General features: G+C 37.1%; 106 protein-coding genes, 6 tRNA genes, 2 rRNA genes, 1 riboswitch and 1 other annotated feature (1 of these 116 cut by a window edge). Of the genes, 87 read left to right on the top strand and 27 right to left on the bottom strand.

Features of this window, described 5'->3' with window-relative positions:
* From BLR36_RS11110 to BLR36_RS10960, 31 genes are all read left to right on the top strand, one after another.
* Positions 1 to 145: ribosomal RNA gene (locus BLR36_RS11110) — 23S ribosomal RNA — on the top strand; the annotation flags it as partial.
* A gap of 184 nt (positions 146 to 329) precedes the next feature.
* Positions 330 to 445 (top strand): 5S ribosomal RNA (rrf, locus tag BLR36_RS11105).
* A gap of 475 nt (positions 446 to 920) precedes the next feature.
* Positions 921 to 995: transfer RNA gene (locus BLR36_RS11100), tRNA-Asn, on the top strand.
* Positions 996 to 1,008: 13 nt separating this feature from the next.
* A tRNA-Thr gene (locus BLR36_RS11095) sits at positions 1,009 to 1,081 on the top strand.
* A 158-nt stretch (positions 1,082 to 1,239) separates the two neighbouring features.
* A tRNA-Val gene (locus BLR36_RS11090) sits at positions 1,240 to 1,315 on the top strand.
* A gap of 20 nt (positions 1,316 to 1,335) precedes the next feature.
* Positions 1,336 to 1,419 (top strand) — tRNA-Tyr (locus BLR36_RS11085).
* Positions 1,420 to 1,425: 6 nt separating this feature from the next.
* Positions 1,426 to 1,500, top strand: a tRNA-Gln gene (locus BLR36_RS11080).
* 26 nt (positions 1,501 to 1,526) lie between these two features.
* Positions 1,527 to 1,599 (top strand) — tRNA-Ala (locus BLR36_RS11075).
* A gap of 108 nt (positions 1,600 to 1,707) precedes the next feature.
* Positions 1,708 to 2,298, top strand: a complete 591-nt coding sequence (locus BLR36_RS11070) for a GNAT family N-acetyltransferase (RefSeq protein WP_254771378.1) — start codon at positions 1,708 to 1,710, stop codon at positions 2,296 to 2,298.
* A 70-nt stretch (positions 2,299 to 2,368) separates the two neighbouring features.
* A complete protein-coding gene (gene rocF / locus BLR36_RS11065) occupies positions 2,369 to 3,268 on the top strand; it encodes an arginase (RefSeq protein ID WP_093061801.1) in 900 nt (299 codons plus the stop codon).
* 180 nt (positions 3,269 to 3,448) lie between these two features.
* Entirely contained in the window at positions 3,449 to 4,021 is a 573-nt protein-coding gene (sigW, locus tag BLR36_RS11060) for an RNA polymerase sigma factor SigW (protein ID WP_093061800.1), read from the top strand.
* A 17-nt stretch (positions 4,022 to 4,038) separates the two neighbouring features.
* Positions 4,039 to 4,668 carry a zf-HC2 domain-containing protein gene (locus tag BLR36_RS11055; RefSeq protein WP_093061799.1) on the top strand — a complete coding sequence of 210 codons (630 nt, stop codon included), beginning with the start codon at positions 4,039 to 4,041 and terminating at the stop codon, positions 4,666 to 4,668.
* Between the two features lie 296 nt (positions 4,669 to 4,964).
* Entirely contained in the window at positions 4,965 to 5,798 is an 834-nt protein-coding gene (gene cdaA, locus BLR36_RS11050; RefSeq protein WP_093061798.1) for a diadenylate cyclase CdaA, read from the top strand.
* The gene (locus BLR36_RS11045; protein WP_093061797.1) at positions 5,791 to 7,062 is read left to right on the top strand and encodes a CdaR family protein; all 1,272 of its coding nucleotides are present in this window, start codon (positions 5,791 to 5,793) and stop codon (positions 7,060 to 7,062) included. The genes cdaA and BLR36_RS11045 overlap by 8 nt, the downstream gene beginning before the upstream one ends.
* 35 nt (positions 7,063 to 7,097) lie before the next feature.
* Positions 7,098 to 8,450, top strand: coding sequence for a phosphoglucosamine mutase (gene glmM / locus BLR36_RS11040; RefSeq protein ID WP_093061796.1), 1,353 nt, complete (start codon positions 7,098 to 7,100; stop codon positions 8,448 to 8,450).
* 137 nt (positions 8,451 to 8,587) lie between these two features.
* Positions 8,588 to 9,109, top strand: coding sequence for a GNAT family N-acetyltransferase (locus tag BLR36_RS11035; protein WP_093061795.1), 522 nt, complete (start codon positions 8,588 to 8,590; stop codon positions 9,107 to 9,109).
* Positions 9,110 to 9,267: 158 nt separating this feature from the next.
* A complete protein-coding gene (locus BLR36_RS11030) occupies positions 9,268 to 9,780 on the top strand; it encodes a type 1 glutamine amidotransferase domain-containing protein (protein WP_093061794.1) in 513 nt (170 codons plus the stop codon).
* Positions 9,781 to 9,930: 150 nt separating this feature from the next.
* Positions 9,931 to 11,535 carry a gamma-glutamyltransferase family protein gene (locus BLR36_RS11025; protein WP_093061793.1) on the top strand — a complete coding sequence of 535 codons (1,605 nt, stop codon included), beginning with the start codon at positions 9,931 to 9,933 and terminating at the stop codon, positions 11,533 to 11,535.
* Between the two features lie 416 nt (positions 11,536 to 11,951).
* Positions 11,952 to 13,754, top strand: a complete 1,803-nt coding sequence (glmS, locus tag BLR36_RS11020; RefSeq protein ID WP_093061792.1) for a glutamine--fructose-6-phosphate transaminase (isomerizing) — start codon at positions 11,952 to 11,954, stop codon at positions 13,752 to 13,754.
* 327 nt (positions 13,755 to 14,081) lie between these two features.
* Positions 14,082 to 14,615 carry a hypothetical protein gene (locus tag BLR36_RS11015; protein ID WP_175454046.1) on the top strand — a complete coding sequence of 178 codons (534 nt, stop codon included), beginning with the start codon at positions 14,082 to 14,084 and terminating at the stop codon, positions 14,613 to 14,615.
* Positions 14,616 to 15,043: 428 nt separating this feature from the next.
* The gene (locus BLR36_RS11010) at positions 15,044 to 15,703 is read left to right on the top strand and encodes a hypothetical protein (RefSeq protein ID WP_093061790.1); all 660 of its coding nucleotides are present in this window, start codon (positions 15,044 to 15,046) and stop codon (positions 15,701 to 15,703) included.
* A gap of 345 nt (positions 15,704 to 16,048) precedes the next feature.
* Positions 16,049 to 16,528 (top strand): hypothetical protein, encoded by a 480-nt coding sequence (locus BLR36_RS11005; RefSeq protein WP_093061789.1) that lies wholly within the window; start codon positions 16,049 to 16,051, stop codon positions 16,526 to 16,528.
* Between the two features lie 279 nt (positions 16,529 to 16,807).
* Positions 16,808 to 17,611: a TnsA endonuclease N-terminal domain-containing protein gene (locus BLR36_RS11000; RefSeq protein WP_093061788.1), complete on the top strand. Its 804-nt coding sequence runs from the start codon at positions 16,808 to 16,810 to the stop codon at positions 17,609 to 17,611.
* Positions 17,612 to 17,626: 15 nt separating this feature from the next.
* Positions 17,627 to 19,801: a Mu transposase C-terminal domain-containing protein gene (locus tag BLR36_RS10995; protein WP_093061787.1), complete on the top strand. Its 2,175-nt coding sequence runs from the start codon at positions 17,627 to 17,629 to the stop codon at positions 19,799 to 19,801.
* Positions 19,782 to 21,494, top strand: a complete 1,713-nt coding sequence (locus BLR36_RS10990) for an ATP-binding protein (RefSeq protein ID WP_093061786.1) — start codon at positions 19,782 to 19,784, stop codon at positions 21,492 to 21,494. The genes BLR36_RS10995 and BLR36_RS10990 overlap by 20 nt, the downstream gene beginning before the upstream one ends.
* Positions 21,457 to 23,346 (top strand): TnsD family Tn7-like transposition protein, encoded by a 1,890-nt coding sequence (locus tag BLR36_RS10985; protein ID WP_175454045.1) that lies wholly within the window; start codon positions 21,457 to 21,459, stop codon positions 23,344 to 23,346. The genes BLR36_RS10990 and BLR36_RS10985 overlap by 38 nt, the downstream gene beginning before the upstream one ends.
* Before the next feature lie 185 nt (positions 23,347 to 23,531).
* Positions 23,532 to 24,674: a nucleotidyltransferase domain-containing protein gene (locus tag BLR36_RS10980; RefSeq protein WP_093061784.1), complete on the top strand. Its 1,143-nt coding sequence runs from the start codon at positions 23,532 to 23,534 to the stop codon at positions 24,672 to 24,674.
* Positions 24,649 to 25,095 (top strand): type II CBASS E2 protein, encoded by a 447-nt coding sequence (locus tag BLR36_RS10975; RefSeq protein WP_093061783.1) that lies wholly within the window; start codon positions 24,649 to 24,651, stop codon positions 25,093 to 25,095. The genes BLR36_RS10980 and BLR36_RS10975 overlap by 26 nt, the downstream gene beginning before the upstream one ends.
* Before the next feature lie 20 nt (positions 25,096 to 25,115).
* The gene (locus BLR36_RS10970) at positions 25,116 to 26,264 is read left to right on the top strand and encodes an SAVED domain-containing protein (RefSeq protein WP_093061782.1); all 1,149 of its coding nucleotides are present in this window, start codon (positions 25,116 to 25,118) and stop codon (positions 26,262 to 26,264) included.
* A gap of 111 nt (positions 26,265 to 26,375) precedes the next feature.
* Positions 26,376 to 27,209, top strand: a complete 834-nt coding sequence (locus BLR36_RS10965) for an NYN domain-containing protein (RefSeq protein WP_175454044.1) — start codon at positions 26,376 to 26,378, stop codon at positions 27,207 to 27,209.
* A 992-nt stretch (positions 27,210 to 28,201) separates the two neighbouring features.
* Positions 28,202 to 28,582: a DUF3888 domain-containing protein gene (locus tag BLR36_RS10960; protein WP_093061780.1), complete on the top strand. Its 381-nt coding sequence runs from the start codon at positions 28,202 to 28,204 to the stop codon at positions 28,580 to 28,582.
* A 106-nt stretch (positions 28,583 to 28,688) separates the two neighbouring features.
* On the opposite strand, the gene BLR36_RS10955 is transcribed toward BLR36_RS10960, so the two are convergent.
* On the bottom strand, positions 28,689 to 29,108 hold the full coding sequence (locus BLR36_RS10955; protein ID WP_093061779.1) for a DUF3888 domain-containing protein: 420 nt from the start codon (positions 29,106 to 29,108) through the stop codon (positions 28,689 to 28,691).
* A 199-nt stretch (positions 29,109 to 29,307) separates the two neighbouring features.
* On the opposite strand from BLR36_RS10955, the gene BLR36_RS10950 reads away from it, so the two are divergent.
* From BLR36_RS10950 to BLR36_RS10940, 3 genes are all read left to right on the top strand, one after another.
* Positions 29,308 to 29,760, top strand: a complete 453-nt coding sequence (locus BLR36_RS10950; RefSeq protein WP_093061778.1) for a hypothetical protein — start codon at positions 29,308 to 29,310, stop codon at positions 29,758 to 29,760.
* Between the two features lie 148 nt (positions 29,761 to 29,908).
* Positions 29,909 to 30,334: a hypothetical protein gene (locus tag BLR36_RS10945; RefSeq protein ID WP_254771385.1), complete on the top strand. Its 426-nt coding sequence runs from the start codon at positions 29,909 to 29,911 to the stop codon at positions 30,332 to 30,334.
* 423 nt (positions 30,335 to 30,757) lie between these two features.
* Entirely contained in the window at positions 30,758 to 32,212 is a 1,455-nt protein-coding gene (locus BLR36_RS10940) for a WD40/YVTN/BNR-like repeat-containing protein (RefSeq protein WP_139185090.1), read from the top strand.
* Between the two features lie 76 nt (positions 32,213 to 32,288).
* Here BLR36_RS10940 and BLR36_RS10935 read toward each other — a convergent pair whose 3' ends face one another.
* Positions 32,289 to 33,047, bottom strand: a complete 759-nt coding sequence (locus tag BLR36_RS10935; protein ID WP_093061776.1) for a hypothetical protein — start codon at positions 33,045 to 33,047, stop codon at positions 32,289 to 32,291.
* A gap of 1,154 nt (positions 33,048 to 34,201) precedes the next feature.
* On the opposite strand from BLR36_RS10935, the gene BLR36_RS10930 reads away from it, so the two are divergent.
* The 5 genes from BLR36_RS10930 (at position 34,202) to BLR36_RS10910 (ending at position 41,708) form a co-directional block, all read left to right on the top strand.
* Positions 34,202 to 36,703 carry a beta-glucosidase gene (locus BLR36_RS10930; protein WP_093061775.1) on the top strand — a complete coding sequence of 834 codons (2,502 nt, stop codon included), beginning with the start codon at positions 34,202 to 34,204 and terminating at the stop codon, positions 36,701 to 36,703.
* 172 nt (positions 36,704 to 36,875) lie between these two features.
* Entirely contained in the window at positions 36,876 to 38,402 is a 1,527-nt protein-coding gene (locus BLR36_RS10925) for a right-handed parallel beta-helix repeat-containing protein (RefSeq protein WP_254771384.1), read from the top strand.
* Between the two features lie 456 nt (positions 38,403 to 38,858).
* Positions 38,859 to 39,116, top strand: a complete 258-nt coding sequence (locus tag BLR36_RS10920) for a hypothetical protein (RefSeq protein WP_093061773.1) — start codon at positions 38,859 to 38,861, stop codon at positions 39,114 to 39,116.
* Positions 39,117 to 39,189: 73 nt separating this feature from the next.
* Positions 39,190 to 39,960: a gluconate 2-dehydrogenase subunit 3 family protein gene (locus BLR36_RS10915; RefSeq protein WP_093061772.1), complete on the top strand. Its 771-nt coding sequence runs from the start codon at positions 39,190 to 39,192 to the stop codon at positions 39,958 to 39,960.
* Between the two features lie 23 nt (positions 39,961 to 39,983).
* Positions 39,984 to 41,708 (top strand): GMC family oxidoreductase, encoded by a 1,725-nt coding sequence (locus tag BLR36_RS10910; protein ID WP_093061771.1) that lies wholly within the window; start codon positions 39,984 to 39,986, stop codon positions 41,706 to 41,708.
* Positions 41,709 to 41,881: 173 nt separating this feature from the next.
* On the opposite strand, the gene BLR36_RS10905 is transcribed toward BLR36_RS10910, so the two are convergent.
* Positions 41,882 to 42,520: a GntR family transcriptional regulator gene (locus BLR36_RS10905; RefSeq protein WP_093061770.1), complete on the bottom strand. Its 639-nt coding sequence runs from the start codon at positions 42,518 to 42,520 to the stop codon at positions 41,882 to 41,884.
* Positions 42,521 to 42,696: 176 nt separating this feature from the next.
* On the opposite strand from BLR36_RS10905, the gene BLR36_RS10900 reads away from it, so the two are divergent.
* The 4 genes from BLR36_RS10900 to BLR36_RS10885 all read left to right on the top strand — a co-directional run bounded on the left by BLR36_RS10900 (position 42,697) and on the right by BLR36_RS10885 (position 46,087).
* Positions 42,697 to 43,041, top strand: a complete 345-nt coding sequence (locus BLR36_RS10900) for an ArsR/SmtB family transcription factor (RefSeq protein ID WP_093061769.1) — start codon at positions 42,697 to 42,699, stop codon at positions 43,039 to 43,041.
* Positions 43,041 to 44,351 carry an arsenic transporter gene (locus BLR36_RS10895; protein ID WP_175454043.1) on the top strand — a complete coding sequence of 437 codons (1,311 nt, stop codon included), beginning with the start codon at positions 43,041 to 43,043 and terminating at the stop codon, positions 44,349 to 44,351. Before BLR36_RS10900 ends, BLR36_RS10895 begins: the two co-directional genes overlap by 1 nt.
* Before the next feature lie 19 nt (positions 44,352 to 44,370).
* The gene (gene arsC / locus BLR36_RS10890; protein ID WP_093061767.1) at positions 44,371 to 44,790 is read left to right on the top strand and encodes an arsenate reductase (thioredoxin); all 420 of its coding nucleotides are present in this window, start codon (positions 44,371 to 44,373) and stop codon (positions 44,788 to 44,790) included.
* A gap of 580 nt (positions 44,791 to 45,370) precedes the next feature.
* Positions 45,371 to 46,087, top strand: coding sequence for a ZIP family metal transporter (locus tag BLR36_RS10885; RefSeq protein ID WP_093061766.1), 717 nt, complete (start codon positions 45,371 to 45,373; stop codon positions 46,085 to 46,087).
* Between the two features lie 51 nt (positions 46,088 to 46,138).
* Here BLR36_RS10885 and BLR36_RS10880 read toward each other — a convergent pair whose 3' ends face one another.
* Both BLR36_RS10880 and BLR36_RS10875 read right to left on the bottom strand, forming a co-directional pair.
* A complete protein-coding gene (locus tag BLR36_RS10880) occupies positions 46,139 to 46,453 on the bottom strand; it encodes an ArsR/SmtB family transcription factor (RefSeq protein WP_093061765.1) in 315 nt (104 codons plus the stop codon).
* A 21-nt stretch (positions 46,454 to 46,474) separates the two neighbouring features.
* Positions 46,475 to 47,422 (bottom strand): cation diffusion facilitator family transporter, encoded by a 948-nt coding sequence (locus tag BLR36_RS10875; RefSeq protein ID WP_093061764.1) that lies wholly within the window; start codon positions 47,420 to 47,422, stop codon positions 46,475 to 46,477.
* A 212-nt stretch (positions 47,423 to 47,634) separates the two neighbouring features.
* Between BLR36_RS10875 and BLR36_RS10870 the strand changes: the two genes are divergently transcribed.
* The 4 genes from BLR36_RS10870 (at position 47,635) to BLR36_RS10855 (ending at position 51,260) form a co-directional block, all read left to right on the top strand.
* Positions 47,635 to 47,949 carry a metal-sensing transcriptional repressor gene (locus BLR36_RS10870; RefSeq protein WP_093061821.1) on the top strand — a complete coding sequence of 105 codons (315 nt, stop codon included), beginning with the start codon at positions 47,635 to 47,637 and terminating at the stop codon, positions 47,947 to 47,949.
* Between the two features lie 13 nt (positions 47,950 to 47,962).
* Entirely contained in the window at positions 47,963 to 48,172 is a 210-nt protein-coding gene (gene copZ / locus BLR36_RS10865) for a copper chaperone CopZ (protein ID WP_093061763.1), read from the top strand.
* 84 nt (positions 48,173 to 48,256) lie between these two features.
* Complete coding sequence (locus BLR36_RS10860; protein ID WP_093061762.1) at positions 48,257 to 50,683, top strand: heavy metal translocating P-type ATPase; 2,427 nt, start codon at positions 48,257 to 48,259, stop codon at positions 50,681 to 50,683.
* Between the two features lie 31 nt (positions 50,684 to 50,714).
* Positions 50,715 to 51,260 carry a YdhK family protein gene (locus tag BLR36_RS10855; protein ID WP_371326717.1) on the top strand — a complete coding sequence of 182 codons (546 nt, stop codon included), beginning with the start codon at positions 50,715 to 50,717 and terminating at the stop codon, positions 51,258 to 51,260.
* A gap of 162 nt (positions 51,261 to 51,422) precedes the next feature.
* Here the strand turns inward: BLR36_RS10855 and BLR36_RS10850 are convergent, their stop codons facing one another.
* From BLR36_RS10850 to BLR36_RS10840, 3 genes are all read right to left on the bottom strand, one after another.
* Complete coding sequence (locus BLR36_RS10850; RefSeq protein WP_093061760.1) at positions 51,423 to 52,775, bottom strand: sodium-dependent transporter; 1,353 nt, start codon at positions 52,773 to 52,775, stop codon at positions 51,423 to 51,425.
* 74 nt (positions 52,776 to 52,849) lie between these two features.
* Positions 52,850 to 53,075, bottom strand: a binding site (T-box leader).
* A gap of 89 nt (positions 53,076 to 53,164) precedes the next feature.
* Entirely contained in the window at positions 53,165 to 53,680 is a 516-nt protein-coding gene (locus BLR36_RS10845) for a methylated-DNA--[protein]-cysteine S-methyltransferase (RefSeq protein WP_093061759.1), read from the bottom strand.
* Complete coding sequence (locus BLR36_RS10840) at positions 53,667 to 54,257, bottom strand: bifunctional transcriptional activator/DNA repair enzyme AdaA (protein ID WP_093061758.1); 591 nt, start codon at positions 54,255 to 54,257, stop codon at positions 53,667 to 53,669. Before BLR36_RS10840 ends, BLR36_RS10845 begins: the two co-directional genes overlap by 14 nt.
* A gap of 176 nt (positions 54,258 to 54,433) precedes the next feature.
* On the opposite strand from BLR36_RS10840, the gene BLR36_RS10835 reads away from it, so the two are divergent.
* Complete coding sequence (locus tag BLR36_RS10835) at positions 54,434 to 55,042, top strand: LysE/ArgO family amino acid transporter (RefSeq protein ID WP_093061757.1); 609 nt, start codon at positions 54,434 to 54,436, stop codon at positions 55,040 to 55,042.
* A 513-nt stretch (positions 55,043 to 55,555) separates the two neighbouring features.
* The gene (locus BLR36_RS10830) at positions 55,556 to 56,884 is read left to right on the top strand and encodes a TrkH family potassium uptake protein (RefSeq protein ID WP_093061756.1); all 1,329 of its coding nucleotides are present in this window, start codon (positions 55,556 to 55,558) and stop codon (positions 56,882 to 56,884) included.
* Positions 56,885 to 56,968: 84 nt separating this feature from the next.
* Here BLR36_RS10830 and BLR36_RS10825 read toward each other — a convergent pair whose 3' ends face one another.
* On the bottom strand, positions 56,969 to 58,153 hold the full coding sequence (locus BLR36_RS10825) for an MFS transporter (protein WP_093061755.1): 1,185 nt from the start codon (positions 58,151 to 58,153) through the stop codon (positions 56,969 to 56,971).
* A 130-nt stretch (positions 58,154 to 58,283) separates the two neighbouring features.
* On the opposite strand from BLR36_RS10825, the gene BLR36_RS10820 reads away from it, so the two are divergent.
* A complete protein-coding gene (locus tag BLR36_RS10820) occupies positions 58,284 to 58,739 on the top strand; it encodes a GNAT family N-acetyltransferase (RefSeq protein ID WP_093061754.1) in 456 nt (151 codons plus the stop codon).
* A 255-nt stretch (positions 58,740 to 58,994) separates the two neighbouring features.
* Positions 58,995 to 59,438 (top strand): GNAT family N-acetyltransferase, encoded by a 444-nt coding sequence (locus BLR36_RS10810; protein ID WP_093061752.1) that lies wholly within the window; start codon positions 58,995 to 58,997, stop codon positions 59,436 to 59,438.
* 177 nt (positions 59,439 to 59,615) lie between these two features.
* Here the strand turns inward: BLR36_RS10810 and BLR36_RS10805 are convergent, their stop codons facing one another.
* Positions 59,616 to 59,963 (bottom strand): winged helix-turn-helix transcriptional regulator, encoded by a 348-nt coding sequence (locus tag BLR36_RS10805; protein ID WP_093061751.1) that lies wholly within the window; start codon positions 59,961 to 59,963, stop codon positions 59,616 to 59,618.
* Positions 59,964 to 60,107: 144 nt separating this feature from the next.
* On the opposite strand from BLR36_RS10805, the gene BLR36_RS10800 reads away from it, so the two are divergent.
* Positions 60,108 to 61,163: an LLM class flavin-dependent oxidoreductase gene (locus BLR36_RS10800; protein WP_093061750.1), complete on the top strand. Its 1,056-nt coding sequence runs from the start codon at positions 60,108 to 60,110 to the stop codon at positions 61,161 to 61,163.
* A gap of 178 nt (positions 61,164 to 61,341) precedes the next feature.
* On the opposite strand, the gene yeiL is transcribed toward BLR36_RS10800, so the two are convergent.
* The gene (gene yeiL / locus BLR36_RS10795) at positions 61,342 to 62,007 is read right to left on the bottom strand and encodes a transcriptional regulator YeiL (protein ID WP_093061749.1); all 666 of its coding nucleotides are present in this window, start codon (positions 62,005 to 62,007) and stop codon (positions 61,342 to 61,344) included.
* Positions 62,008 to 62,106: 99 nt separating this feature from the next.
* Here yeiL and BLR36_RS10790 point away from each other — a divergent pair, with 99 nt between their 5' ends.
* From BLR36_RS10790 to BLR36_RS10780, 3 genes are all read left to right on the top strand, one after another.
* Positions 62,107 to 63,258: an MFS transporter gene (locus BLR36_RS10790; protein WP_093061820.1), complete on the top strand. Its 1,152-nt coding sequence runs from the start codon at positions 62,107 to 62,109 to the stop codon at positions 63,256 to 63,258.
* 121 nt (positions 63,259 to 63,379) lie between these two features.
* A complete protein-coding gene (locus BLR36_RS10785) occupies positions 63,380 to 64,012 on the top strand; it encodes an FMN-dependent NADH-azoreductase (protein ID WP_093061748.1) in 633 nt (210 codons plus the stop codon).
* A 151-nt stretch (positions 64,013 to 64,163) separates the two neighbouring features.
* The gene (locus BLR36_RS10780) at positions 64,164 to 65,771 is read left to right on the top strand and encodes a thiamine pyrophosphate-binding protein (protein WP_093061747.1); all 1,608 of its coding nucleotides are present in this window, start codon (positions 64,164 to 64,166) and stop codon (positions 65,769 to 65,771) included.
* Between the two features lie 52 nt (positions 65,772 to 65,823).
* On the opposite strand, the gene BLR36_RS18830 is transcribed toward BLR36_RS10780, so the two are convergent.
* The gene (locus BLR36_RS18830; protein ID WP_175454042.1) at positions 65,824 to 65,973 is read right to left on the bottom strand and encodes a hypothetical protein; all 150 of its coding nucleotides are present in this window, start codon (positions 65,971 to 65,973) and stop codon (positions 65,824 to 65,826) included.
* A gap of 140 nt (positions 65,974 to 66,113) precedes the next feature.
* Here BLR36_RS18830 and BLR36_RS10775 point away from each other — a divergent pair, with 140 nt between their 5' ends.
* Together BLR36_RS10775 and BLR36_RS10770 are read left to right on the top strand one after the other, a co-directional pair.
* Positions 66,114 to 66,455, top strand: a complete 342-nt coding sequence (locus tag BLR36_RS10775; RefSeq protein ID WP_139185088.1) for a zinc ribbon domain-containing protein YjdM — start codon at positions 66,114 to 66,116, stop codon at positions 66,453 to 66,455.
* A gap of 49 nt (positions 66,456 to 66,504) precedes the next feature.
* Positions 66,505 to 67,395, top strand: a complete 891-nt coding sequence (locus BLR36_RS10770) for a DMT family transporter (protein WP_093061745.1) — start codon at positions 66,505 to 66,507, stop codon at positions 67,393 to 67,395.
* A gap of 57 nt (positions 67,396 to 67,452) precedes the next feature.
* Here the strand turns inward: BLR36_RS10770 and BLR36_RS10765 are convergent, their stop codons facing one another.
* A complete protein-coding gene (locus BLR36_RS10765; protein WP_254771377.1) occupies positions 67,453 to 68,229 on the bottom strand; it encodes an ABC transporter substrate-binding protein in 777 nt (258 codons plus the stop codon).
* A complete protein-coding gene (locus BLR36_RS10760) occupies positions 68,207 to 68,788 on the bottom strand; it encodes a GNAT family N-acetyltransferase (protein WP_093061744.1) in 582 nt (193 codons plus the stop codon). Before BLR36_RS10760 ends, BLR36_RS10765 begins: the two co-directional genes overlap by 23 nt.
* 216 nt (positions 68,789 to 69,004) lie before the next feature.
* On the opposite strand from BLR36_RS10760, the gene BLR36_RS10755 reads away from it, so the two are divergent.
* A complete protein-coding gene (locus BLR36_RS10755) occupies positions 69,005 to 69,553 on the top strand; it encodes a histidine phosphatase family protein (RefSeq protein WP_093061743.1) in 549 nt (182 codons plus the stop codon).
* A 49-nt stretch (positions 69,554 to 69,602) separates the two neighbouring features.
* On the opposite strand, the gene BLR36_RS10750 is transcribed toward BLR36_RS10755, so the two are convergent.
* Positions 69,603 to 69,890 carry a YiaA/YiaB family inner membrane protein gene (locus BLR36_RS10750; RefSeq protein WP_093061742.1) on the bottom strand — a complete coding sequence of 96 codons (288 nt, stop codon included), beginning with the start codon at positions 69,888 to 69,890 and terminating at the stop codon, positions 69,603 to 69,605.
* Positions 69,891 to 70,088: 198 nt separating this feature from the next.
* On the opposite strand from BLR36_RS10750, the gene BLR36_RS10745 reads away from it, so the two are divergent.
* The 14 genes from BLR36_RS10745 to BLR36_RS10680 all read left to right on the top strand — a co-directional run bounded on the left by BLR36_RS10745 (position 70,089) and on the right by BLR36_RS10680 (position 81,157).
* Positions 70,089 to 70,370: a hypothetical protein gene (locus tag BLR36_RS10745; RefSeq protein WP_139185087.1), complete on the top strand. Its 282-nt coding sequence runs from the start codon at positions 70,089 to 70,091 to the stop codon at positions 70,368 to 70,370.
* Positions 70,357 to 70,869: a GNAT family N-acetyltransferase gene (locus BLR36_RS10740; protein WP_093061740.1), complete on the top strand. Its 513-nt coding sequence runs from the start codon at positions 70,357 to 70,359 to the stop codon at positions 70,867 to 70,869. Before BLR36_RS10745 ends, BLR36_RS10740 begins: the two co-directional genes overlap by 14 nt.
* Before the next feature lie 52 nt (positions 70,870 to 70,921).
* Positions 70,922 to 71,479 (top strand): isochorismatase family protein, encoded by a 558-nt coding sequence (locus BLR36_RS10735; RefSeq protein WP_093061739.1) that lies wholly within the window; start codon positions 70,922 to 70,924, stop codon positions 71,477 to 71,479.
* A gap of 201 nt (positions 71,480 to 71,680) precedes the next feature.
* Positions 71,681 to 72,727 (top strand): hypothetical protein, encoded by a 1,047-nt coding sequence (locus BLR36_RS10730; RefSeq protein WP_093061738.1) that lies wholly within the window; start codon positions 71,681 to 71,683, stop codon positions 72,725 to 72,727.
* Between the two features lie 451 nt (positions 72,728 to 73,178).
* The gene (locus BLR36_RS10725; RefSeq protein WP_254771383.1) at positions 73,179 to 73,586 is read left to right on the top strand and encodes a DUF2243 domain-containing protein; all 408 of its coding nucleotides are present in this window, start codon (positions 73,179 to 73,181) and stop codon (positions 73,584 to 73,586) included.
* Positions 73,587 to 73,605: 19 nt separating this feature from the next.
* The gene (locus tag BLR36_RS10720) at positions 73,606 to 74,538 is read left to right on the top strand and encodes a cytochrome c oxidase assembly protein (protein ID WP_093061736.1); all 933 of its coding nucleotides are present in this window, start codon (positions 73,606 to 73,608) and stop codon (positions 74,536 to 74,538) included.
* A gap of 16 nt (positions 74,539 to 74,554) precedes the next feature.
* Positions 74,555 to 75,022 (top strand): YndM family protein, encoded by a 468-nt coding sequence (locus tag BLR36_RS10715; RefSeq protein WP_093061735.1) that lies wholly within the window; start codon positions 74,555 to 74,557, stop codon positions 75,020 to 75,022.
* A 66-nt stretch (positions 75,023 to 75,088) separates the two neighbouring features.
* Complete coding sequence (locus BLR36_RS10710; RefSeq protein WP_093061734.1) at positions 75,089 to 75,280, top strand: hypothetical protein; 192 nt, start codon at positions 75,089 to 75,091, stop codon at positions 75,278 to 75,280.
* Positions 75,281 to 75,392: 112 nt separating this feature from the next.
* Positions 75,393 to 76,838 (top strand): magnesium transporter CorA family protein, encoded by a 1,446-nt coding sequence (locus tag BLR36_RS10705; RefSeq protein WP_093061733.1) that lies wholly within the window; start codon positions 75,393 to 75,395, stop codon positions 76,836 to 76,838.
* Positions 76,839 to 76,940: 102 nt separating this feature from the next.
* On the top strand, positions 76,941 to 77,840 hold the full coding sequence (locus BLR36_RS10700) for a DMT family transporter (protein WP_093061818.1): 900 nt from the start codon (positions 76,941 to 76,943) through the stop codon (positions 77,838 to 77,840).
* A gap of 64 nt (positions 77,841 to 77,904) precedes the next feature.
* A complete protein-coding gene (locus BLR36_RS10695) occupies positions 77,905 to 78,426 on the top strand; it encodes a tubby C-terminal domain-like protein (RefSeq protein ID WP_093061732.1) in 522 nt (173 codons plus the stop codon).
* Between the two features lie 34 nt (positions 78,427 to 78,460).
* Positions 78,461 to 78,937 (top strand): glutathione peroxidase, encoded by a 477-nt coding sequence (locus tag BLR36_RS10690; protein ID WP_093061731.1) that lies wholly within the window; start codon positions 78,461 to 78,463, stop codon positions 78,935 to 78,937.
* Positions 78,938 to 79,300: 363 nt separating this feature from the next.
* A complete protein-coding gene (locus tag BLR36_RS10685) occupies positions 79,301 to 79,648 on the top strand; it encodes a hypothetical protein (RefSeq protein ID WP_093061730.1) in 348 nt (115 codons plus the stop codon).
* A gap of 75 nt (positions 79,649 to 79,723) precedes the next feature.
* Positions 79,724 to 81,157 carry an MATE family efflux transporter gene (locus BLR36_RS10680; protein WP_093061729.1) on the top strand — a complete coding sequence of 478 codons (1,434 nt, stop codon included), beginning with the start codon at positions 79,724 to 79,726 and terminating at the stop codon, positions 81,155 to 81,157.
* A gap of 102 nt (positions 81,158 to 81,259) precedes the next feature.
* Here BLR36_RS10680 and BLR36_RS10675 read toward each other — a convergent pair whose 3' ends face one another.
* The 3 genes from BLR36_RS10675 to BLR36_RS10665 all read right to left on the bottom strand — a co-directional run bounded on the left by BLR36_RS10675 (position 81,260) and on the right by BLR36_RS10665 (position 84,340).
* A complete protein-coding gene (locus tag BLR36_RS10675; protein ID WP_093061728.1) occupies positions 81,260 to 82,435 on the bottom strand; it encodes an aminotransferase class I/II-fold pyridoxal phosphate-dependent enzyme in 1,176 nt (391 codons plus the stop codon).
* A 143-nt stretch (positions 82,436 to 82,578) separates the two neighbouring features.
* A complete protein-coding gene (locus tag BLR36_RS10670) occupies positions 82,579 to 83,265 on the bottom strand; it encodes an ABC transporter ATP-binding protein (protein WP_093061727.1) in 687 nt (228 codons plus the stop codon).
* A gap of 4 nt (positions 83,266 to 83,269) precedes the next feature.
* On the bottom strand, positions 83,270 to 84,340 hold the full coding sequence (locus tag BLR36_RS10665; protein ID WP_093061726.1) for an ABC transporter permease: 1,071 nt from the start codon (positions 84,338 to 84,340) through the stop codon (positions 83,270 to 83,272).
* A 657-nt stretch (positions 84,341 to 84,997) separates the two neighbouring features.
* Between BLR36_RS10665 and BLR36_RS10655 the strand changes: the two genes are divergently transcribed.
* The 4 genes from BLR36_RS10655 (at position 84,998) to fabI (ending at position 90,414) form a co-directional block, all read left to right on the top strand.
* On the top strand, positions 84,998 to 85,903 hold the full coding sequence (locus tag BLR36_RS10655; protein WP_093061724.1) for a MerR family transcriptional regulator: 906 nt from the start codon (positions 84,998 to 85,000) through the stop codon (positions 85,901 to 85,903).
* 1,064 nt (positions 85,904 to 86,967) lie between these two features.
* Complete coding sequence (locus tag BLR36_RS10650; protein WP_093061723.1) at positions 86,968 to 87,708, top strand: gluconate 2-dehydrogenase subunit 3 family protein; 741 nt, start codon at positions 86,968 to 86,970, stop codon at positions 87,706 to 87,708.
* 22 nt (positions 87,709 to 87,730) lie between these two features.
* A complete protein-coding gene (locus tag BLR36_RS10645; protein ID WP_093061722.1) occupies positions 87,731 to 89,443 on the top strand; it encodes a GMC family oxidoreductase in 1,713 nt (570 codons plus the stop codon).
* A gap of 191 nt (positions 89,444 to 89,634) precedes the next feature.
* Positions 89,635 to 90,414 carry an enoyl-ACP reductase FabI gene (fabI, locus tag BLR36_RS10640; protein WP_093061721.1) on the top strand — a complete coding sequence of 260 codons (780 nt, stop codon included), beginning with the start codon at positions 89,635 to 89,637 and terminating at the stop codon, positions 90,412 to 90,414.
* A gap of 277 nt (positions 90,415 to 90,691) precedes the next feature.
* Here fabI and BLR36_RS10635 read toward each other — a convergent pair whose 3' ends face one another.
* The 5 genes from BLR36_RS10635 to BLR36_RS10615 form a co-directional block, all read right to left on the bottom strand.
* Positions 90,692 to 91,447: an amino acid ABC transporter ATP-binding protein gene (locus BLR36_RS10635; RefSeq protein ID WP_093061720.1), complete on the bottom strand. Its 756-nt coding sequence runs from the start codon at positions 91,445 to 91,447 to the stop codon at positions 90,692 to 90,694.
* Positions 91,448 to 91,459: 12 nt separating this feature from the next.
* The gene (locus BLR36_RS10630; RefSeq protein WP_093061719.1) at positions 91,460 to 92,173 is read right to left on the bottom strand and encodes an amino acid ABC transporter permease; all 714 of its coding nucleotides are present in this window, start codon (positions 92,171 to 92,173) and stop codon (positions 91,460 to 91,462) included.
* 12 nt (positions 92,174 to 92,185) lie between these two features.
* Positions 92,186 to 92,902 carry an amino acid ABC transporter permease gene (locus BLR36_RS10625; RefSeq protein ID WP_254771376.1) on the bottom strand — a complete coding sequence of 239 codons (717 nt, stop codon included), beginning with the start codon at positions 92,900 to 92,902 and terminating at the stop codon, positions 92,186 to 92,188.
* 73 nt (positions 92,903 to 92,975) lie between these two features.
* Positions 92,976 to 93,827, bottom strand: a complete 852-nt coding sequence (locus BLR36_RS10620; RefSeq protein WP_254771375.1) for a transporter substrate-binding domain-containing protein — start codon at positions 93,825 to 93,827, stop codon at positions 92,976 to 92,978.
* 11 nt (positions 93,828 to 93,838) lie between these two features.
* Positions 93,839 to 95,017, bottom strand: coding sequence for an acyl-CoA dehydrogenase family protein (locus BLR36_RS10615; RefSeq protein ID WP_093061717.1), 1,179 nt, complete (start codon positions 95,015 to 95,017; stop codon positions 93,839 to 93,841).
* 99 nt (positions 95,018 to 95,116) lie between these two features.
* Positions 95,117 to 95,216: riboswitch (SAM riboswitch) on the bottom strand.
* A gap of 162 nt (positions 95,217 to 95,378) precedes the next feature.
* On the opposite strand from BLR36_RS10615, the gene BLR36_RS10610 reads away from it, so the two are divergent.
* From BLR36_RS10610 to BLR36_RS10580, 7 genes are all read left to right on the top strand, one after another.
* Positions 95,379 to 97,415, top strand: coding sequence for a catalase (locus BLR36_RS10610; protein ID WP_254771374.1), 2,037 nt, complete (start codon positions 95,379 to 95,381; stop codon positions 97,413 to 97,415).
* A 167-nt stretch (positions 97,416 to 97,582) separates the two neighbouring features.
* A complete protein-coding gene (locus BLR36_RS10605; RefSeq protein WP_093061716.1) occupies positions 97,583 to 98,920 on the top strand; it encodes an FAD-dependent oxidoreductase in 1,338 nt (445 codons plus the stop codon).
* Between the two features lie 601 nt (positions 98,921 to 99,521).
* A complete protein-coding gene (gene thrS, locus BLR36_RS10600) occupies positions 99,522 to 100,721 on the top strand; it encodes a threonine--tRNA ligase (protein WP_093061715.1) in 1,200 nt (399 codons plus the stop codon).
* A 74-nt stretch (positions 100,722 to 100,795) separates the two neighbouring features.
* Entirely contained in the window at positions 100,796 to 101,545 is a 750-nt protein-coding gene (locus tag BLR36_RS10595; RefSeq protein ID WP_254771373.1) for a GNAT family N-acetyltransferase, read from the top strand.
* Positions 101,546 to 101,600: 55 nt separating this feature from the next.
* The gene (locus BLR36_RS10590) at positions 101,601 to 102,398 is read left to right on the top strand and encodes an aminoglycoside adenylyltransferase domain-containing protein (RefSeq protein ID WP_093061714.1); all 798 of its coding nucleotides are present in this window, start codon (positions 101,601 to 101,603) and stop codon (positions 102,396 to 102,398) included.
* Between the two features lie 2 nt (positions 102,399 to 102,400).
* A complete protein-coding gene (locus tag BLR36_RS10585; RefSeq protein ID WP_093061713.1) occupies positions 102,401 to 102,907 on the top strand; it encodes a GNAT family N-acetyltransferase in 507 nt (168 codons plus the stop codon).
* 19 nt (positions 102,908 to 102,926) lie between these two features.
* Positions 102,927 to 103,223, top strand: coding sequence for a nucleotide pyrophosphohydrolase (locus tag BLR36_RS10580; protein WP_093061712.1), 297 nt, complete (start codon positions 102,927 to 102,929; stop codon positions 103,221 to 103,223).
* Between the two features lie 40 nt (positions 103,224 to 103,263).
* Here BLR36_RS10580 and BLR36_RS10575 read toward each other — a convergent pair whose 3' ends face one another.
* From BLR36_RS10575 to BLR36_RS10565, 3 genes are all read right to left on the bottom strand, one after another.
* Complete coding sequence (locus BLR36_RS10575; RefSeq protein ID WP_093061711.1) at positions 103,264 to 103,737, bottom strand: VanZ family protein; 474 nt, start codon at positions 103,735 to 103,737, stop codon at positions 103,264 to 103,266.
* A 65-nt stretch (positions 103,738 to 103,802) separates the two neighbouring features.
* Positions 103,803 to 104,666 carry an AraC family transcriptional regulator gene (locus BLR36_RS10570; protein ID WP_093061710.1) on the bottom strand — a complete coding sequence of 288 codons (864 nt, stop codon included), beginning with the start codon at positions 104,664 to 104,666 and terminating at the stop codon, positions 103,803 to 103,805.
* A gap of 75 nt (positions 104,667 to 104,741) precedes the next feature.
* Positions 104,742 to 105,131 (bottom strand): NUDIX hydrolase, encoded by a 390-nt coding sequence (locus tag BLR36_RS10565; RefSeq protein WP_093061709.1) that lies wholly within the window; start codon positions 105,129 to 105,131, stop codon positions 104,742 to 104,744.
* Positions 105,132 to 105,214: 83 nt separating this feature from the next.
* Here BLR36_RS10565 and BLR36_RS10560 point away from each other — a divergent pair, with 83 nt between their 5' ends.
* Both BLR36_RS10560 and BLR36_RS10555 read left to right on the top strand, forming a co-directional pair.
* Entirely contained in the window at positions 105,215 to 105,667 is a 453-nt protein-coding gene (locus tag BLR36_RS10560; protein WP_093061708.1) for a GNAT family N-acetyltransferase, read from the top strand.
* A 130-nt stretch (positions 105,668 to 105,797) separates the two neighbouring features.
* Complete coding sequence (locus tag BLR36_RS10555; RefSeq protein ID WP_093061707.1) at positions 105,798 to 107,384, top strand: DUF2339 domain-containing protein; 1,587 nt, start codon at positions 105,798 to 105,800, stop codon at positions 107,382 to 107,384.
* A gap of 214 nt (positions 107,385 to 107,598) precedes the next feature.
* Here the strand turns inward: BLR36_RS10555 and BLR36_RS10550 are convergent, their stop codons facing one another.
* A complete protein-coding gene (locus BLR36_RS10550) occupies positions 107,599 to 108,258 on the bottom strand; it encodes a TetR/AcrR family transcriptional regulator (RefSeq protein WP_093061706.1) in 660 nt (219 codons plus the stop codon).
* 135 nt (positions 108,259 to 108,393) lie between these two features.
* Between BLR36_RS10550 and BLR36_RS10545 the strand changes: the two genes are divergently transcribed.
* Together BLR36_RS10545 and BLR36_RS10540 are read left to right on the top strand one after the other, a co-directional pair.
* Complete coding sequence (locus tag BLR36_RS10545; RefSeq protein WP_254771371.1) at positions 108,394 to 109,938, top strand: BCCT family transporter; 1,545 nt, start codon at positions 108,394 to 108,396, stop codon at positions 109,936 to 109,938.
* Positions 109,938 to 111,004, top strand: the 5' portion of a protein-coding gene (locus tag BLR36_RS10540; RefSeq protein WP_093061705.1) for a CocE/NonD family hydrolase. The gene runs 979 nt beyond the window's last position; 1,067 of the gene's 2,046 nt are visible here — the first part of the coding sequence; the start codon lies at positions 109,938 to 109,940; the stop codon falls past the right edge of the window. The genes BLR36_RS10545 and BLR36_RS10540 overlap by 1 nt, the downstream gene beginning before the upstream one ends.

The following is a 111,004-nucleotide window of genomic DNA, read 5'->3' as shown; positions in this document are numbered from 1 at the left end:
CTAAGCACGAAGCCCCCCTCAAGATGAGATTTCCCATTACGCAAGTAAGTAAGATCCCTCAAAGACGATGAGGTAGATAGGTTCGGGGTGGAAGCGTGGCGACACGTGCAGCTGACGAATACTAATCGATCGAGGACTTAACCAAATTTGTTTAACGAAACAATGTCGTTTATCCAGTTTTGAGTGAACAAACACTCTATACATGAGGGTTTCAAGACACGAGTAATTCGAGGAAACAATTGAGAGAGGAAAGGAACGTACTAACGTACGTGACTGACCGAACGAATGAAGTTGACGAAGAAGTACGATGTGTATTGAAAGCCAAAGAGTCTAGTGATGATGGCGAAGAGGTCACACCCGTTCCCATACCGAACACGGAAGTTAAGCTCTTCAGCGCCGATGGTAGTTGGGGGTCTCCTCCTGTGAGAGTAGGACGTCGCTGGGCATCAATAAAAAAGTCGTTACCGAGTTTATCGGTAACGACTTTTTTTATTATAGATAGTTATGTGCTATATAATTACTTTATGGGCTATAGTTACAGTATTAAGGGCTATATTGCTTTATTTATGGGCTTTAAAGTAATTTATGGGCGGATATCAGCCGATTATGGGCTATATTAATAAACTTAAGGGCTATATGGACAATTCTATGGGCTATCATACTTTCAAACAATATAAAATCGTGCTCTTTAATATAAGATAGTATGCAAGAGTGATCTATACAGCTATTTTAACTAATCTCATCATTTTAGATAACAATTTTGTACGGAAAACACTTTCACATTGTTAACTGTAATGTTGATGACTGCACACCGTGCCACATGCATCCACAAGGGGCATCTGCATTATAAGTAATTCTTCAAATCCAAGCTTGAAATTTTAAATAGAGTTGCTATAATTATATTTGTACTTTAAAAACGTTCCGAAGTAGCTCAGTGGTAGAGCAATCGACTGTTAATCGATTGGTCGTAGGTTCGAGTCCTACCTTCGGAGCCATTTTTTTGTCTTTGCTTCCATAGCTCAGTAGGTAGAGTGCTTCCATGGTAAGGAAGAGGTCACCGGTTCGAATCCGGTTGGAAGCTTACTACAAATTATTTAAGGAAAAAACTTGTCCTAATGTCAGATATATGATATTATAATTCTTGTCTGGTTTTAACAAAGACATAGAATAATTTCATCTGAATGAATAATACTAGTTCACGATGGAAAACTATAACGTACAAATATTTTTTATAACCCAGGAGGATTAGCTCAGCTGGGAGAGCATCTGCCTTACAAGCAGAGGGTCGGCGGTTCGAGCCCGTCATCCTCCACCAACATATTGATATTTAGCTTTGGAGGGGTAGCGAAGTGGCTAAACGCGGCGGACTGTAAATCCGCTCCTTAGGGTTCGGCGGTTCGAATCCGCCCCCCTCCACCAGTTCAATGGGGTATAGCCAAGCGGTAAGGCAATGGATTTTGATTCCATCATGCCCTGGTTCGAATCCAGGTACCCCAGCCATTTATTTTCTATATAAAAAAATTCTTGGGGCCTTAGCTCAGCTGGGAGAGCGCCTGCCTTGCACGCAGGAGGTCAGCGGTTCGATCCCGCTAGGCTCCATACATATTATAATGAAACTCTTTCAACGAAATGTTGAAGGAGTTTTTTTGTGGTAATAAATACTTTCCAATATAGAGCACTTTCCTTTATGATAATTAAAAATAGGAGGTGTACGATTTGACAGAGACATTAACCTATGGGGATGTGACTTTGCGTCCACTCCTCACTTCAGATAGTAATCTATTGTGGGAGCTGTATGAACCTAAGATTTTTGAGTTTATGTTAAATAAAATTGAAAACAAAGACCAGCTAGAAAAATGGTTGAGTGCTGGAATTCATCAAATGAATGTGGAAGGAACTGCGCATGCATTTGTCGTAGAAAATACAGAAACGAAAGAGATTATGGGAACTACCCGTATATATGGAATAGATCATTCAAATTATAGTTGCGAGATAGGTTCTACTTTTTATGGGAAACAATATCAGCGTACACATGTAAATACAACTTGTAAGTATTTATTGTTAAAATATTGCTTTGAGCAGTTGGGGACCATTCGTGTACAGTTTAAAACAGATGAATTGAATGTATCCTCTCAGCGAGCAATTGAACGAATTGGCGGCGTAAAAGAGGGTATATTGAGAAATGAACGAATTAGATCGAATGGTTCTGTTCGAAATGCAATAGTGTACTCTATCATTGATAGTGAGTGGCCGGAAGTGCAATATATGCTCGTTCAGTTGATGAATAAATATTCGTAATTATGCTCGGTTGAGCCAACTGCCCTTTAGCACTTACAATAGGTGTAACAACTAAAGGGGGTATAAAGTAATGAATAAATTAAATATATCAATTATCGGTGTTCCAATGGACCTTGGTCAAAATAGAAGAGGTGTCGATATGGGGCCAAGCGCTATACGATATGCAGGAGTGGTAGAAAGACTTCAGAATTTGGGGCACGCTGTTGATGACGTTGGTGATATTGCAATAGGTAGAAGAGAGCTTTCTCAAAATACGAAATTACGTAATCTGGAAGAAGTAATTGCAGCGAATACCTCACTTGCTAATCGAGTGAATCAGATTATTGGTGACGGTAACTTCCCGATAGTGCTTGGTGGTGATCACAGTATCGCAATAGGTACACTTGCAGGATTAGCAGATCACTATGACAACCTAGGAGTCATTTGGTATGATGCGCATGCCGATTTAAATACAGCTGAAACGTCTCCTTCTGGAAATATCCATGGAATGCCACTTGCAGTTAGTATTGGTTTAGGTCATGAGGCACTAGTGAATATTCGTGATTTTGCACCAAAGATTATACCGGAGAATGTTGTTATTATTGGGGCTCGTTCCGTAGATCCAGGAGAACGAGAACTTATAAAAGAAAAAGGAATTAAAGTTTTCTCCATGCATGAAATTGATAAGCTTGGGATGTCGGAAGTGATGACTCAAACAATTCAGTATTTCAAGGATCGCAAGGTGGATGGGGTACATCTTTCGCTTGATTTAGATGGTTTAGATCCACTGTATACTCCAGGGGTAGGAACTCCAGTGGCTGGGGGTATTTCTTACCGTGAAAGTCATTTAGCGATGGAGATGCTCTATGCCTCCAATATGATAACTTCGGCTGAATTCGTAGAAGTAAACCCTATTCTCGATGAAAAAAATAAAACAGCTGATGTAGCAGTTGGACTGATGGGTTCGTTATTAGGAGAAAGCTTAGTGTAAAACAAATAAGGTACATCTTGAAGAAAAAAGTGGACATAAAGTCTGCTTTTTTCTTTTTGAAAATGCACACAAAGATGGAAATGTTTGATAATATTAATATATATAAAATAAAATGAAACCTGTTGATACCTTCATACGTATAGGTAAGACAGCCGCATGGAGCGGAGGCGATATTACACGATGGATGCGTTAGTGAACAAAAGAATAAAACAGGTATTAAAAGGCGATAAAGACGCATTCGCGGAGATTGTCGACCTTTACCAGCATAGGCTATATCAAGTATGCTTTAGAATGCTTGGTAACCGACATGAGGCAGAGGACATAGCTCAAGAGGCGTTTGTTCGTGCTTATATTAATATTCATACGTTTGATCAAAAAAGAAAGTTTTCAACTTGGTTGTATAGAATTGCGACAAATCTATGTATAGATCGTATTCGAAAAAAAAAGCCGGATTATTATTTGGATGCAGAAGTAAGAGGTACAGAAGGACTTGATATGTATTCTCAAATTGCAACTTCTGATGAGCTTCCAGAAGAAGAACTTATGAAGCTTGAGCTACAGGAACGCATACAGTATGAAATTAGTAGGCTTCCGGATAAATATAGGTCGGCTATTGTATTGAAATATATGGAAGAATTATCTCTGCAAGAAATAAGCGAGATATTAGATTTACCACTTGGAACAGTTAAAACAAGAATTCATAGAGGACGAGAAGCGCTTAGAAAACAGCTAAGCAGACAGCCTCATATCTAATATAGGAGGGAATCACGATGAATGCGTGTCCAGAACGAATTGTTCACTTTATGCACGAATATCTAGATGGTGAAATCAGCCGTGAACATGAACTGGAACTTAAATCTCATTTGCAATCATGCGAAGCTTGTAAGGCCCATATGCATGAGTTAAGCGATGTTGTTGCTTTCGTCAAAGGGGCTGCTCATATAGAGGCGCCAAATGATTTCAGTCATTCCGTTATAGCTAGATTACCGAAAGAGAAGTCTCATGCAGGAGTAAGCAAGTGGTTGCGACGTCATCCAGTTCTTGCAGCGGCTGCAATGTTCCTTTTGTTGATGAGCGGTGCACTTTTTACAAATTTTAATGATGAGCAGCAGTTCTCATTTACGAAGCAAGAAAACGTAGTAGTAGAGGGAGAAACGGTTATTATCCCTAAAGGACAAGTAGTGAAAGGTGATCTAGTCGTCCGTAACGGAGATGTCCGGATTGATGGAGAATTAGATGGAAACTTAACTATTATCAACGGTTCTGCATATATGGCTTCAACCGCAAATATTACCGGCACTAGTGAGGAAATAAATGAAGTGTTTGACTGGCTATGGTATAACATTAAATATGGTGCCCAGGAAGTCGTATCATTCTTTGAAAAAGAAGAAGCAAAATAACTAAAAGTCTATCCATAGATATTGGATAGACTTTTTTAGGCACAAAAAAGTAAACACTTTTTACTCAGAGTCAGTCCTACTCCAGCACTCAGCCCCCCGAGTCACTTCAGTGTTTCTGGGCAACAAGATACGGGTCAGTCAGTGTCACAAATTTAGACTCACTTCCCATCTGCAAAGGACACCTTTACGTGACTTACATAGCGCTTGCGCTTTTTTTCTTCCAAAAGCGAGGGATTCTCGTAATTATGTTATACTTATTTAGAAATGGATTAGTGATGAAAAGTGGGGGATGCCACATGTCGTTTATGGAGCAATTTACAGACCTAATGCCAGTAAACGTTATTGTAAATATTTTAGATGTTTTATTTGTATGGTTTGTCATTTATAAAGTAATTACCTTGATAAAAGGAACCAAAGCAGTTCAATTGTTGAAAGGTATTTTTGTCATTGTAATTGCACGAGTTATTACAGACTTTTTTGGCTTAAACACGCTTGATTGGTTGTTGGATCGTGTAATTGAATTTGGCTTCTTAGCCATTATTATTATTTTCCAACCTGAAATAAGAAGAGCGCTCGAGCAGATTGGTAGGGGGAAGTTATTCTCTAGAAGTACCTTACAAGTCGAGGAAGAGCAAGGACGACTCATTACAGCGATGACAAAATCGATTAGTTATATGGCAAAAAGACGAATCGGAGCACTCATCTCTATTGAGAGAGAAACTGGTTTGACAGATTATATAGAAACGGGCATCCCGTTAAACTCCTATATTACATCAGAGCTTCTTATTAATATATTTATCCCGAACACTCCTCTTCATGATGGAGCCGTTATTATTAAAAAAGATACAATTGCTTCGGCAGCTTCCTACTTGCCTTTATCCGAAAGTCCTTTCATATCAAAAGAGCTAGGAACGAGGCATCGAGCTGCAATTGGTTTGAGTGAAGTGACAGATGCGATAACGATTGTGGTATCAGAAGAAACTGGTGCAATCAGCTTAACCTCCAATGGGGATTTAAGAAGAGATTTATCAATCGAGGAATTTGAGTCCCATTTAACTCGCCTTTGGTTTCCAACAGAGGAGCAAGTAACGTCTTCTAAATGGTTGTGGAGGGGGAAACAAAATGGATAAGATGATGAATAATCCATGGTTCTTGCGGATAACTGCACTAATTTTAGCCATTGCTCTTTTTATCAGTGTTAAAAGTGAAATGGAAAGTGACAATACAAATGCAAGTAACAATAATGTTGATGTCATTCGTGATATCCCACTTGAAGTGTATTATGATGATGATAATCTAGTAGTAAGTGGTCCACCGAAGACGGTGAACGTAAATGTAGAAGGTCCCAGTCAATTAGTGGCTTCGGCTAAATTGATGAAAGACTTTAAAGTATTTGTGGATCTCCGGGAGCTAACAATCGGTACGCATCGTGTCCCGATTTCCACGGAAAATTTTATGGAAAAATTAAATGTTCGAACAGATCCCCAATTTGTAGACGTTGTGATTGAAGAGCGGATATCTCGTGAATTTAACGTAGAAACGGACATGAATGAAAGTCTGTTAGCTGAAAACTATGTGGTTAAGTCATATGAGGTGAAACCACAAAAAGTAACGATTACAGGAGCAAAAAGTGTTATCAATAGCATAGGTTATGTAAAAGCAACTATTTCAGGAGATCAGGGCATCAATAAGTCCTTTGAGCAAGAAACAACTGTTAAAGTACTGGATCTTGACTTAAATAAGCTAGATGTTATCGTGGAACCAAGCTCTGTTCAAGTAAGCGTGAAAGTAGAAGAGTATAGTAAAGTGGTACCTATAGCTCTTGTGAAACAAGGGAATCCGAAAGAAGGAATCACCGTAAATGGATTAACTACAAAGACTGAAACAATTCGATTATATGGACCAAAACCAGTACTCGATAAAATACAACAATTAAATGTCGACGTAGATATCAGTAAAATAGAGAAGTCTGGTAGCTTTGATTTGAAATTAGCTGTACCAGAAGGGGTTACAAAGTTATCCAAAGAGACAATTGAGATTACAGGAGACGTTACGATTGCTCCTGATCCTGATGCAGTAGAAACAGAGGAACAAGAAGATACTGTTTCAACCATTATAGAAAAGTCATTTGAACAAGTTGCCATCACGGTGAGAGGACTGCCAGAGAACTTGGTAAGTAATTTTGTAAAACCAGCAAATGGCACCATTTCAGTTGTTGCTAAAGGAACAGCGGAGGCATTAGAAAAAGTTCAGCTTAACAACTTCTCTATATATGTAGAAGCAACAAAATCCGAAGTGGGGGAAAGCATACTACCTATCCAAGTAGAAGGTTCCTCGGATATAGAGTGGGTAACTTCTGAGAAGGAAGCAGTTCTCACGGTTAAAGAAGCTTAATAGACAGAACAGGTTTTTAAGGAGAGAAGCATAAAATGGGAAAATATTTTGGAACTGATGGAGTAAGAGGAGTTGCAAACTCAGAACTAACGCCAGAACTTGCATTTAAATTAGGTAGAGTTGGTGGCTATATACTAACAAAGGAAGTAACAGAACGACCGAAAGTATTGATCGGTCGAGATACGCGTATATCGGGGCACATGCTTGAAGGTGCACTAGTTGCGGGACTATTATCGGTTGGAGTCGAGGTAATGCGTTTAGGCGTTGTCAGTACACCGGCTGTTGCCTATTTAACAAGAGCAATGAGTGCAAATGCAGGAGTGATGATTTCTGCCTCTCATAATCCAGTGGCAGACAACGGCATTAAATTCTTTGGCTCTGATGGATTTAAACTGTCTGATGGACAAGAGGAAGAAATTGAGCAGTTATTAGATAAGGATATAGATGAATTACCACGTCCAACTGGAGCAGGTGTTGGTTCGGTTTCTGATTATTTCGAGGGTGGACAAAAATACATTCAATATTTGAAGCAGACTATAGATGAAGAATTTGTAGGCATTCATGTGGCCCTAGACTGCGCAAATGGTTCAACATCGGCTCTTGGTACGCATGTATTTGCAGATTTAGATGCAGATCTATCTACTATGGGATCTTCACCGAATGGCTTGAACATTAACGATGGGGTAGGTTCAACTCATCCAGAAAACTTAGCAAAATTTGTTCTAGAAAAAGGAGCAGATGTTGGGCTAGCTTTTGATGGAGATGGAGATCGTCTGATTGCGGTTGATGAAAAGGGACAAATCGTAGATGGAGATCAAATTATGTATATTTGTGCTAAGCACCTTCATGCACACGGTCGTCTAAATAACGGCACAGTTGTTTCAACTGTGATGAGTAATATGGGTTTCTATAAAGCTTTAGAAACACATGATATGGCAAGTGTAAAAACTGCGGTTGGAGATCGATACGTGGTAGAAGAGATGAAAAAAAATGGCTATAACCTAGGCGGAGAACAGTCTGGACATATTGTTTTCTTGGATTATAATACAACGGGTGATGGGTTATTAACAGGTTTACAGCTCGTAAACATTATGAAAATAACAGGAAAAAAACTTTCCGAGCTTGCTTCCGAAATGACCATCTATCCACAAAAGCTTATTAATGTTCGAGTAACGGATAAGCATGCCGTAACAGAAAATGAAAAAGTAGCAGCTATTATTAGTGAAGTAGAAAGTGAGATGGCTGGAAATGGTCGTGTTCTTGTACGTCCATCTGGCACAGAGCCATTAGTTCGAGTAATGGTAGAAGCAGCAACCGAAGAGGAATGCGAAAATTACGTAAACCGAATCGTTGAAGTTGTAAAAGCTGAAATGGGCTTAGAAGAATAAGCTAGAAAGCCAAATCAGGACCGTCTCCTGATACTGCACGAACAACGTAAAAGATTAGAAAACTTTTAATATCAATCCCTTCCTCTTTTCGAAGAGTGAGGGATTTTATGTTATTTTGAGTAAAAGGAGTGACCACCATGACCATTACGATTCGCCAGTGTACGTCAGAAAATCTTCACCAGTTGCAGCAAATTGGTCGTCAAACGTTTTATGAAACTTTTCATGAACACAACAAAATGGAAGATATGAAAGCTTATTTGGCAAAAGCATTTACAGAAGAGAAACTATTGAGCGAGCTTCTCAATCCGAACTCCGAATTTTTTGTCGCCTATGTAGATGGAGCAATTGCTGCCTATTTGAAACTCAATGTGGGAGATGCACAGACGGAGCAGATGGAAGACAGAGACCTTGAAATCGAGAGGATTTATATTCTGCAAGAGTTTCAGAAATCGGGGTTAGGTAAACAACTATACCAAAAAGCAGTAGAACGTGCACAGACGTTAGAAAAGCAGCGAATCTGGCTAGGCGTTTGGGAGAAAAACGAAAATGCGCTAGCCTTCTATGAGAAGATGGGGTTCACAAGATTCGGAGAGCACTCATTTTTCATGGGAGATGATGAACAAATGGACTTTATTCTCGTAAAGTCCATAGAGGCCTAAAGTAGGTTCATATCTGATCCCCATCATGTAGCTTAGGAAATGAAAAAACTGCGTTAAAAATGTCTACGTCTTCAGACTAATGGTTTTTATTTTTATGTTTATTAGACAAAGTTTAGTGGAATAGTAAGAGAGAACCAAACAAACCAAGGAGTGAGGAAATGGCTAAAGTAGCAACATTAATCACAAATATGTTTGAAGACGTAGAATACACAGGTCCGGCACAGGCACTGAACGATGCAGGCCATGAAGTATTTGCTATTGAAAAAGAAGCGGGTAAAGAGGTAACAGGTAAAAATGGAGAAGCAACGGTCAAAATCGATTACGGTATTGACGAAGTGAAACCAGAAGACTTTGATGCGCTATTTATACCTGGAGGATTTTCGCCAGATATTTTACGAGCAGATGATCGGTTTGTTCAATTTGCCAAGTATTTTATGGATGAGAAAAAACCAGTGTTTGCAATTTGTCACGGTCCACAATTACTCATTACTGCGAAAACATTGGATGGTCGAGATGCTACAGGGTATAAGTCGATTAAAGTGGACTTAGAAAATGCAGGTGTAAAATTCCATGATGAAGAAGTATTTGTTTGCCAAAATCAGTTGATAACCAGCCGTACCCCAGATGATATTCCTGCGTTTAATAGAGAAATCGTTAAACTGTTAGGTTAATAATTGAATAGACACATATTTGGAGCACCTTCTCTTTATGAGAAGGTGTTCTTTTTAATTGAAAGAAAATTCTTATTTATTTTAGGTGCTTCTTTTATTATACTTAATGAATCAAAGCATACCTAAGTGTGGTATAAGAGGGGGTTCTTAATGGATTTTTTACATCATCCGTTTCAAGGAAAGCGTCATACAGTATTTGCTAGAAAAGGAATGGTTGCGACCTCACAGCCTTTAGCTGCTCAGGCGGGGTTAGATATATTAAAAAAAGGTGGCAACGCGATAGATGCAGCAATTGCTACCGCCGCGGCACTTACAGTAGTAGAACCAACCTCTAATGGAATTGGTGGAGACGCGTTTGCTTTAGTATGGATGAAAGACAAGCTTTACGGATTAAATGCCTCAGGTCCTGCACCACAGTCTATTTCTGCTGAAGGGTTAATAGAAAAAGGGTACGATAAAATGCCTGTACATGGCGTTATACCAGTGACCGTGCCAGGCGTTCCAGCTGCATGGGCTGCATTATCAGAAAGATTTGGAAAGCTATCGCTTCGAGAAGTGTTAGAACCTGCTATTCAATATGCAGAGGAAGGGTATCCTTTAACGCCAATACTCGGGAAGTACTGGAAGATTGCATATAACAAATACAAGACTACGTTTACTTCCGAGGAATTTAATGCTTGGTTTGAAACCTTTGCACCAAATGGTAGAGCTCCTGAAATAGGAGAGATGTGGAACTCCCCAGGTCACGCACGTACACTTCGAGCGATAGGAGAAACGAATGCGCGTGATTTTTATGAAGGAGAAATAGCGGAGCAAATTGATATGTTTATGAAAAAACATGGAGGTTATTTAGCGAAAGATGATCTTCGTACATACAAAGTTGAATGGGTAGAACCAATTTCAGTTAATTATAAAGGCTATGACGTATGGGAAATTCCCCCGAATGGGCAAGGGATGATTGCTTTAATGGCCCTCAATGTTTACAAAAACTTGGGGGAACCGAGATGGCAAAGTGCGGAGACTCTCCATCATCAAGTAGAAGCGATGAAGCTTGCTTTTACAGATGGTCAAGCATTTATAACGGAGACTGCAGAAATGCCAATAAGTGTGGAGCAGCTATTATCCGAGGAATACGCTAAAAACCGATCAGCCTTAATACAGGAAGAAGCAGTAAATCCGGAAGTTTATGACATCCCTAAAGGTGGAACTGTATATTTAGCAACAGCCGACGAAGAAGGGAATATGGTTTCTTATATCCAAAGTAATTATATGGGATTTGGTTCAGGGATCGTTATTCCAGACACAGGTATTGCGATGCAAAATAGAGGACATGATTTTTCATTGGAGGCATCTCACCCCAATGTGTTAAAACCAGGGAAAAGAACGTTTCATACGATTATTCCAGGTTTTCTAAGCAGACAAGGGAAGGCAGTAGGACCTTTTGGCGTAATGGGAGGTTATATGCAGCCGCAAGGTCATTTCCAAATAGTGATGAATACAGTAGATTATTTGTTAAATCCACAGGCGGCACTCGATATGCCTCGCTGGCAGTGGATGAAAGGTACAACAATCCACGTAGAACCCGAATTCCCAAACTATCTTGTACAAAGTCTGATACAAAAAGGGCATCAAGTTCAAGTGGCGTCAGATAGTGGGAGCTTTGGTAGAGGACAGATTATTTGGCGAAACGATGAAACAGGAGTTCTTCAAGGAGGAACAGAATCTCGTACGGATGGATCGATTGCCGTTTGGTAGGCTAATAAGTTAGGAGAGAGCTATTACTTTGGTAATAGTTCTTTAAATTTTGAAAACCTTTTGCACCCTTAAAATTGACGAGCATAATATGAACATATATAATGTAGAAGTTGCAAATCTAGCATTTGTAACCGCGTAGAAATGGAGGATAGATAACGCGTAAAACATAGAAAACAATTATAGCGCCAGAGCTGAAGAAATTGGACGGAAAATCATCTTCAGCAGACGAGGTGGAGGTTATCGAAATTTCGGCGGATGCCTCCCGACCGTATTTGCCCGGTTGTAATTCTATTTCTTAAAACATTCAAGCGATTGGATGACAGAGGGATTAGAAGGCATTCTTAGCTTAATCGGCTACTACATATCAATTGTAGATAGCTTATTTTGACATGAATGTAAACGGAGGAAATTTTATTATGTGTGGAATTGTTGGTTATATTGGAGAAATAGATGCAAAAGAGATTTTGTTAAAAGGATTAGAGAAATTAGAATACCGTGGCTATGATTCAGCAGGTATTGCTGTATTAAACGAAGATGGAGTAATGGTATTCAAAGAAAAAGGTCGCATTGCAGACTTACGAGATGTAGTAGATGGAGAAGTGGGTGCAACAGTTGGAATTGGTCATACTCGCTGGGCAACTCACGGTGTCCCCAACCATGAAAATGCTCATCCTCATCAAAGTACAACAAAACGTTTCACATTAGTGCATAACGGAGTAATTGAAAACTATCATTTGATGAAAAAAGCATATTTAGCTGGTGTGGAAATGACTTCTGATACAGATACGGAAGTAATTGTACAACTTATCGAACGTTTTTCTAAAGACGGGTTATCTACAATTGATGCACTTCGCAAAACTTTGCATTTAATACATGGGTCCTATGCTCTTGCTTTACTTGATAACGAAGACGAGGATACTATTTATGTGGCGAAAAACAAATCACCATTACTAGTAGGTGTTGGAGACGGATTCAACGTTGTCGCTTCGGATGCAATGGCGATGCTTCAAGTAACTGAGCAGTATGTTGAGCTTCATGATCAAGAAATCGTAATCGTACGCAAAGATTCTGTAGAAATCCAAACATTGGAAGGCACAAAAGTGGAACGTGCTCCATATAAAGCAGAGTTAGATATGAGCGATATTGAAAAAGGAACATATCCTCACTATATGTTAAAAGAAATCGATGAGCAGCCAGCTGTTATTCGTAAAATTATTCAAGCTTACCAAAATGAGCAAGGGGAACTTACGATTGACCCTGCCATTTTATCAGCACTTCAAGACGCTGACCGGTTGTACATCATTGCCGCTGGAACAAGCTACCATGGTGGGCTAATCGGAAAAGAATACTTTGAAAAAATTGCGGGTATCCCAGTAGAAGTGCATATTTCAAGTGAATTTGGCTATAATATGCCACTACTATCAGAAAAACCAATTTTCATGTTCCTAACACAATCGGGAGAAACGGCAGATAGCAGACAGGTACTAGTGAAGATAAAAGAAATGGGATATCCAACCATTACAATGACAAACGTACCAGGTTCTACTCTTTCCCGTGAAGCAGATCACACACTTTTACTTCACGCAGGTCCAGAGATTGCCGTTGCTTCTACAAAAGCTTACGTAGCACAGGTTGCAGTATTAATGGTTACTGCTTCTGTATATGCGCAATCTCAAGGAAAAACGCTAGACTTTGATGTTATAAAAGAATTAGGAATTGTAGCAAATGCGGTTCAAGCAATTGTAGATTCTAAAGAAGAGATGGAAGAAATTGCTACAGAGTTTTTAGCAACAACTAGAAATGCCTTTTTCATCGGACGTAACATAGATTTCTATGTAAGCCAAGAAGGTGCATTAAAACTTAAAGAAATTTCTTATATCCAAGCTGAAGGCTTTGCTGGAGGAGAACTAAAACACGGTACAATTGCTCTTATTGAAGACGGTACACCAATCATTGCATTAGCTACTCAGCAAGCAGTAAGCCTAAATATTCGCGGTAACGTAAAAGAAGTAGTGGCACGTGGTGCTAACCCTTGCATTATTGCAATGGAGGGCCATGAGGAAGAAGGAGATCGCTACGTACTTCCAAAAGTAAACCAGCTTTTCGCTCCACTAGTTGCGGTAATTCCATTACAACTAATTAGCTATTACGCAGCATTGCACAGAGACTGTGACGTAGATAAACCTAGAAATCTAGCAAAATCAGTAACAGTGGAGTAATATTGTGGGTTTGAAATAATATAATGTTGAATGACAAAAAAGTCGTGAACTGGACAAAAAAGTTGTGGACTGGACAAAAAAGTTGTGAACTGGACAAAAAAGTCGTGAACTAACATTTTCAATAAAAAAATTAATTTAAAGCACGATCCAGGTTTAATTGGGTCGTGCTTTTTTACTTTCATCTAAAGTATAGTAGTAAATAATATGTTGAATCGAAAGAGGAAATCACAGTCCAATGCGAAGCATTATTTACGACCAGAAATGTCAATTACATAATTTTCATTAAGCTGGGAATAATACACCTAAAGATACTTTGAGGTGAAGAAAATGACCAGAACTATTTCCCTATTTCTGCTTTCATTTTGTTTGTTATTTTTATTGACCGTATTTGCAACTGCAAACAATAAGCCCAGTCCTTATGAAGAAATATATCCTGAAATCGGGTATAAGACTGTGGAAGAAGCATCGAAAGATTTTGAACAACATTTTAAACAAAGACTAGAGCTACCAATTAGAGTTCCCCCGCTAAGCTTCACTCACCATTTCGGAAGATTTAATGATTTAGAGGGCGACACCAATGACTCATTTGAAGTAGAATTTATCAGTGATTTATCATCTGAAAATCATTATAAAATTGATGTTCGACCTATTAAGTACGGCATTCCTAAACGAGAGAAGTATGTGTTAAAAACCTTTGAATTAAATAATGGGAATGAAGCCACTTATATGACTATTTCGGGTTTTAACGTGCTTGTTTTTGAAAGAGGAAATTGGCAGTATATGCTAAGTATCAATAAGCAGGTTTTAGATAAAGTTACTCCCGAAAACTTGGTTGAAATAGCAAATTCTATTGATTATTGAATCGAATCAAAAATTTTTCTTCTTCCACTAACGGGTGCTTTACTTCAAGAAGGAGTAAAGCCTTTTTTCTTATTGAAGTAAAGTGGCAGTTTAGTTGAACAAGGAGTTACCATTAGATGTACGAAGAAATATGCAAAAGGGTGGAAAATCCCCTTACGTATCAATTCCTTAAATTCTCCTTACGGTCTTGCGATTTACCGTTGACACGTCCCTAGTATTCCTCTCAAGTTCTACAAAAACAATACTTCCTAACACGTAGTAGGCTTTTTTTTAGAGGAGCTCGCATATTAAACACTTTCAAAGTTTATTTATTAAAAAATAACATACGATGCATGTATGGAATTGAAAAAACTTTAAATACTAACAACTAATTCTTAATAAAAATTTTTAGGAAAGGAGTAAGAATCATTAATCTTAAAAAAAATATAATGAGTGCACTCGTTCTTTTAATACTTAGTGGAATTTGGACCTACTCTCATTATCCAAATAATGAGAGTGTATTCGCAAAAGAATCCAAAAAAGAATACTCAAATGAAGTACTAATCGAAAATACTAATAATCTAACTAAAAAAATAAAAAGTGAACTAGAAAAACAAGACTTTACTATAACGTTTATTGGAATACATCTTCAAAACGAAGAAATCAATATTCGAGTAAATGGCACCCAACAGTATCTAAAAAGTATTGAAAAAGATATTGAAAAAATTGTTTATGAACTAGCACAAAAAACAATTTTTAAAGAATATTCAATTGGAGTTTATAAGGAAATCATTGTTCCAAATGATTCCATTAAATCAACATTAGAAATTAACCAACTATTAAATAAAATAAACACAACAGTCCAAAAAAAACTCGAAATTAAAGGATATACAACGGTTATAAATATACTCACAAAAAAACAATCCAAAAAACTAATTATAGAAATATACACATCTATACAAAAAGACAATCTAACTGATATCAATATAGGAAAAGAAATTGAAACAGAAACCAGGGAGTCTTTAGTAGAAATTATTCCAACATCAACAACTGAAAACCAAACATTAGAAATTAATATATATAATATTAACCAAGAAAAAATAAACTGAAATATCATCCAAAAGAGGCACCCCCACAAAAAAAACAGTGTAGGGGACTTATACAGCTCGAGTTTTCTTATTCAACTCACGGGTGCTTTAGTTTAACAAGTGATAAAAATAAATGTAAGAATAGCCCGTTCAATATGAACTGGGCTATTTTTATTTATATTAACCGAAAAGAATCTCATTTTTTGATGCAGCTAGTTATACTTTTTTTCATTTACACATTCGAATTTTAGTTTTGTGATAGGACGGTACCAGTTATTATTATAATAACCAACCTTTTTATTGAAGGAGTTTTACATACAAAAGTAGAAATGAGATAGAACAAGAATATAAAAAGGGGGAGGAACATTGTATATCGAAAATATTAGAGTTACGATTAAATCATTACCCGAAGAACGGTACGAAGAATTTTTAACTAAATTGAGGAAAAACTTGATTTACAAATATGATACCAAAATAAAACCCTCTGAATTAAAAATACAAGTTGAAAAATTTCTTGATAGTAAAACAGATAAAATATCCATTAGATACTTAGAAGGATATTTACTAACTTTAAACGATCTATCAGTAAACGGCGGATTAAAGGCAATACTGCAAGGTAGAATAAACACGCCTAGTACATGGCGGGATTTATTAATAATTGCAACTGAAGACCGACCGCTACCTAAGGTTATCAATCGAGAGCACTTAGACAATATATTAATAAAAGAGATTAAGTTACTATTTACCAATGTATTAACTTACTGTGCGCATGAAAATAAAGAAAAGCTTCAGAGGAACGTACATAAAGTAAATGACTTTTTAACAATAAGAATGGACTTGGATTAAAATCCAAGTCCTTTTTTGATGATTTAATTAGAAACTCATTAATTTAAGTAGTTTATAAATTACATTTAGTGTCAAAGATAAAAATATATATGTAAATCATAATTTACAACGAATAATGAAAAAACAAATTTTTTATGGTGAAAAAATATTATTAGATTCTATACTTTATCTTTTTTATTCTTTTCGGTGAAATTGAACTGGGAAAATCTAGACTATGTTAGGGGATATCCTTCTGTTTATGATAGTAACAAGGAAGTACAACAAAGGAGAGGGAAGACAATGGCAAAAAGAAAAACTCAATTAACCGAAAAGAAAATTAGTGAAATGGAAAAAGAGGGTCGGGGGCAAGGAACGGGAGAGAATTATAAACCCTGGATCAACATCCAAGATTTCCCTTCAAGTGGTTTATCGACACGGGGAAAGGGCTGGAAAACAAATAGAATCCATCAATTCTTATCCAAATTAGAAAAAGATTATTTTTATATATTGGAATGGAATAAATCGGTTGTTGATATCAGAGAACAGTTCCCACTGAATCGTGAAGATACTTTATTTATTGCCTCAACTAAAGAAATCAAACACCCAACTGACCCAAAATCTCAGATACCAATTGTTATGACTACTGATTTTCTTATCACGGTCGCCGATTCAACAGGAACAACACAGATTGCACGAACAATAAAACCTTCGAAAGGTTTGGAAGATGCTAGAATCATTGAGAAATTCGAAATTGAACGTACCTATTGGGAAGAACGGAATATTGACTGGGGAATTGTTACGGAAAAAGAAATGCCGAGGAATCTTATTGAGAATGTGGAATGGCTTCATTCTTCCTATTTCGATATCGAAGATTTACCATACGCGGTACTGAATACGTATGCTCAACAAATGAAAGTTTTCATTAAAAAATATAACACTTCGATTATTGAAATGGTAACAGAATTTGACAAAACCTTTCAATTAGAAGATGGAACGAGTTTGGAAATTCTTAAGTATTTAATTGCTCATCAAGAACTACAAGTTGATATTAATCAAAAGATCCATACTCATCTTTGGGTGGAGGATGTTTTCAAGAATATGTAGGGGAGAAGGAATCAAGTGTTCATAATTAATGACATTATTAGCATAGAAGAAGTTAACGGGGATAAACACGTAGAACGTATTCTTTGGATCGATGAAGGTAATGTAATTTGTTACACCATTCAGATTGAAAAAGAAAATGCCCTACCAATCAAGCGGAAAATATCAGATTTACATCAATTGCACTCGGAAGAATTATTATCATTTTTCGATAGAGAACCATATAGTTTTATATACCAAGCAGAAGATCAACTTTCTGATGAAAGGAAACTATTAAGAGACAAACGTTGGGAATTAATAAAAAATCTAGTTTCACATGAGCCAGAAATATATGAAAGTGAAAATAGAGGACGTTTAATTACTGCGGAAATAAATAGGACAAGTAAAAGCAAGGGGTTATATTATAAACACCTAAAGCAATTTTGGAAAAGGGGTAAAACGAAAAACGCATTGTTACCTGACTATCAAAATTCTGGTGGCAAAGGAAAAGAAAAAACTTTTACAGATAAGAAGAATGGAAGACCAAGGAAATTTGCCGCTGTCATAGGTGAAGGTATTATCATAACAGATGAAATTAAAAGAATTTTTGAAGTAAGTGTGAAGAGATTTTATCATACTACGAAGAAAAATCCGCTTTCGACAACTTTCAATCTAATGTTGAAAACTTATTTCGTCGCAGATTTTCGCTTTGATAAGGGTGTAAAAAAACCTATTTTGTTAGAACAAGACAAACTACCATCATTAAGGCAATTCCGACATTGGTATGAAAAGACCTACCAATCTGAAGAAAAACTTAGAAAAAGAAAAGGGAATCGAAAATACGAATTAGAGAATCGCGCAGTCTTAGGAACATCCGTTGGTGAACTTTACGGACCAGGAACAAAATTTCAAATTGACGCTACGGTTGCAGACGTCTATATCGTTAGCTCTTTTAATCGAAATTGGATTATTGGTCGCCCTGTTATTTATGTAGTAATTGATGTATTTAGCCGTTTGGTTTCAGGTCTGTATGTGGGACTAGAAGGTCCTTCTTGGTTTGGAGCAATGATGGCACTGTCAAACACTGCTAGTGATAAAGTTTCCTATTGTAAAGAATACGGTATTGAAATAACAAAAGATGAATGGGACTGTCATTATCTTCCTCAAACGTTATTAGCCGACCGAGGAGAGTTAGAAGGATACAACGTAGAACGGCTTATTTCGGCATTTAATATAAAAGTAGAAAATACTCCACCATACCGAGGAGATTGGAAGGGGATTGTCGAGCAACATTTTAAAACTATTCATACAAAGGTTAAACCCTTTATACCTGGTTTCGTAGATGTAGATATTAAAGTAAGGGGAGATAGGGATTATCGATTAGATGCTACATTAACTTTGCAGGAGTTTACTAGTGTGATTATTCGATGTGTACTCCATCACAATAATCATCATTGGCTGAAAGAATATAATCAGGATGAAATGATGATTAACGATGAAGTTTCACTCATTCCCCGTGAGCTATGGAATTGGGGTATAAAGAATCGGTCGGGAAAACTCCGTTCGTATCCAGAGGATATCGTGAAGTTACACCTCTTACCAACTGCAAAAGCTAGAGTAACATATAAAGGTATTGAGTTTAATAAGAAAATGCGCTTCAGTAGTGAAACCGCACTTAAAGAAAATTGGTTTGGAGAGGCAAGAAATAAGGGGAGTTGGCAAATTCCTATTTGTTATGATCCACGAAATATGTCACACATTTATTTGCCTAGTGAAGACGGTAGAAGTTATGAAACCGCAACTCTGCTTGACCATCATAAGAAATATCGAGACAAAACTATTGAAGAAGTAAATTATTTCTTTGACTATGAATTATTAAAAACACAAGAACATGATCATGAAGAAAATCAAACAAAAGTAGATTTGGCAAGCGACATTGAACACATTGTTCAAAAGGCAAAGAAATCTTCAGATAAAGAAAAAGTAGAAATAAGCAATAATCAAAAAGTTAATGGTATTCGAGAAAATCGATCAATAGAAAAGGAAGCAAGACGGATGGAAGAAGCGTTTCTATTGGCAGATACCAATGCTAGGCAAAACACATTATCAGAAGTATCAGGAGATGATATTCCTATAAACCAAGGATTGTCCAAAATTGAGCTATTACGTCAAAAACAAAAGGAGAAGTTGAATCATGCAGGACACCGCCAGTGATACACGAATTAAGCATGGTGAAGTGATGGTTAATGCTATTTACAGTGATCAGATAGTTCCAGATTACGAATGTAATCCTTTGATTGAAGCACTTCCTCCTATTTTTTCGGAAGATGATGTGATTGAACAACTATCGGTATTTCCTCCGTTCGATGAAAAAGAACGATTATTAAGCGCTAGTTATCGATTTCATTGTGTACAAAGATTGTTTCAATACTTTCAACCTTTTGAAAACCATTTGGATCTTGAACAAAGAATATCTAGAGCAGTTCGCCAAGGCTACTTACACCGTAGTCCAATGAAAAAAGAAGAGGTCATGAGGGTTTATGAAAGCTATGAAGCGATAAAAGAAGGGAAGCTTTTAAAAAACTATCAAACTGAAGCAAAACGGACAGCGGCTGGATTCACTATTATTGGTCTTTCGGGTATTGGGAAATCAACTGCAATCGAAAGAGTCCTGTCGCTATACCCTCAATTAATCAAGCATCATGAGTATCAAGGAAAACCATTTATTTATACTCAGATTTGTTGGTTAAAGTTAGATTGTCCGTTTGATGGTTCCTTAAAAGGGTTATGTATAAGTTTTTTTGCTGAATTAGATCGATTATTAGGGTCCAACTATTTAAATAAATTTGGGTCGCAAAGAAACACAACAGATTTAATGTTACAAAGAATGGCTCACCTATCCAGTCTTCACGGAATTGGTTTACTCATTGTTGATGAAGTTCAACATCTCAGCCTTAGCAAAAGTGGAGGATCTGAAAAAATGTTGAACTTTTTTGTTACTTTGGTTAATACCATTGGCATTCCTGTTTTAATGGTGGGTACCAATAAAGCAATTTCCATTTTACAAAGTGAATTTCGACAAGCAAGACGTGGCAGTGGACAAGGGGATATGATTTGGTCTCAAATGCCAAAAGATGAATCTTGGGAGTTATTCGTTGAGGGTATGTGGGAGTATCAATGGACAACCAAATATACTCCGCTAACAAGTGAATTAAGTGATCTGATATACGAAGAAAGTCAAGGCATACTTGATATTGCTATTAAACTTTTTATGCTTTCACAAGTACGAGCGATTTCAAATGGGATGGAAAAGGTGAGCGTTCAAACCATAAAACAAGTGGCTAGAGACAGTTTACGACTAGTTCGACCAATGTTAGATGCATTAAGGTCGGGAATTCCAAGCAAAATTGCCAAATACGAGGATATTCGCCCCATTGATATGGATGAAGAAATTGAAAAATATAAAGCCTCCATTGATTTGCATGAAAAGATTCGTCTTCAAAAGAAGATACAAAACCAAAAACGTCAGAAAAAAGAGCAATCACTTTTAGAAGAAGTGACGTTGCAACTTTTAGCCATGGATTTTGAACCAAACGAAGTTACTGCTTCTGTGAATAAAGTCTTCAAAAGATTTGGGGAAGATATTGAAAAATCACAGATAATAAAAGAAACGGTAAAAATTCTTATCGAAAAAGATGATAAGAAGATTGATAGCAACATCGAGAAAAAGAGAAGAAAGTCAACCGATGATAGTTATTTGGGTCGTCTAATGGAAGAAGCAAGGCAAGAGAGAAAATCAGTACATGAATGGTTCGCTGAAAAGAACATTGTTAAACAACCTTTAGATGAATTTTGGGAGGAAGATAAACATGGACATACGCCATTGGTTTCCAACACCATATCCTGATGAATTACTATACAGTGCATTTGCAAGGTATCATGTAAGGTCAGGCAATACAAGTCCAAAAATAACGACCGAAGAATTATTTGGGAAACGAACCATCAGATCAGTTTGGGATTTACCAGCCAATTTGGATACTTTACTAGAACGAATGGATTCTAATTGGGATGTAGATAAACTAATTCTTAATCACACGATGTATTCCTACTATGCAGCTTTCTTACAACCAAATCAGGCGGAAAAAGTCAAACAATCCATGAAGGGTGGGAAAGGTGGCACAATACACACCCGTATAGGAGTTTCTGCAAGTAATGTGAAAATAAAAACGAAACTTTGGATGTGTAGTACATGTATCAAAGAGGATGTAGATACTTATGGTGAAACATATTGGCGTAGAGTTCATCAGGCTCCTGGTGTGTATTTATGTCCGAAACATGAAACCGTATTAGAAGAAACGACAATTTCAGTAAAATCGAAAAATCAACATGAATACATCATTGCCACTCCTTACATTGAAAGATCGGTTTACAACTTGAATGGATTAGGTTCTGAAGAAAAGCAGCAACTTCTAAGAATTGCACAGGTAACAGAGTCACTACTATTAAATACTCATTTGCAAACAAATGCAAATACACTTAGAAACAAGTATCTTGTGCTATTAAAGCAAAAAGAATATGCAAGCCTTAATGGTTTTGTGAAACGTGACAAATTATTTCAGAGTTTTAGAACAAAGTTCTCCGAGGAATGTTTAATTCTATTGCAATCTCAAATCACTTTAGATGAGAGCAATTGGTTAACGATGATATTTCGAAAGCACCGTAAGTCATTTCATCCGCTAAGGCATATATTAATAATGCTCTTTTTAGAGACTGAATTGAGTCACTTAATTAAAAGAGAGCAATATAATCCTTTTGGTCAAGGTCCTTGGTTATGCCTGAATGTTGCTTGTGCCCATTATCACAAACCAATCATAACTTCTTTGGTAATAACAATATGTTATGATACTAAAAAGCCTGTCGGCACATTTTGTTGCAATTGTGGTTTTATTTTTTCAAGGAGAGGACCAGATAATAGTAAGGATGATTGGTATCGAATTGGTACGATAAAAGACTACGGAGTTATTTGGAAAGAGAAATTGAGCCATTTAGTTACTGAAGGAAATTCGCTCAAAGAAATAGCAATGGAATTACAAGCAGATAGAGCAACAGTCAAAAAGTATGCTACTGAATTAAATTTAAAAGTCCCATGGAAATTACCTAAGGTGAAACAGAATCGTTCCGAGGTGATAGTAGAGGATTACGAAACACAATTGAAGGATCGTAAAAATAGATGGATGGAACTCCAGGAACTATATCCAGAAAAATCAAAAACAGAGTTACGAAAAATTGCACCCGATGTATATACCTATTTGTATAGGAACGAACGGGATTGGCTCAATGATTTTTCGCCTGTGAAGACAAGAATGCAAACGCCGAATCAACGTGTAGATTGGGAAGAACGAGATACAGAATTGTTGGAACAAGTTAAGGAAGTTATTCAAACTTGGGACAAGGGTTCTGAGAAACCTACTAAAATTGCCGTAACTTCTATTGGAAAGAAAATAAATAAACTTTCATTGTTACAGAAATATGCGGATAAGCTGCCGAAAACTATGAATTTTATTAGTAAAGTTTCAGAGGATGTAGCAACCTTCCAAAAAAGACGTGTAATGTTGTTAATTGAAGAGTTAAAAGAACAAAATGAACCAATTATTGAATGGCAAATATATAAATTAGCAGGACTCCGACCAAACATTTCAAATGATGTAAAAAGGTTCATTTCACTCACTGTAACTGAATATGAATCCACTAAAAAGTGAGCTTAGAGAATAAATCTCTAGGCTCATTTTTAATATAAAAAATAAAAAGGTAATAAAATTAAAGGTTTCTATATATTGTGTTTGTTGTTCTTTGACTATCTACATGTTGTGTAATATAATCTAAATAAGAACGTGCTTTCCCCTTCGGTGCTTATTCGGAAACTATAAAAAGAAAGGAATAATTTATGATTAAAAACTTCGAAAAAAATATTTTAGTAGATGATTTGTTACAACGTATTGGTGAAAAGTTGCAAATTAGTAAAACACAAAGGAAACTTGCCGAGGAACGTTATGAAGCAGTTGGAACTTGGCTTTCGAAAGATGGCGATTTATTTGATGGATCAGAGATAAACATTTACCCACAAGGGTCGCTTAGTATTGGTACAACTGTAAAACCGCTATCAAAACAAGAATATGATCTTGACTTGGTATGTGAAGTTGATGAGCCCCATGAAGGTAAAGATCCAATTGACTTATTAAATACGATTGAACAACGTTTAAGAGATAATGAGATTTATAAGGATAAGGTAGAACGAAAAAATCGTTGTATTCGGCTTAATTACGCGAATGAATTCCATATGGATATTTTGCCAGCACACCCTGCAAACCCACGACCAGACACATGTGTAAAGGTTCCTGACCGTAAAGCAGAGGATTGGAAAGATAGTAACCCAAAAGGTTATACTGCTTGGTTAAATGATCGTTCTATCATAGTGAAACAATCCTTTGAAGTTCGAGCAGATATTGAACCACTACCTAATGATGAAACTGTTGAAAGGAAAGCACCGCTAAAAAGGGCTGTTCAATTAATCAAGCGTTATCGAGATATATATTTTGAAAAAGAGTCTGATTCAGCACCAATCAGTATCGTTTTAACGACGCTTGCTGGACAAGTATACGAGGGACAAGTTTCTGTTAATGAAACTATAACACACGTTTTAAATCAAATTCAGGTCCTGGTTTCAAAAAGCGATACAAGGTTAGTTGTCTTAAATCCTTCAAACGATAAAGAAGATTTGAGTGAAAGATGGGATGGCAAACCAGAATTATATCAAAAATTCGTGAAATTCATTCGAGATTTCAAAGAAAATTGGGGGGAATTGGAAGAGTTGCAGGGGCTGAGTGAAATTGCTGAGAAGCTAAAGCAAATGTTCGGCGAGAATGTAACCAACCAAGCATTCAAAGAACAAGCCGCACATATAGGGAAATCAAGAAATAATAAAGGACTTGCAGTAATTGGTTCAGGGTTATTGGTTGCAGCAACAACAGAAAAAGCAGTTGCAATGGAGAGAAACACGTTTTATGGCGAAAAAAAAGATTCCATATAAAAAATTGTTTTTACCACTAGCTGAACAAATTGTTGCAATGGAAAATGATTTTCCTAATTTTATAGCAGATTGGAATAAAAACGTTGTGATTTGGACAGGCGACCTTCAACCAACCCCATTGAGTAAAAACTATACCGTTCGTATAGTTTATTCTTTGGGCATGGATCAACCAGATGTAACGGTGCTTTCTCCTGAACTTGTAAAAAAAGACGATGAATCTATACCACATGTGTATCCAGGGAACAAATTGTGTCTTTTTCGACCAAAAAAGAAGGAATGGACAAAAGAAAAGCTGATTTCAAAAACAATTGTTCCTTGGACTTCACTGTGGTTATATTACTATGAATTATGGCATGCAACAGGTGAGTGGCTTGGTGGAGGGGAACATCCGAATAAGAAAAAAGGGAAGAAATATATATAAAATTTAAAGGGGCTATTGTATTGTCAAAAACCAAAATTCCAGAAAAAGTAAAATTAAATTTATGGGTTAAAGCAGCAGGTCGGTGTGAATACGAGGGCTGTAATGAGCCGTTATGGGAAGATTCTATAACTTTGGCTAAGATGAACGCATCCTATATTGCTCATATCATTGCTGATAGCCCTGGTGGTCCACGCGGACAGGAAACTCTATCTGAAATACTTGCAAAAGATATTAGTAATCTAATGCTAATGTGCGATATACACCATCGTTTAATTGATAAAGAAGATGTCGATAATCATCCAGTAGAAAGACTTCGTGAAATGAAGAGAAAACATGAAGAAAGAATCGAGATGGTAACTTCGATTACCGATACTATGAAAAGTCATGTTCTAATATATGGAGCGAATATCGGCGAACATGCTTCTCCATTAAATTGGAAGGTCACAACAAGTGCAATGTTGCCTAAACGATATCCAGAAGAGAATCCTGCAATCGAACTGAGTTTAAAAAATAGTTCGTTTTATGATGATGATGATACATTGTACTGGACAATCGAGAACGAACAGCTTAAAAATCAATTTAAAGATAAGGTAAAAAGGAAGTTAGAGTCTGGAGATAATAAACATTTATCGATTTTCGCATTGGCTCCACAGCCGCTACTTATTTTATTAGGAACATTAATATCAGACATTTACCCTGCCGATGTTTATCAATTGCACAGAGAGCCAACAACATGGAAGTGGCAATATGAACCCGAACACTTTGAGTATAAAGTCATTGAACCGATAAAAGTTCATAAAAAGGTTGCATTGAATTTGTCGCTAAGTGCATCGATCGATAATAGTCGGATTACGAATGTACTAGGAGAAGAAACATCGATATGGACAATAACAATCCCTTCCCCAAATAATGATTTTTTGAAGGGAGAAAACCAATTAAGTCAGTTTCGCGTTCTAATGAGGGAACTATTTAATAAGATTAAATTTACCCATGGTGAAGATTGTATTATTCACATTTTCCCTGCTATATCGGTTTCAACCGCGGTTGAATTAGGACGAGTATGGATGCCGAAAGCTGATTTGCCATTATACTTATACGATGAAAATAAAAAAAATGGCGGATTTCAATCTGCGTTTTTGATAGGTGATATTAAGTCCGATAATTTATGATGATAAAGAATCTTTAAAACAAGAGGTTTGTATTCAAAAAAAACGTGACTATTTTCTTAGTATTCGATATGATTAAAATATTATATGTACCAAAGGAAGGAATACCGAAAAATGTCAACTGTATGTTATGTAGATTTTGAAAATCTATACAATTCTTTGGAGAACGAATACGGCTTTAAATTAACTGATCAAGGCTACATCAAATTAAAGCAATTTCTGATTAGCGAATTCCAAATAGACAAAGCATCTAATATAAAATTGTTCGCTATTTGGGATTTTTTTCAACATGTTAAGCAACAAATTGCTTTATTAAATATAGGATTGATTGATACCATTATTAATGCTTCTAATAGCACTGATGGGAAAATAGTAGTTGAAGCACTAACAAACAGTAAAGAGCATAATCATATTGTATTTTTGTCAGGAGATGGATTGTTTTTGCATCCAGCTATCTATCTTTCACAAGAACTAGGTAAAAAAGTTTCATTTGTAGCATTAAAGAAAAGTTGTAGCGATGAATTTATAAAACTTGGATTTCCAACTTTTTACTTAGATGATTTGTTTGATATTACAGGATATCAAGTTAGTTCAGATGAAAAATCTTTTGAAAATACACAAGCATTATCATCTGATTTAGAAATTATCTTACATAAGGTTGTCCATATGGTGAATGCATTAAAAATTAAGGAATTGGCATGGATCGGAGTTGCACATCAGGTTATTGATATGCGAAAAAAACAAGGGAAGTCTCAAACTCCATTTGACAAGGTTTCCAATGTACTCGCTTTAATATCAGAAGGTTGTAAAAATGGTGTTTTCATACCAGGAAAACAACCCCACTCTACTAAGACAGGAACACAAGATACAATAAAACTCAATGAAGAAAACTTACATGTTAAGAAAATAAAAAGAATTGTTGACAATGAATTAAATCAAGGTGTATAATTTGGTTGGAAGTTGAATATTATATAAATGAACATCGAAACAAGGAATTATCAAAGTAACATAGAAATAATAAGAGTAACATAGATAAATCAGAGAAGCATAGAATTTAAACATTGAATAATAGAAAAATAAAACGATTAAGTGATTAATTCACTTAATCGTTTTATTTTATAAGATGATTATAATCATTCCAACTATTTTATCTTTGAACAATTATTGTTGGATGACAAAAAAGTCGTGAAGACGTTAGAGGCTCTTTTTCTATTTATAACACTTTCTGAGTACCCGACTTTTTTTGTGGAAGGTTTTACATAACGTGAAAATGCGGGGTCGAATGTTTCATAGTAACCGACTTTCTTGTAACTGAACAGTAATGTTGGTTGACAATACCCAGAAGGTATCGAGTATTACACAAATGTGTATTCTGAGAAGAAGTAAAAGGTAAGCAATATTCAAGTAACGGGTGCTTTACTTCAAGAAGGAGTAAAGCCTTTTTTCTTATAAAACTAAAGCAGCAAGTTAGTTCAATAAGAATAATGTCTTATCACAAGGAAATCCCATATATAATCATTAAATTCCATATATTTCCCCACCTTCTGACAATAACTTAACCCATTCAACAAAAGAAAACAATATGATTTTTGGAATTGTGTAAAAATTATAATACTTATCTTGTTACTAATCGGTGCCAAATACTGTTGTGTTTACACTCTTTGAAATTTTTCCTATTCATAAGTACAATCTAAAAAGCAGGTGCAATGGCAAGTCGGATTTTAATATTATTAGGCTATGTTAAAGGAAAAGGTTGATTTATAGTAAAGCGGTAAAATGCCCCTACATCTGATTAAATTAATTTCAGCTCCACTGGATCTTTTCTCAAAATAAGAGTAAGTTTGTGAAGGAATGTACTTAAACTAACGCGGCAGTTTAGTTGAAGAAGGATATTGTTTTATCTAAAGCAAATACTACCTTTTAAAAAGGTAGGTGATTAGATGAAAAAGATATCAGTAATATTTTTATTGTTATTAATTAGTTTAACAACTGTTTTATATGTAACTTGGAAAAGACCACCGATAACAGAGAATGTCAGTGCCGAAGAAATACATTCCGATTTTTATGATGTATTATTGGTGTTATTAGACCCATATGCAAGGAAAGTGATTAATAAGGAATATCCAAGTCGTAGTTATGCACTTTGGGATGCAGAAATATTAGAAGTTAAACGACTAACTGGTGGATATTCTCAGTATGATTTTACTGTGAAAGTAAAATATGATACGTATACAGGTCCTTTAAATCCACCTGAAGGTCCTATTACATTAACCTTTCATGTAACAACAGAAGGGGTTTCAGTTAAAAAAATTCAAAAATAAGTCCTTATAAAGCTTTCTACCTTATTCAACTAACGGGTGCTTTACTTCAAGAAGGAGTAAAGCATTTTTCTTATTGAACTAAAGCAGCAGTTTAATGGAAGCCTATTTATGATTCGGGAGGGTATTTATAAGTCTTTAGGTGCGTGTGATTTATCAATTTAACCTCAGGTCCATAAGATATTTCATAAGTCATTCGGTCCTTTCCTACTGGAATCCAGTGTCCACCATCGGTAGGCTCAATTTCAAATGTAATTTCCAATATAAAGCCACGAAAACCATTTACTCTTCTTGTTTCAATTACTTCAATTTTCCATGGAGTGACATCAGGTGAAAAATCTTTTAAAATCTTCGGGTAATAATAGTTATTCAAATCTTTTTGAATATAAGGAGCAAGCATGTTCATAAGCATATCCTGTAACCTAAGCTCTTCAGAGTCTTGAGTTGGTTTAGCTGATGAAACGCTTATTTTTTGAAAAGAAGTAATAAGAACAAGGGATAGTATAAAAACGATTAACATCTTTTTCATTTTCTTGAATACACCTCTTTCGATTTTATCGAATTAATTGTATTGTTACCATTTCTGAATAGAGTATGTGCTTATTCAACTAACGGGTCTTTACTTAAAGAAGGAGTAAAGCACTCTTTCTTATTGAACTAACGCAGCAGTTTAGTTGAACAAGAATTGTTACTTTCATTCAATATTAACGTCTACTGTAAATAAAGGGGTGAGTACAATTAAACAGATTTCTGTATTAATTATTATTGGACTGATTATGATAGGAATATTTATTTTTGAACCGTTTCGTTCAGAACCACCTACACCAAACGTAACAATAGGAGATGTTGATATTCCTACTACACAAGGTTCGTATTGTTGGGAGGGGCTACTTTCAGCTCAGTGTGTAGATAAGGCTTATACAAGTTTGTTTGATATGGCAAGTACGCATAAACCAACAGTTGTATCACCGAATGAAAAAATAAAAATTGAATTTAAGAAAAAACCCATTGCTGGAACAATGAAGGTAGAGCAATGGGTAGATGAAGACAATATACAAAAAGTTGAAGTGAAAAATGGCTCAATTGTGGTTCCTAAAGAAAAAGGTGTGTATGTATATAGTGTAGTATCTGATTGGAAGCAAGGAGACGGGAATTATGCTTTCTCAGTAGAAGTAAAATAAATAGACCTTTCTTAAACTAACGGGTGCTTTACTTCAATTAGAGTAAAGCATTTCTTGTCCAACTAACAGAGCAGGTTACTTTAAGATGGATGGATACCTCTTTCTAATTTGGGAAGATTAGAAAAGAGGTGAATTTATCTTGAAAAAAATGTATGTACTGATTTTAATCATATCTTTATTTACTTTGGTGTCATTTGAAGCCTATGCACAGCCTAAAAATTGTCCTGTATTAAGTGAATTAGAGAAAGTATCGCTTAAGGATAAAAAAGAGGTAATAGAAGCTTTAAATACTTTAATACCAAAAACTTATGGAACTGGATTAGAGGATTTACCTGACATATATACTAAGTGGAATGTAGTAACTGCCAAACCTTTTCCTAAAACAGTTGGTAATGAAATAGAAGAAGGCTATTTTGGAATGGCTAAAACCTTTTGTGGCAAAGAAATTGCTGAAAAGTCATGGCTCGTACGTTTAGATTTCCCCAAAGCACCTGGAGCTGACTTAGCCCAAGGTCAAATATTTTTAGCTAAAAGTAAGGAAAAAGGATGGTTTGTTTGGTTTCGATACCATTAAACTGCTATTCCTTATTAAACTCCCATGAAAATTAGTTCTTCAAGAAATGAAAAATGACAATACTTAAAAAGACCCCTACTTAATCGTTAAAAAAAGGAGAGCGTGAATAAGTCTATGGATTACGGTTGACTTGGATTAAGGTCAGTATCAGTATTGACGCTTCCTACCCATTTTCATTCTCTGTGGTGCAGCATTTTTTGTGCTGCATGGATGGCTAACGGGTGCTTTACTTCAAGAAGGGGTAAAGCCTTTTTCTTATTGAACTAACGCGGCAGTTTATTTTAAGAAGGATTCTCTGATAAAAGGAGTATTTGTTTGTTAAATTGGATCTAAGAGGGAATATAACGAAGTATTTACCCCATCCTAAATAAGCACATTAATCCTGTGATTAATGTGCTTATTTAGGATGGGATGGTGGTAATTTTGAATTTCATAAAAAAAATCTCTTGTTTATTAGTTATTTTTTTAGTTTTTGTAAATTTGATTGGTCGTGAAACAATCGCTTCAGATGGTGAAATTACGCTAAAAGAAGCGATTGACATTGGATTCGAGAGAGCAAAAGAATGGAATGTCAACGCAATACTTACCAGTGTAAACAGTGTGGATGAAACCATGGGGGGCTCGAGAGGGGAAGCAGGGAAACGCTTTAATTGGTTTGTGCAATTTATGGCTGAAGGTACAGATGAGCATTTACTAATTGGTATCTCAGAAAAGAAAATTACCTTATTTAGACCGATTAAGCAATCTCAGGTTCCTACAATACCCTACGATGAGATCAAATTGGATAGCTCTTATGTTCTTCAACTAGCAAAGGATAAATATGATCTAAAAAAAGGAAAAGGTTGGGCAACAGGATATCATTTTACATTGGATAACATCGAGGGTACACCAATTTTAACAGTGATTGGAAATGATCGAGATAAACGATTTACTCGAATTTCATTCAATGCCAGAAACGGAGATATAGTCAGTGCCATTCATAAATTACCATACGGTGGAGGATTAATATCCAAACGTATTGATTCCGAAAAGCTATCTAAAAAAGGGGTGGCGATAATGGGGGTTGTCGCTGGAAACAAAAAACTAGTCATATGGGGAGACAATAAGCCAACTCAATTTAGTACAAGTAATCGACCTTTTATTGAATGGAGCGAGAACGGCGGAAAAAAATGGACAGAACTACGAGTTTATAATTATGTGACACAGGCTTGGTTTGATAGGAATGATCAATTATATGCAGTTACGGAAAAAGAAATATGGACAGGTATTACATCTAAAAGTAAAGGAAGGAAAATTCTTTCATTAGACCACCCGATTGAGAACGTAGATTATTCCATCAACAATCATATAGCTGTGCTATCAAATGGTAATGTTTATTATACAACCAATCAAGGGAAGAGTTGGGAACAAGCTATTGTTCCTAAACCATTTTATGAGGTTCAAATATCGGATAATGGTGACTTGATAGGACTCACAGAAGAAAGAAAGATTTTGCAAAAGACAAATGTTGGGTGGAACGAGATAACTCTGCCGAATAGTGATGATGTACCTGATGATATGAAAGTGATTAATAATAGGCTATTCATCACCACACAAAGTGGAATTTGGACCCGAAATCTTCAAGAGGAAAATTGGAGAAAAATTAAAGTTGATGAAGTGGTAGTTAAATTTATTAAAAAAGGAGAGAAATTATTCGGATATACACAGAGAGGTGAAGCTATTTATTCCATCAGTACGAAAGATGAAAGAAAATCTGAAAAAGTGTTTGATGCGGGGGATTCCATCGTTATGGATGTGGTCATCATTGGAGATACGTTATGGATTGCAACCATACCAAATTATTCGTGGGAAGAAATGATGATTCAGCAGCGTAAATAAAAAACAGATGGATACCAATCCTCTGCTTTTTATTTGCTTAGTAGTATCATAATTCATTAACGAGCGGTCGAATTATTCACCAAGTTAATATCCCATTGTTATACTTGTGGAAATTACTTGTTGGTTTAAAAGGTTCTATTTTCTCGAAAGTAACGGAATCAGCTTTATACATTTTTCCGTCCCAACCATATTTTACTTTCAGACTGCCTATACCTGCTTCAGGAATAGATACAAAAACGGTTGTATAGCCATAAAGAACGCCATTTTCAGGCTTATAATCCTCATTTGATCCTACACTAGGAGGGGCATCAGAATATTGAAAATTAAATTTTAAATAGTCCTCTACATATTTCTTTTTACCAATTATAACAGTAATCTCATCGCCTTTTCGCTCCATTTTTACAAGTCTTTTGACTGCATCATTAATGGATTCAACTGGCACTTCTTCGTATCTCATATTAGGGTCTCGTACTTGATTTAACACGTGTATTTCTTTTGTAGAAACTCCAGAACCTGAACCAGAAATTAATGCGACTATTACATCTTTTAAGCCATCACTATTAATATCTTCAAAAAATAATTTAGGTCCAAACTTAGCGTTATACCAATTTGGAAAGTTATATAATAATTCACCGCCAACGCTGTCCACTCCACCGCCAACTTGAACAGTAAAGTTTTTAGTAGTCATACTATCTATCTTATCAGCAATTAAAAAAACGTTTTCATACCACAGGTCAGATATAATGTGCGATGTTACAACTCTCTGAACCGCGTATGCTGTCCCTGTTTGACAAACTAAAATCATTAATAATATATATATATAAAACTTCTTCATTGTTTTCACTCCTTTTATTTATAATTCCCCAAAGGAATGAATAATTGTACTGGTATTTTCTTTTTTATTTAATTCTTAAATACGAAATTCGCTTTTCTATGAACAAGCTTTAGGTTCAATGTCATTTTTAGAAACGGGCTTTTGATTGAAGTTAATTTATCGGGGTCATCTGGAAACAAATCTTGTTTCATTATTCAAACAACGTCAAATTACTCCGATTTGCTATGCTTGCCATATGCAGGATTCAAAAGGTTCATATCGAAGAGGTATAGTTACATAAAAAATCAAATCTGAATTTAGGTTGGATTTTCAGTTCCTTCTATATAAATAGAATTGTGGACTCATACAAATTAAAAGGACCTCAGGGGAATCGCTTCACATAACGTAATAATGTGGTTTTTAGCTGTTTCCAGTTCACGACTTTTTTGTCATGCAGAAAAATATGTAGTTCACGACTTTGTTTTACGTGAATAATTTCACACAACGTAAGAATGCGTGTTTCAGGAGTTCAAAGTTCACGACTTTTTTGTAACTGAACATATAACGATAGCTTTACCCCTTTGGTTAGATTAGCCAAAGGGGTGTTTTTATGTCTAAAAGAATATGTGAGATTGAATAGGGAAGAAGGTTGAACTTTCTTATTCTCTTTTACTATAAACATTTCTTCTTTTACTTCTACTTTAGTATATCTTTCTCTGATTAGTTACTTTAACAGCCAACCAATATAGCAAAAATTAATGTGATACATCCAAACCAAACAAAAGTTTTCCATTCTATTTCACATTTATTAAGATTTTTTAATTAAACGAAGCAAACTCCCACAACGTTTCAAACAATGCAGGAGAAGAAATTCTCGGTTCTTTCATCTAATATTATTATATTTTGAATAATAAATTATAATAGGCCTTAAGTTTTATTTTAATCTTTTCTTCGAAAATTATTGCTCAATACAGTGTTTGAATACCATTTTCGGGACTTTAGGAGTGTTACTAATATCGTGATTTTTGTTATGTTTCTGTAATTTGACATTCATACTAGTGTAATAGTTTTCTTCTATACTAAGACACGGAATGATTAGCAAGGGAGAGGACAAGTTGCTAAAATAAATTATATTAGAATACTAATAGACAAGAAGATAGTAAGGGAGAATTAGGATGATAAAACGAATTATTTCCATTTTTTTGACAGCGACGATCTCCATGTCTGCGTTAGTAAATCCTGCTAATGCGGTGACCGGAGAAACGCAAGGGACTAACCCTTGGATGAATATCAACCTCTCTGCTGAGGAGCGTACCGAATTGCTTCTCGATGAGATGACAATGGAACAGAAGATGCAGCAAATCGCCATCTCGCGTTTCAATGAGAACGACAAAGGTGAGCCTGTTGTCATTAAAAGAGGCGGAACTAGTAAGTATATGAACGGCGAATTTGCGCCACAAGGTACCCTTCCTGGGTGTGAGTACCAAGACACAGGTCGGCAAATCAAAGGGATTGAAGAACTCGGTATTCCTACAGTACGTATGACCAACGGTGGTACGGGTGTTAAAGGAGGATCATGTCACAATGACCCACAGGCGACTGGTCTTCCGTCTACCCCAGGTTTAGCTGCGACATTCGACCGCGAGCTAAACTATGAGGCCGGCCGAATCCTTGGTGAAGAGACACGAGCTTTCGCACATCACGTGTTCCTCGGACCAGGTTTGAACCTCATTCGTCACCCGTACGGTGGCCGGAACTATGAGTACTTCAGTGAGGACCCTTATTTGACAGGTATCCTTGCGACCGAGCAAACAAAGGGTATCCAGGATCAAGGAGTCCAGGTACAACTCAAGCACATGGCTGGAAATGAACAGGAAACTGAGCGTTGGACGATGGGTGTCCAAGTTCCTTCAAATGCTATGAACGAGTTGTACATGTTGCCTTTCGAGATGACCGTCAGAGATGCTGACCCAGCTTCCGTGATGTGTTCATTCCCGGATGTTAACGGTACTTATGCTTGTGATAGCTCTGAATTGCTACAAGATGCTCTTCGAGATAACTGGGGCTTTGATGGTTACGTTATGAGTGACCGTCGCGCAGTACACGACACGGTTAAAGCTATCAAGGCGGGCTTGAATGTCGAGCTCGACTGGACACCACAGTATTACACAAAAGAGAAGATTCAAGAAGCTCTTGACGCAGGTTTGGTGACTGAGGACGATATTGATAATCTACTTCGTCCGCGTTACATCAAGATGATCGAGTTCGGTCACATGGACGAGCCTTACGACAAATTTATGCCTGAAATCGTTGACCCGATGCTCAACGGTGCTAGTGCACTTAAGATGGCCGAGGAAGGCTCCGTGCTATTGAAGAACGATAACGACTTCCTGCCACTGAACGGTGAGCCAAAGTCGATCGCGTTGATCGGCATTGAGACGTTCGCTGGTGCGGCAAAGATGTCCCCACGTTCTGTTCGTGACGACAATGATTATGTAGTGACTCCATATACGGTCACACCACAAGAAGGCTTAGAAAATGTTATCAAAGAGTTTGGCTACAACACTAAAGTGAAGTACAACAATGGCAGTGATCCGAAAGCTGCTGCCAAGTTAGCTGCTGAGTCCGATGTCGTGCTTCTCATGGTCGGCGACAACCCGCATGAGACAGTGGACCGTGATACCCTAGGATTCCCAGCCTTGAACCTTAAATCGGGCTTGGCTGAGCAGGAGCCGGTGATTGACGCAGTTATGGAAGCTAATCCGGAGAATACTATTGTGGTACTGAAAACTTCCGGTACGTCAATTATGCCATGGTTGGATAAGGTACCTGCAGTTCTTCAAGCTTGGTACCCAGGTATGGAGGATGGCAATGCCGTCGCTAACCTTCTCTATGGTAAGGTTAACCCATCCGGTAAGTTGCCGATGACATTCGGTGCTACTGAACGTGAAGCTGCCTTCGCGACTGAAGAGCAGTACCCTGGAACTCGTCAAGATACTGGTAAAGTTGGTGGACCTGGTCCTTATGGTGATGGTTCTGATCAACTAATCGCTCAGTACACAGAAGGTCTAGAAATGGGCTATCGCTGGTACGAAGCAAACAATGTGAAACCAGTCTTCCCATTCGGATACGGACTATCGTATACAACTTTCGAATATGACGACCTTAAAGTGAAGAATGTCCGCGATACAGGAAAAGAAGGCAAAGGAGCATTATCTGGTATTGACGTGTCCTTCACGATCACGAACACAGGTGATGTTGCCGGTAAAGAAGCTGCACAAGTCTATCTGACTCTACCAGAAGAGGCAGGGCAGCCAACTAAGCGACTTGTAAACTTCGAGAAGGTTGACCTTGAGCCTGGTGAGAGCGAGCGTGTGACTGTACGTATTAATCACGACGACTCCAACCACCCGTTCTCCTATTTTGTTCCGGAAGAACCGGACAACCTAGCGAACTGGGCTGATGGCGAGTGGGCAACTGTTGATGGAAAGTATGGCGTGCATGTTGGAGGTTCTTCAGCAGACACTCCGTTGGAAAAAGACATTCCATTGAACTTCAAACATAACAAAGACAATGGCAAAGACAAAAATAAAAACAAAAACAAAGGCAATAACAATGGTAACAAAAGCAACAACAAAGGCAATGGTCAAGGCAACAATAATGGCAATAGCCAATGATAATAGAGATGGCAAGGGAAACACTAATCGGTAGACCCCTGGTCATGGGATGACGGCGACGACCCGGTAGGGAGCGTTCGGATAACCCGAAGGCGGTGAGCGAGTGGGCTCACCGCTTTTCTTGTCGCCTCCAAAAGGACGAAAAGAGTACAAAAAGGAAGTGAGTAGTTTGATGAAGAGATCTGTTCAGAACAGCCGGCGAAGTCCGGCACCGTGGTGGGTTACCCTATTCCTTATGGTCCTCTTGACCGCATGCACCGTGGAAGAATCCGAAGGACCGGTCGAGAGAGATGAAGCTGTAGAACCCGCAGCGTCCGAGAGTGATAAAGCCGTGGAACCTGCTCCGTCCGAGCTACGCGACTGGCAAGCTCCCGGCTTGGTGGACCGGTCCGGCAAGCCGATCGAAGTGAAGACGCCGGGTCCGGTCACGGGTAAGACCCTGGATGTCACGCATTTCGGGGCAGATCCGGATCCAGACACACACGACGATGCAACTGCCATCCGAGCGGCCCTGGCTGCGGCAGAACCGGGTGACGAAGTACTGCTACCGACCGGCACGTATGACCTGCGTTCCGTTGACCCGGACGACGAGTCGGCGAACATCGTGTTGCGTAGCGGCGTGGACCTACGCGGTGAGGGCCAGGAGAACACCGTACTGTTGACTTCCTTCGACGGAGTAGATGATAGTAGGGTAATCCGTGGCTCCGGCGTTCACGACGTCATCATCGCTGATTTCACTATCACTTCCCGTCATGAGGGACCACTCGGCTACGATCCCGACGACGGGGACGCGAGTGGTGGCCCGATGTACGGGATTCACCTCGGATCCTACGAAGGACAGGCTAGCACCCAGATACTGGTGGAGAACCTGGGCATCCGAAGGTTCGAGCGCCACGGCATCTCCGTCAAGGCTAGCCGTGAAGTGACCCTCTCTGGAAACTACATCAGTGAGGCAACAGCCGTCGGTTCTGGCGGACAAGGCTACGGCATCGCTATCGAGGGCTCAAGGGACCAACGAAACCCGGATGCTACCAACGATTCCCGACATAACGTAGTCATCGGCAATACTTTTGATGGCAGGCATCTGCGGCACGCCATTTTGCTGCAGTTCCCCACGCACAACAATCTAGTGGCGGACAACGTGATTGTTGGCAGCCACCTCGACGCCATTGACCTGCATGGCGAAGGTGAATACCTGAATGAGATCCGGGATAACACAGTCATTGGCGGGCATCGGGCGGGCATCGCGCTCGGCAATTCTGGAGGGGCCAAGAACAAACACGACGCCTCTGGACCTGGAAATTGGGTGCACTCCAACGACCTGATTGGAAACCGTCAGGGAATTCTCGTCATCCTAGGAACTCCTGAAACTCTCATCGAGAACAACAGGATTACCGGCGATGAGGATTCGAATACCGGTATTGAGGTCCGCAATGCACCGGGCACCAAATTGCGCGGTAACCATATCACTGGAGGGACTGAAGGGTTTTGGTCCATCCGGCTCAGTGAGGACCGCGGTACTGACGGACGGGGATCAGGTATTCCCTCTGATATTAGTATCGAGTCCAACATTATTAGACAGGCTTCCAACGGCATCAGAATTGATGCAGGCAAGGACCTCAGCATGGTCGAAAACGTCGTCGATGGCATCGACGGAGCAGAGCTGAGGGTGGCCGATGGAATTGATGTAAGCGGGTAGCCCAAGCGGTCCATGAGCTCGGTGAATTGCTGCACCATGCAGGAGGTCGACTCCTAATGGAGGGGTAATGGTTGGATAGCAAACCTAGTTTTTATGATTAGAAAACAACGAATTAAGATTCTAATTGTAAATAACATGAAAACGCTCAGAGAATATTTCTCTGAGCGTTTTTTTCTTTCCAGCTAAAACTATTTTTCTGGGAGTTTAATTAGCAAGTAACCATATTAATTATGAAAAGTTTTTTTATACGGATTTATTCAATTATTAATAGAGTTATTAAACGTAGAATAGTTAATGATTATATATCCTCCTATGCTAAATTTTAAAGGTGTACAAATAACAAAAGAATGTAGTAAAATGAAGGATGTTATTTTTGTATACAAAAGATATTATTTTGTATACAAAATAATATCTTTTTATAATAGTTCTAATTGTTGTTTAGAAAGGAGAATAAGTATGACACAGTACAATTTAGAAGAATTAAGGATGCTCAATCAAATGCTACTTGCCCTTTTTATCGTAGCTGATTTTGCACTTTTGCTCTTTTTTTATAATAGTCCATTCCCTTGGTTTGCCCTATTAGGTTCTGGAATTGGTTTAGCAATCATTATTCTTTGTTGGACAGGAAGAAAATACACTATTTTTATAGCTTCATTACTTGTTTTTTCAGCTCTTCATACGATTGTATATAATTGGAGCTCTATAGTGCATTAATAGAAAAATTTTTTGAGCATTTTTTGTTTAATTAATTTAATAGAAAGTCATTAAATTTATGGGAGGTTTTGTTATGTCAGAACAAGAAAAGAATAATTCCGTTTTAGACAAACGTTCGTCTAGACGTACGTTTATTAAAAATTCTGGTTTGACTGTAGGTGGAGTTGTTTTAGGTGGAGCTTTAGGAAGTCTTCTTATAAAAGATGATAAATCAACAACCACTTCTGAAACTCAAAATCACGCAACAACACCTACTGCTAATCCAAATGTAGCACTAATGTTTTTCACACCAAACCAATATCAAGTTACGCAAGCAGCAGTGGAACGTATTTTCCCTGAAGATGCAAATGGTCCAGGTGCCAAAGAACTTAATGCTGCTATTTATATCGATCACCAATTGGCTGGGCCATGGGGTTCTAACGTAAAAGATTACCGTTTAGGTGCTTTTTATAAAGCAGAAGAAAACCAAGGTCCACAAACGAAGATTCTTCGAAAAGATCTATTCCTAGCTGGTTTAGAGAGCTTAAACACATATAGTAATCAACAATTTGAAGCTGACTTTAAAGAGTTAGAAGCCACTCAACAAGACGAAGTACTACTAGCATTTAGCGAAGGCAAAGTTGAATTATACGGGAAAGTTTCTTCTTCTCAATTTTTCAGTTTACTTCGCACATTAACTCTTGAGGGTGTATATGCAGACCCAATGTATGGTGGTAATAAAGAAATGCTTGGCTGGAGTATGCGTAAGTATCCAGGATCTCGTATGCAATACGTGGCTGAAATACAAGATGAGAAATTTATCCAACTTGAACCACAAAGTTTAAATTCTCATATGGGACACTAATAATAGAAGGGACTGACATATAAATGGTTACAAAATTACCTAAAGTACCTGTTGTAGTAGTAGGAATGGGTTGGGCTGGTGGGATTGTCTCAGCTGAACTAACAAAAGCAGGAATAAATGTTGTTGGATTAGAACGCGGTAAAGATCGGACAACAGCTGATTATACAATGGGACATGATGAACTTCGTTACCAACATCGTCAAGAATTAATGCAGGATCTTTCTAAGGAAACTATTACTTATAGAAATACAGTATCAGGTAAAGCTTTACCGATGCGTCACTACGGTACATTCATAGTAGGAGACGGAGTTGGTGGTGCAGGTAGTCACTGGAATGGACAAACTTATCGTTTCTTACCTTATGATTTCGAAATTCGTACGAAAACAATTGAGCGTTACGGGATCGAAAAAATTCCCGCTTGGATGGAAGGTCTTAACGACTGGGGTCTAACTTATAATGAAATGGAACCATATTACGATACATTCGAAAAAATGGCAGGTATTTCAGGTGAAACAGTAGAACTATGGGGGAAACGTACTAATCCATATCCAACACCACCTTTAGTAAAAACACCATTAATGAAAGAATTCGAAAAAGCAGCAACAAGCCTAGGATACAAGCCTTTCGTTATTCCTGCAGCTAACCTTTCTGAATCATATACAAATCCAGATGGCATCTCTCGTGGAGCATGTCAATACTGTGCGTATTGTGAAAACTTTGGATGTGAATATGGTGCTAAAGGTGACCCAGCTGTAACAGTAATTCCAGTTGCAAAACAAACAGGTAAATTAGAACTTCGTACACATTCTAATGTTTTAGAATTAACTAAAAGTGGTGGCAAAGCAAATGGAGTTATTTATGTAGATATGCTAACTGGAGAAAAATTTGAGCAACCTGCAGATGTAGTTGTAGTAGCAAGTTATGTATTCAACAATGCTCGTTTACTTCTTAATTCTGGTATCGGTACTCCATACGATCCAAAAACAGGTAAAGGAACAATCGGTAAAAACTACTGTTACCAAGTAACTGCTGGTGGTTCTCAACTATTCTTCGAGGATAGAGAGTTTAATCTATACGGCGGTGCTGGTGCTTTAGGTATTGAGATCGGGGAATATATGGGGGATAACTTTGACCATGCTAAAGTAGACTTCATCCACGGTGCTGGCATTCGTTCAACACAATATGGTGACCGTCCAATTGCAGTAAACCGTGTACCTGCTGGAACACCAAACTGGGGTGCTGAGTTCAAAGAGAAATCTATTAAATATGCGAATTCAAACTTCCCAGTTAAAACACAAGGTGCTTCATTACCGCATAAAGAAAATTACCTGGATCTTGACCCAGAATTTAAAGACGAATTTGGATATCCATTATTACGTATGACATATGAATATACAGATAATGACCGTGCCCTGGGTAAATACATGTCAACTATCACGCGTAAGATTGCAGAAGAAATCGGTGCAGATATTATTGATACAAACGAAGAACAAGGTCCGTTTAACGTAAACAAAGATTCAAACACTCATAATACAGGTGGAGTTATTATGGGGTCAGACCCTGAGAAATCAGCACTAAACACTTACCTACAAATGTGGGAAGCTGAAAACGTATTTGTCGTGGGTGCTTCTGCATTTCCACATAATAGTTGCTTCAATCCAACTGGTACACTTGGTGCACTTTCATACCGTGCAGCAGAAGGTATTCAAAAATACCTAAAAGAAGGCGGAATACTAGTTAAAGCATAATGACAACTAGTATTATTCTAGAAAAAAGTAGATAGCTTTTTCTACAAAATAACGTATTTAAGCACTAATTCAATGGCTAATTGGTTGAATTAGTGCTTTTTTATATGTTAAAGAAATTTATCAAGGTATTCATACTTTTAAACGTTATTTTAAAGTTTAAACTGCATAATACTTTAAAACTGACCTTTCCTGCCAATAACCTCAAGAGTAAAATTCATATCTTTATATAAATGTTGGGCCATTAGTTCGCCAGCAAGTTGTTCATTCCTATTCTTAATGGCTTTGTAAATTTCTTCATGCTCATCTATTAAATGTGGACGATTATATATATCCAGCCTTAGGCTAAACAAATAGAAAATTGTCTGAGCTTTTTCTAATCTTTCAATCATTATTGGATTTTGGCATTCATTTATAATTAATTCATGAAAGCGTTGGGTTTCATTGTATGTATTTTTTGATTGTCCATCCACAAGAGAATTACGAGATTTCTTTATGGTATTTTCAAGTTCTATTAACGTTTCTGTTGTCATATTTTTCGCGGCTCTTTTTGCTGCAAAACTTTCTAGTAATATGCGTATCTCATATATGTATATCAAATCCTGTGCAGTGGGATTATAGATATGCTTATTTTTAATTAAACCTTCTTGCTCTAGTCTTTTAATTGCTTCACGAATTGGTGTACGACTAACACCTATCTCACTCGCAAGACGTTCTTCTACGAGCTTCATTCCGCCTTTATAAGTTCCATCCAGCATACGTTCTCGAATGTATTCATAAGCCAATTTTTGTGAATTCATTTTGTCAGAAACCATAAATTAACCCCTTGAAATTATTTTAATTAAATATTCACCTATTATACTTTATAAATTATTTTTTTTGAAGAATAGTACACCTTCAGTCATGTTTCTCTTGTAATCATTATATAAGCAAATTATTATATAAGTAAACGGTTATATGATAATCGTTTATGGGTGTAAGGAGGTACCTCATGGAATTTTCAACAATTGAAATTGAAAAAGCGGCAACAATATTGAAGTTGTTAGGTGACAAAACAAGGCTAACTATGGTCAAAATGTTAGATACAAACGATTATTGTGTTTGTGAATTTGTTGAAATTTTTAAAGTAAGTCAGCCTGCTATTAGTCAGCACGTAAGGAAATTAAAAGATGCTGGATTGGTACGTGAAACAAGAAGGAGTCAGTGGGTTATTTATTCATTGAACAAGGAAAGTGATGTACTTCCATTTGTCCAGAGCTTGATTGATCATCTTCCAAAGCAAGATTTTAAACTACAAGAATTAGAACAACAGGGATTACGTATCTCATGTGAGTAATGGAGGTTAGTATTTTGTCACCAGTTATTTTAGCAACAATGATTTTTATAGTAACGCTTATCTTCGTTATATGGCAACCAAGAGGTCTGAATATTGGTTGGTCAGCCTGTGGAGGAGCCACCATAGCGTTATTAGTAGGGGTAGTTGGTTTTCATGATGTCATTGAAGTAGTAGACATTACTTGGAATGCAACATTGTCCTTTATTGCAATTATCCTCATTTCTTTGATTTTAGACGAGATTGGCTTATTTGAGTGGGCTGCATTACATATGGCAAGGGCAGCGAAAAGTAATGGATTTAAGATGTTCATTTATGTAAGTGTGTTAGGTGCTATTGTTGCAGCCTTCTTTGCGAATGATGGAGCTGCGTTAATATTAACGCCAATTGTTTTGGCAATGGTTCGAAACTTGAATTTCAATGAAAAAATGATTTTCCCATTTATTATGGCGAGTGGATTTATAGCAGATACAACTTCGCTCCCGTTTGTAGTTAGTAACCTTGTTAACATTGTTTCTGCAGATTTCTTTAATATCGGTTTCGTGGAATATGCTTCAAGAATGATTATTCCTAACATATTCTCCCTGATTGCAACTATTAGCGTATTATTATTTTATTTTAGAAAAAGCATTCCAAGGACCTATGATTTATCAAAACTTAGAGACCCAAAAGAAGCTATTAAAGATATAAAAATGTTTCATCTTTCATGGTATGTACTTGCAATATTAGTTATCGGTTATTTTAGTAGTGAATTCATCCAGGTTCCTGTTTCCATAGTAGCTGGAATTGTAGCGATATTCTTCATCGCTATGGCGAGAAGAAGTAGTGCAGTTGATACAAGAGCAGTTATTAAAGGAGCCCCATGGAATATTGTATTTTTCTCCATTGGTATGTACGTGGTTGTTTACGGACTGGGGAATGCAGGACTGACGAGCGTTCTAGCTGGTGTTATTGAAGTCGCTGCAGAACAGGGATTATTCATAGCTACGATGTCGATGGGCTTCATCGCAGCCTTCCTCTCATCCCTAATGAATAACATGCCGACCGTGATGATCGATGCCTTAGCGATTGCAGAAACGAATACTTCTGGTACAATCCGTGAAGCACTTATTTATGCTAACGTAATAGGATCGGACTTAGGACCAAAAATTACTCCGATTGGTTCACTTGCAACACTAGTATGGCTTCATGTTTTATCCCAAAAAGGTGTGAAGATATCTTGGGGAACTTATTTTAAAACAGGTATTGTCTTAACAGTTCCTATTCTATTTATTACATTATTAGGTCTATATATTTCATTAAAATTGTTCTAACCAAAGGAGATTGCTAATTATGTCAAAAAAAACACTATACTTTTTATGTACAGGAAATTCATGCAGAAGCCAAATGGCAGAAGGCTGGGGGAAAAAGTATTTAGGTGATGAGTGGGAAGTTTTGAGTGCAGGCATTGAAGCACATGGCCTAAACCCGAATGCTGTTAAAGCCATGAATGAAATTGGAATCGATATTTCAAATCAAACTTCAGATATCATCGATATGAAAACGTTAAATAATGCAGATTTTGTTGTTACGCTTTGTGGTGATGCTGCCGATAAATGTCCAGTGACACCACCACATGTGAAACGTGAGCACTGGGGCTTTGACGACCCTGCTAAAGCACAAGGAACGGATGAAGAGAAATGGCCGACCTTCCAACGAGTTCGTGATGAAGTTGGAGAAAGAATCAAGCGTTTCGCTGAGACAGGCAAATGAATTAATATTTGGCATTAAAATCATATTCAAAGAAGTTTAATTCTTGGTTTGGATTAACGGGCACTTTGTTTATAAGAATAATAAAAGAGGAATTTGAATTCTCAAGTTCTTCAGACTGTAGACAAACTCGAATAATCTCGAGTTTGCCAACAGTCTTTTTTCTTATAAAATAGTATTTATAATTTAAAGTTGGTTGATTTTCGTTCTGGCGGACGCTTTCCGCGGGCCCGGCTCAAGCCTCCTCGTCGCAAGCTCCTGCGGGGTCTCGAGACTCGGGCTGTTCCCGCAGGAGTCGCCGCCTACACTACAATCAACTACTATCTAAATAAACGTCGAGATGAATGGATAGGGTGACTAAAAATCAACATATTGATAGCGAAGTATTTCGCCTTTCAAATCTATTAGCTTCACAAAAGGCATTCAGAATGTGATGATTCTGATCCCTTTGTCTTCAATCTGAGGAACTTGAATTCTCAAGTTCTTTTTTTGTCCTTTAGATTTGAATATTAATTATTTACCTCTTCATAAATGTCTAACAAATGCCATATAGAATAAAGACAAATTTAATAAGGATGGTTTAGTGTCTTACATATGGGTCGTTGGTTATTTATGTACTGCTATTGGTTTTAGTATAGGTGGGGTTATAGCTTGGAGCGTTAATGGTTTTCAGAAAAAAATAGATTACATTTACAGTGTTTGTGTGGGGCTAACCCTTGGTGTATTAAGTTTTGAGATTGTACCAGAAGCAATAGAATTAGGAAATTGGATTACTTTCATCCTGGGCTTTTTTGTGGGCATCATATTGTTTGAAGCAGCACACAAAACATTGAAAATACTGTTAGGAACAACGACGGGTCAAGACAAGAGTTTTTCTTTTCAAACAGGCATCCTATTGGTACTTAGCATTTCATTTCACAATTTACCGATAGGAATTGTTTTGGGTTCTACACGAGATACATCATTAGAATACTCGTTACTCCAAGCCATTCTTCTTCATAATGTACCAGAAGGTATTATAGTCTTTACTCTTTTGTATGTGGCCGGTAATAGGATATGGTCATGGTTATTCTTCTCTTTGATTATTGCAGCTCCTGTAGGGATTGGAGCTTACTTCGGAAGTAAATTAGGCACCGGCAATCCTCTTTTTTGGTCGTTTGCAATTAGTCTTGCTGCAGGTACAATCTATATCATCATTGTGAAGGAAGTAATTATGGAAGCCATTCAGGATACTTCGCATGTATTATTAATTGCAATTATCAGCTTTGGTTGCATTGGATTCTACTTTTTTCTTTTGTAACCTTATTAATATGTAAAAAAGTACCATAAGTTTTTAGTAGAACATTTTTTATTAATGTTTTGCATGATCAATAGCCTGATGCAATAGATTCATAATATGGTCATCATCGCTTGAATAGTATAAGGTTGTTCCTTCACGTCGGAACTTTACTAATCGTAAATTTTTCAAAAAGCGAAGTTGATGGGATACTGTTGATTGGCCTAAATTTAGTTCCTCTGCAATATCATTCACAGAATGCTCGTTACAGCAAAGTAAATTTAATATGCGAATACGTGTTGGATCACTTAAAGCTTTAAACGTCTGGGATACGACAAACAGAGTTTCTTCATCTAATTCATGTGTATTAGTTTGTACTTCTTCGCGCATACTTTTCAAAACCTCCGTAGTTTAGTGATGGTGGTGTGCATGGGAATCAGATTCAGTTGCCTTTACAGTACATAAAATGGAATTATCATGTCTATGGGCAGCAGTTTCTAGTTGAATCGTCACATGCTGAATATTTTTATGTTCTAAATCATGTTCGATTTTACGTAGTATTTTTTCGCCTTCTGCAATCGTCATTTGTTCTTCGACTACCACATGGCAAGAAAGTGCATTTAACCCGCTTGTAATAGACCATATGTGTAAATCATGAACGCCTATGATACCCTTAGTCTGTTCAATAGTTTGAGCGACGTCATTTACACTTACATTTTGAGGAGTCCCCTCCATCAATACATGTAGGGAAGCTTTTGTCACATAGTAACCGCTGCGTAAAACAAGGATGGCGACAATGACACTTGCTAGTGGATCAGCCCAATTCCAGTCTAAAAACATGATTAAAAGAGCTGCAATAATAGCGCCAACAGAGCCTAACATATCACTTATCACATGAAGAAATGCCCCACGCATATTTAAATTGCCTTTCGTATCACTGCCTCTCATCATAATCCAAGCTACAAGAATATTCACAGCTAACCCAATACTACTAATAACTAGCATTCCCGTAGTTGCTATGGCTGGTGGGTTAGTAAAACGTTGAAATGCCTCATAAAAAATATAGAGCGCAATTAATATCAGTGTTACCCCATTGAATACTGCTGCCAAAATTTCAAAACGTTTATAGCCGTAGGTCTTACTAGCATTTGCTGCTTTTTCACTAAACGTAAATGCCATTAGGGCAATCCCAAGTGATACTGCATCACTTAGCATATGTCCAGCATCTGAAAGAAGGGCTAAACTGTTTGTCAAATATCCTCCTATTACTTCTACAATCATGTAACTGGTAATAATGAAAAACGAGATCAGTAACACTTTCTTATTTGCGCCATGTGAATGGTTATGATTATCCGCCATATAAATTCCTCCATTGTTACTTATTACAAAAATTATATATGATAATATATTCATATAAACATATTATGTGCTTTTATATTTTTTGTCAACTTTATATTTGGAACTCTAAATTATATTTTCCTTAATAAAAAGCATTACACTTTACATACCCCCTACAGGTACTGTAATATGATAGTAAGAAAAAATAGGAGGTTGAATAGTTGGATAGTGTAATGGAAGAGAATACAATCACATCTGATCATTCTTGTAGAAAAAGTCATCATCCCGACTATGTAAAAAAAGATCTAACGAATCGATTAAATCGCATTGAAGGTCAGATTCGAGGAATAAAAGGAATGGTAGACAAAGACGTCTATTGTGATGATATTATTACCCAACTTTCTGCAACTCAATCTGCTTTAAACAGTGTAGCAAAAGTACTTTTGCAAGGACATCTAAAAGGCTGTGTAGTAGATAGACTAGCGGAAGGTGACGATGAAGTACTGGATGAATTATTAGTAACGATTCAAAAATTAATGAAAAAATAAGAGGAGGATTTAAATGGTAAATCAAGTAACACTAAACGTACAAGGAATGTCATGTGGTCACTGCGTTAGCTCTGTTGAGAACAGTGTAGGAAAGTTAGATGGAGTAAATGAAGTAAAAGTTCATTTAGAATCAGGTAAAGTGGACGTTTCATTTGAAGAAGATAAAGTATCACTAGATGTGATTAAAGAAACAATTGATGATCAAGGATACGATGTAGTATAAGTAGAGAAGAGTGCTATAAAGGCACTCTCTTTCTTTCATAAAATTATACCCCCTGGTAGTATATAAAGGAGAGGTGAAAATAAGATGAGTAGTGAAATTAAAGAAACCAGTTTACAAATTACTGGAATGACCTGTGCTGCTTGTGCAACACGAATTGAAAAAGGGTTAAATAAAATGGACGGTGTAGAGCAAGCCAATGTGAACTTGGCGCTGGAAAAGTCATTGATTAAATATGATCCTCAAAAATTGAATAATGGCGACTTGGAAAAGAAAATTCAGGATTTGGGCTATGGGGTTGCTAAGGAAAATAAGGAATTTGCCATTACTGGAATGACTTGTGCAGCCTGTGCAACGAGGATTGAAAAAGGTCTTAACAAGCTAGAAGGTGTGTCCTTTGCAAACGTCAATTTGGCACTGGAAAATGCAACTGTAGAATTTAACCCTTCACAAGTTTCTGTTTCAGATATTATAGGTCGAGTGGAAAAACTGGGGTATGGAGCAATCAATAAAGAAGACGAAAAGGAAGCTGTCGATTATCGCGAGCGAGCTATTCAAATCCAGAAGCGAAAGTTTATCATCGCAGCGATATTGTCATTGCCATTATTATGGACAATGGTCGGTCACTTTTCATTCACGTCGTTTATCTATATGCCAGAATTCCTTATGAATCCGTGGGTGCAGATGGCTTTAGCGACACCGGTTCAATTTCTCATAGGAGGTCAGTTTTATGTAAGTGCATATAAGGCGTTACGAAATGGCAGTGCCAATATGGATGTGCTAGTAGTAATGGGCACATCGGCAGCTTATTTTTATAGTGTCTATCAAGCTATTATTACTACAGGTGAACATCATACAGCAAATCTCTATTTTGAAACGAGTGCGGTGCTCATCACGCTAATTATATTAGGGAAACTGTTTGAAGCAAAAGCAAAAGGGCGTTCGTCCGAAGCCATTAAAAAGCTTATGGGACTACAAGCTAAAACAGCCTTAGTATTAAGAAATGAAACAGAAATAGAAATACCACTTGAAGAAGTTGTAACTGGGGACACAATATTAGTAAAGCCTGGTGAAAAGATACCGGTCGATGGAGAAGTACTAGAAGGAAACACCGCTGTCGATGAATCTATGCTTACTGGCGAAAGTATTCCAGTAGACAAAGCAGTCGGAGATGTATTGTTCGGTTCAACAATCAATAAAAATGGTTTTCTTAAAATGAAAGCTACAAAAATCGGAAGAGATACTGCTCTTGCCCAAATTATTAAAGTGGTAGAGGATGCACAAGGTTCAAAGGCGCCTATTCAAAGGCTTGCAGATAAAATCTCTGGTGTATTCGTGCCGATTGTAATAGGTATTGCAATTATCACTTTTTTAGTTTGGATCATATGGGTGAACCCTGGTGAAATCACTCCTGCCTTGGAAGCGCTGATTGCTGTTCTTGTAATTGCTTGTCCATGTGCACTCGGACTTGCAACACCTACCTCTATTATGGCTGGTTCAGGTCGTGCAGCCGAGTTCGGAATCCTATTTAAAGGTGGAGAGCATTTAGAAACTACTCACCATATTGATACAGTCATTGTAGATAAAACAGGTACAGTCACAAACGGAAAACCAGAACTGACGGATGTAATTGTGGCGAGTGGCGTAGTTGAAGAGGAGTTTCTATCTTTAATCGGTGCAGCTGAAAAACAATCAGAACATCCACTTGCGGAAGCAGTTGTAAAAGGAATTCAGGATAGAGGTATTCTATTCGAGGCAGCTCAGGAGTTTGAAGCAATTCCGGGCTATGGAGTAAGAACAATTGTTGATCGGAAAGTAATTCTTGTAGGCACTCGGAAGCTAATGAATAAATATAACGTCGAAATATCTAGCATACTAACAACTATGGAAGAACTTGAGGCTAATGGGAAAACAGCCATGCTCGCAAGTATTGACGGCCAGTTTGCCGGACTAATTGCGGTTGCAGATACGATTAAAGAAACTTCTAAAAAAGCCATTGAACGTTTACACGAGATGAATATCGAAGTGATTATGATGACAGGTGATAATCAACGTACTGCAGCTGCAATCGGTAAAGAGGTTGGAATTGACCATGTCATTGCTGAAGTACTTCCTGAAGGGAAAGCGGAAGAAGTAAAAAAACTTCAAGTAGCTGGCAAAAAGGTTGCGATGGTTGGAGATGGTATTAATGACGCCCCAGCTCTAGCGGTTGCTAATATTGGAATGGCCATTGGTACAGGAACAGACGTTGCCATGGAAGCTGCAGATATCACATTGATCCGAGGTGATTTAAATAGCATAGCGGATGCAATAATTATGAGCCATAAGACAATGAGAAATATCAAACAAAATCTATTTTGGGCGTTCGGCTATAATACATTGGGTATACCAATTGCAGCAGTAGGCTTACTTGCACCTTGGGTAGCGGGAGCAGCTATGGCATTCAGCTCTGTATCCGTTGTGTTGAACGCATTACGTCTACAAAAAGTAAAACTAGAAAAGCATGTGCGTTGAGAGTTTATAGCTTCGATTGAGGAGGATGACGATGAAAAAAGTAGTTATAGGAATCATTTCATTGGTTGCTGCATTTACGTTGTCGGCATGTGCTGGTGATGACAAGGAAACGAGTACTCATGAAAACATGGACCATTCGAATATGGAACACTCTAGTACAGGCGAGGTTCCTGAGGGCTTGAAAGTAGCTGACGATCCTACTTTTGAAGTGGGAAGTAAAGCTATTCTGGAAACAGATCATATGGAAGGTATGAAGGGTGCAGAGGCAACTATTGTCGGTGCCTATGATACAACTGCCTATGTCATTTCTTATACACCTACGTCTGGTGGAGAAAGAGTGGAAAATCATAAATGGGTCATTCAGGAAGAGATTAAAGACGCTGGGGATAAAACGCTAGAACCAGGAACAGAAGTTACTATTGAAGCTGATCATATGTCTGGTATGGAAGGTGCTACTGCAGTAATTGAATCTGCAGAACGTACAACCGTATACATGGTCGATTACACTCCGACTTCAGGTGGAGCAGAAGTGAAAAACCACAAGTGGGTAACGGAAAGCGAACTATCTGCCAAATAACAGAACTACATTTAGAACAAAAGAGATTGGGACATAACTGGTTTTTAAATTTAAAAACGTGAAATCAGTCAATTGATTTCACGTTTTTTTCTTTATTTTATAGACAAAAGATTATCAAGTCTTATTCTTTTTGGGGGAAAGTTTGTCTCTGCCACTTTCCATTTATATTATTTTATCAAGTATCCCAGTAGCATCAAGAAATACGATGATAATAACTAAAGGGATAACGTATTTCATGATAAAGAACCAAATATTAAAGGCAGTGGCACCAAAACGAGAATGCTGTAATAATTCCTCTCGTAAAGTACTTTTCTGTATCTTATGTGAGACAAAAATAGAAATTGAAAGTACCCCTAATGGCATTAAAATATTACTAACTAAATAATCGGCAGAATCAAACAAGCTTTTCGAGAAAATTAAAATGTCTGCAAAAATACTATAGGATAAAGCGGAAGGAATTCCTACTAAAAATATTAAAATCCCGATAATATAAGCGTATTTAGTTCGCTTCTCTACTTTACCTTTAACAATAGAAGCCACAATTATTTCTAACATGGAAAAAGCTGAAGTTAATGTAGCAAATAAAAATAATGCTAAAAAACCTATTAAGAATACTTCTCCAAAAACAATTTGATCAAATACAGCAGGCAATACAACAAATAGCAATCCAGGTCCTTCAGCTGGCTCTAAACCAAGTGAAAATACAGCTGGGAAAATTGCTAAACCTGCCAACAAAGCAATCAACAAATTCATGGAAACAATAGAAATAGCTGGTTGTATCAAGCTTTCTTTCTTAGAAAGATAGGAACTATAAGTAACCATGACTGATACGCCCACACTTAAAGAGAAAAAGGCTTGTCCCATTGCAAAGAGGACACTTTCAGATGTGATATTCGAGAAATCGGGTGCTAGAAAGAATTTTACCCCTTCCATAGCGTTGTCTAATGTTAGGGAGCGGATGATTAGAACGATAAATAGTCCAAACAAAGCGGGCATCAAAATTTTATTTACTTTTTCAATCCCATTTTGAATCCCTTTTGCTACCACTAAAACTGTAATAGCTAAAAATACAAATTGAGCAATAATAACCAAGAGAGGATTTCCAATAGTCATGTCAAAGACAGCCCCATAATCTGCGCCTTCACTAATTACTCCACCAAACAGTCCTTTTGCTAAATATATTAAAATCCAACCACCAATTACACTATAAAAAGACAATAGAAGAAAGCTGGTGAATACCCCTAATCTCCCAATCCAATGCCAATTAGTATTAGGAGCAAGACTACGATACGCACTAATTGCTTCTTTTTGCGTGCTTCTACCAATAACAAACTCAGCTAATAATAACGGAAAGCCCATAAACAATGAAAATAAGATAAACAGAAGAAAGAATGCCCCTCCTCCACTAATACCAGTAACATAAGGGAGCTTCCATATTGCACCTACTCCAATAGCTGACCCAGCTGCTGATAAGATAAAACCGATCTTTGATGACCATTGCTCTGTTTTTTGCATACTAACCAATCCAATCCATTTATATTATGTCTTCCATATGCGAAAGACAAAAAAGCCACGTCACTATCTTTTACGATAGGGACGTGGCTATTCACGCGGTACCACCCTAATTGGAAACAAATTGATGTTTCCCACTTGGTAAAAATAACGGTTTAATCCGTTTTATACTACATAAATAAAATGTAGTATATAAATAGCTCCAAGAATGAAATTCACCTAATCTTTGCATCAGTTTTCACCAACCACTGATTCTCTGCTAACAGGGAGACCGGCTTAATAAGTTCTTTTCGTCGCTCATTTTATAAAAATAATAATAAACGAAATTATAGTATGATTACATCTATTGGTCAACCTTTTATTTAAAAGTACATATTCTACCAAGAAAAGCTTTATAACTTTTCTAGCCCTAGCAGTTGTTCCTTCATTTCTAAACCACCCCTGTATCCAGTCATTTTTCCGCTTTTTGCAATGACACGATGACAAGGAATGGTGATTAAAACAGGATTTGCACCAATAGCAGTCCCGACGGCCCGAACCGCAGTTGGTTTTTGAATCTGTTCGGCAATATCCGTGTACGAAACCGTCTGACCATACGGGATTCCCTGCAACACTTTCCAGACAGCTTGTTGAAATGCTGTACCATGAAGGTCCATTGGCAATGTGAATTCTTTACGTCGTCCTTCCAAGTAATCGATCAGTTCTATTGCATAGGGTTTCAATACATACTCATCTTCCGAAAGTGCATAAGCAGGAAGTCGTTTCTTCACCCATATCGAAAGCTCTTCGAATGGCGCATGCTGTGAGCCAACATAACAAAGACCTTTTGTTGTTGCTGCAATATACATTGTCCATGGTCCGCGATTTAACAGCATCCAATACACAGTACTCTCCCTATTTTTCTCCATTTCTTTGGACCTCCATCATCGTTTTTTGATATTGTTTAGGCGTTTGGCCGACTCTATTTTTAAAAAATGTAATGAAATAGGCTGTATTAGGGAGTCCTACAGCAAAACCGACTTCTGCAATAGACTTCATATGTGTAGTAAGTTCTTTCATCGCATTCGAAATTCGCACTTGCTGAATGTATTCAGTAGGCGTCAATCCGATAATTCTCTTAAATGTTCGCTGTAAATGGTAGGGGCTCCCATGACATACGTCAGCTAATACTTCCAATGACAGTGATTCATGATAATTTGAGTTTATATATTCTTGTATTTGGACTATCCACTCTTCATCTGGCAAACGTATACCACCAGGCTTGCACCGTTTACAGGGTCGAAACCCTTCTGATAAAGCCTCTTCCACGTCTTTAAAGATACGAATGTTCTCTTTTTTAGGGTCCCTCGATTTGCAAGACGGCCGACAACAGATACCCGTTGATTTCACTGCGTAAATAAAAATATCGTCATACGAATGATCATTATGCGTAATTGCTTTCCATCGTTCATCAGTCAATTGCATGACTTCTTGATTGTCACTCATCGAAATCACCTCTTTTATGTGTAGTATACACGGATTTCTTCGTTAATAAGGGTTTCTTGGTATGTAAAAGCAAGATAACGAAATATTTATTTGAAGTGATATGAAATTCATTTATTTAATTGGACTTTTTCTTTATTTATATCATAGGTATGATAGAGAAGAAAGGAGCTGAAGAGATGGAACCCATTATTCATGGTGTCCTCTTGGCATTTGGGCTTATTCTGCCTTTAGGTGTACAAAATGTATTTGTCTTTACACAAGGAGTTACTCAACCAAACCTGCTTAAATCACTTCCTGCTGTGGTAACCGCAGCAATTTGTGACACAGTATTAATCGTACTCGCTATTTTAGGATTATCATTAATCGTTTTGCAACTTGAATGGCTGAGGATTGTTTTGTTAGTTGCAGGAATTCTATTCCTTTTATATATGGGAAAAGTGATTTGGTCTTCGAAAGCAATGAACCTATCAGGAAAAGAAGCATTACCTTTGAAGAAGCAAATTGTTTTTGCACTTTCCGTGTCCTTCCTTAATCCACATGCATTATTAGATACAATCGGTGTAATTGGGACAAGTGCTGTAAAGTATAGTGGTCAACAATTACTTTTCTTTACCATTGCTTGTGTCTTTATTTCTTGGATTTGGTTTTTCGGCTTAGCAATTTTAGGTGCAACATTGAAAAAGATAAACATACCTAGTCAACTATTCATTTTGTTTAATAAATGTTCGGCAATCTTTATTTGGGGAACAGCTATTTACTTACTAATCGGGCTGTTTTCAACATAATATATACTGAAAGTATTCAATTTTACTCGTTGGATGTGAAAAAATGATTGTGACATGTCCACCTTGTGGAAAGAACAAAAAATCAGCGAGATGTATCTGCTGTGCTCATGTTAAAACTCACTAAAGGTATAGTTCATTTGCTTGAATAAATTCCACTGTCTAAAGAACTGTAAAATATTTCTTTACAAGACCAAGACTTCGGAGTATTATTACTTTCAATTTCATATTTGTATATCGCTTAATCCATTTGGAAAGGGTTAATCATTAGTGGCTACTATGCTGCACAGGGAGAATCCTACTATTAGGCGGCTACTCTTTTACCCTAGTCCGACAGCTAACTCCGTAAGGATTATGAGAGTGAAATTGGAGCTAGAGAGAATGGCTTAATACCCACTAGGCTATTACTTATGCCTTACGGGCATTTTGTTGTTACATTCCAAATAGTAATTTATCTGATTTTCAGCTTCTCTAAAGAAATAGGGTTTCTTAAATTTGGTTCTAGGAAGTGTTCATATGCAAAGTATTAAAAAGAAAAGAAGAACTATATCGCCACCTGTTATTATTGCTGGGAGTTTTTTGTTTTTAATATTTGTTGGAACCCTTTTGTTAAAATTGCCTATGGCCACTACTTCCCACATATCTTGGATTGATGCATTGTTCGTTGTTACGTCAGCAACTACCGTGACGGGACTTAGTGTTTTTGACCCTGGTACGACATTAACTGTATTCGGAGAATTTGTGCTAATGGTTCTTATTCAATGTGGTGGTATTGGTTTAATGACTTTTGCAGTAGCTATACTCATACTTTTAAAAAAGAAAATAGGTCTACAAAATCGTATTTATATACAAGAATCATTCAATCAAAATTCTATAGGCGGAATCATAAAACTAGTGAAGTTGATTTTAACATTTGTTCTATCAGTACAACTTTTTGCAACAGTAATTTTAACCATACACTGGATACCAACTTTTGGTTTTAAGGAAGCTTTATATTTAAGTGTCTTTCATGTAATTTCTGCATTTAATAACGCTGGGTTTGCCTTGTTCCCTGATAACCTGATTGGCTTTGCAAATGATCCTATTGTGAACATCGTTTTATCATTATTATTTATAATTGGGGGAATTGGATTTACTGTAGTAGTCGATATTCAACAGAAAAAGTCATTTAAGCAATGGTCGCTTCACACGAAAATGATGATTGTTGGGACGATAATTATTAATGTTATTGCCATCGTCTTGGTTTTCGTGCTGGAATATAACAATCCAGCAACAATTGGCTCTATGCCATTACAAGAAAAATTAATGGTGTCCTACTTCCAAGGTGTGACACCTCGTACTGCAGGGTTTAATACATTAAATTATGGTGACATGGAGGATCCCACTATTCTTGTCACGATGGGTTTAATGTTTATAGGAGCAGGCAGTGCGTCGACGGCATCAGGGATTAAGCTAACTACGTTTATGGTTATAGTTTTGGCTACAGTTTCATTTTTACATAAACGTAGTGAACCAGAATTATTTGGAAGAACTATCCGCATGGAGACAGTAATACGCTCTTTAGCAATATCTACTATTGGTTTATTCATCATCTTTCTCTTTCTCTTCCTATTAACTATTACAGAGAAGATACCTTTTTTACCTCTAGCATTCGAAGTTGTATCGGCTTTTGGAACTGTTGGATTATCAATGGGAATCACATCGCAAATTAGTGATATAGGTGAAGTGCTTTTATGTATAGTAATGTTTATCGGACGAATTGGTCCTTTAACTTTGTTTTTCATTCTTATGAAGCCGAAAAATGTACATTATCGATACCCTTATGATCAAGTATTTACAGGATAGTTTCAATATAAAGTAATTTTAAGAAATACCTGAAAAGAGTCTTCTACTTTAAAAATAGTATGAAGGCTCTTTTTGGTGGATAAATTATTTTATCTCTTCTTTATTTTTCAACAAGGCATAACCTGCTAAAGAGGTTGAGCAGATGATAGCTCCGATGATTAAGTACATAGTTCGAATAGCTAAAATTTGCACAGCGATAGTGGCAAATAGAATACCGAGTGGGAGCATAAGTCGCATGATTAATAAACGAACTGATGTAACTTTTCCCATGAGTTTATTTGGAATCCGTTGTTGAATTAATGTGATGTTATAAATATTGAAAATAGCAATAACGATACCTGCGATTGCCTCCGTAACTAAGGCTAAAGAATACCATGGAGTAAACGCTAAGGATAAATAAGTACAACCACCGATAAAAAGGGCGGTAAATAACACACCAAGCCCATTCAACTGCTTCAGTTTAGAGCTAAGTAAAGCCCCAATAGTATAGCCAACCGGGAAACCTGCCATAAAGAATCCATACGCAATAGTGGGTTGTTCTAAAATCGTTGTAATATAAGGGAGTGTTGTCACAATCGTTACCCCAACCCCGAATTGAACAAAGCCGAAGAAAACACCTAACCAAACAATTAGTGGCTGCTCAAAATATGAATTCAATCCATCTTTAAATTCCTCAATCCAAGTTTTACGTATTTCTTGTTCTAGAGGACGTTCGTTTATTTGCAATAAATTATATGTACTTAACAAAAACGCTATCGAGATAATAATTAATAACCAGTCTACTTCTATAAAGTCTGCTAACACACCTGCGCTGATTGGTCCCATTACTGCCATCACTTGACGAATGCTTTCAAGCGATGCATTTGCTTTTCCTAGAAATTCTTTTTCGACAATCGTCGGTAAAATGGATTGATTGGCAGGCGTGAATATAGGCATGATCAATCCGTCAATAACCTGAACCATATAAATGAGTGATACAGAGAACCAATCGGAGAATAGGGTAATAGCTAACAGCATTGCAAGAATAGCTCGTATTAATTGGCACCAAATCATCGTATACTTACGACTCCACCGATCAATATATGGTCCTATAAATAGCTGCATAAAGAAAGATGGTATGTAATAAATCAACCACACTAATCCTAGTGCAGTAGCAGAGCCGGTATGTTCATAGATGAGTATAGAATTGCAAAAGGTAAAAAACGCACCACCAAGTTCAGACGTGGCACTACTTAACCAGATAGATCGAAAGCTTTTGTTTAACTTCATATAGTCACATCCTTTAACTCTTTCTATCTTCTACAAGCTTTATCTTTTTCCCTTTCTGCTTTAATTAAAAAGGGAATATCTACCTTAATGAAGTATATATACTATTAAGTATAAAGAGGGGGAGTTAAATATGTATCATTATTTTAAAGGGCTTGTAATTAGGGAAGGAACAAAGGGGATTCCTGCTGAATATGTAGAGGTACTCTTTAAAGATGCTGGATGGAGTAAGCATATGCCAGATTGGCAGAAAGAAAAATTTACGCTAATATTTGAAAATTCCACTTGGGCATATACTGTTTGGGACGGCGAAAAAATGATTGGGATGGTTAGGGTCATTTCCGATCAAATAATGGCAGCAAATATAATGGATTTAGTAGTGCATTCGGATTATCGTGGAAAGGGTATTGGCCAAAAGCTTGTAGAATTATGTGTGCAAAAGCTTCCACACGGAGATTGGTTCGCCCATACATCGGCTAATAATTTTAGCTTTTATGAGAACTGCGGTTTTGAGGTAAAGGATTTATTCCAGCATGGAACTTGTACTTATTATGGGTATATACAGGCGAGAAAAGATGGACATAGATAGTAGAAGATTTTTTATGGAGAGAAGTGATATTAAGTGAGTGAGCGATGGGAAAAAAAGAAGGAAATTAGGAAAAACAAACGCAAAGACAATGCTCCATACACATTTGGTGATTTTGTTTTTGAAGTTTTCTTTTGGATACCCGAACTACTTCTCCTTCCTTTCCGAATGCTTTTCTGGTTAGTTAGAGGTGTAGGAAGAGTTATCGGGAATCTGTTTGATGGTATATAATAGGTGTTAATGTAAGGAGTGATGTGTATGTGGAATTATATAGCATTTGAAGAGTTAAGTGCATTGGAATTACAACGTATTTATAAAGCAAGAGTGGAAGTTTTTGTAGTGGAGCAGAATTGCCCTTATCCAGAAGTAGACGACGTGGACCTTATTAGCACGCATATTTTTAAGGAAGAAAATAATGAACTAAGTGCATACATGCGTGTGTTTCCAAAAGAAGATACTATTCATATTGGTAGGGTCTTAGTAGCCCAAAATAATCGTAATTCTGGCTTAGGTAGGGAGCTTGTAGCTAGGGGAATAGAATATATCGAAACTATTTATCCTGGAATGCCTATCTTCGCACAGGCTCAAGCTCACTTAGAGGATTTTTATGGATCCTTTGGTTTTGAAACGGTTTCAGAAGTATATTTGGAGGACGAAATTCCGCATATTGATATGGTTATTCCAGCTAGAGAAATAGAATAGAATTCTACATAAGTAAAACGGCTCCTTTCTGATTAGGTGCCGTTTTTTTTAGAGAAACATCGAATCGCAAGTTCCAGGTCGAGAATCGCAAAATCACTGCAACAAATCGCAAGTTCACAACGGAGAATCGCAACACCATGTCCACAAATCGCAAGTTCGAGCTCACAAATTCGCAAGTCAACATGTTTGTTGCTGTGCTTTTTTTGTTTTATGAAGCGTATGTGCAGTTCCCCATTCATGCATGGCTACCAAAATGGGTTCTAAGCTTTTTCCATACTCACTAATGGAATATTCCACTTTTGGCGGGACTTGAGCGTAGACATTACGTAAAATAATATCCTCTTCCTCTAACTCTCTAAGCTGTTTTGTTAGCATTTTTTGTGTTATACCAGGTACACTACGTTTTAAATCACTGAATCTTTTTGTACCTTCCTGTAAAAGGATTAATAAAATAATCGGTTTCCATTTTCCTACTAGAATACCTAAAGCATCTTCAACCTTGCACAGCTCTGGTTGCATATCCATTGTGAAGCCTCCTCTTAATAGTATCATTATGTATACTATACCACTTTTTTGTGCGTACTTACCGAAAGTGAATTTCAATACTATACTACTATATGAGTAGTAATAATTTTAGGGAGAATTTCTATAATTAGAAGGGTGAGGTAAATGGAAAAATATCGTATTGATCAAAGCAAAGGATTGGAATTTGGATTATATACATTAGGGGATCATATGCCGAATCCGCACACAGGAGAACGTATTTCTGCAGCGCAGCGACTAAATGAAATTATAGAACTAGCAAAATTAGCAGAGCAGGCAGGAATCGATTTTTTCAGTGTTGGAGAAAGTCATCAGGAATATTTTGCAACACAAGCTCACACAGTTGTTTTAGCGGCAATTGCACAAGCGACTAATACGATAAAAATTGCGAGTTCATCTTCGATTATAAGTACGTCAGATCCAGTACGTGTTTATGAAGACTTTGCAACAATAGATTTGCTGTCTAAGGGACGTGCAGAAATTGTAGCTGGACGTGCATCTAGAATAGGTCTATTTGAATTATTAGGCTATGATGTTCGATATTATGAGGAGTTATTCGAAGAAAAGTTCGAATTATTATTGAAGATTAATCAAGAAAACGTCGTAAACTGGAGCGGACAATTCCGAGCATCTTTAAAAGATGCAATTGTCATACCACGTCCACAAGAAGGCTCGTTACCTATTTGGCGTGCAGTCGGTGGGCATCCTGCAAGTGCGATTAAGGCAGGACATGCTGGTGTACCGATGTTCTTAGCTACTCTAGGAGGAGCTGCTACAACCTTCAAGATTTCCATAGATGCATATCGGGAAGCTGCTAAAAGTAGTGGCTATAATCCGGCTGAGCTTCCAGTTGCTACCGCTGGTTTCTTCTATGCAGCAGAAACGACACAACAGGCACAAAACGAATACTATCCTTATATTAATGAAGGCATGAAATTATCGAATGGCAGTGGTTATCCAAAAGATGCATTTGCTTTAGGAGCAGACCCGCATAATGTCATGAATATCGGAAGCCCACAACAAATCATAGAAAAAATTCTTTACCAGCATGAAGTATTTGGCCATCAACGATATATCGGACAGATGGATTTTGGTGGAGTACCATTTGAAAAACTGATGAAGAATATTGAACTCATTGGAAATGAAATTCTACCAGCTATTAAAAAATATACAGCTAAATAGTGTATGTGTGTGCTGAATAGCAAAAATGCTTGTGTTAAAATGAAATTCACTTTAAGAAGTAAGGTATTATTTAAAGTTGAACAGTTGTTGCTAAAGAGGACAACTAGATTAATTAGATAATGAAAATAGCCACCTTGAAATGACTAGACAGTCGTTTTAAGGTGGTTTTTAGTTTATGTTATTTAATTTCGTCCGCTAATGCCTGAAGCTTTTTCTTATCTATTACTTTGTAGCCCGTTTTTATCTTCTCTATTATTCCTGCTTCGGATAATTGGGAGAAGGTATGAAGTAAATGGCGATAAGAGACGCCAAAGTACTCGCTAATTTCAGTATGCTTTTCCTTGTATATACTTTGATGAGAGGACAAAAGTATAAATTCTGCCAGTTTATTTTCCAGTGGATACGCTTGATGTTTTGTGTATTTGGTAGAATGAGCAGTTGATTTATTACTCAAAAATATACATAAATATTTTAGGAAGTGTGCATCGGCTAGTAATTTTTCTTTGCATTTTTCTATTGAAATTCCTAAACAAATGCATTTTGAGCTAGTTTGAATACTTTTTGAATATTTTTCTTCATTTAAAAGCTCTATTTCTCCCATAAATATTGGTGGAGTTAAAAAGTTAATCAGCGAAACTTTTCCGTTTTTATGGGTTACATAGAGTTTTGCCTTACCTTCCACCATATAAAAGAGATACTCAGGTTCCGTCCCCTCTTGAATGATAAAATCTCCTTTATCAAATTGGAAAACCTGTATAAATGGAGAAATGTCAAAAGAAAAAAGTGACTGTATTGTATATGCTTCTAAGTAATATGCTTTTTCTAAACCCTTTAGCAAGTTCATTTTATGTCATCCACTCCTCAAAAACATGAGATATCTCCTATTATTATAATTAGACTAATGTTATTATTCAAACTAGCGAACGGAGGTTTTTGTAAGATGATAAACAATCAACGCTGGCTTTCACAGAGCTTTTTCGTGTTCTTTTTTACATGGGGAATCTTCTTACCATACTGGACTGGCTGGTTAGTACAAGCGAAGAATTTAACTGTAGCTGATGCAAGTATGATTATGGCTTTTGGCTTAGTTGCGCGTGCTGTGGCTACAATGTTCGTATTTCCTTTCATGTCTAAATTTATGAGTAACAAAAAAATAATAATTACCTTTACTATTTTGTCCTTAATTGCAGCTGTAATCTATATACCGGCAACTTCTAAAATGTCACTACTCCTGATCACTCTACTATTTAGTTTAGTGTATCCGACTTTGATGCCAGCCATTGAAAGTGGGGCATCTTCACTTGTCCAACAAGGTAAGGTGCATTATGGTAGAAGTCGTTCCTATGGATCAGGTGGATTTGTCATTGCCGTTCTTATTATTAGTATGTTAACAGGAGTTTGGGGAGAGCAAGCTATTCTTTGGAGCATGATTGTAGGATTGCTATTCTTATTGATCAAGCAATTCATGCCTACCCCAGTAACTTTGCTTACGAAGCCCTCTAAAGAAGACAGAAAGCAAAAACTTTCGATGAAGGGTTTATGGCAAGTAAAGACATTTCCTGTCGTATTAATGATTGTTTTTTTACTGCAGGGGGCTCATGCAGCTTATTATAATTATGGATATATCTATTTACAGGAGTTAGGTGTTAATCCTTTCTATATCGGGATGATTATTAATATAGCAGTCATTTTTGAGATTTTGTACTTTATGAAGGCAGATACCTTTTTATCTAAATGGCGTCCTTCCTCCTTATTTTTATTGGCAGCGGTTGGATCTACACTCCGCTGGGTAATGATTTTTATATTCCCTAATGTGGCGATGTTCATCATTTCTCAAGCACTACATGCTCTATCGTTTGGAGTTGCTCATATCGCTTTTATCCGGTATTTAACAAGGTCTTTACCAAAAGAACAAATAGCTAATGCACAGGGGCTGTATTCGGGATTGGCTTTGAGCTTAAGCACCGCCATTTTAACTTTTGGTGGAGGCTATCTATACGAAATTCAGCCGGGGCTAGCGTTTCTCGGTATGATTGTTTGTACAATTCCAGCAATTATTCTAATAATCATGACACGGAAGACCTTGAAATACTAACTTGTGAAAAGTTTGTGACGTGAAGTTAAAAACCATTCATTTCAAATTCAAAATAATTGAATGTAGTGTAATGTATCTGTTAATATAACCAATGTAATAAAACATTGGAGGAATAATTAAAATGAATATATTAGTAGTTAAAGCAAACAACCGCCCTTCTGCAGAAGGTATTTCTAGCAGAATGTACGATACATTTATGGAAAACTTAGAAGGAGCAAACGTAACAACTTATGATGTGTTTGCAGAAGATATGCCTTTTATCGGACAAGACCTTTTTAATGCATTCGGTAAATTATCAGACGGATTAGAGTTAACAGAATTAGAAGCTCGTTTAATCGCAGCTAAACAAAAAGCAATGGACGCAATCACTGCTGCTGATGTAGTAGTATTTGCATTCCCATTATGGAACTTAACAATTCCAGCACCATTACAAGTGTTTATCGATTATATTTACCAAGCTGGCTTCTCGTTTAAATATGACGAAAATGGTCAAGCAGTACAATTATTGACTGACAAAAAAGCAGTCATCTTAAATGCTCGTGGTGGCATCTACTCTTCACCAGAAGCTGCACCAATGGAAATGGCAGTTAACTACATGAAAAATGTATTAGGTGGCGTTTTCGGTATGCAAATTGTGGATGAAGTTGTAATCGAAGGACATGCTGCAGCACCAGCTCAAGCAGAAGCAATCGTTGCAGAAGGCTTAGAAAAAGTAAAAGCAGCCGCTACAAAGCTTTCAAAACAATTAGTATAAAAATTATTAATAGGCGTTCATGGAGTCTTTTTAAAGACTTTATGAATGCTTTTTTCAATTTAGAAACCTCCTTCTATATTTAAAAAGTTTATATCACAAGTATTAAGGGCACCTTTTAAATATCTGGGAATATAAAAGGAGAGGTTACTAAATGGGAAAAACAGTGTCTGAAGTGTTATTGGATCAGTTATCTTATTATGGGGTGAAGCGCATTTATGGCGTCACAGGTGATACAATCATTGGACTATTGGATGCACTAGCTAAACAGGATGAGATTAAATTCGTCGCTGTGAAGCATGAATCAGTAGCGGCCTTTATGGCTTCTGCAGAGGCTAAGCTGACAGGGAAGCTTGCTGTTTGTACGTCTACTATGGGACCCGGAGCCACAAACCTTCTCAATGGATTAGGGGATGCCTATGCGGATAAGGCACCAGTACTAGCTATCACAGGACAAGCCCCATCGGATAAAATAGGAACCGATTTCCAACAATATGTAGATCAGCAAGAGTTGTTCAAACCATTTGCTACGTACTCAGCAAATTTAGCAAGTGAAGATGCAATTGTAGAGTTACTACAAAAAGCTACTCAAATTTCCTTACAGCAACGAGCAGTTACACATATATCAATTCCAAAAGATTTGTTTGAAAAAGAAACCCAGGTAAAGGCTCGACCACTTCCTAGAGTAATCGAGGGAGCAGAGACATTCCAAAGTGCTGATTTGACAGAAGTTGCAGCTGTGATGAAAACAGCAAAGTACCCAATGATTTTAGTTGGTGCTGGAGCCAAGAAAGCTACAGAGGCAATAGAAAGCTTATCTAATATATGGGGAGCAGGCATTATTACAAGCTTCGGTGGGAAAGGGCTTTTTGAGGAGGCAACTCCATATCTTCTCCAAGGTATTGGTGAAGGGGGAAATCCTCATGCCGCAGAAGTTTTTAAAGAGGCGGATGTTGTACTTCTTGCCGGTGTATCTTGGTGGCCAGAAGGTTATGTTCCTGAGAAAGCTAGAATCATTCAAGTTGATACACATATAGAAAGTGCTACGAGTGGTATTCCTGTAGAAATAGCTATTAAAGGTAAAGCAGAGCAAGTTGTTCCACTTCTTCAGGAACCCATCACCGGATATGTGCCGAATACCGAATGGCTTAACCGTATAGAACAAGTGAAAACAAAATGGGCCAATGAGAACGAACAGGAAGGCAAAATGACCGATTATCCATGTCATCCTTCACGTATTGTTCGAGGAATTGAACAATCAGTTGCAGATGACGCCATCCTAACGATTGACACTGGAGATGTTACTGTTTGGATGAATCGTAATTTCCGTCAAAGTAAGCAAAGTCTCCTGTTTTCTGGATATTGGCGTTCAATGGGCTTCGGACTACCTGCAGCAATGGCAGCAAAAATGGAGAAACCAGAGAAGCAGGTAGTTGCTATTGTAGGCGATGGTGGACTCGAGATGGTGCTTGCGGATCTTTTGACAGCTACTCGATACAATTTAGATATTACGGTTATTGTTTTTAATAATGGTGCTTTACAGATGGAAAGCGATAAAATTCAAGCGGCAGGTTTAAAGGAAATAGGCACTAAACTAACGAATCCTGACTTTGTGAAGGTGGCGGAGGCATGTGGGTGGACGGCCTTTCGAGTTAATAATGAGGGTGAGCTAGAATTTGTCATTCAAAATGCAATTACGACGACAGGTCCGAGCTTTGTAGACATACCAACTGCTAAAGCCTTTTTTCCCGAAACAGAATAAAAAAAGCGATATGTCCATTGTAATTTCAATGGACATATCGCTTTTCTTTTTATTAAAACATTGGGAACACATATGAGATTAAGAACCAAAGTACACCAAAGAATATGATTAAGTACGCTGCATATTTGATGAAAGTAGCACCAACCATTCCAGAATCTGTTCGTTCTTCACGGTGTACTTCTACACGTTTTTCTTCCTCCATTTTAGTTCACTCCCACCGTTATAGTCTTATAGATTAAGTACCCATAGAAGAAAGGCATAAACATCAAAACTCTGTTGAATGGTTGAAGGACAACATGCAATACATTAGAATGATACTTATAAATGAATGGAGGTATAATCATGGCGGCTTTACCAAATTGTCCAAAATGTAATTCAGAATATACATATGAAGATGGCACTATGTTTGTTTGCCCAGAGTGTGCTCATGAATGGTCACAGCAGACAGAAAGTGATAGTACTGTAGAACAACAAATTGTAAAAGACTCGAACGGCAATATCTTAAATGATGGTGATGCAGTAACGGTCATTAAAGATTTAAAGGTAAAAGGTAGTTCATCTACGCTAAAACAAGGCACTAAGGTAAAAAGTATTCGTTTAGTAGAAGGAGATCATAATATCGACTGCAAAATTGATGGGTTCGGTGCGATGAAGTTAAAATCTGAATTCGTGAAAAAGATTTAATTGTACTCTGCGAAATATAAGCTCTTTCGCAGAATCGGAGGAGTAAACGATGAAATCTAAAATCCAGTTCTTATTATCAATGATTATCTTCGGCACAATTGGTTTGTTTGTAAGATACATTGATTTATCTTCGAGTGAAATAGCTTTATTACGTGGTTTAATTGGTAGTTTATTTTTAATGACCGTTGTGTTCATGATGAAGAAGAAAATTTCATGGGCGTTGGTTAAGGTAAATGCCATTGTTTTAATTCTTTCGAGTATTGCATTAGGTGGAAATTGGATTTTTCTTTTTCAAGCATTTAAGTATACGACCATTTCCAACGCAACATTAAGCTACTATTTTGCGCCTGTCATTGTACTAATGCTTTCACCACTTGTGCTTAAGGAAAAATTATCAGCTAAGAAAATAGTCTGCGTTAGTATAGCTATGTTAGGGATGTTATTCATTGTTGGTAATGGTAGTTTAAGTACATCTGGATTAGAAGATTTAATTGGTATTGGCTATGGTTTAATGGCAGCTGTATTATATGCATCCTTAATGCTGTTGAACAAGTTTATCAAAAACATGGATGGATTAGAAACTACATTACTTCAGCTTGGAACAGCTACAATACTTCTTATACCGTATGTTTTCTTTACAGAAGGATTTGGTATTTTGGAAGTGTCAGGTTCCTCCGTTCCATTTATATTAATCTTAGGGTTTGTACACACTGGAATTGGATTCTTATTTTTCTTCTCGGGGATGCAGAAGATAAAGGGGCAAAGCATAGCTGCACTAAGCTATGCAGATCCAATCACTTCATTAGTGATTTCTGCTATTGTCTTGCAGGAGCAAATGACATTTATTCAACTGCTGGGCGGTGCATTGCTTTTAGGTTCCACATTCGTTAGTGAAAGTAACTCAATGAAACTTCCAAGAATTTTAAAAACAGCAAAATAACGTAGTAAAACAGTGTGAAATTTTTGCTTCACACTGTTTTATGTTTTAAAGCGTTTTTCAGGTCAATTTTGCTAAATACTCCCCAGCTATGAGCATTCGAGAGCCATACCAAAACATCTCTCCATCAACTAGAATTATTTCCGTATGTGGAAGGAATGATTGGAACTCAGCTAGATGTTTTTCTTGAAATGGAAATGGTTCAGATGCTAGAAAAAGTTTATCGAGCTTAGCATCCGCTAGCTGTTCTTTTGTTACAGCAGGATATCTCGATTCTTCTTGAGTGAAAGGGTTATGAAAGCCCATCGCATGTAGCACGTCATTTATATAAGTTGTACCGCCAACGACCATATAAGGCTTTCTCCAAATTACATATGCAGCTTTACCATTCTCTTTACTACAAATGGACTGAAAGGATTTTTGGCATAAAGCTAAAAGAATACTTGCGTTCTCGTTAGTAGCTGTAACTTCTCCTAATGTAGTAATAAGTCTATATGCATCGTGTATAGATTTCACTTCCATTACAAAAACTGGCGCTATTTTTTCAAGCTCCCTTACCATCTCTTCGGTATTTTCCTCTTTCTCAGCAATGATAAGGTCAGGTAGAAGCTCTTTTATTTTCGTTAAATCTACTTCTTTTGTGCCTCCAACAATCGGTACATTTTGAATAGCATCCTGTGGGAATATGCAATACTTTGTTCGGCCAACTACTTCTTTTTCTAAGCCAAGGGAAAATAGTGTTTCCGTAATGGCGGGGCAGATGGAAATAATGCGCTTAGGTGATTTAGGGATAACAACTTGTCTACCAAGGTGGTCAATTACTTCGCGTGTCAACATGTTCCTGTTCCTCCTTAGTTTGCTGTGTGAAGCTTTCCCATTCCTCTCGCAATATTCCCATCCGAATCGAATCATAGTAATGACCGTCATAGAAACGTACCTTTCGAATACGGGCCTCCATCGTCATTCCAAGTTTTTCACCGACTCGAATCATACGATGGTTTCCTGACCAAGTTGTATAGCCAACTCGAACAAGAGGTAATGTAGTGAATAAATGATTAGTCCAGAGTCTTAAAGCACGTGTCCCTAATCCTTTACCCCAAGACCCCGTTTCATGAAATCCAATGCCCATCTCTAGCCATTTTGAAGTTTCATGCTCCCAGTAGTAAGAAACGATTCCTCTTAATACTCCATCTACTTCGATTCCCCAGAAATCTTCTCTAGTAATGTAGGAGTCAGCCTTCTCCATAAATTTGTCATACGGTACTGATTTATATTCATAATAGGGGGCATCCCATTTTTTCCACTCTGGCTTTTCATCCTTGCACATTAATTCCCACAGTCTAGTTAAGTCTTCACTCTTTATAGGTCTTATAATTAGTTCATTGTCTTGGTACAAAATTATTCCTCTTTTCATTCCGTAGTTTTATATAATTTTATTGGATTGAAAGAAGAGGTAGTACTACCTTTTACTTCCCAATCACCTGTAGAACGTTTTTCATCTCAATCACTCCTCTTAACTTCTTAAAACTAAGTATAAACAATAGTTCCGAAAATTCATATATTTAAAGGAATAGAAGTAGAAATGGCGAATGTAATGTGGAGGGGTGAGAAGATGAAAGAAAAGAAAATATACTTAATCAGACATTGCCAGGCAAAGGGACAGGAACCTTCTGCAGGGTTAACAAATGTAGGAAGAGAGAAAGCTTTAGAGCTCGTTCCTATATTAGAAAAATTTAATATAGATCATATTATTTCGAGTCCGTATAAAAGAGCGGTTCAAACAATTAAGCCATTTTCAGAAAGTAAAAGAATCCCAATTATAATAGATGACAATTTACAAGAACGAGTGCTGAGTGCTGATTCAATGGAGGATTGGTTAGAAAAACTAGAAAGAACATTTCTAGAGAGAGATTTAACATTTTCTGGTGGGGAGTCTAGTATCCAAGCATTAACACGTATCAGGGAAGTAGTGGATGAGGTTTTCGAAAATCAGCAAATGCGTAATGTAGCCATTGTTTCGCATGGCAACATTTTGTCCCTGCTTATTAATCACTATGAAACAACATTTGGATTTGCTCAATGGCAACAGATGAAAAACCCAGATATTTTTGTACTCGAAAAAGTAAATGATATTATCCATATAAAACGAATTGGACAATAAAAAAATCCTGTTTATGTATATAACGACAGGATTTATTTATTGAATTTTTCTATTCTTTTGTGCTTGGCGGAATTCGGTTGCCACTCATTTGTCGCTCTTGTTCTTGCTCAGCAATAATATCGTTATCTTCGGCATTATCTCGTGTAACTTTTTGTGTAAGAATCGCCCCAACTCCAACTAAAATCATAACTGCAATATAATACCCTTTCTCATTTAACTGCAAGTTATCTGCATTGTAAAGGCCAATGCAGAACATAAACACACCAGCAAATAACGTAAAATAAGCCAATACCGTAAAAGCCATCGTATTTCGTCTGCGATACCTTCTTTGATTCATAACTTCACTCCTTTATTAGTTCTATTTGCTATTGTATGAATCATGTTCTTGCTGAAATGAATAGTATAGGAAATTATTAGTTGGTAGGCTGGGGGCCTTAAATGTTTAATTCAAGCAGAGTGATTTACTTAATATGTTTAGCTCTATTATTAGGAGCTTGTAGTAATCGCAATACTTTTATTGCTGAAGATCTGGCAAGTGTTACTATCCAATGTATGGGTTCAGAAGAATTTTCAGGAAGTGACCGATGAAAAAATACTTAAGAAAATTGTAAAGGAAATCAATAATAGTAGAAGAGAGGGTACAGAAGAAATGGAATTTCCGGAAGGACACGATGTCGCACTAGAAACGGTGTCAGGTGCAACCTACGGCATGGTATTGTTTGATGGTGGGAAATCTTTAATAGAGGGTTTTTATATCCATTCCGATATTCCAAAATTTTGTAGTGAAAAAAGGTGGAGGGAAGATGATTCAAATTAATGGGGTGAGTATTCGAGCCATGAGCGAAAGCGACTATCCTTACATGGAAAAATGGCTGAATGATGATTTGGTCATCGAATATTATGGTCCGAGACTTACATTAGAACAAGTCGTTGCTAAATACGGCCCGAGAATCAAAGGAGATCATTATGTGAAACCTTGCATTGTGGAATATAAAAATAAACGGATAGGCTATATGCAATATTATAGGACACCTAAAGAGCAATTAAAGTTATACTCCTATCCAGCGGAAGAGTCTATCTACGGGATTGACCAATTTATCGGAGAACCCGGATTATGGGGGAAAGGGTTAGGGACAAAGATGATTAATGCCTTGTTAGAGTATTTAAGTTCGAAGCTAGGTGTTTCAAAGGTAGTTCTGGATGTCGACAGTACTAACCTACAGGCTATAAAGTGCTATGAAAAATGCGGTTTTCAAGTTGTGAAAGGTTTGGAAGATAATCACCTTTTAATGGAATGGATGAGGTCTTGGAAATAGAAGCAGTCGAATTGAGAGAAGGAAAAAATAAACCCAAAAGAGGTGTGTTGTTATGAAACAAGCATTATTAATAATTGATGCACAACAGGAGTTAATAGAAGGGAATGACCAGGAGGGTAGTGTTTTTCAAAAAGAACAGCTAATAGAAAATATCAATTTAGTTATTGCAAAAGCTACTGAATCAGATGCTTTGGTCGTTTTTGTTAGAGATACAGATGTGGCAGAAGGAAAAGGAGAAGGTTTTCAGGTACATCAGGATATTACTATACCAACAGATTCAAAGACATTCAATAAAGCCGCTACAAATTCATTTTATGGAACTGGATTAAAAGAATTTTTTAAGGAGCAGGAGATTAATCACCTAGTCATTATGGGCTGCCAGACCGAGCATTGTATTGACACAGCTGTACGGACCGCAACGGTATCCCAATTTGATGTCACTTTAGTTGGAGATGGACATTCAACTAAAGGTTCCTCAGTTCTTACGGCAGAGCAAATTATTAACCATCACAATAAAATTCTGCATGGGCATTATAATGTAGATAATTTTTCGATGGTAAGAAGTGCTGCAGAGGATTTGTTTCAGCCATTACATGATATGCATCGATGATAAATAGGTTGGCTTATTTAAAAACGATGCTCACTATTTTCGAAAATACTTTCTATAGAATACCAGGTAAATCAACAACTTATATTGTTGATTTACCTGGTATTTAATTTTATAGAGTAAAAATAATTACTTTATAAAGAAAAAGTAGTTGCTTTTTAAGGTAATTAAATTTACTATTAAAAGTAACAAAGGAGGGGTAGTGTGGAAGATATACGATTAAATGTTGCCTTATTAAGAAGGAAGGTTCCCAATTTGACAACGGCTGCGAAATCTATAGGGATTAGACCAGCGACTGTCTCGAATTTATGTACTGGAAAAATTGATTTAGGAAAGGCAGAGGTTAGGACCCTTGTGGGTCTAGCTTCATTAGCAAACTGTACGGTAGATGAATTAATCATACGGGGGGAGAAGTTAGATATGATTGAAACAAAAATTAAAGCATTAGATTTCTTTGCACCATTAGTAAAAGAGGGGACGACTGGTTTAGTTGCACGACCTGGAATGGGGCAGCTAGTAATTCTTGCAGAACTTATGCACAGGTTTAAAGATAGTAATTATACGACGATATTTTTATTGCCTCAAAAACAACGAGACCAACTTGAAACAGAGGGTATCACTGGGTTAGCCAATTATTTAACTGAATCCACTGAAGAGACGTTTTCAAAGTTATCCGAAATTTCTGGGGATATCCTGTTGATAACAGATAATAGTTATGTAGTTTCCGGTCAGTTATTAGATATGCAAGAAAAAATGATTAAAGAGGGCATTAAAAACGTTACGACAATCTTATTGGACCTTTCTGGAGAAGTTGTAGATGAGGATATTCCATTTGGACCGTTAGAAACAGTATGGCAATTAGATGCTGACCTTGCAGCGCGCCATATTTATCCTGCAATTCAACCAATATACTCTACCTCTTCCCTTTTAGAAGGAGTGGACGTGGATCAACGTCACTTTAATTTAAGGCAAAGAGCACAGAAATTACTTAGACGTTATAGAGAGCTTAGGTCATTAGTTGTTGTCCATGGATTGGATAAAATTAGAAGTAATGAATTGGAAACTTACGAACAAGGAGAACGATTAGAAGCCTATTTTACGCAGCCCTTTTATGTTGCAGAGTCCTTTACGGGTCAAACTGGACAAGAGGTTCCATTAGCCCAAACACTTCAAGATGTCGAATATATTTTAGATGGGAAAGCTGATGGAAATTCAGTAGATAGTATGAAATATATAGGTAGTCTAATGTAATAATTTTATACTAAAAGGCTAGGTCAAAATTTTACGAACAATAACGTTTTCATGTTTCTCTATTAGGTTTCCGCTACAGTTGTTTTCCGTTACGGAAGATGCTTTCCGGGGGCACGGCTCGAGCCTGTAATCTCTCACTCGTGCTGTTCCCCTAGGAATCGCGGTCTACACTTCAAACAAACAGCATATAAGGTTCTATAATTTTCTATAAACTATAAAATAAGAAAAAAACGTGAAATCTAACTGATTTCACGTTTTTATATTTAAAGACCACCGTATCACAACATCCTTAGTAGTTCTTGTCATTGGGATCATGCGATAACCTAGAGTTTAAATCATACCTCAAAAGGAGAAGCTAACTTAAAAAAGGGTGTTATTAATGACGAATTCTATAGGCACTTCCGCTGATAATAACCAAAACCCACATAAAAAAGAATACGCCAAACAGAATATGTGGACCGGTATTTTGTTTGGACTTGGGATTGTGGCATTTATAGATGAAGTAGTTTTTCATCAGCTTCTGCATTGGCATCATTTTTACGATAAATCTACAACGGATATTGGACTAGTATCGGATGGGCTATTTCATGCGTTTAGCTTTATAGCTACGATAGGAGCATCTTTTTTACTGGCAGACCTTCATAGGCGTCATGCGTTTTGGTTGAAGAGATGGATTGGTGGGATTCTTCTAGGCGCAGGTGTTTTTCAACTATATGATGGAATCATTCAACATAAGTGGATGGGTTTACATCAAATTCGTTATGATGTGAACATTCTTCCATATGATTTAGTGTGGAATGTCTTGGCCGCTATTATGATTCTGATTGGAGCAGTTTTTATCTATCGTACGAAATCATAAATGGAGGTAAAAATTTAAGATGCATACGCACGAACAGTATTTTGCAGTCAGCCTCCAAGTTTTGGTGGCAATTCCTTTTTTGTTGTTATTTATCTTTTATATTTTGGCTGTAGTTCTGTCCAATCGAAAGAAAAAGCGATGGTCCGTATACAGACTTGTCGCATGGAACATGGGCCTATTATGTGTATTACTCGCTGTAATTGGTCCCATTGCAGATAGGGCGCACACCGTTTTTTCTTTCCATATGATTGGTCATGTATTACTTGGAATGTTAGCACCACTATTGTTGGCATTAGGCGCCCCGATAACGCTTCTACTACGAACAATTAGTGTACCTATAGCTAGGAGGCTAACAACAATTTTAAGCAGTCGTCCTTTGCATGCTGTTCAAGATCCAGTTACTGCTTCCATACTAAATATAGGTGGTTTGTGGTTGCTTTACACAACTGAATTGTTTCCTATGATGCACGAATATATGCTCCTATATGTAATCATTCATGTTCATATTTTTCTAGCTGGGTATGTATTTACGAATTCTATTATTTCTGTTGATGTGGCTCCTTTTAAAAAAAGTTATTTATATCGTACAATTATCTTTCTTTTTGCTTTAGCAGCTCATGCTATGTTAGCAAAGTATATATATGCCAATCCTCCAGTTGGGGTTTCAAAAACTCAAGCAGAATTAGGTGGCATGATTATGTATTACAGTGGGGATACTGTGGAAGTAGGACTAATTGTCATACTTTTTTATCATTGGTATAAAAAAAGTCGTCCTAAATTCCATATTAGAAAGGAAGGGTTTGCTATAAGTACTAATAAAAAGTTTACCGTAGCTGGCACAGATATTGAGGAAGTGAAAAGATTAAACGCCAATTCAGGCATGAGTTATCGTGAAATAAATGAATGGTTTGCAAAGCAGCAGGCTAAAGCACACACATCAAAAAAGAGGTAGATAGGAGCTGAAACAAATGTATATGAAAGCCCTTTTGATGAAGTTTGTTATGATTACCTTGGTGTTATGGGTAGTTTTGGGTATATTTTATGATGTATCTATTCCGGATATTCTCGTCACTAGTGTGGTTCTTACGGTAGTAGGATATGTAGGAGATATTTTTATATTACCTAAAATAGGGAATGTATGGGCAGCAATAAGTGATTTTGTCATTGCCTATGTGGTAATTTACTCTTTAGGTTCTAATATATACGTACAACCAATGGCTCTTGGGTCGGCTGCTTTTATCTCTGCTTTGCTATTAATGATAGGTGAACTCTATTTACATCGATATATGGACACAAATATCTTCGAACCGAGGAAATCTAATCCGCATGAAAAAGTAGGATATTACAACCGAACGAACTTACTAACAGAATTCGCTGAAGAAGTGGATATTGATTCTTTAGTGGAACAAGAGCGAAAAAACAGTACGGATAAATAAATTAATAAATTTAGTATATGTTTCATCTTTCAGTCCATTCTAATATGGTCAAGGAGGTGAGCAGTCATGGGAAACAATAATAACCGCAATAATAACAAAAATAACCGCAATAACAATAACCAAAACAATCCAGCTGAGTTTGGTGAGGATTTCAACTTTGACAATATAAACGAGCAAAATCAAAACGAACAAAATAAAAGAAACAACCAAAATGAGCGCAATAACAATCGAAACAACAATAATAACAACATAAAATAATTAGCTTGTAATACAGTCATTCTTAAGGAAAACTTTAGGAATGACTGTATTTTGGGTTTATAAAGCAAACAAGAAAGGTAAATAAGGATATCGACATAAAGTAGGTGAAAAAATGGAAAGTATAGAGATTCGCTCCTTGAATGTTACGAATGCATACATGACTTATCTATTTCCATTCTCTTTTCGAGAGAAAGAACGGAAAAAATTAATGGAGCAGCTAGAAAAGAATCATTTTACCTTTTTCACTTTAGATAATGAGGAAATGCAAGACAAATATTATGGAGATGATATAAAAATCGTCCATGAAGAATTGGATCAGTTCTTTTTGCCGTTCATCGAAGACAAATTATTCCCTACTAATACAAATAATAGGGGTTTTTTGCGTTATTCAAAAGTAGTAGCAGAATCTTTTACATACGAAGTAAATAAGAATAAATTTGGTTTTATCATTAACAGTGTAGATATTACTTTATGTCCTTTTGGTATTGGGATAATCACTATTCGGGTGACAATGGATGAAGAGCAAGAAACATTGACTAATATCGTAGACCACATTGCCCACTTTCGAGTGTTAGAGCCAAAGATTCCTTTCGATAAAGGCGCTAAAATTCACCAAAAAAATAAAGTATTCGAAACGACAAATGAACTCGTTTTTGATTATTTATGTTTACCTCTAAAACCATTTATTATCCATGATGAAAAGCTTGCAGGGTATTATGGTAGTCTTCCTTTTTTTGAAGATGAGCGGATGCATAGCTCAATCTTTTTAATCGCCGATGAACAATCCGAAATTACACAAGATCAGTTGTACCGGTTAGCCCATTTAGATGGAAGGGATACAAACGGAAATGAGTTTATATCGACCTCCAATCCAAATTATATGAAGCGTTATGTAGAAAGTCGCATTCATGATCGTTGGGCACCGGATACATATACTATTTCTTCCGAACATACCCAGGTCACGCTATCTGTTGAGAGAAAAGAACAATTAGAGCAAAAAATTTCTCAATTTATGAGTGTGCACTACTATAATTTAATGCTCCATTATTACTATAAAATTATGCTTTTGAAGGTTTCTTTTGAGCACAGTGAGGTTAGTTGGGCAAAGGATAAACGATATGTGGAGGAGTTAATAGAACTAATATCCAAATTCTCTTCCCGCTATTATTTTGAAGAAGTTTCTACTAGAACGGAAGGGAAAGAGTTAACACATCAGCTACGGGAAGTATTTCGTTTGCATAACCTTTTTGATGAAGTAAAACAAACGGTAGATGATTTATATAGAGCTCAGGATAACCAGTCGGATAAACGAAATAATTCACTCCTATTTATGTTAACTATTTTTACAGTAGTTTCTGGTATTTATGGTATGAACCTAGTCATAGAGGATTGGAAGGGCAAAACCGATTGGTCAAAGGTGCCAGGCTATTCCTTTTTTGAATGGATTTCACTAATTACTGCGTTAACGGGAATTGGCTTATCTATTGCCTTAATAGGGTACACAGGAGGTAAAGGAATTTACGATAGATATCGAAAATGGAAAAGAGATCGATCTTAAACTCTTATCAATGGCTGATGAAGTTTTTTGTGTTTCCTATTTCAAGCTATATCCCGTATATTAGATTATATAAAAAGAATTGCAAAAGAACGGGGTAAAGAAGTGAATCAAGCAAATACATCTAAATCAATTGTGTTACCATTAATCATTTCCATTATAGCGATTTCGTTTGCGGCCATTTTTGTTAAGTGGTCTCATGCACCTGCAACTATATTGAGTATGTACCGAATGATTTTAGCGACATTGTTACTATTACCAGTAGTATGGTTAAAAAGAGCAGAGTTCAAAAAGTTAGCAAACAAAGAATGGATCCTGCTGTTTGTTGCAGGTATGTTCTTAGCTTTACACTTTGCATTATGGTTTGGTTCTTTAAAGCTAACAACAGTTGCCAGCTCCACTATTATCCTAGCACTCCAACCGATTATTGCCTTGATCGGTGGTGCCCTATTATTCAAAGAGAAAACGACTAAAGCGGCACTAATGACTATGGGTATTGCAGTTATAGGGGCAGTGATGATTGGTTGGGGTGATTTTGGACTGAGCAGAAATGCCATTATTGGTGATATTCTTTCATTTTTAAGCGTTATTGCAGTTGTAGGATATTTGTTAATTGGGCAAAAAGCAGTGAAGAAGGTTTCGCATTGGATTTATAGTTTTACTGTTTTTGGGTTTGCGGCGATAGCACTCATTGTTTATAACTTGCTGGCGGGCGTAGTAATGGTAGGCTATGATTTAAAAGAATGGGGAATTTTCTTGTTGTTAGCTATCGTACCGACTATTTCTCACTTAATCAACAATTGGTTGATGAATTATGTGACCGCCACTACTATTTCTATGAGTATATTAGGGGAACCAGTAGGGGCAACCATTCTCGCTGCTATTTTCCTAGGCGAGCGATTAGTAGGATGGCAAATTGTTGGTGGAATTCTAGTGCTCGTTGGAGTGTTTTTATTTATCCTGCAACAGATGAGTCGGTACCCGAAAAATAAAGAGAAAAATTAGGATGTTTGTTTCCCGGGAAATAATTTAGTCGAGTTATGTAATATTTTTCACAGGAGGGACAAACGTGGCTTACTATACATACGAGCAACCTATTAATATTGAGGAGACCCCGAAAACCTCTGTTTATAACGAAAAAGGAGAAATTGTTTATACCTTTAAACGATATTATTCCAATGGATTGAAGAAAAGATTGGATAAGCTAATGGATTACCGTTATTTTCTTTGGTATAACGTTTACAACACGAACGATGAGTTAGTCTTTATGTGTAAAAAAGTATCACGTAAAGGGAAAGTCTATTTTGAGGCGTTCGACTACATCGACCAAAAGAAATACTTGGTTGCGTATGACAAGTGGAAAGAACTCGTACCAGATTTACTTATCACAGATGGACATTTGCAAATAAAATTAGATAAGGAAATGGAAGATTGGTCTAAGTTTATTTACAATGAAAAAGAAATTGCGAGATGGAAAGCGACTTTAGACAATGTTTTTCAAATGAAGCTAGAAGTAATAGACCATTCTCCAGTGAAAAATGTAGCTTTTTTTATTGCCATTAGCCAATGTGCTTTGTACATTGGTTCTTAACTTAAAGCGTAAATCAACTTGAGGGGTGATTAGTTTGAGTATATACGATATTAAAGTGAAAAAATCAGATGGTCATGAGTATGAGTTAGGTGAGTACAAGGGAAAACCTATGCTAATCGTTAACACAGCAACTAAATGTGGTCTAGCAGGTCAGTTTAATGGACTTGAAAAAATATACAATGATCATAAAGATGAAGGACTTGTTGTACTCGGATTTCCTTCCAACCAATTCAAACAAGAGTTAGGTAATGCAGAAGAAGCAGAGCAAGCTTGTCGAATGAGCTACGGAGTTACGTTTCCTATGCACGAAATGACTAAGCTTAATGGAAAAGATGCACATCCGCTATTTCAATATTTAACTACCAATAGTAAAGGTATCTTATCAAAAAGCATTAAGTGGAATTTCACTAAATTTCTTGTCGATAAAAATGGGGAAATCATAAAAAGATATGCTCCAACAGATAGTCCAGAATCGATAAAAGCAGACATTGAAAAAATGATTACTACATAGATATTGAGGTTTTGGGAAGGAAATATATAAAAATAACAATGAGCACTAGGGGCAAGGGACTTGTAAGTTTGTTTCAAGGGGAACTCGAGCTAAGTAACCGTTAATTTATACTTTATTGTGTGCAACTTTAATATTAAGAGCTTATTTATTGAATGTAGCGCAGTTCGACGACTTCTGTGTAAAAGCGCGAGGGATAGACTACAGGCTCGAGCCGTGCCCAAGGAAAGCGTCCGACCGGAACGAAAATCAATAGAATATATGGGTTTTGTTTCTAAAAGAACGGGCATCTTTTTGCCCGTTTTTTTATGTTTAAAAAAAGAGGATAAAGGGAATTACAGGAAAAAAAGAAAGTGGGGAAAACAAATGGGGAAATTAGTAGAAAAGGAACAGGTACTTCTAGCTTACTATGTTTGTAACTTCTTGGAGAAGAATGAAAAAAATGAAGGAGAACTTAGAGAGGCTTTAAACAATGTAGGTGAAAATTTAACAAGCATTCAGACAGAGCTGAGCGAAAAAGGATTATTAAGTGATCATGATCGAATGATCACCAATGAGGGAATACTATATTTGGACAATATATTACACATTCAATCTGATGCAGTAGAACGAAATAAATTAGCCTATGTAAAGGATAATCTTCTGACATATGACATAGAGTTATCCGTTCCAGGAATTAAGGAGTATATTCATAAGCATGTAGGAATTGAATAATATATAGCGCACGTTTGTCTAGTTTCTACTAGGCAGACGTGTTTTTTGTATACCTATAGAAGAAAGGCATTATTTGTGGTAAGATTCTTCTTATTAAAATTTCAGGATAAAGAAGGAGTAGCGGTGGTAAAAACTAAAAAGAACAATCTTGGCGAAAAGTTGAGTTTATTCACACTGACTTGGCCAATTTTTTTAGAAGTATTTTTGTTTATGTTAATGGGTATTGCAGATACGTTCATGCTTAGTGCAGTATCAGATGATGCTGTATCTGGAGTAGGAGCAGCGAATCAGTATATTCATATAGCTATACTAGTATTAGAAGTTGTCGGAAATGGTGCAGCTATTGTCGTATCTCAATACTTAGGCTCGAAAAGATATTTAGAAGCATCGAAGATATCCGGTTTAGCAGTAACATTAAATTTATGTGTAGGGATTCTGCTGAGCATTGGTTTTGTTGTATTTTCTAAAAATATGATGATTGCGATGAATTTGCAAGGGGACGTGCTTGTTCATGCACATCAATATTTGTCTATTGTTGGTGGAGCTATTTTCTTGCAAGCCATTATTAACGCACTTGCCGCTATCATTCGTGTTCATGGCTTTACAAAGCAGACGATGTTTGTTTCCCTTGGGATGAATATTATCCACGTTCTAGGTAACTATGTATTAATATTTGGGAAATTTGGCTTCCCAGAATTAGGTGTTCAAGGAGCAGCTATTTCATCTGTGCTTAGTCGTTTTATCGCGTTACTTGTATTTTTCTGGCTGCTGTACCGAGTGATGGAGTATCGGGTGCAGGTTAATTATTATTTTACTATTTCGAAGGAATATATTAAAAAGATTCTAAGAATTGGTCTTCCATCTGCTTTTGAACAGATTTTATACCAAGGCTGTCAAATTGTATTTTTATATTATGTTACTTATTTGGGAGCAGAATCATTGGCAGCTAGGCAATATGCCGTGAATATCTCGATGTTCACTTATTTATTTGCAATCGCCATCGGTATGGGAACAGCAATTATTGTCGGAAGATTTGTAGGGGCAAATGAAAAAGAAGAAGCATTTAAATCGGTATGGTTTAGTGTCAAATGGGCGATGATTTTTACGTTAACACTAGTAACGATTGTCATCATCCTTCGTTATCCATTAATGAGTTTATTTACGGACAATGAACAAATTATCGAAATTGGAGCCTCTGTGCTGCTACTAAGCTTTGCATTAGAAACTGGTCGCACCGTAAATATTGTCATTATCAATTCCTTGCGTGCAGCGGGTGATGCAACTTTTCCAGTAATTATGGGAGCATTGTCTATGGTATTAATGAGTTTACCGTTAGGCTATTTTTTGATATTTGTACTGGATTTAGGGTTAGTTGGTGTTTGGCTGGCGATAGCAGCAGATGAGTGGACTCGTGCCACTATTATGTATTTTAGATGGAAAAGTCGACGTTGGGAAAGGTTCGCACTTGTACATCCTAAAGAAAGGGAAGATGGGCTACGTGAAACCTGAGCAAGTATCAAAAATGCGGCAAAACCTAGTCCCTTTGAAGTCACCTTAAGTAAAAAGCAATCTTTAGTCAAGAATCGACTAGAGATTGCTTTTTAGATTGCATTAACAAATGGTTAGTACTTTTAACTTTTTCAATTGATCTACTGCTTTTCTCAGTATTTCGATATCCTGCACTAATGCAATACGAACAAAGCCGGCTCCGGCAGACCCAAAAACAGTTCCTGGCACCATTACTACACCGGTTTGATCAATTACTTCAAAAACGAAATCTTTGTCATTCATTTGAAAAGGATATTTTGCCCAAACGAACATCCCGCCAGTAGAAGGAGCTACCTTCCATCCTAAATCAGTTAATGCATTTGTGAGGAAGGCATGTCTTTCTGAAAAAGTCTTGCGCAAGCTTTCTGTTATTTCCTCTGCATGGTTTAACGCAACAATCCCGGCTTCTTGAATAGGACCGAATATCCCAAAATCTAAATTGGATTTTAGCTGCTTCATGATACTGATCATCTCTGCATTTCCTGCGATATAAGCGATTCTGGTACCAGCAAGGCTAAAGCTTTTCGATAAAGAGTTGATCTCTATACCTACGTCTAACGCGCCTGGTGTGGAGAGAAAGCTACTTGGTGAATTTCCGGTAAAATAGAATTCTGAATAGGCCGCATCGTGTAGAATAATTACATTGTATTTATTGGCAAAGGCAACAACTTTTTCAAAGAAAATCGGATCAGGCATTGCTGGAACTGGATTTCCAGGTAAATTTAATATCATGAGTTTTGCTCTCATCGCAATTTCTTCAGGTATTGCATCTAAGTCAGGTAAGAATTTGTTTTCCTCTAAAAGTTCCATATAATAGGGGGCAGCACCGGCAAGTTTAATCCCCGCATCATAGGCTACATAACCAGGGTTTGTTGTAAGAATAATATCTCCTTCATCACAAAATGCTAGTGGGAGATGGACGAGTCCTTCTTGTGAACCCATCGTTTGAACAATCTGTGTCTTTGGATCCAAAGTAACATTGGAGCGACGTTTATAGTAATCTGCTACGGCTTCATGGAAGCGCATAGTTCCAGTAAGTGTATAACCATATGAATCAGTCAAATAGCTGAGATCTGACAAAACTTTTCTTGCGCGCTCATCTGGTGGGAGGTCAGGACTACCTAAGCTTAAATCATATAAGTCGAAGCCTTGAGCTTGTTTGGCAGCTGCGGCGGCTTTCAAGTCTCCAAAAATTGCTTTTTCAAATAACGACATTTTTGTAGATGGTTGAACTTTCAATATAAGCACTCCTAACACGAATGAAATTTTATGTTTTATCATATCACAATTTTCAATACAATTGTGAAAAATATGAAATACAATATATTACGTTGAAAAATAAAAAACCCTACGATTTAATTATAAAAATCGTAGGGTTCTAATCACTTTACTGAAGATTTTTCCATTAATCTCAGTACTCCATCGGTCATTTCATAAACTTTGTCACAATACTCAATGAGGCGTGTATCATGGGTTACAACGATTGTAGTAGTTTTGTTTTGCTTTGTTTCTTTTTTTAATAACTCCATAACTTCATATGCTTTCTCCGAATCTAAAGATGCGGTAGGCTCATCCGCTAGAAGAATGGAAGGCTTACTATACAAGGCTTTGGCAATGGCGACACGTTGTCGCTCCCCGCCAGATAAATCGGCTGGATATTTTTTGCGTAAATCTTTAATGCCGAGGTTGTCGTATAAAGCATCCAATTCCTCTGTTGTCATATTATCTTTTTTTACATTATCTAATAGCTTCATTTGATTATCGACATTTAAAAATGGTACTAGATTAGATGCTTGCAAGATAAATCCAATTTCTTTTAAACGAACTTTTGAGCGTTTTTTCTCGTTTAAATTTGCAAGATCCTGGTTTTTAACTAAAACACCGCCACTTGAAGGAGTTTGTAATCCTCCAGCAATCGTCAAAAAAGTACTTTTTCCTGAACCCGAGGGACCAATGACTGCTATTAGCTCTCCTTGCTCAGCAGAAAAGTTTGTTTCTTTTAAAGCATCCACCTGTTTATGTCCCGTTCCAAATGTTTTTGTTACGTTATTAAGTTCTAAAATAGCCATTTTATTAACCTCCTATTGCTTTAAGCGGATCAATTTTTACGATAGTTAACACCGAGAATACAGCACCAAGGATAGCAACGGTTATGAGGACTACGCCGTAGATAATCATGGTGAAAATATCAAAGGAAACCGGAACTGCACTTGGTAAAAATGCTCCAGAAATCAGTGTTAGCGCAAAGCCGACAACAACACCGGTGAATGCCAATAAAAATGTTTGGGCAATAACAGAACGAGATAAATATCCGTTTGAAATACCTTGTGCCTTCATTACTCCAAACATACTAATCTTTTGAACTGTTAAAACATAAAGGAAGATTGCCACAATGACAGATGAAATAGCAAATAAGAAATAAATCATAAAGTTCAACGTTAAGGCTTGTTCCGTATATCCTGGAAGGTTTTCAATAAATGTTTCTATTTCAATAATCTCAAGATCTTCATTAGAGGTAGAGATGGAAGAAAGGTCACCTGCACGAACAACAATACCATTTATTTGTGTTTCGTTTTCTGTTGCAGCTTCTCCAAACTTAATCTTGTGAAAAGTATCTATTTCGCCGTAAAGAACTGGAGCTGCATTGAAGCGTGCACTATCTGTAAAACCTACAATTGTTAATTTTTCATCAGTAGAAGATAGTTCAAGCTCGTCTCCAAGTTTAAATCCATCCTCTTTTAGCGTGTCACTAGCAATTACTTCATTGACTTCTGAAAAAACTTCTCCTTCTGTTACGTCAGGCATAATGAATTCTTCAGGATCGATACCAAAAAGAGAAATATTTTGTTTGGCCTCACCATTTGTTGCGATTGAATTTAATTGTCCAAGAATTGCTGTTTTGTTTTCGCTAATAGCATCTAGCTCTTCGGTAGTTAGAGAGGATTGCGGTAAGCTTTTATCGGACTCTTCGGTTAGAATAATGGCAGTCGCACCCCACTTGTCGACTGCTTCCCTATTCAAGCTCGCTAACCCAGTTGCTAGCCCAGATAAGAAAAATACTAAGTAGGAGACAAGCATTAATACTCCTACAATCAATGTGAAGCGAAGCTTATTCTTTTTCATTTCATTCCAAGCTAAAAACATTTGGTCACATCCTGTTAGTCAATTTATTAAATGGATCATATCATAATTATTCTTATTTGTCTAATGTTTGTATAATCTTTTTTGCAATAATTTACCCAAGATGCACCCATATAAAACGTGTCCAATCAACCAATATACTAGAGAAGGAATGCTAGAAATTGCTGGGGTTCTATTGGATAAAAGTGTAGTAGGAAAGTAGAGAGCTCCAATAATAAAACAAATCGAAACACAAATTCCTATGACACTGCCGGTAGACTTTGGTTGCAGACGTTGAATGAACAAAAATAAAAAAATCGAAAGTACTATGGATACTAGTAAATGAAATGCAACCTCCACTACTTCCGGAAACGTAAACTCGTTTAAATGGGGTATGTAATCTATATTTAATAATAGGGTATACACTTGATACCCCGTTATTGACTGAATTACTTTGAAAAAGAGGGTCAAACCTACACCTGCTATAATTCCGTCTAGAATAATCCTTACATATAAATTTGTATTTAATTTCACTTAAATTCACTTCCTATCGATTAGGGTCTTTTCTTTATATTAATCGGTTGTATAATGTTTGTATATTGAATGTTATACTATTTTTTATTATAATGAGGCATACTTATGGAACAATTTATTTCGAACTAGTAGCAAGGGGGGGCATTTATGGGCGAAACACGAGGAAATGGAATATATACGATTAAGCAAGTTTCAGATGTCACTGGCTTGTCTAAACAAGTTATACGTAAATGGGAAGAGCGTTATGAGCTTGTACAACCTGAACGATTAGAAAATGGATATAGAGTATATAGCGAAAAAGATGTAAATGCGTTATTAAGTGTTAAGATTCTTTCTGAAAAAGGATATTCGATTAAACAAGCCATAGAGATGATGGAAAAGGAACCTGACAATGTAGGAGCAATTTTTATAGCGGAGCCACCTAAACTAAACAAATTCAACGATTACGTCATTCAATTACTAGAAAAAGGAACATATTGTAATGAAGGAGAATTAAATCTTATATTGCAACAGGCCTATCATCAGTTAGGGTTAGACCTATTTATCAGTAATGTGGTTATCCCTTTTCTACATGAAGTAGGAGCTAGGTGGGAAAGAGAAGAATGGGACGAATACCAGGAGGCAGTATCTAGCATGAGTGTTCGGGATTATTTAATACAAATTAGAAAGACCTTTCAGCTAAGGGAGGATGCACCGGTAGTTATTGGTGCATGTTTGCCTGAGGAAAATCATGAGTTACCGATGCATATTGTTTTGCTGCAATTCATGCTTCGTGGTTGGAAAACTGTTTTAGTAGGTGCATCACCAGCACCGGGAGCAATCGAATCATTAGTCTGTAAGTTAAAACCCAAGATTGTTTTACTTTCAGCATCCACGACATTGCCATTTGAAAGGGATCCAAAGTTACTCCGAAGACTAGACCAATTTGCAGGTGAACAAGACCAGGTTACGTTTTATATAGGAGGAATGGGTTCACATAATTATTTAAAAGGGAAACAACTAAAATCAATTCACATAAGTAATGATTTGGAGGAAGTTTTTAATACAAAATGACAAAGCTCAGACTGTAGACAAACTCGAATAATCTCGAGTTTGCCAACAGTCTTTTTTCTTATAAAATAGTATTAATAATTTAAAGTTGGTTGATTTTTGTTCCGGCGGTCGCTTTCCGCGGGCCCGGCTCAAGCCTCCTCGTCGCAAGCTCCTGCGGGGTCTCGAGACTCGGGCTGTTCCCGCAGGAGTCGCCGCCTACACTACAATCAACTACTATCTAAATAAACGTCGAGGTGAATGGATAGGATGACTAAAAATCAACATATTGATTGCGAAGTATTTTGCCTTTCATATATATATTTCAATAATCTAAAATCTATTAGCTTTACAAAAGGCATTCAGAATGTGACGATTCTGATCCCTTTGTCTTCAATCTGAAAGAGGCTGGGGCAGAAGTAGTCTCAATCAATGAAAAAAGTGAAATCTTGTGCGATATTATTTTTTAACTGTTAAATCTAGAGGTAAAATGATTTGGTTCTTGTAATAATCTTTAAACATAGCGACACATCTTTCTTTTAGAATTTGCTAGTAAGATACTTAAATTTAACAGTAGTTGTCCTTTTTTATGTTTGAATTTATGCAGAGATTTAATTTACTTTATAAAGAGGGGAAATAGTTGTTCGCAGTGAAGGCGGCGACTCCTTTGGGACAAGCGCGTGGGAGAGACTACAGGCTCGACCCGTGCCCCCAGGAAAGCGTCCGCCGTAACGGAGAACAACGGCGACGAAGCTGAAATAAAGAAGGAAGCAGTCCCAATTTTACGATAAGTAAAATTGGGACTGCTTTTGATTTTGAGATAGGTTCTGTCCCAGACTCTTTTTTAATATTTAAAAGAGTATAAGCAAACAATCTATCGGAATCCCACCGAAACTGAAGGGAAGAGGTTTAGAGCAAAGGGAGCTAACCTCTTCGTAGTATTTAATGGACTATTTAGCAACCGTAGTGATGTTTTGGAAAATTTATAGATGCTAAAAATTTCGTCGAATGATTAGAAATATATAGATTTGTATATCCTTTTCTAAGAAGTTCCTAGTAAGATCATTATCTTTAAGGAGACGATGTAAATGACAGAAAAACCGAAAAACTATTCAAGAAGAGATTTTCTTAAAACTACAGGGATTGCTACTGGTGCTTTAATAGGTGGGGGGTTAATAGGTGGCTTAGTTGGGCTAAATGTAGACAAGACAGGTCAACAAGTATCTGATACAGGTACTACCAATCACGGCATGCCCACTAACGAGGGGTTTCAATTTTTTCAAAATCAGAGAGAATTCGATGTGCTTTCTAATGCGACAGAGCGTATTTTTCCAAAAGATGACCTAGGACCAGGCGCTATTGAGTTAGGGGTACCCTATTTTATAGATCGTCAGCTGGCGGGACAGTACGGAAGCAATACGAAAGAATACATGCAAGGTCCGTTTGCTGTAGGTGCTAAAACTCAAGGCTATCAGAGTCGATTGACACGAGCGTCTATCTTTAGGCAGGGAATTGCTAAGTTGGAGGAAGAGGCAAACAAGCGATTTGAAAAAGGATTTTCCAGTTTAGAAGCACAGCAAATGGATGAGATATTAACTGCTTTTCAAAACGATGAAATTCCTATGACGGGAGTTACTTCAGCATTTTTCTTCCGCTTACTTCGAACGGCCACGTTAGAGGGAGCTTATTCAGATCCAATGTATGGTGGAAATCGCAATATGGATGGTTGGAAAATGAAAGAGTTTCCTGGTCACCAAATGGCCTATATTAATGTCATTGAAAAAGAAAAGTTCCAAAAAATTGAGCCAAAATCACTTGGTGGAATGTAAAGGAAAGTAGAGGGATAAACTTATGGCTACAACATTACCAAAAATAGATGTGGTTATCGTTGGTTTAGGTTGGACTGGTGGAATCATTGCGGCTGAATGTGCTAAAGCAGGGTTAAAGGTTATTGGTTTAGAAAGAGGAAGAAAACGAGGAACTGAGGACTATCAGAAAATACATGACGAATATCGGTATGCTGTTCGTTACGAATTAATGCAGGATGTAGCAAAAGAGACTATTACCATTCGAAATAACCGTAAGATGCCAGCATTACCTATGAGACAGATGAGCTCATTCCTACTCGGTGAAGGGTTGGGAGGTTCGGGAACTCATTGGAATGGGCATACGTGGAGATTTTATCCATATGATTTTCAAATTAAAACGATGACAGATGAAAAATATGGTCCAAATAAATTATCTAGTGATTATTTGCTTCAAGATTGGGGTGTTACCTATGATGAACTAGAACCTTATTTTTATAAATATGATCAGACGGCAGGAATTTCTGGAGAAGATAAAAATCCTTTTTGGGGGAAGAGAGCACAGGATTTTCCTACTCCTCCAATGAAAAAAACGGCCATTTTGAAAAAGTTTGAAGGGGCAACCAAATCACTAGGATATTCTCCATTTATGCTCCCATCTGCTAATTTATCAGAACCCTACACAAACCCAGACGGTGCGGTCTTGAATGCTTGCCAATACTGTGGTTTCTGTGAGCGATTTGGCTGCGAGTATGGTGCAAAAACATCACCTGAGGTAACTGTTATACCTACCGCAATAAAAACTGGGAATTTTGAAGCGAGATTTCATGCAAATGTTGTGGAAGTCATAAAAAGTGGAAATAAGGTGACTGGTGTAAAATATTTGGATACTCAGTCTGGAGAAGAGTTTATCCAAGAAGCTGAAGTAGTTGTTCTGGCAAGCTATGTTATGAATAATGCCAAATTGCTTATGGTATCTAATATTGGTGAACAGTATGACCCTGAAACTGGAAAGGGAACGCTTGGTAAAAATTACTGCTATCAAATATTACCAGGTGCAACTGGATACTTTGAAGAGCAAATGAACACATTTATGGGGGCAGGAGCTCTTGGTATGTCTATTGATGATTATAATGCAGATAACTTTGATCATAGTGACTTAGACTTTATTCATGGTGGCAGTATTTCCATCACACAAACCGGATATAGACCTATCGAAACAAATCCAATACAACGAGGAACACCGACTTGGGGAGCAGAGTTTAAGAAAAATTCAATTTACAATTATACTCGCACATTATCAATTGGAGCTCAGGGTGCCTCGATGCCGCATAAGGAAAATTACTTGTCTTTAGATAGTAAATACAAGGACGTTTATGGGTTGCCGCTACTTCAAATGACGTATAATTTTACAGATCAGGATAGAGCGTTGCATAAGTATATTACAAAAGTAACTCAAAATATTATGAAGGAAATGGGAGCGAAAACGGTAGAAGGAAAAGAGGTCATAACGGATTATGATATTGTAGGTTATCAGACAACTCATAATACGGGAGGCACTATCATGGGGGCTAGTCCTGAAAATAGCGTAGTAAATCCGTATTTACAACACTGGGATGCAGAGAACTTGTTTGTAGTAGGGGCAGGAAACTTTCCCCATAATGGAGGTTACAATCCTACGGGAACAGTAGCAGCTCTAGCCTATAAAAGCGCAGAAGGAATTATTAAATATAGTAAAACGGGAGGTTCACTCGTTTAAATATATTTTGTTATAATAGATTAAAATGTCAGAACTCAATAATATTTAGAAACCAACTATTTTTGCTATAATAGTTGGTTTTTAATTTGATGAAATTTTAGTACAAAAAGGCGAGTTTATGATATGATTAAACTAATAACCAGGTACTAATAACAGGTATAATATATGTAAATAATAAATTGGAGGTATTTATGAGAGACTTAATACAATTAAAAGACAAAAACATTGTTGTAATGGGTGTTGCGAATGAACGTAGCCTTGCATGGGGAGTAGCAAAATCATTATTTGAAGTTGGCGCAAATGTTATCTTTACATACCGTAAAGAACGTTCCCTAGGAAAAATAGAAAAGTTATTGAAGGATAATAACTTAGATGCAAAACTAGTAGTAGAATGTGATGTAAATAGTGATGATAGTATGAAAGCAGCTTTTCAACAGATTGGACAGGAAGTTGGAGTGATCCATGGTCTAGTTCACTCAGTCGCATTTGCACATGCAGAAGATCTTAAAGGAGACTTCCTACAAACATCTAGAGAAGGATATTCTTTCGCTCAGGATACAAGTGCGTACTCACTAATCGCTGCAGCTAGAGAAGCAGCTCCGTTTATGACAGAGGGTGGTTCTATCGTAACGATGACATATTTAGGGGCTGAACGTGTATTAGAAGGTTACAATGTGATGGGAATTGCTAAAGCATCTTTAGAAGCATCCGTTAAGTATTTGGCCTTGGACTTAGGAAAAAACAATGTACGTGTAAATGCTGTTTCGGCTGGAGCAGTTAGAACACTAGCGGCAAAGGGAATCGCTTCTTTCAATACAATTTTGCATCAAATTGAAGAAAAGTCACCCCTTAAACGAAATGTAACACAGCAAGAAGTTGGCGATATGACCGTAGCGCTATTGAGTAATTTGTCGAGTGGTGTAACAGGAGAGGTCATCTTCGTAGATTCTGGCTACAACATCATGGGTTAAATTGATCATAAGAAAAACCGAACAAAAAGACGCCAGGTAATTCAAGGTCAAAACCTGCTTCTATCGTTTTCGAAGGGCTTTGGACAGTCGTTTTTCTATATTATTACCGAGTGAATTATTAGGGGTGCTAGTTGGTTGTGACGTCCGTCACAACCAACTAGCACCCTTTTTTTCGGTAATCTTATGGCGTTTGTTTATCCGTCACCATCCTAGGAAATTAGTGGTACCATAAAGCGGTGGAGGATGATCTAGTCATTTTCCTCCGCTTTTTATTGACCTAAATATAAAACGTATAATCCTCTGGTAATACGCGTTTTAGGAATTTCTTCGTACGCTCTTCCTTTGGACTTACGAAGATATCGTGAGAGGAACCTTCTTCCACTACTACTCCTCCATCCATAAAGATAACGTGCGAAGCAACATCCTTTGCAAATGACATTTCGTGTGTAACTACTAGCATCGTCGTACCTTCATTGGCAATATTCTTCATAACCGTTAGTACTTCACCAACCAATTCTGGATCTAATGCAGAGGTTGGCTCATCAAATAAGATAATATCTGGATTTAACGCTACAGCACGAGCAATTCCAACTCGCTGCTGCTGACCACCGGAAAGCTGGCTAGGGTAGGAGTCGTATTTATCGGATAAACCTACTTTGTCAAGAGCTTTTTTACCAATTGCAATAGCGTCTGCCTTAGGTATTTTACGACCGATGATCAAACCTTCCGTAACGTTTTCTATTGCTGTTTTATTGTTAAATAAATTATAGTTTTGAAAAACGAAAGCCGTTTTTTGTCGAATCGCATGTATATCTTTTTTAGAGGCATCGTGCAAATTTACTTGTAAATCACCAAAAGTTGCATTTCCACTATCGGCTCTTTCTAAAAAATTGATACAGCGGAGTAAAGTAGTTTTTCCAGATCCACTTGGACCGAGAATAACTACTACATCCCCTTTATCAATACTTAAATCGACACCCTTGAGTATCTCGTTTTTACCGAATGATTTATGAATGTCATTGATTTTTAACATGTCTAATCCTCCTTAAGCGCTCGCATACTTGTATCTACGTAGGCGTTTTTCATATAGTTTAAATCCGTATTCTACAAGACTACACAAAATAATATATACAAGGAAAATATCTATATAAGCTTCCACATAGTTATAGCCTGCGTTTGCTGCAACTTTCGCCTTCAATGTGATTTCCTGTAGAGACATAGCATAGCCGAGTGATGTAGCTTTTATAAGATTTACGGTAGCCGTACAAATATTAGGCATAGCAACAACCAGTGCTTGAGGTATAATGATTCGGCGATAGGCTTGAAAATTAGAAAGACCCACTGATTGAGCTGCTTCGAGTTGTCCTTTGTTTACAGTACTTAACGCTGATCTAAATACCTCTATCAATATAGCTGTAGTGCTGAAAGAGAATACGATAAAAGCGTACCAAATAGGATTGATGTCGTAGACGTTAATATTAATATTGTACCGATTAAAGAAAAGCGAGAGTATTAATGGCACACTTGCATAAACGATGAAAATTTGAATAATAATCGGAGTACCTCTGACAAAAGAAACGTAAATTCGCGAGAACCAATTTAATACAGGCACTTGGTTAATGCGTGTTAAAGCAAGTAAAAAACCTAAAGGCAGTGCAACAAGTAAAGCTACAATCGTAACGAAAAGCGTAATTGGCACACCGGATAACGCAACGAAAAATGTATCTATTAAAAACGTATAATTTAAACCTTCCGACATTATTTACACTCCTTAATTCGTGTTAATTGTTTGCTTTCCTTTGCTAAATACTTTTTCAAGCTTCCCAAAGAATTTTTCAATTAGTATAGATAAAACCCAGTAAACAATCGCAAGAGCGATGAAGATCTCTAATGCATGTGTATTGTAGTTAGCGGCAATGATTAAATTCGCTTTACCAACGATATCGATTAACCCGATTGTATAAGCGAGGGAGCCTTCTTGAAGTAATGCGATTAGCCCATTTCCGAAGTTAGGAAGTCCAACAACAAGCGCTTGTGGAAAAATGATTCGTCTATATGCTTGAAAGGGGCTTAAACCCACGCTGACAGCGGCTTCAAATTGCCCTTTCTCAATGGACTCATAGGCAGATCTAATAACCTCTGACATTATAGCGGCGAATTGGAGGGTAAATGTAATAACTACAAATACAGCTGTATTTAAATCATGTAAATATAACCCGAAATTATCGGCTAAAGCAGGAACTCCGTAATACACTAAAAACAGTAGCACGATAGATGGCGTACATCTTAAAATTGTAGTATAGAAATTCGCCGTTTTTTGAGCAATTTTACTCTTTCCAAGTTTCATCACCGCAAGGATTAAACCGAAAAAAGTCCCGAAAACAATAGACAAACCCGCAACCATAAAAGTGACTTTTAAAAACGGAAGCAATACTGGAAGTGAATTCCAAATGTACGATATATCAAAGTATTTTTCCATATTACGCATTATTCCCCCTATAAAATTTTGAAAGGCTGCCTGCGCATCCTACGCTAGGCAGCCTCTATAGGAAACATATCTATTATCTTTCTACCTTGTCTAACACTTCAAAAAGGTCCCGACCGTAGAACTCATTGCTAAGTTCGTTCGTTTTCTTATCTTCTTGTAATTTTTTAATAGCTTTGTCGTAAGCATCTGCAAACTCTTGCTCTTTTTTGTTGAATAATGGCCATGTCTTAATAACAGCAAATTCATTGTAAACTACTTCATCTTTTAAGTTGTAGTAAGGGCCAGCCTCATCTAATACTTGTTTTTGGAATGGTCCTTCAATAATGACACCACCGTCTACACGACCTTCATTTACCCATTGAACTACATCTACTGTAAATGCATCTCCAGCATCTAGTTTAACTGGATTGTCTGGGTTTGCTTTGTTATATTCATCTATTACTGTGTACTGTGCATTATTTGCTGCAATCGGTGCTAATGAGAACCCGGCAGATGCAAAATCCTCTAATGATTTAATATGCTCATTCTCTTTTTTCAATACGAGGCCAGCGCTACTTAATCCTAAAAATTCTTTAGGGTAAATAAACTTTTCAGTGCGTTCCTCTGTCCAAAAAGCATTTTTTACACCAACTTGGAACTTCCCTTGCTCTACTCCGATTAGTAGATCATCACTTGTAGTTCCTACATATTCAAATTCATATTCAGGAAGTAATTCATCCACTAGTTTCATAACCTCTACATCGTAGCCAGTCGCATTACCTTTGTCATCTAACCAAGAAATAGGTTTAGAGGCCATGTCATATGCCACTTTTACCTTGCGAACATCTCCGCCCTCTGATGAAGTAGAAGTTTCTCCAGAACCACAAGCCGCTAAAATCGTAATGGATGCTAACCCAACTGCTGCTAATTTAAAATACTTTTTCATATTCATTCTCCTTATCGTTTCTCTAATTTTTTATTTTTATCTTCTTCTAACGCAGAAAGTGCTAGTTTTTTAATGGTCATATCATCCATAGGAGGATTATGGAGTCCTGCACGAACATCTCGGTAATAACGTTGTAGTGGATTTGTTCGCTGCAAGCTTTTGGCACCCACTAAACGCATGGCTTTATCGACAATAGTAATTGCTGAATTAGTAACGATATGCTTCGCTACGCTTACTTCGTTGGATAATAGTTCTTTAGTAGACTCATTGTCATATGCAGAAGCAACTCCGTAAATGACTAATCTAGCCTTTGTAAGCTCTAAATCTATTTCTCCGATAAGCTGCTGAACGTTAGGCAACTGAGCGATAGGTCCATTCAGGCTATTCGGTGAATGGGTATTGGCAAAATGGACTGCGTAATCTTTAGCAGCTTGTGCGATTCCGAGATAGGTTGCTGGTATATGTAGAAGCCAACCATTGATCTTCCCACCACTAGTGAATTCAGGGAGCTCTACCAAATACGATTCATGTACAACTACATTATTTAATACTAAGTCATTACTACTTGTTCCGCGCATGGATACAACATCCCAGGTTTCTTCAATAGAAAGACCTTCTGAATTACGAGGGATTAAGAAGAAGCCAACTCGTTCTTGTTCCTCAATCCAAGCAGATGTTAAAAAGTAGGAAAGCACAGGGGAAGCGGTCGTGAATATTTTACGTCCATTTAAAACCCATGTATCTCCATTCTTAATAGCAGTTGTGCCAGGTCTTCCCCCACGTGTTGGACTTCCAGTCTGAGCTTCACTGACAGAACGATTGATGAGAGCGCCATTTAATACTTCTGCTGCGAAAAAATCTAATTTTTCCTTGGTCCAAAGCTTGTTTTCGTATAGTTCACCAACTACACCTAGGCTCCAGCCCACAGACAAAGCCGTATTTGCATCAAAGCTGGCAAGTGTTTCTTGTAGTAGAACCATATCGTAAACCGAAAAGCCATTGCCTCCATAGGATTCAGGTAGAGTAAGACTTGCATAACCAAGCTTTATCAAATCCTCCACGTTTTCATGTGGGAAAACAGATTGTTCGTCAATTTCCGCGGACTTACTCTTAAATTTATGCTCTAATTCGTATAAACGATTTATCCATTGTCGCTGTTTTTCTGTTTTAATGTATAAGTTACTCAAAATTTATCGTCTCCTTATAATAATTAATCCAATTAGTTAAGTCGGTATTATAAAAAAATAAAAAGCTCTTCACAAACCGAAAGAGCGATTAAAAGTAGTATGTACTTATCTCTCAATTTCTTGCTGGAAGTAGCACCATACCTTAGGCAAGGCGGTTGCTGAAGCATCATCGGACCAGTCCCTTCGCTTCTCTTAATAAGTAGTATGGAGTTGTTAAAATTATCGTACTACTTCACCAGGATGAAGTCAATAGTAATTCATATTATTTCAATCGGAATTGATTGATAGAATTTAAATTGAAGGTTTTTGGAAAGTCATACTGGGTATCTATAATAGTGAAGAGATAAATAGAGGAGGAGTTTGTTTGGACAAGAAAGTAACTGGAAACAGCAAAGACGAACAATTAGCAGAATTCCGTGTGGACGATCAAGGACAAGCAATGACGACAAATCAAGGATTAAAAGTATCCGAGGATGAGTTTTCTCTAAAAGCAGGAGAACGTGGACCAACTTTAATGGAAGATTTCCATTTCCGTGAAAAGATGACGCATTTTGACCATGAACGTATACCAGAGCGAGTAGTACATGCTAGAGGCTATGCGGCCCATGGAGAGTTTGAATTATATGAATCAGCAAGTGAATTTACCAAAGCGAAATTCCTACAAACACCTGGTACTAAGACCCCTGTTTTTGTAAGGTTTTCTACTGTGGCGGGATCACGTGGGTCTGGTGAGTTAGCGCGGGATGCTCGAGGATTTGCAACTAAGTTTTATACGGAAGAGGGAAATTATGATTTAGTCGGAAATAATATTCCAGTCTTTTTCATTCAAGATGCTATTAAATTCCCAGACTTAGTACATGCTTTAAAACCAGAGCCACACAATGAAATTCCACAAGCAGCTACTGCCCATGATACATTTTGGGATTTTGTTGCAAACAATCAGGAGACAGCGCATATGGTCATGTGGGCAATGTCGGATCGTGCAATTCCACGTAGCTTCCGTATGATGGAAGGGTTCGGTGTCAATACATACCGCTTCATTAATGAGGTAGGTAAGTCCCATTTTGTTAAATTTCATTGGAAGCCTTTACTTGGTACCCACTCCGTTGTATGGGACGAAGCACAGAAGTTAAATGGTAAAGACCCGGATTTTCATCGTCGTGACCTTTACGATGCGATTGAAAATGGCGATTATCCAGAGTATGAATTTGGTGTTCAACTAATTGCAGAGGAAGACGAATTTAAATTTGATTTTGATATTTTAGATCCTACTAAACTATGGCCAGAAGAAGAAATCCCAGTAAAAATCCTAGGGAAGATGACATTAAATCGTAATGTAGATAATGTATTTGCCGAAACTGAGCAAGTGGCATTCCATCCAGGAAGTGTTGTGCCAGGAATAGATTTCTCCAATGACCCTCTACTTCAGGGACGTTTGTTCTCTTATACAGACACACAGTTAATCCGTCTCGGTGGACCTAATTTTCACGAGCTGCCGATAAACAGACCTGTTTGTCCATTCCATAATAACCAACGTGACGGATATGGGAGACAATCAATTAACTTAGGCAGAGTGAGCTACCACAAAAACTCTCTAGCTGGAAATACTCCCACACCTGTTAGTGAAGCTGAAGGTGGATATGCACATTATCAAGAGAAAATCGATGGACGTAAAGTTCGTGCCAGAAGTGAGAGCTTTAAGGACCATTTCTCACAGGCAACATTATTTTGGAATAGCATGAGTGATCCGGAAAAGGAACATATTATTAGTGCATTCAGCTTCGAGCTAGGTAAATGTAAAGAGCTGACTGTACGCCAACAAGTAGTAGAAATGTTCGCGCACGTAGATTTGGATTTAGCGAGTAAGGTAGCGGAAAATTTAGGGCTTGTCGTGCAAGGGGTAAGTACTTCCCATACTACTAAATCTTCACCGGCACTGAGTCAACTGAATACGACTATGACTCCACAAACACGTAAAGTTGCTGTTCTAGTCGGCGAAGGGTTTGACGAGAATTTGGCTACAATTCTAGCAGATTTAAAAGCAGGCGGAACAATGCCAGAAATTGTGAGTGACCATCATGGGTCGGTCATTGGAGCAGATGGAACGCTGCTACCGGTAGACCATACTTTCCTAACCGCTGATTCTGTATTGTTTGATGCAGTTTATGTGGCAAGCTCTCAAGGCAAAACGGCTATGTTTGAAAAAGAGGCTTCTTATTTCATCAAGGAAGCTTATGCGCATTTCAAACCGATTGGTGCTACATTTAGCGGGGAGCAACTAGTCGATAATCTTCACTTTACTGGTCAAGCTGGCGTTCTTTCCAAAGAAACTGGCAAGAGCTTTGTAGATAGTTTCCTGAAAGCTATTGCTACACATCGTTTTTGGAACCGAGTAGTTTAACATTATTGGATTAGGCATGTCCTATTAGGGCATGCCTTTTTTACATAGAATAAGTTAAAGAAAGAAAAAAATTAGCGTATAACAAATGTAATTATTCTCTTATACTGGAAGTAAGGTTATGGTTGGAATAAGAAAGTGTTATGAAGGAAATCAAAGGAGGAAATTTCATGCACTACGTAATAATTGGTGGGGATGCAGCAGGGATGAGTGCGGCAATGGAAATTGTACGAAATGATTCAGGGGCTCGAATAACGACACTGGAAAAAGGTCATATATATTCATATGGACAGTGTGGTTTACCATATGTGGTAGGGAAACAAGTAGCCTCTTCAACAGACGTTATAGCTCGAAGTGTAGAAATGTTCCGTAGTAAATATGGTATCGATGCAAAAACAGGATATGAAGTGACGCAAGTAGATCCCAAAAATAAAACGGTGTCAGGGGATATCCTACAAACGAGAGATAAGTTCATCTTAAATTATGACCGTTTACTAATCGCAACTGGTGCTACCCCAGTTATTCCGGAATGGGATGGTAGTCATTTGTTAGGAATCCATACGATAAAAACGATTCCTAATACAGAGGCGATTATCGCAGATTTAGAAAATGTTCAACAGGTTACAATAATTGGTGGAGGATATATAGGATTAGAAATGGCCGAAAACTTTGAGAGTATCGGGAAAAAGGTGCGTATAATTCAAAGAGCCAATCAGCTTGCAGGTATATTTGATGAAGATGTGGCTTGTCTTATCCATGAACATGCAAAGGCTAAAGGTGTGGAAGTAATATTAAATGAAGAAGTTCAATCATTTTCGGGAGATACTCGAGTACGCAAGGTAATAACGGACAAAGGGAGCTATCCGACTGACTTAGTTTTAGTAGCTGTTGGAGTTAAACCAACAACTGACTTCCTAGAAGGTACTGGTATTCAAATGCACTTGAATGGAGCAATCATAGTAAATGAATATTTAGAAACGAATGTGGAAAATATCTATGCAGCGGGAGATTGTGCTACTCATTTTCATCGTATTAAACAATTAAATGACTATATCCCTTTAGGAACTACTGCTAATAAACAAGGGCGATTGGCTGGATTGAATATGATTGGTCAAACCTATGAATTTAAAGGGATAGTAGGTACATCCATCATGAAATTTTTTGATTTGGTTCTGGCAAAAACTGGATTGTCCGAGAAAGAAACAGAGCAACTTGGTATTTCATATGACATACATGTTCAGGAAGCGACAGATATTGCAGGTTATTATCCTGGTAAAGAAACGATGCATATGAAATTAATTTATCGTAAGGATGATCAACTACTTTTAGGTGGTCAAATTATTGGAGGGAATGGTGTGGATAAAAGGATTGATGTATTAGCAACAGCACTTTTTCATCGCATGACCTTTTCCGAGTTATTGGATCTTGATCTTGCATATGCCCCTCCGTTTAATGGTGTATGGGATCCGTTACAGCAAATGGCGAAACGAAATACTACGAAAAAATAAAAAAGGAATATTGACAATTCAAATTTTGTTACATATACTAAGAAAAATCAATTAGTAACAAGCGAAGAAAAGGACATGAATCATTTATAACTTTCTTATCAGAGAATAGGGTCACCGACTGAAAGCCCTTAAAGAAAAGCGAATGATTTACCACCTTGGAGCAATTATGGGGAACACATTTATGTAATTATCCATAATCGGGAAACCGTTATCTTGTATGAGCGCAACCGTTTTTTTGACGTTGCAAATTAGGGTGGAACCACGACCACACTCGTCCCTTTACCGGGATGGGTGTGGTCTTTTTGTATTTTAATATTCAAGCGAAGAAGAGGACATGAATCCTTTATTATTTTCTTATCAGAGAATGGGGTCACCGACTGAAAGCCCCTAAAGAAAAAAGAAGGATTTACCACCTTGGAGCAATTATGGGGAACACATTTATGTAATTATCCATAATCGGGAAACCGTTATCTTATTTGAGCGCAACCGTTTTTTTGTGTTGCAAATTAGGGTGGAACCACGACCACACACGTCCCTTTACCGGGATGGGTGTGGTCTTTTTTTGTTAGGAAAAATTTATGGTTAAAATGGAGGAATTAACATGTCAGTTAAAGAAGAAAGAGTTAGTCATCAAAATTTAGGTCAACGACTAGAATTATTTATGTCGATGGAGGAAGCACCAGGAATGCCGTTTTATTTACCTAAAGGTATGGTATTACGCAATGAACTTGAAAATTTATGGAGGGAAAAGCACCAACGGGGAGGATATCAAGAAATTAAAACTCCCATTATGATGAAGCAAGAGCTTTGGGAAAAATCAGGGCATTGGGATCACTACCATGAAAATATGTATTTTGCAGATGTAGATAATCAAAAATATGCGATTAAACCAATGAATTGTCCAGGCGCGGTATTAATCTTTAATAGTAAGCGTAGAAGCTACAGGGAGCTCCCTGTTCGATATGCGGAACTTGGTTTAGTCCACCGTCATGAACTATCAGGTTCATTGAATGGATTATTACGTGTTCGAGCATTCACTCAGGATGATGCCCACCTATTTGTTTTGGAGGAGCAGATTGAAAGTGAAATAGCGAAGGTACTTGACCTTGTAGATGAATTTTATTCAGAATTTGGATTTAGCTATAAAGTTGAGCTATCAACTCGACCAGAGAATTATATGGGATCAGTAGAAGTTTGGGATCAAGCAGAGAAAGCCCTTGAAAAAGTTCTTCAGCAAAAGGAGGTAGAATACCAAGTAAATGAGGGCGATGGAGCATTTTATGGTCCGAAAATTGATTTTCATATATTAGATGCACTAGGACGTAGCTGGCAATGTGGCACTGTTCAGCTCGACTTTCAAATGCCTGAGAAGTTTGGTTGTAATTATATCGACGAGGACAATCAATTACGACAACCCATTATTATTCACCGTGCGATTTACGGATCCATTGAACGATTCATAGCGATTTTATTGGAGCACTTTCAGGGGAGTTTTCCACTGTGGTTGGCCCCGGTTCAAGTTAAAGTACTACCGATTTCCGATGCACATAGTGAGTATGCAGAGGAAGTAAAACAACAACTTGAGCAGAAGGGATATCGAGTGGAGATAGACAGTCGAATAGAGAAAATTGGATTAAAAATTCGTGAAGCAGCTATGCAAAAGCATCCTTATATGCTCATTATAGGAGATCAGGAAAAAGAAAATAATGCAGTTTCTGTTCGAAAACATAAAGTAGGTGTTTTGGGAGAAATGAGTATTTCAGCATTTATAGAAGAAATAAATCAGGAGAAGAAAATATGAATACAAAATACATCTCATTTCAACAAGGATTTTCGGCAGTATATAACGAATGAATCTATTACGGAGGTCGGTGAATGGGAAAGTGGATATTATTATTGGGAGGTCTCGCTATTCTAGCCGGTAATGCCTGGGGAATCTACACTATGTATCAACCGAGGGTAGGGCCAATTGGAAATGGAGAAATTGCGAACTATATTTGGGTCAGTATTTTTTTTGGCTTTTTAGCGGGTTTAATAGCTATTGCTCAATTTGTAGTTTTACTTCTTTATGATAGTCATAAAAAGAGGTTTCCAAAATTAGAAACAGAACGATTTTTTTTGCGACAGATTGAAGCTAGTGATGCAAAAGAAGTATTTCGCTATTTTTCAAAAGACGAGGTCACAAAGTATTATGATTTGAATACGTTTAAGGACATTAAGGAAGCAAAAGTATTAATAAAAAATTGGCAAAGGCGCTATCACAAGAAAGAGGGATTTCGGTGGGGAATTGCTTTAAAGCAAGATAATAAGATTATTGGTAGCTGTGGTTATCACAATTGGGAGAAGGAACATTTTAAAGCAGAGGTTGGTTTTGAAGTGACTCCAGAGTTTTGGCGACAAGGTGTTATGACAGAGGTTTTACAACCAATTTTGCGTTACGGTTTCGATACAATGGAGCTGAATCGAATAGAAGCACTCTATGATCCAGAAAATGTCGCATCCCAAAATACATTGGCCAATGCAGGCTTTGTTTATGAGGGGATATTACGAAAGTCAGCATTTGAAAAAGGACATTTTTGTGATGCTGCAATTTGCTCCTTATTAAAAGAAGAGTTTGTACAGTAGTGCAAGCTCTTTTATTTCATAAGATACATTTTGAACATAGAGAGGGGAGTGAGTCATGAAGCAATCATTACCACAGGAGGTATATCAATTGATGCAAGCTTTTTTGCATTTATTGAATACATATTTCTCAAAGGATTTAATAGAAGGGGTCTATATTTATGGATCTACTGCATTAGGGGCTTTTGAACAGGAAAAAAGCGATATTGATTTTATTGTATTATTGAAGCGAACAGCAAACAAACAAGAAATAGAAATTCTAAAGGATATTCATATTCAATTAACTAATGAAAACCGCGGAGCAAGGTTAGATGGAATGTATATATTAAAAGACGATTTAGGAAAAACTAATGATACACTAGCTCCTTATCCTTACTGCTCAGATGGGTGTCTAGAGATTGGTCGTTGGGATATTAATCATGTAACCTGGTGGGTACTAAAGGAGTATGGAATTGTACTACAAGGAACACCAATTAAAGAGCTAAATATTGCAACTATATGGGAAGACGTCGTCAATACCTTAAAATATAATATGAATGAATATTGGTACAGCAAAGTGAAAGAAGTGAGAATTTCAGTTTCGGATGAAATGGTGGAATCCATCACCACAACTATATGTAGGATTCTTTACTCTTTAGAAAATAGAGAAATTATTTCCAAGAAAAGAGCATTGGAAACAGGCTTAAAGACCTTGCCTGACCGTTGGCATCTTTTATTGAAAGAAGGATGGAGAATACGTATGTCTGGGCATCCACAATCACTGTTTGAAACAGAAATTCTTCGTGCAGAAGCTTGTCGAGACTTTGTTTTATATGCACATAAATTTTGTGAGGAAAGTTATTTTTTGGAGGGATAAGGATGGAATATAGGCAACTAATAGCGGAAGATGCAAGTGCATATTGGGAGTTAAGATTAGAGGCACTGCAAAACAGTCCAGAAGCATTTGGTACTAGCTATGAAGAAGCGATTCAACGGGACAATCCAATTGAACGAGTGAAGAACAATTTTAAGATAAAAGGGAATTATACATTTGGGGCATTCGATCAAGACAAATTAATCGGAATGGTCACGCTTGTACAGGAAAGTAGCTTGAAGATGAAGCATCGTGCTAATATTTTCGCAATGTATGTAAGTCCAACTGGCAGAGGAAAAGGTATAGGCAAAGCTTTAATGGAATTGGCAATCATACAAGCAAAAGAAAGTAAAGAGATTGAAAAGATAAACCTATCTGTCGTATCAAGTAATGAAGCAGCAAAGAATCTGTATCTTCAATTAGGTTTTAACGTATTTGGGAAAGAAGAGATGGCATTAAAGGTAGGAGAAATTTATTATGAAGAACTGCATATGGAGTTAATCTTGAAATAAACGTAAAGGGGCAAAAGATATGAAAGAACTAACTAAAGAGATAAAGAAATTCCGAGACGAACGAGGTTGGGGAGAAAATCCTGATGCACGCAGCCTAGCTATTTCGGTCTCATTAGAAGCAAGTGAACTATTAGAGCATTTCCAATGGGTTAATGCAGAGGATGCGATCAAAAAAGACAAACAGGCAATTGCTGATGAAGCAGCTGATGTATTCATTTATCTTTTACAATTTGCTGACGTTCTTGGAATTGACTTAATAGAAGCTGCACAGCAAAAAATGGAGAAAAATGCTTTGAAATATCCTATACATACATAATTTTTAATAGCAGGATGCTTAAAGAAAAACGTTAACCTTGTCATTGGTTAACGTTTTTTCTATGCTTTAACCACTGAGCTAATGTAACCAATAATAGCGCAGCAATTGCCCCGGATGTATCTAACATAACATCTTGGAAAGAAGCAGTCCGACCGCTTGTAAAAGATTGATGATATTCATCTGCACCGGCAAGTAACATAATAATCACAACTACTGTAACCTTACGATACTTAAATCTAGGCAACGCAATATAGATGGCTAATGCAATTATTCCAAAATAAATGAAATGTGTACCTTTTCTTATTAAAAACTCTACAAAAGCGTAGTACCCACGTTCCTCCACCGAAACGGCAATACCCCAATATGGAATCTGAATAAGACTGAGAAAAGACTCTAATGGTTTGTTAGGAAGCCATGCCTTTAAGATCTCCTGCAGCGATTGCTGTTCAGCTGTTTGTCCTGATGCCAAAAATACAACAACCAGTAATAGTAAAAGAGGGATAAGTTTTTTCATATACTGACATTAGCATAAAAGGTGCTAATTTTCACGAATAATAAAAATTGTCCTGTTGTTATCTATTATTTAATCGGTATCCAAATTTCTGAATAACAATTTGCGCTAGAAGGATCGTCATCGGAATACACTTCTAGCTCTGGTGTTCCTGCTGGCTCATACGGATTGGAAGGAAACCACTCCGAATATATTTGTTTCCATGTATCCTGCATAGCATCTGGCATAGGACCGTGTACCTCGAACATAACCCACTTAGAAGCTGGAATTGTAATAGCTGATAAGTTTTCTGGTACTTCGCCTACATGATCAGTTGCAATCCAATAATCAATTAAGCTATTCTCTTGGTATGCTTCGTCTGCAACACAAACCCCGAGTACACCTTCGATTTCTCCATTGTTTAGTTGGAACAACAAATCATCTGTACCATCTGCATTTACATCATCCCAAAACAAAGGAATACCTCGTGTGTTTTCTCCATTCTTGCAGTTATACGTTCTTTTCACTCCGACAGCTTGAAAGCTTTCTTTTTCGATAATCTTATACTTCATCGGTTCTGCCCCCTTTAAATTGACTTGAATGATCAGGCGATTATAGGAATTTATTTTCCCTATCTTTTTTCTTGCTTCACTAGGCGTTATCCCGTGTTGTTTACGGAATGCTTTTGTGAAGGATTCAGGAGTGTCGTAGCCGTATTTGAAGGAGACATCGATTATTTTATTGTCCGTATTCAGCAATTCTTGCGCTGCTAAAGTCAGTCGTCTTCTTCGGATATAGTCTCCGAGGGACATATCCGTTAAGATAGAAAAAGTACGTTGAAAATGAAAAACAGAAGAATTAGCCTCCTTTGCAATTTGTTCCATTGATAAATCCTCTAGTAAATGATTCTCCATATAGTTTATTGCTTGTTGAATCGACTCTACCCATCCCATTGGCTTCACTCCTTATATGCATCTTAATAGAAGGTCTGAAAGTTATCCTGTCATTTTGTGCGGACCTTGGACGGTTTAGTTCTCTGTAATTAGTTGGGTAATTTCTTTAGGACGTACATCCAGTGAGGATAGGTCTTTAATGTCTAACCATATAGGCTCGTAGCCACCTCTGTGAGGAGATGGATCCGTATATTCTTCGCCAATTCCTGGTCCAAATTTTCCTCCTATTATATCTGCTAGGAAAAAGTGTTGCGTGCCACTCTGTTCGAGTATTTTAAAAGGACGCTGTATTCTAACATGAACACCTATTTCTTCAAACGTTTCTCGAATAGCTGCTTGCTCCGGAGTCTCACCTTTTTCTAATCCTCCGCCAGGATATACATAGTACGTCATATGAGGTTTCGTTCGTTTTATGAGTGCTACTTGGCCATTTTCAATAATGATAGTTGCTCCACGATCTCTCATTTTTTTTCACCATCCTATGGAAACTAAGTATCTTATATTATATATTGAAAGAAGATGAAGATGATATGAAAAGGAGCACTAAAATGGAAATTTTGAATATCCAAAAGCGATCTGATTTGTTTGAGGAGTCAGTAGAAATGTTTTGGGGGCAGTGGGGAAATGAAACGAACTATGATTTTTACAAAGACTGTATGATACATTCAAGTATGGAAAAGGATGCTTTACCAAGATTTTATGTTGCTGTAGAGGACAATGAAATTATTGGTACATATGCATTACTTCGGAATGACATTAATAGTAGACAAGATTTATTTCCATGGTTAGCCTGCTTATATGTGAAACCGACATATAGGGGGAGGTCTATTGGTAAAATTCTATTAGAACACGGGCTAAATGTGACTGCAAAACTAGGATATGAAAAACTATATTTAGCTAGTGATTTAGAAGGGTACTATGAAAGCTATGGTTGGGTGAATTCAGCTGTTACTTACGGTCCCTTTGGAGGCTCAATTAAGGTTTATGAAAAAATGACATAAAGATTTAAAGAGGAGGAGCTATCTAAATGATAGCTCCTCATGTTGTTTATGATCAATTATCAATGTGGTTTAAAGGATATTTTTAAAATTTGTCTAATATTATGAGTAGAACATATTAAGGAGGGGTTGAATGGAGAAAGGTGAACTTCTTGAAAAGCGTATAGAGCAATTAGAAGAAAGGGTTCGATTTTTAGAACAGCAAATACATACGAAACCGAATATCTCTCAGCCAGTGAGACCTATCATACAGCAGCAAGAAGAAGTAAAACAACCTGTTGAATGGGATGTGCTAATCTTCCAGAAAATACTGCCTCCTCTATTTATTATCGTATTTATAATGGGAATAATTTGGGGATTCAAAGCGGTGTCGGATTACGGTTTTTTACAACCAACCGTAAAAGTAATAATTGGTTATGTCGTTGGTTTTGTATTAATTGCATTAGGTATATGGCAAATTAAAAAAAGTCGAAAGAATTTAGGGCATATGCTCCTTGGTGGGTCTATTCCTATTTTAATGTTGACCACTTTTGCCATGCATCAGCTCTATAATTTATCTGGACCAACGGTAGCTTTTGTTTTAAATCTTATTTGGATCACGTTAGGAGTATTCTTGACGTATAAGTACCACTCACAAGGAATTGGAATTGTTGCTGTAGTTGGAGGGGTATTTGTTCCTTTTCTTATTAAAAGTACATCACCAAATATTCCGTTGTTTTCTTTTTACGAGACTGTACTTTTTACAGTATTTCTATGGATAGCCCTAAAATATTCCTACAAGGCATTATATTATATATCGGTTGTTTTCTTACAGGTAGCAATTTTAGTATTCTTTATTTTTGCAAATGTACCTGACGAATATAAATGGATTGCAATGCTTCCTATATTCGTACAACATTGTGCCTTATTGGTTAGTCTATTGAAGACGAAGCAGTTGTTAAAGGAACAAGCATATACGTTATTTTCTATTATGCTATTAACTGCTTTATGGATTCGTGTAATATTCACGGACAACGAAGCAACAGTATTAATGACAATTGCTACGCTCATCTATGGGATTTGTTATTATGTATATCAAAAAGATTCCATTCGTGCACCAATATTTATCGCGAGTGGGTCCGTTTCTTTGCTAAATATAATGCAGCTCCAAATAGAGAATCTACTATTTGAAGGAATAATAGGATTGAGCTTTATATACTTCTTCGTATATAAAAAGTTCAAACATTCTTTACACTTAATTCTATTGAGTATTAGTTATTTCATAGCTGTCTACTATGTGCTATCTATTGCAATTACGAGTTGGGTATCATGGGAAATGCTACACTGGGTAGTGTTTATAGTAGGTACAGTTTATGGAGTTTATTTGCTAGCTAGTATTTTTATAGAAAGAACTGTTTTAACTATCGGAGTATCATTTATCGCAGTTTTGATATTATACTTTTTGCATATGATTGCTGTCTTATTTTCAGGGGAAACAGGAAGTAATATGGAGCGGGTCATTACTAGTTCATTATGGATTTTCGTGGCTATACTATTTATGATATTAAGTCGTTTTTCATTTTCACAAGGCAAGTACGTCGGTGTCAGTATTTTGTTTGTGACATTAGCAAAAATCATATTGTTCGATATTTCATTTGTATCTGTAGCTGTTAAGGCCTCATTATTTATAGTTCTAGGAGTGGTTGGTCTACTCGTTTCAAGGGCTTATTATAAAAAGTAGCTATCGAGGGAGATTAACTGGACAAAATCGCTCAGAGACACTGTTACTTAACCCCCTTAGAAGGCTTAAATAAGGTTGAAAGAAAAGTTAAAGATTATCATTATTAATAAAACAAAAAAAGAGTATAAGGAATTGTCGTAACTAAAGCTTACTTGCTATAAAAGCAGAAAAAATTAAATTGATAAAGGAGCGTTCCACAGTATGGGGATGCTCCTTATTTGTCATTAACCATCATTTCAATAATTTGTTTTACATATTTAATCGTACGTTCATGAGCCTCTTTTGGAGTGTAATAAGCACGATTATTTAACAAATTTGAGAACATTCCTTGCCAAACTAAATTGGTAAGTTCATTTAATTCTTCCGCTCTTTCTTCGTTTAAAATTCCAGCTTCGACCATTCCGCTTAAAGCAAAACGTCCACGAGAAGAAATATTACGGTCAAATAATAGTGGGTGTAGTTCTTCTGGTATTTCTAATAAGTCTGAAGGATAGAGTTCATAGTAACGCTCTAGTAAATTACCTACATGTTCCCCCAAGTCCATTAGAAAAACAGCGTTGAAAATGTCCGGATTTTTAAAGGAGTATTCACTATAACATTCCCAAGCAATAAGATACTTTTGGATAGGATCGTCTTGTTTTTTCATTTCTTTAGTTACATGCGTTAAGTATGGTTTTAGAAATTTGAAGGAAGCAAAGAAAAGAAGATGAGAAAACTCGCTAAAATAGTTATAGATTGTAGCGCTATTATAGCCAGCTTTTTCAGCAACACTTCGTATTGTTACTTGCTGTATACCTTCTTCTTTTATTAACTCCTCGGTTGCATCAATAAAATAAGTCCACATTCTTCTTCTTTTCATCTCTTTTTTTTCCATATCATATCACCTAACTTAAATAAAATAATTTTCAGAAAATATATTGCTGCATTAATTATACCATGATACAATGTCGAAGTATTCTAAAAATAATCATGATTATTTTTTAATCGTGGTTAGAAAAGGGGAAATAGTATGGAGAAAGAAATGGGGAAAGTTAAGATTGATTCATTGGTTTTTTGGGCATCACTTATTGTTATTGCAATAGCAACAGTAACATTAGTTGTGTTTAGAGAATCGGCAGAACCATTTATGAATAGTATCTTGACTGGTATTACTCGGCAACTAGATTGGGCTTTTCAATTCCTAACTTTTGGTCTGTTTGTAATGTTAATATGGCTTGTTTTTAGTAAATATGGAAAAGTGAGATTAGGAGAAGAAAAACCTGAGTTTTCGACTTTCAGCTGGGGAGCTATGCTCTTTTGTGCGGGGATGGGCACAAGTATAATGTTTTGGTCTATGATGGAGCCTATTTACTATTATATTGGACCACCATTTGGTATAGAGCCACAAAGTAATGAGGCAGCAAATTGGGCAGTTGCGTATGGTATGTTTCACTGGGGGATTTCAGCATGGTGCCTGTATGCAATGCCGACAGTAACTATCGCCTATTCATTTTTTGTTAAAAAGAATCATTCTCTAAAAATAAGCACTGCATGTCGTGGAATTCTAGGTAAGCATGCAGATGGTTTTATTGGTCAAGTAATCGATATCTTGGTTATCTGGAGTTTAGTTGGTGGGCTTGGAACTTCTCTTGGCTTAGGTGTACCAATGGTATCTAATGTAATTGGCGAAGTGTTTGGTGTAGGACAATCCATGAAGCTGAGCATAGTAATTATCGTCATTTGGACGATTATCTATTGTGCAAGTGCTTATATGGGATTATATAAAGGTATTCGTAAATTGAGTGATTGGAATGTGTATATGGCACTGGCACTTGCTGTCTTTGTATTAATTGCGGGTCCAACCCTATTTATTCTTTCTTATTTTACAAATAGCTTCGGGATCATGGCACAAAACTTTGCGATGATGAGTTTTTATACAGATCCAATTGATAAAAGCGGGTTCCCGCAAGCCTGGACAGTATTTTATTGGGCTTGGTTTGCAGCTACTGCACCGTTTATGGGACTTTTCGTAGCAAGAATTTCGAGAGGCCGTACAATTCGTGAACTAATAACACATATTTTGTTATGGGGCTCTTTAGGAAGTTGGATTTATTTTGGGGTATTCGGTGGATATACGATGGACCTTCAATTGACTAACAAATTGAATGTAGTAGATATTTTAAATAATGATGGAGGACCTGCTGCGGTAGTGGCAATCCTAAAAACATTACCTTTTAGTGAGTTAGTTTTACCGTTCTTTATAGTTCTTGGATTTATTTTCCTAGCTACTTCATTGGACTCCGCTACTTATATTTTATCTGCTATTGCAACTAAAAAGTTAGAGGGAACACAGGAACCAGCCCGATGGCATCGGATGTTATGGGGGGCAATTTTAGCTTCTATTTCGGTTGCACTTTTATTAATTGGTGGATTAAAGGTTATCCAAACGTCTTCCGTTATTGTTTCGGTCCCAGTAATTATCATTTATGTATTGCTTGTAACTTCTCTAATACGTTGGCTTAAAACAGATTTTCCGAATGAAGTTGTTCAATACGTGAAGGAGGAAGAAAAATAATGGTTTTTAATGTTAGAGAAAGTACAAGATCGATAAAGAAAGACTTTCCTTTTGAAGTAGAAGTTACAGATCATATTTGGATACCCATGTCTGATGGAACCCGTTTATCTGCTAAGTTATGGATACCTAAAGGAGCCGAGCAACAGCCAGTGCCAGTTATTTTAGAGTATTTACCATATCGAAAAAATGAGTTCACTGCACTCCGTGACTCCCTTAGACATCCATATTTCGCGGGACATGGTTATGCCTGTGTTCGAGTGGATATGCGCGGAACAGGAGATTCGGAAGGAATATTATACGATGAATATTTAAAGCAAGAGCAAGACGATGCATTGGAAATTTTGGATTGGCTTGAAAAGCAAGAATGGTCTACAGGTTCTGTAGGTATGATTGGGAAATCATGGGGTGGATTTAATGGACTCCAAGTAGCTGCAAGGCAACACAGAGCATTGAAAACAATCATTACTCTATGTTCAACGGACGACCGATATGCAGATGATGTTCACTACAAAGGCGGGGCGTTACTTGCATCGGACATGCTCTGGTGGGCTTCAACAATGTTAGTATACAATGCTCGGCCTGCAGATCCTAAACATGTAGGAGATAGTTGGAGAGAAAATTGGTTAGAACGTCTTCATAAAACACCACCGTTTGTGGAAGAATGGATGCGCCATCAACGTAGAGATGAATTTTGGCAACATGGTTCTGTATGTGAAAATTATGATGATATTAAAATTCCTGTATATGCAGTTGGCGGTTGGGCAGATGGATATACAAATGCAGTTTTCCGTTTAATGCAAAATTTAAAAGGTCCTAAAAAAGGATTAATCGGACCATGGGCACATGAATATCCGGAAGTAGCAGTTCCAGGTCCGCAAATTGGATTTTTACAAGAATGTATCCGGTGGTGGGATCAATGGTTGAAGGAAGAAGAAACTGGCATTATGGATGAGCCTGCATTCCGCATATATATGCAAGACGCTGTACCTCCAGAAACGGATTATTTCGTTAGACCAGGTGAGTGGATTACGGAAGACGGATGGACAACTGAAAATGTTACGAACCA

It is taken from the genome of Psychrobacillus sp. OK028 (genome assembly GCF_900103605.1).
Classification (GTDB): domain Bacteria; phylum Bacillota; class Bacilli; order Bacillales_A; family Planococcaceae; genus Psychrobacillus.
The sequence above is the reverse complement of the archived record's forward strand: the minus strand, read 5'-3'. Positions and strand labels throughout refer to the sequence as shown.

Coding starts and splice junctions, on each gene's coding strand:
- rocF (WP_093061801.1), top strand. CDS start 2,369: ATGAATAAATTAAATATATCAATTATCGGTGTTCCAATGGACCTTGGT.
- sigW (WP_093061800.1), top strand. CDS start 3,449: ATGGATGCGTTAGTGAACAAAAGAATAAAACAGGTATTAAAAGGCGAT.
- BLR36_RS11055 (WP_093061799.1), top strand. CDS start 4,039: ATGAATGCGTGTCCAGAACGAATTGTTCACTTTATGCACGAATATCTA.
- cdaA (WP_093061798.1), top strand. CDS start 4,965: ATGTCGTTTATGGAGCAATTTACAGACCTAATGCCAGTAAACGTTATT.
- BLR36_RS11045 (WP_093061797.1), top strand. CDS start 5,791: ATGGATAAGATGATGAATAATCCATGGTTCTTGCGGATAACTGCACTA.
- glmM (WP_093061796.1), top strand. CDS start 7,098: ATGGGAAAATATTTTGGAACTGATGGAGTAAGAGGAGTTGCAAACTCA.
- BLR36_RS11035 (WP_093061795.1), top strand. CDS start 8,588: ATGACCATTACGATTCGCCAGTGTACGTCAGAAAATCTTCACCAGTTG.
- BLR36_RS11030 (WP_093061794.1), top strand. CDS start 9,268: ATGGCTAAAGTAGCAACATTAATCACAAATATGTTTGAAGACGTAGAA.
- BLR36_RS11025 (WP_093061793.1), top strand. CDS start 9,931: ATGGATTTTTTACATCATCCGTTTCAAGGAAAGCGTCATACAGTATTT.
- glmS (WP_093061792.1), top strand. CDS start 11,952: ATGTGTGGAATTGTTGGTTATATTGGAGAAATAGATGCAAAAGAGATT.
- BLR36_RS11015 (WP_175454046.1), top strand. CDS start 14,082: ATGACCAGAACTATTTCCCTATTTCTGCTTTCATTTTGTTTGTTATTT.
- BLR36_RS11010 (WP_093061790.1), top strand. CDS start 15,044: ATGAGTGCACTCGTTCTTTTAATACTTAGTGGAATTTGGACCTACTCT.
- BLR36_RS11000 (WP_093061788.1), top strand. CDS start 16,808: ATGGCAAAAAGAAAAACTCAATTAACCGAAAAGAAAATTAGTGAAATG.
- BLR36_RS10990 (WP_093061786.1), top strand. CDS start 19,782: ATGCAGGACACCGCCAGTGATACACGAATTAAGCATGGTGAAGTGATG.
- BLR36_RS10985 (WP_175454045.1), top strand. CDS start 21,457: ATGGACATACGCCATTGGTTTCCAACACCATATCCTGATGAATTACTA.
- BLR36_RS10980 (WP_093061784.1), top strand. CDS start 23,532: ATGATTAAAAACTTCGAAAAAAATATTTTAGTAGATGATTTGTTACAA.
- BLR36_RS10975 (WP_093061783.1), top strand. CDS start 24,649: ATGGCGAAAAAAAAGATTCCATATAAAAAATTGTTTTTACCACTAGCT.
- BLR36_RS10965 (WP_175454044.1), top strand. CDS start 26,376: ATGTCAACTGTATGTTATGTAGATTTTGAAAATCTATACAATTCTTTG.
- BLR36_RS10960 (WP_093061780.1), top strand. CDS start 28,202: ATGAAAAAGATATCAGTAATATTTTTATTGTTATTAATTAGTTTAACA.
- BLR36_RS10955 (WP_093061779.1), bottom strand. CDS start 29,108: ATGAAAAAGATGTTAATCGTTTTTATACTATCCCTTGTTCTTATTACT.
- BLR36_RS10945 (WP_254771385.1), top strand. CDS start 29,909: ATGTATGTACTGATTTTAATCATATCTTTATTTACTTTGGTGTCATTT.
- BLR36_RS10935 (WP_093061776.1), bottom strand. CDS start 33,047: ATGAAGAAGTTTTATATATATATATTATTAATGATTTTAGTTTGTCAA.
- BLR36_RS10930 (WP_093061775.1), top strand. CDS start 34,202: ATGATAAAACGAATTATTTCCATTTTTTTGACAGCGACGATCTCCATG.
- BLR36_RS10925 (WP_254771384.1), top strand. CDS start 36,876: ATGAAGAGATCTGTTCAGAACAGCCGGCGAAGTCCGGCACCGTGGTGG.
- BLR36_RS10920 (WP_093061773.1), top strand. CDS start 38,859: ATGACACAGTACAATTTAGAAGAATTAAGGATGCTCAATCAAATGCTA.
- BLR36_RS10915 (WP_093061772.1), top strand. CDS start 39,190: ATGTCAGAACAAGAAAAGAATAATTCCGTTTTAGACAAACGTTCGTCT.
- BLR36_RS10910 (WP_093061771.1), top strand. CDS start 39,984: ATGGTTACAAAATTACCTAAAGTACCTGTTGTAGTAGTAGGAATGGGT.
- BLR36_RS10905 (WP_093061770.1), bottom strand. CDS start 42,520: ATGGTTTCTGACAAAATGAATTCACAAAAATTGGCTTATGAATACATT.
- BLR36_RS10900 (WP_093061769.1), top strand. CDS start 42,697: ATGGAATTTTCAACAATTGAAATTGAAAAAGCGGCAACAATATTGAAG.
- BLR36_RS10895 (WP_175454043.1), top strand. CDS start 43,041: ATGGAGGTTAGTATTTTGTCACCAGTTATTTTAGCAACAATGATTTTT.
- arsC (WP_093061767.1), top strand. CDS start 44,371: ATGTCAAAAAAAACACTATACTTTTTATGTACAGGAAATTCATGCAGA.
- BLR36_RS10880 (WP_093061765.1), bottom strand. CDS start 46,453: ATGCGCGAAGAAGTACAAACTAATACACATGAATTAGATGAAGAAACT.
- BLR36_RS10875 (WP_093061764.1), bottom strand. CDS start 47,422: ATGGCGGATAATCATAACCATTCACATGGCGCAAATAAGAAAGTGTTA.
- BLR36_RS10870 (WP_093061821.1), top strand. CDS start 47,635: ATGGAAGAGAATACAATCACATCTGATCATTCTTGTAGAAAAAGTCAT.
- copZ (WP_093061763.1), top strand. CDS start 47,963: ATGGTAAATCAAGTAACACTAAACGTACAAGGAATGTCATGTGGTCAC.
- BLR36_RS10860 (WP_093061762.1), top strand. CDS start 48,257: ATGAGTAGTGAAATTAAAGAAACCAGTTTACAAATTACTGGAATGACC.
- BLR36_RS10855 (WP_371326717.1), top strand. CDS start 50,715: ATGAAAAAAGTAGTTATAGGAATCATTTCATTGGTTGCTGCATTTACG.
- BLR36_RS10850 (WP_093061760.1), bottom strand. CDS start 52,775: ATGCAAAAAACAGAGCAATGGTCATCAAAGATCGGTTTTATCTTATCA.
- BLR36_RS10845 (WP_093061759.1), bottom strand. CDS start 53,680: ATGGAGAAAAATAGGGAGAGTACTGTGTATTGGATGCTGTTAAATCGC.
- BLR36_RS10840 (WP_093061758.1), bottom strand. CDS start 54,257: ATGAGTGACAATCAAGAAGTCATGCAATTGACTGATGAACGATGGAAA.
- BLR36_RS10835 (WP_093061757.1), top strand. CDS start 54,434: ATGGAACCCATTATTCATGGTGTCCTCTTGGCATTTGGGCTTATTCTG.
- BLR36_RS10830 (WP_093061756.1), top strand. CDS start 55,556: ATGCAAAGTATTAAAAAGAAAAGAAGAACTATATCGCCACCTGTTATT.
- BLR36_RS10825 (WP_093061755.1), bottom strand. CDS start 58,153: ATGAAGTTAAACAAAAGCTTTCGATCTATCTGGTTAAGTAGTGCCACG.
- BLR36_RS10820 (WP_093061754.1), top strand. CDS start 58,284: ATGTATCATTATTTTAAAGGGCTTGTAATTAGGGAAGGAACAAAGGGG.
- BLR36_RS10810 (WP_093061752.1), top strand. CDS start 58,995: ATGTGGAATTATATAGCATTTGAAGAGTTAAGTGCATTGGAATTACAA.
- BLR36_RS10805 (WP_093061751.1), bottom strand. CDS start 59,963: ATGGATATGCAACCAGAGCTGTGCAAGGTTGAAGATGCTTTAGGTATT.
- BLR36_RS10800 (WP_093061750.1), top strand. CDS start 60,108: ATGGAAAAATATCGTATTGATCAAAGCAAAGGATTGGAATTTGGATTA.
- yeiL (WP_093061749.1), bottom strand. CDS start 62,007: ATGAACTTGCTAAAGGGTTTAGAAAAAGCATATTACTTAGAAGCATAT.
- BLR36_RS10785 (WP_093061748.1), top strand. CDS start 63,380: ATGAATATATTAGTAGTTAAAGCAAACAACCGCCCTTCTGCAGAAGGT.
- BLR36_RS10780 (WP_093061747.1), top strand. CDS start 64,164: ATGGGAAAAACAGTGTCTGAAGTGTTATTGGATCAGTTATCTTATTAT.
- BLR36_RS18830 (WP_175454042.1), bottom strand. CDS start 65,973: ATGGAGGAAGAAAAACGTGTAGAAGTACACCGTGAAGAACGAACAGAT.
- BLR36_RS10775 (WP_139185088.1), top strand. CDS start 66,114: ATGGCGGCTTTACCAAATTGTCCAAAATGTAATTCAGAATATACATAT.
- BLR36_RS10770 (WP_093061745.1), top strand. CDS start 66,505: ATGAAATCTAAAATCCAGTTCTTATTATCAATGATTATCTTCGGCACA.
- BLR36_RS10765 (WP_254771377.1), bottom strand. CDS start 68,229: ATGTTGACACGCGAAGTAATTGACCACCTTGGTAGACAAGTTGTTATC.
- BLR36_RS10755 (WP_093061743.1), top strand. CDS start 69,005: ATGAAAGAAAAGAAAATATACTTAATCAGACATTGCCAGGCAAAGGGA.
- BLR36_RS10750 (WP_093061742.1), bottom strand. CDS start 69,890: ATGAATCAAAGAAGGTATCGCAGACGAAATACGATGGCTTTTACGGTA.
- BLR36_RS10740 (WP_093061740.1), top strand. CDS start 70,357: ATGATTCAAATTAATGGGGTGAGTATTCGAGCCATGAGCGAAAGCGAC.
- BLR36_RS10735 (WP_093061739.1), top strand. CDS start 70,922: ATGAAACAAGCATTATTAATAATTGATGCACAACAGGAGTTAATAGAA.
- BLR36_RS10725 (WP_254771383.1), top strand. CDS start 73,179: ATGTGGACCGGTATTTTGTTTGGACTTGGGATTGTGGCATTTATAGAT.
- BLR36_RS10720 (WP_093061736.1), top strand. CDS start 73,606: ATGCATACGCACGAACAGTATTTTGCAGTCAGCCTCCAAGTTTTGGTG.
- BLR36_RS10715 (WP_093061735.1), top strand. CDS start 74,555: ATGTATATGAAAGCCCTTTTGATGAAGTTTGTTATGATTACCTTGGTG.
- BLR36_RS10710 (WP_093061734.1), top strand. CDS start 75,089: ATGGGAAACAATAATAACCGCAATAATAACAAAAATAACCGCAATAAC.
- BLR36_RS10705 (WP_093061733.1), top strand. CDS start 75,393: ATGGAAAGTATAGAGATTCGCTCCTTGAATGTTACGAATGCATACATG.
- BLR36_RS10685 (WP_093061730.1), top strand. CDS start 79,301: ATGGGGAAATTAGTAGAAAAGGAACAGGTACTTCTAGCTTACTATGTT.
- BLR36_RS10670 (WP_093061727.1), bottom strand. CDS start 83,265: ATGGCTATTTTAGAACTTAATAACGTAACAAAAACATTTGGAACGGGA.
- BLR36_RS10665 (WP_093061726.1), bottom strand. CDS start 84,340: ATGTTTTTAGCTTGGAATGAAATGAAAAAGAATAAGCTTCGCTTCACA.
- BLR36_RS10655 (WP_093061724.1), top strand. CDS start 84,998: ATGGGCGAAACACGAGGAAATGGAATATATACGATTAAGCAAGTTTCA.
- BLR36_RS10650 (WP_093061723.1), top strand. CDS start 86,968: ATGACAGAAAAACCGAAAAACTATTCAAGAAGAGATTTTCTTAAAACT.
- BLR36_RS10645 (WP_093061722.1), top strand. CDS start 87,731: ATGGCTACAACATTACCAAAAATAGATGTGGTTATCGTTGGTTTAGGT.
- fabI (WP_093061721.1), top strand. CDS start 89,635: ATGAGAGACTTAATACAATTAAAAGACAAAAACATTGTTGTAATGGGT.
- BLR36_RS10635 (WP_093061720.1), bottom strand. CDS start 91,447: ATGTTAAAAATCAATGACATTCATAAATCATTCGGTAAAAACGAGATA.
- BLR36_RS10630 (WP_093061719.1), bottom strand. CDS start 92,173: ATGTCGGAAGGTTTAAATTATACGTTTTTAATAGATACATTTTTCGTT.
- BLR36_RS10625 (WP_254771376.1), bottom strand. CDS start 92,902: ATGCGTAATATGGAAAAATACTTTGATATATCGTACATTTGGAATTCA.
- BLR36_RS10620 (WP_254771375.1), bottom strand. CDS start 93,827: ATGAAAAAGTATTTTAAATTAGCAGCAGTTGGGTTAGCATCCATTACG.
- BLR36_RS10605 (WP_093061716.1), top strand. CDS start 97,583: ATGCACTACGTAATAATTGGTGGGGATGCAGCAGGGATGAGTGCGGCA.
- thrS (WP_093061715.1), top strand. CDS start 99,522: ATGTCAGTTAAAGAAGAAAGAGTTAGTCATCAAAATTTAGGTCAACGA.
- BLR36_RS10595 (WP_254771373.1), top strand. CDS start 100,796: ATGGGAAAGTGGATATTATTATTGGGAGGTCTCGCTATTCTAGCCGGT.
- BLR36_RS10590 (WP_093061714.1), top strand. CDS start 101,601: ATGAAGCAATCATTACCACAGGAGGTATATCAATTGATGCAAGCTTTT.
- BLR36_RS10585 (WP_093061713.1), top strand. CDS start 102,401: ATGGAATATAGGCAACTAATAGCGGAAGATGCAAGTGCATATTGGGAG.
- BLR36_RS10580 (WP_093061712.1), top strand. CDS start 102,927: ATGAAAGAACTAACTAAAGAGATAAAGAAATTCCGAGACGAACGAGGT.
- BLR36_RS10575 (WP_093061711.1), bottom strand. CDS start 103,737: ATGAAAAAACTTATCCCTCTTTTACTATTACTGGTTGTTGTATTTTTG.
- BLR36_RS10570 (WP_093061710.1), bottom strand. CDS start 104,666: ATGGGATGGGTAGAGTCGATTCAACAAGCAATAAACTATATGGAGAAT.
- BLR36_RS10565 (WP_093061709.1), bottom strand. CDS start 105,131: ATGAGAGATCGTGGAGCAACTATCATTATTGAAAATGGCCAAGTAGCA.
- BLR36_RS10560 (WP_093061708.1), top strand. CDS start 105,215: ATGGAAATTTTGAATATCCAAAAGCGATCTGATTTGTTTGAGGAGTCA.
- BLR36_RS10555 (WP_093061707.1), top strand. CDS start 105,798: ATGGAGAAAGGTGAACTTCTTGAAAAGCGTATAGAGCAATTAGAAGAA.
- BLR36_RS10550 (WP_093061706.1), bottom strand. CDS start 108,258: ATGGAAAAAAAAGAGATGAAAAGAAGAAGAATGTGGACTTATTTTATT.
- BLR36_RS10545 (WP_254771371.1), top strand. CDS start 108,394: ATGGAGAAAGAAATGGGGAAAGTTAAGATTGATTCATTGGTTTTTTGG.